Source organism: Micromonospora sp. HK10, assembly GCF_000982955.1.
In the GTDB taxonomy this organism is placed as follows: Bacteria; Actinomycetota; Actinomycetes; order Mycobacteriales; family Micromonosporaceae; genus Micromonospora.
Map to the genome: position 1 here is coordinate 1 of NZ_KQ058902.1, position 83386 is coordinate 83386.

The 83386-nt window shown below is 73.2% G+C and carries 81 protein-coding genes, 2 tRNA genes and 3 pseudogenes; 29 read left to right on the forward strand and 57 right to left on the reverse strand.

From position 1 onward, the window contains the following. Positions 1 to 532: 532 nt before the first annotated feature. The gene (gene serS, locus LQ51_RS30505; protein ID WP_046571757.1) at positions 533 to 1819 is read left to right on the forward strand and encodes a serine--tRNA ligase; all 1287 of its coding nucleotides are present in this window, start codon (positions 533 to 535) and stop codon (positions 1817 to 1819) included. A 55-nt stretch (positions 1820 to 1874) separates the two neighbouring features. Here serS and LQ51_RS30510 read toward each other — a convergent pair whose 3' ends face one another. The 3 genes from LQ51_RS30510 to LQ51_RS30520 are packed head-to-tail and all read right to left on the reverse strand — an operon-like array spanning position 1875 to position 5689. After that, positions 1875 to 2477, reverse strand: coding sequence for a TlpA family protein disulfide reductase (locus LQ51_RS30510; protein WP_046571759.1), 603 nt, complete (start codon positions 2475 to 2477; stop codon positions 1875 to 1877). A 21-nt stretch (positions 2478 to 2498) separates the two neighbouring features. After that, entirely contained in the window at positions 2499 to 3965 is a 1467-nt protein-coding gene (locus LQ51_RS30515; protein ID WP_046571761.1) for an NADH-quinone oxidoreductase subunit NuoF family protein, read from the reverse strand. Continuing rightward, positions 3962 to 5689 (reverse strand): hypothetical protein, encoded by a 1728-nt coding sequence (locus LQ51_RS30520; RefSeq protein ID WP_046571763.1) that lies wholly within the window; start codon positions 5687 to 5689, stop codon positions 3962 to 3964. The genes LQ51_RS30515 and LQ51_RS30520 overlap by 4 nt, the downstream gene beginning before the upstream one ends. Before the next feature lie 329 nt (positions 5690 to 6018). On the opposite strand from LQ51_RS30520, the gene LQ51_RS30525 reads away from it, so the two are divergent. Both LQ51_RS30525 and LQ51_RS30530 read left to right on the forward strand, forming a co-directional pair. Beyond that, the gene (locus LQ51_RS30525; RefSeq protein WP_082159736.1) at positions 6019 to 7512 is read left to right on the forward strand and encodes an alpha-amylase; all 1494 of its coding nucleotides are present in this window, start codon (positions 6019 to 6021) and stop codon (positions 7510 to 7512) included. A gap of 306 nt (positions 7513 to 7818) precedes the next feature. Beyond that, on the forward strand, positions 7819 to 8724 hold the full coding sequence (locus LQ51_RS30530) for a L,D-transpeptidase (RefSeq protein ID WP_046571767.1): 906 nt from the start codon (positions 7819 to 7821) through the stop codon (positions 8722 to 8724). Between the two features lie 172 nt (positions 8725 to 8896). Here LQ51_RS30530 and LQ51_RS30535 read toward each other — a convergent pair whose 3' ends face one another. From LQ51_RS30535 to LQ51_RS30555, 5 genes are all read right to left on the reverse strand, one after another. Further along, positions 8897 to 9520 (reverse strand): response regulator transcription factor, encoded by a 624-nt coding sequence (locus LQ51_RS30535; RefSeq protein ID WP_046571768.1) that lies wholly within the window; start codon positions 9518 to 9520, stop codon positions 8897 to 8899. Between the two features lie 4 nt (positions 9521 to 9524). Further along, positions 9525 to 10676, reverse strand: coding sequence for a sensor histidine kinase (locus LQ51_RS30540; protein ID WP_046571855.1), 1152 nt, complete (start codon positions 10674 to 10676; stop codon positions 9525 to 9527). Positions 10677 to 10706: 30 nt separating this feature from the next. After that, the gene (locus LQ51_RS30545; RefSeq protein ID WP_046571770.1) at positions 10707 to 11510 is read right to left on the reverse strand and encodes an ABC transporter permease; all 804 of its coding nucleotides are present in this window, start codon (positions 11508 to 11510) and stop codon (positions 10707 to 10709) included. A 15-nt stretch (positions 11511 to 11525) separates the two neighbouring features. After that, on the reverse strand, positions 11526 to 12434 hold the full coding sequence (locus LQ51_RS30550; protein ID WP_046571772.1) for an ABC transporter ATP-binding protein: 909 nt from the start codon (positions 12432 to 12434) through the stop codon (positions 11526 to 11528). A 116-nt stretch (positions 12435 to 12550) separates the two neighbouring features. Continuing rightward, entirely contained in the window at positions 12551 to 14005 is a 1455-nt protein-coding gene (locus tag LQ51_RS30555; RefSeq protein ID WP_046571773.1) for a DHA2 family efflux MFS transporter permease subunit, read from the reverse strand. A 111-nt stretch (positions 14006 to 14116) separates the two neighbouring features. Here LQ51_RS30555 and LQ51_RS30560 point away from each other — a divergent pair, with 111 nt between their 5' ends. Then, positions 14117 to 14887, forward strand: coding sequence for a TetR/AcrR family transcriptional regulator (locus LQ51_RS30560; RefSeq protein WP_052745105.1), 771 nt, complete (start codon positions 14117 to 14119; stop codon positions 14885 to 14887). Positions 14888 to 14934: 47 nt separating this feature from the next. Next, complete coding sequence (locus tag LQ51_RS30565) at positions 14935 to 15789, forward strand: alpha/beta hydrolase (RefSeq protein WP_046571777.1); 855 nt, start codon at positions 14935 to 14937, stop codon at positions 15787 to 15789. A gap of 39 nt (positions 15790 to 15828) precedes the next feature. Here the strand turns inward: LQ51_RS30565 and LQ51_RS30570 are convergent, their stop codons facing one another. Further along, positions 15829 to 16083, reverse strand: a complete 255-nt coding sequence (locus tag LQ51_RS30570) for a hypothetical protein (RefSeq protein WP_046571779.1) — start codon at positions 16081 to 16083, stop codon at positions 15829 to 15831. Further along, positions 16080 to 16394, reverse strand: a pseudogene (locus LQ51_RS30575) (DivIVA domain-containing protein). Before LQ51_RS30575 ends, LQ51_RS30570 begins: the two are co-directional and overlap by 4 nt. 276 nt (positions 16395 to 16670) lie before the next feature. Here LQ51_RS30575 and LQ51_RS30580 point away from each other — a divergent pair. The 3 genes from LQ51_RS30580 (at position 16671) to LQ51_RS30590 (ending at position 19292) form a co-directional block, all read left to right on the forward strand. Next, positions 16671 to 17507, forward strand: coding sequence for a helix-turn-helix domain-containing protein (locus LQ51_RS30580; protein ID WP_046571781.1), 837 nt, complete (start codon positions 16671 to 16673; stop codon positions 17505 to 17507). A gap of 13 nt (positions 17508 to 17520) precedes the next feature. Next, a complete protein-coding gene (locus tag LQ51_RS30585) occupies positions 17521 to 17727 on the forward strand; it encodes a DUF397 domain-containing protein (protein WP_046571783.1) in 207 nt (68 codons plus the stop codon). A 422-nt stretch (positions 17728 to 18149) separates the two neighbouring features. Then, positions 18150 to 19292, forward strand: coding sequence for a site-2 protease family protein (locus tag LQ51_RS30590; protein WP_046571784.1), 1143 nt, complete (start codon positions 18150 to 18152; stop codon positions 19290 to 19292). A gap of 117 nt (positions 19293 to 19409) precedes the next feature. On the opposite strand, the gene map is transcribed toward LQ51_RS30590, so the two are convergent. Further along, positions 19410 to 20186, reverse strand: coding sequence for a type I methionyl aminopeptidase (map, locus tag LQ51_RS30595; RefSeq protein ID WP_046571785.1), 777 nt, complete (start codon positions 20184 to 20186; stop codon positions 19410 to 19412). Positions 20187 to 20251: 65 nt separating this feature from the next. Between map and LQ51_RS30600 the strand changes: the two genes are divergently transcribed. Together LQ51_RS30600 and LQ51_RS30605 are read left to right on the forward strand one after the other, a co-directional pair. Continuing rightward, the gene (locus LQ51_RS30600) at positions 20252 to 20554 is read left to right on the forward strand and encodes a helix-turn-helix transcriptional regulator (RefSeq protein WP_046571787.1); all 303 of its coding nucleotides are present in this window, start codon (positions 20252 to 20254) and stop codon (positions 20552 to 20554) included. Between the two features lie 64 nt (positions 20555 to 20618). Next, positions 20619 to 20942: an Imm51 family immunity protein gene (locus LQ51_RS30605; RefSeq protein WP_231605946.1), complete on the forward strand. Its 324-nt coding sequence runs from the start codon at positions 20619 to 20621 to the stop codon at positions 20940 to 20942. A gap of 8 nt (positions 20943 to 20950) precedes the next feature. On the opposite strand, the gene LQ51_RS30610 is transcribed toward LQ51_RS30605, so the two are convergent. The 3 genes from LQ51_RS30610 to LQ51_RS30620 form a co-directional block, all read right to left on the reverse strand. Further along, positions 20951 to 22174, reverse strand: coding sequence for an FAD-binding protein (locus LQ51_RS30610; RefSeq protein WP_046571857.1), 1224 nt, complete (start codon positions 22172 to 22174; stop codon positions 20951 to 20953). A 53-nt stretch (positions 22175 to 22227) separates the two neighbouring features. Continuing rightward, positions 22228 to 22962, reverse strand: coding sequence for a hypothetical protein (locus tag LQ51_RS30615; protein ID WP_052745106.1), 735 nt, complete (start codon positions 22960 to 22962; stop codon positions 22228 to 22230). Between the two features lie 494 nt (positions 22963 to 23456). Then, complete coding sequence (locus LQ51_RS30620) at positions 23457 to 24386, reverse strand: LLM class F420-dependent oxidoreductase (protein WP_046571790.1); 930 nt, start codon at positions 24384 to 24386, stop codon at positions 23457 to 23459. A 161-nt stretch (positions 24387 to 24547) separates the two neighbouring features. Here LQ51_RS30620 and LQ51_RS30625 point away from each other — a divergent pair, with 161 nt between their 5' ends. After that, positions 24548 to 24856: an ArsR/SmtB family transcription factor gene (locus LQ51_RS30625; protein ID WP_046571860.1), complete on the forward strand. Its 309-nt coding sequence runs from the start codon at positions 24548 to 24550 to the stop codon at positions 24854 to 24856. Between the two features lie 2 nt (positions 24857 to 24858). Next, positions 24859 to 25395: an SRPBCC family protein gene (locus tag LQ51_RS30630; RefSeq protein WP_046571791.1), complete on the forward strand. Its 537-nt coding sequence runs from the start codon at positions 24859 to 24861 to the stop codon at positions 25393 to 25395. A gap of 821 nt (positions 25396 to 26216) precedes the next feature. Here the strand turns inward: LQ51_RS30630 and LQ51_RS30635 are convergent. After that, complete coding sequence (locus tag LQ51_RS30635; RefSeq protein WP_046571793.1) at positions 26217 to 27416, reverse strand: FAD-dependent monooxygenase; 1200 nt, start codon at positions 27414 to 27416, stop codon at positions 26217 to 26219. Between the two features lie 72 nt (positions 27417 to 27488). Between LQ51_RS30635 and LQ51_RS30640 the strand changes: the two genes are divergently transcribed. Then, entirely contained in the window at positions 27489 to 28079 is a 591-nt protein-coding gene (locus LQ51_RS30640) for a TetR/AcrR family transcriptional regulator (protein WP_046571861.1), read from the forward strand. A gap of 313 nt (positions 28080 to 28392) precedes the next feature. On the opposite strand, the gene LQ51_RS30645 is transcribed toward LQ51_RS30640, so the two are convergent. The 4 genes from LQ51_RS30645 to LQ51_RS30660 form a co-directional block, all read right to left on the reverse strand. After that, positions 28393 to 29430 (reverse strand): hypothetical protein, encoded by a 1038-nt coding sequence (locus tag LQ51_RS30645; RefSeq protein WP_046571794.1) that lies wholly within the window; start codon positions 29428 to 29430, stop codon positions 28393 to 28395. Beyond that, positions 29430 to 29699, reverse strand: a complete 270-nt coding sequence (locus LQ51_RS30650; protein WP_046571796.1) for a hypothetical protein — start codon at positions 29697 to 29699, stop codon at positions 29430 to 29432. The genes LQ51_RS30645 and LQ51_RS30650 overlap by 1 nt, the downstream gene beginning before the upstream one ends. Before the next feature lie 446 nt (positions 29700 to 30145). Continuing rightward, on the reverse strand, positions 30146 to 30547 hold the full coding sequence (locus tag LQ51_RS30655; protein WP_046571863.1) for a hypothetical protein: 402 nt from the start codon (positions 30545 to 30547) through the stop codon (positions 30146 to 30148). 164 nt (positions 30548 to 30711) lie between these two features. Beyond that, a complete protein-coding gene (locus LQ51_RS30660; RefSeq protein WP_046571797.1) occupies positions 30712 to 31599 on the reverse strand; it encodes a phosphotransferase enzyme family protein in 888 nt (295 codons plus the stop codon). Between the two features lie 199 nt (positions 31600 to 31798). On the opposite strand from LQ51_RS30660, the gene LQ51_RS30665 reads away from it, so the two are divergent. The 7 genes from LQ51_RS30665 (at position 31799) to LQ51_RS30695 (ending at position 37556) form a co-directional block, all read left to right on the forward strand. Beyond that, entirely contained in the window at positions 31799 to 32200 is a 402-nt protein-coding gene (locus tag LQ51_RS30665) for a nuclear transport factor 2 family protein (RefSeq protein WP_046571798.1), read from the forward strand. 414 nt (positions 32201 to 32614) lie between these two features. Then, entirely contained in the window at positions 32615 to 33145 is a 531-nt protein-coding gene (locus tag LQ51_RS30670; RefSeq protein ID WP_046571864.1) for a GNAT family N-acetyltransferase, read from the forward strand. A 32-nt stretch (positions 33146 to 33177) separates the two neighbouring features. Continuing rightward, positions 33178 to 33639 (forward strand): tetratricopeptide repeat protein, encoded by a 462-nt coding sequence (locus tag LQ51_RS30675; RefSeq protein ID WP_046571866.1) that lies wholly within the window; start codon positions 33178 to 33180, stop codon positions 33637 to 33639. A 267-nt stretch (positions 33640 to 33906) separates the two neighbouring features. After that, the gene (locus LQ51_RS30680) at positions 33907 to 35031 is read left to right on the forward strand and encodes an ABC transporter permease (protein WP_046571799.1); all 1125 of its coding nucleotides are present in this window, start codon (positions 33907 to 33909) and stop codon (positions 35029 to 35031) included. Beyond that, complete coding sequence (locus LQ51_RS30685; protein WP_046571801.1) at positions 35028 to 35705, forward strand: ABC transporter ATP-binding protein; 678 nt, start codon at positions 35028 to 35030, stop codon at positions 35703 to 35705. The genes LQ51_RS30680 and LQ51_RS30685 overlap by 4 nt, the downstream gene beginning before the upstream one ends. 22 nt (positions 35706 to 35727) lie before the next feature. Beyond that, the gene (locus LQ51_RS30690) at positions 35728 to 36309 is read left to right on the forward strand and encodes a TetR/AcrR family transcriptional regulator (protein WP_046571802.1); all 582 of its coding nucleotides are present in this window, start codon (positions 35728 to 35730) and stop codon (positions 36307 to 36309) included. 179 nt (positions 36310 to 36488) lie between these two features. Continuing rightward, complete coding sequence (locus LQ51_RS30695) at positions 36489 to 37556, forward strand: DUF2855 family protein (RefSeq protein ID WP_046571803.1); 1068 nt, start codon at positions 36489 to 36491, stop codon at positions 37554 to 37556. A 242-nt stretch (positions 37557 to 37798) separates the two neighbouring features. Here the strand turns inward: LQ51_RS30695 and LQ51_RS30700 are convergent, their stop codons facing one another. The 9 genes from LQ51_RS30700 to LQ51_RS30745 all read right to left on the reverse strand — a co-directional run bounded on the left by LQ51_RS30700 (position 37799) and on the right by LQ51_RS30745 (position 44623). Continuing rightward, positions 37799 to 38329: a DUF6036 family nucleotidyltransferase gene (locus tag LQ51_RS30700; protein ID WP_052745107.1), complete on the reverse strand. Its 531-nt coding sequence runs from the start codon at positions 38327 to 38329 to the stop codon at positions 37799 to 37801. After that, positions 38326 to 38688, reverse strand: a complete 363-nt coding sequence (locus tag LQ51_RS31580; protein WP_156313287.1) for a hypothetical protein — start codon at positions 38686 to 38688, stop codon at positions 38326 to 38328. Before LQ51_RS31580 ends, LQ51_RS30700 begins: the two co-directional genes overlap by 4 nt. Positions 38689 to 38973: 285 nt before the next feature. Beyond that, positions 38974 to 39630, reverse strand: coding sequence for an SEC-C metal-binding domain-containing protein (locus LQ51_RS30710; protein WP_082159739.1), 657 nt, complete (start codon positions 39628 to 39630; stop codon positions 38974 to 38976). Positions 39631 to 39953: 323 nt separating this feature from the next. After that, positions 39954 to 40226 carry a type II toxin-antitoxin system RelE family toxin gene (locus tag LQ51_RS34235; protein ID WP_046571872.1) on the reverse strand — a complete coding sequence of 91 codons (273 nt, stop codon included), beginning with the start codon at positions 40224 to 40226 and terminating at the stop codon, positions 39954 to 39956. Positions 40227 to 40237: 11 nt separating this feature from the next. Next, the gene (locus LQ51_RS30725; RefSeq protein ID WP_046571873.1) at positions 40238 to 40522 is read right to left on the reverse strand and encodes a type II toxin-antitoxin system Phd/YefM family antitoxin; all 285 of its coding nucleotides are present in this window, start codon (positions 40520 to 40522) and stop codon (positions 40238 to 40240) included. Positions 40523 to 40635: 113 nt separating this feature from the next. After that, positions 40636 to 40709: transfer RNA gene (locus tag LQ51_RS30730), tRNA-Ile, on the reverse strand. A 153-nt stretch (positions 40710 to 40862) separates the two neighbouring features. Beyond that, entirely contained in the window at positions 40863 to 42104 is a 1242-nt protein-coding gene (locus LQ51_RS30735; RefSeq protein WP_046571808.1) for an NAD(P)/FAD-dependent oxidoreductase, read from the reverse strand. Then, a complete protein-coding gene (locus LQ51_RS30740) occupies positions 42094 to 44214 on the reverse strand; it encodes an MMPL family transporter (RefSeq protein WP_046571875.1) in 2121 nt (706 codons plus the stop codon). The genes LQ51_RS30735 and LQ51_RS30740 overlap by 11 nt, the downstream gene beginning before the upstream one ends. Positions 44215 to 44550: 336 nt before the next feature. Continuing rightward, a tRNA-Asn gene (locus tag LQ51_RS30745) sits at positions 44551 to 44623 on the reverse strand. Positions 44624 to 44904: 281 nt separating this feature from the next. Here LQ51_RS30745 and LQ51_RS30750 point away from each other — a divergent pair. After that, entirely contained in the window at positions 44905 to 45306 is a 402-nt protein-coding gene (locus LQ51_RS30750) for a hypothetical protein (protein ID WP_046571809.1), read from the forward strand. A 77-nt stretch (positions 45307 to 45383) separates the two neighbouring features. On the opposite strand, the gene LQ51_RS30755 is transcribed toward LQ51_RS30750, so the two are convergent. From LQ51_RS30755 to LQ51_RS30825, 15 genes and pseudogenes are all read right to left on the reverse strand, one after another. Then, a complete protein-coding gene (locus tag LQ51_RS30755) occupies positions 45384 to 46391 on the reverse strand; it encodes a sugar phosphate isomerase/epimerase family protein (protein ID WP_046571810.1) in 1008 nt (335 codons plus the stop codon). A 269-nt stretch (positions 46392 to 46660) separates the two neighbouring features. Next, entirely contained in the window at positions 46661 to 47728 is a 1068-nt protein-coding gene (locus LQ51_RS30760) for a polyprenyl synthetase family protein (RefSeq protein ID WP_046571812.1), read from the reverse strand. Between the two features lie 378 nt (positions 47729 to 48106). Continuing rightward, complete coding sequence (locus tag LQ51_RS30765; protein WP_046571813.1) at positions 48107 to 49312, reverse strand: Gfo/Idh/MocA family protein; 1206 nt, start codon at positions 49310 to 49312, stop codon at positions 48107 to 48109. A 22-nt stretch (positions 49313 to 49334) separates the two neighbouring features. Continuing rightward, complete coding sequence (locus LQ51_RS30770) at positions 49335 to 50378, reverse strand: substrate-binding domain-containing protein (protein WP_046571815.1); 1044 nt, start codon at positions 50376 to 50378, stop codon at positions 49335 to 49337. Positions 50379 to 50472: 94 nt separating this feature from the next. Further along, on the reverse strand, positions 50473 to 51582 hold the full coding sequence (locus tag LQ51_RS30775; RefSeq protein WP_046571818.1) for an ABC transporter permease: 1110 nt from the start codon (positions 51580 to 51582) through the stop codon (positions 50473 to 50475). Next, positions 51579 to 53090 (reverse strand): sugar ABC transporter ATP-binding protein, encoded by a 1512-nt coding sequence (locus LQ51_RS30780; RefSeq protein ID WP_197087962.1) that lies wholly within the window; start codon positions 53088 to 53090, stop codon positions 51579 to 51581. The genes LQ51_RS30775 and LQ51_RS30780 overlap by 4 nt, the downstream gene beginning before the upstream one ends. A gap of 77 nt (positions 53091 to 53167) precedes the next feature. Then, on the reverse strand, positions 53168 to 54346 hold the full coding sequence (locus LQ51_RS30785) for an ROK family transcriptional regulator (RefSeq protein ID WP_046571819.1): 1179 nt from the start codon (positions 54344 to 54346) through the stop codon (positions 53168 to 53170). A 234-nt stretch (positions 54347 to 54580) separates the two neighbouring features. Then, positions 54581 to 55669 (reverse strand): YihY/virulence factor BrkB family protein, encoded by a 1089-nt coding sequence (locus LQ51_RS30790; RefSeq protein WP_082159741.1) that lies wholly within the window; start codon positions 55667 to 55669, stop codon positions 54581 to 54583. A gap of 59 nt (positions 55670 to 55728) precedes the next feature. Then, a complete protein-coding gene (locus LQ51_RS30795) occupies positions 55729 to 56535 on the reverse strand; it encodes an ABC transporter permease (RefSeq protein WP_046571880.1) in 807 nt (268 codons plus the stop codon). 12 nt (positions 56536 to 56547) lie between these two features. Next, a complete protein-coding gene (locus tag LQ51_RS30800) occupies positions 56548 to 57342 on the reverse strand; it encodes an ABC transporter permease (protein ID WP_369799916.1) in 795 nt (264 codons plus the stop codon). 143 nt (positions 57343 to 57485) lie between these two features. Next, positions 57486 to 57668: pseudogene (locus LQ51_RS30805) on the reverse strand (NmrA family transcriptional regulator); the annotation flags it as partial. An 80-nt stretch (positions 57669 to 57748) separates the two neighbouring features. Then, positions 57749 to 58552: a DUF4097 family beta strand repeat-containing protein gene (locus tag LQ51_RS30810; RefSeq protein ID WP_156313288.1), complete on the reverse strand. Its 804-nt coding sequence runs from the start codon at positions 58550 to 58552 to the stop codon at positions 57749 to 57751. After that, entirely contained in the window at positions 58450 to 59829 is a 1380-nt protein-coding gene (locus LQ51_RS30815) for an alpha/beta hydrolase family protein (protein ID WP_082159743.1), read from the reverse strand. Before LQ51_RS30815 ends, LQ51_RS30810 begins: the two co-directional genes overlap by 103 nt. An 81-nt stretch (positions 59830 to 59910) precedes the next feature. Next, positions 59911 to 60582, reverse strand: coding sequence for a response regulator (locus tag LQ51_RS30820; RefSeq protein WP_046571827.1), 672 nt, complete (start codon positions 60580 to 60582; stop codon positions 59911 to 59913). Then, positions 60579 to 61808, reverse strand: coding sequence for a sensor histidine kinase (locus LQ51_RS30825; protein WP_197087960.1), 1230 nt, complete (start codon positions 61806 to 61808; stop codon positions 60579 to 60581). The genes LQ51_RS30820 and LQ51_RS30825 overlap by 4 nt, the downstream gene beginning before the upstream one ends. Between LQ51_RS30825 and LQ51_RS34685 the strand changes: the two are divergent. Then, positions 61777 to 61893 (forward strand): annotated as a pseudogene (locus LQ51_RS34685) (MerR family DNA-binding protein); the annotation flags it as partial. The gene LQ51_RS30825 and the pseudogene LQ51_RS34685 overlap by 32 nt on opposite strands. Positions 61894 to 62009: 116 nt before the next feature. Here the strand turns inward: LQ51_RS34685 and LQ51_RS30830 are convergent. From LQ51_RS30830 to LQ51_RS30845, 4 genes are all read right to left on the reverse strand, one after another. Beyond that, complete coding sequence (locus LQ51_RS30830) at positions 62010 to 62201, reverse strand: DUF397 domain-containing protein (RefSeq protein WP_046571830.1); 192 nt, start codon at positions 62199 to 62201, stop codon at positions 62010 to 62012. A 123-nt stretch (positions 62202 to 62324) separates the two neighbouring features. Continuing rightward, positions 62325 to 62516, reverse strand: coding sequence for a DUF397 domain-containing protein (locus tag LQ51_RS30835; RefSeq protein WP_046571832.1), 192 nt, complete (start codon positions 62514 to 62516; stop codon positions 62325 to 62327). Between the two features lie 20 nt (positions 62517 to 62536). Further along, the gene (locus LQ51_RS30840) at positions 62537 to 62728 is read right to left on the reverse strand and encodes a DUF397 domain-containing protein (RefSeq protein ID WP_046571834.1); all 192 of its coding nucleotides are present in this window, start codon (positions 62726 to 62728) and stop codon (positions 62537 to 62539) included. Next, a complete protein-coding gene (locus LQ51_RS30845; RefSeq protein WP_231605947.1) occupies positions 62719 to 63522 on the reverse strand; it encodes a helix-turn-helix domain-containing protein in 804 nt (267 codons plus the stop codon). The genes LQ51_RS30840 and LQ51_RS30845 overlap by 10 nt, the downstream gene beginning before the upstream one ends. A gap of 213 nt (positions 63523 to 63735) precedes the next feature. On the opposite strand from LQ51_RS30845, the gene LQ51_RS32550 reads away from it, so the two are divergent. Further along, positions 63736 to 63993 carry a hypothetical protein gene (locus LQ51_RS32550; protein ID WP_082159744.1) on the forward strand — a complete coding sequence of 86 codons (258 nt, stop codon included), beginning with the start codon at positions 63736 to 63738 and terminating at the stop codon, positions 63991 to 63993. Beyond that, a complete protein-coding gene (locus LQ51_RS30850; RefSeq protein ID WP_046571836.1) occupies positions 63993 to 64238 on the forward strand; it encodes a hypothetical protein in 246 nt (81 codons plus the stop codon). The genes LQ51_RS32550 and LQ51_RS30850 overlap by 1 nt, the downstream gene beginning before the upstream one ends. Here the strand turns inward: LQ51_RS30850 and LQ51_RS30855 are convergent, their stop codons facing one another. After that, positions 64239 to 65171: an ABC transporter ATP-binding protein gene (locus LQ51_RS30855; protein ID WP_046571837.1), complete on the reverse strand. Its 933-nt coding sequence runs from the start codon at positions 65169 to 65171 to the stop codon at positions 64239 to 64241. Between the two features lie 411 nt (positions 65172 to 65582). On the opposite strand from LQ51_RS30855, the gene LQ51_RS30860 reads away from it, so the two are divergent. From LQ51_RS30860 to LQ51_RS30880, 5 genes are all read left to right on the forward strand, one after another. Next, on the forward strand, positions 65583 to 67748 hold the full coding sequence (locus tag LQ51_RS30860) for a TRAP transporter permease (RefSeq protein ID WP_046571886.1): 2166 nt from the start codon (positions 65583 to 65585) through the stop codon (positions 67746 to 67748). After that, complete coding sequence (locus LQ51_RS30865; protein WP_046571840.1) at positions 67745 to 68764, forward strand: TAXI family TRAP transporter solute-binding subunit; 1020 nt, start codon at positions 67745 to 67747, stop codon at positions 68762 to 68764. Before LQ51_RS30860 ends, LQ51_RS30865 begins: the two co-directional genes overlap by 4 nt. Before the next feature lie 64 nt (positions 68765 to 68828). Then, entirely contained in the window at positions 68829 to 71273 is a 2445-nt protein-coding gene (locus LQ51_RS30870; protein ID WP_046571841.1) for a sensor histidine kinase, read from the forward strand. Then, entirely contained in the window at positions 71270 to 71662 is a 393-nt protein-coding gene (locus LQ51_RS30875; RefSeq protein WP_046571842.1) for a roadblock/LC7 domain-containing protein, read from the forward strand. The genes LQ51_RS30870 and LQ51_RS30875 overlap by 4 nt, the downstream gene beginning before the upstream one ends. Next, positions 71659 to 72627 (forward strand): TAXI family TRAP transporter solute-binding subunit, encoded by a 969-nt coding sequence (locus LQ51_RS30880; protein ID WP_046571844.1) that lies wholly within the window; start codon positions 71659 to 71661, stop codon positions 72625 to 72627. The genes LQ51_RS30875 and LQ51_RS30880 overlap by 4 nt, the downstream gene beginning before the upstream one ends. 4 nt (positions 72628 to 72631) lie before the next feature. Here the strand turns inward: LQ51_RS30880 and LQ51_RS30885 are convergent, their stop codons facing one another. The 9 genes from LQ51_RS30885 to ppdK all read right to left on the reverse strand — a co-directional run bounded on the left by LQ51_RS30885 (position 72632) and on the right by ppdK (position 82900). Further along, on the reverse strand, positions 72632 to 73168 hold the full coding sequence (locus LQ51_RS30885; protein ID WP_046571845.1) for a hypothetical protein: 537 nt from the start codon (positions 73166 to 73168) through the stop codon (positions 72632 to 72634). Next, a complete protein-coding gene (gene dnaG / locus LQ51_RS30890; protein ID WP_046571846.1) occupies positions 73168 to 75063 on the reverse strand; it encodes a DNA primase in 1896 nt (631 codons plus the stop codon). Before dnaG ends, LQ51_RS30885 begins: the two co-directional genes overlap by 1 nt. A 199-nt stretch (positions 75064 to 75262) precedes the next feature. Next, a complete protein-coding gene (locus LQ51_RS30895) occupies positions 75263 to 75514 on the reverse strand; it encodes a helix-turn-helix transcriptional regulator (protein ID WP_046571888.1) in 252 nt (83 codons plus the stop codon). A 9-nt stretch (positions 75515 to 75523) separates the two neighbouring features. After that, positions 75524 to 76375, reverse strand: coding sequence for an ABC transporter permease (locus LQ51_RS30900; RefSeq protein ID WP_046571847.1), 852 nt, complete (start codon positions 76373 to 76375; stop codon positions 75524 to 75526). Further along, on the reverse strand, positions 76372 to 77346 hold the full coding sequence (locus LQ51_RS30905; RefSeq protein ID WP_046571848.1) for an ABC transporter ATP-binding protein: 975 nt from the start codon (positions 77344 to 77346) through the stop codon (positions 76372 to 76374). The genes LQ51_RS30900 and LQ51_RS30905 overlap by 4 nt, the downstream gene beginning before the upstream one ends. Before the next feature lie 94 nt (positions 77347 to 77440). Continuing rightward, positions 77441 to 78277 (reverse strand): siderophore-interacting protein, encoded by an 837-nt coding sequence (locus LQ51_RS30910; protein ID WP_046571850.1) that lies wholly within the window; start codon positions 78275 to 78277, stop codon positions 77441 to 77443. 101 nt (positions 78278 to 78378) lie between these two features. Continuing rightward, positions 78379 to 79605, reverse strand: a complete 1227-nt coding sequence (locus LQ51_RS30915) for a deoxyguanosinetriphosphate triphosphohydrolase (RefSeq protein WP_046571851.1) — start codon at positions 79603 to 79605, stop codon at positions 78379 to 78381. Between the two features lie 98 nt (positions 79606 to 79703). Then, on the reverse strand, positions 79704 to 80057 hold the full coding sequence (locus tag LQ51_RS30920; RefSeq protein ID WP_046571852.1) for a VOC family protein: 354 nt from the start codon (positions 80055 to 80057) through the stop codon (positions 79704 to 79706). Positions 80058 to 80191: 134 nt separating this feature from the next. Next, complete coding sequence (gene ppdK / locus LQ51_RS30925; protein WP_046571854.1) at positions 80192 to 82900, reverse strand: pyruvate, phosphate dikinase; 2709 nt, start codon at positions 82898 to 82900, stop codon at positions 80192 to 80194. Positions 82901 to 83386: the final 486 nt, after the last annotated feature.

The window sequence follows — 83386 nt, forward strand, 5'->3', positions numbered from 1 at the left end:
CCCGCCCGACGCCACCCGCCCGGCGCCACCCGCCCGGCGCCATCCGCCCGGCGCCGCCATCCGCCCGGCGGCCGAGCCCGCGCGGCCGCCCGGCGCTCCCGGCCCCACCGCCAGCACGACGCCATCGGTGACGTTGAGTAACATCGCCCGGCACCCGGACCTGCCCACCGCGCTGCCTTTGCTCTGCAGCCATCCGCGCAGCAGGTATACGGTGCGCAACCGCTGCGTCCGTGGCTGCAGAGCAAAGGCAGCGAAGGGGCATCAAGGAGGTCGGGCGTATCCGATCGGATGACCAGGTCAGAGGAGTGAGGTACGGGGGTTCCCCGGGGTGGACACGGCTTGCGACCGCCGTCCGTTACTCAGCGTGGTCACACCGGCGGGCAGCGGCGTCAATCACGTACCGTCACCCGGGTCGTGCGACGACGGCGGCCGCTCGGGGCTGTCCCGCCCGGGGCGGGCCGGGCCGGCCGGGCCGCGACGGTAGCATCTGGGGGTCCTACCTGACTGCCTGGACGGAGGCGTACGGAGCAGCATGCTCGACATGGAGTTGATCCGGAAGGATCGCGAGGCGGTGGCAACCGCGCTCGCGAAGCGGCTGGATCCCGCCGAGGTCAATCGGGCGTTGGACGAGATCCAGCGGCTCGACCAGGAACGCCGCGCCCTCATCACGGAGATCGACGCCGAGCGGCAGCGCCGCAAGGCCGAGGCGCGGGCGTACGCGCAGGCGAAGCGCGCCGGCAGTACGCCGGAGCCGGCCGCGCCCGAGGCGGAGCGCAAGCAGCTCGCCGAGCTGGAGTCCCAGCTGGACGAGGTGCAGTCCCGGCTGCGCGGCACCATGAGCGAGCTGCCCAACCTGCCCGCCGACGACGTGGTCGCCGGGGGCAAGGAGGCCAACCGGGTGGTACGGACCTTCGGCGAGCCGCCGGCCATCGAGCGGGTCCGTGACCACGTGGAGCTGAGCCGGGCGCTCGGGCTGGTCGACCACGAGCGCGGCGTCAAGCTCGGCGGCTCCGGCTTCTGGATGTACACCGGGATGGGCGCCCGCCTGGAGTGGGCGCTGGTCAACTGGCTGATCGAGCAGAACATCGAGGCCGGGTACGAGTTCCTGCTGCCGCCGCACCTGCTGCTGGATTCGGCCGGCTTCGCCGCCGGGCAGTTCCCCAAGTTCTACGACGACGTCTATCACCTGGACAAGCAGTCCGCGCCGCGCGGGCAGTTCCTGCTGCCCACCGCGGAGACGGCGATCCTCGGTGCGTTCCAGGACGAGATCCTGGAGACCGCGAAGCTGCCGCTGAAGGCATTCGCCTACACCCCGTGCTACCGGCGGGAGGCGGCCGGCTCGCACTCCGACGAGCGCGGCACGGTGCGGGGCCACCAGTTCAACAAGGTGGAGATCTTCCAGTTCACCCTGCCGGAGCAGGCCGACGCCGCGCTGGCGGCGATGGTCGCCCACGTGGAGGGCCTGGTCGGCAAGCTCGGGCTGCACCACCAGACCAGCCTGCTCGCGGCCGGCGACGCCAGCGCGGCGATGAAGAAGACCCTCGACGTCGAGGTCTGGATGCCGAGCACCGGCAAGTACAAGGAGGTGTCGTCGGTCTCCTGGGGCGGCGACTACCAGGCCCGCCGGGCGGCCATCCGCTACCGGGAGCCGGGCGGCAAGCAGACCCGCTTCGTGCACACGTTGAACGGGTCGGCGCTGGCCACCAGCCGGCTCTTCCCGGCCATCCTGGAGCAGTTCCAGCAGCCCGACGGTTCGGTGCTGGTGCCGGAGGTGCTCCACGACAAGCTCGGCACCGACCGGCTCACCCCGGTCCGCTGACCGGCGCGGTCCCGCCGTGACGGCGGGGTTGGGCGTCGCCCGGCCCCGCTGTCCGTCATCCCCGGGCCAGCGCCGCGACCTGACGGGTCAGCGCCTCGCCGTCGAGGAAGCCCCGGTGCACGATCCGGCCGTCCCGGTCGAGGATCAGGAAGGTGCTCTGCTCGACCACCTCGAAGCGCCGCCACAGCGCGCCGGCCCGGTCGTCGAGCTGCGTCGTGCCGGCCAGGTCGAACTCGGCGACGAACCCCTTCATCGCCCGCTGATCACCCAGCCCGGCGACCCCGACGATGGGCACCGTGTCCCGGTACGCCGGGGCGAGCTCGGCGACCGTCCACGCCTGGCTGGCGCAGGTGGCGCACCAGGGCGCCCAGAACCACAACACCACCGGCCGGCCGGCCAGGTCGGCGGCGGAGAACGCCGTACCGTCGAGGGTCTTCGCGGTGAACGACAGCGTCTCGGGCACCCGGGCCGGGACCGACGGGGCGGCCGGCCGCGTGGAGCCGGTCGGGGCCGGCGAGGCGGGGGCCACGGCGCCGACCGGCGCGGCCCGCTCCGGGGTGACCGCGCAGGAGACCGGCGCGGCCAGCGCCACGGCGAGCGCGACGGCCCGGACGAGGCGGCGGGCCGGCCGATCAGCCGCTGGTGAACTGCGGGACATCCGCGCCTCCTCTGGCGTCGGCTACTCGGACCGGACCAGCCGGAGCGCGAGTTCGGGGCAGACCTTCACGGCCTTGAGCGCGCCCTCCCGCAGCCAGGTGGGCACCGGGGTGGTGGGGAAGGCGGGGTAACCGTTGCCGTCGAGCCGGATGAAGTCCGGCACCACGTGGGCGCAGAGCCCGTGCCCGTCGCAGCGGGACCAGTCCAGGGTGAGCTTCTGCGGGTTGCCGTCGGGCGCCCCGGGTAGGCCCATCACGCCCTTCACCCGCTTGCCGCACCCCTCGCCGGTGGCGTGCAGCCGCAGGTCCTCGGCGAACACCTCCATCGCGGAGAGCGCGAAGCGCGCGGTGCCGTCGGGGTGGCTGCACGCGCCCCGGCCCTTCACGTCGCCGGCCGCGGCGCGGACCACCTCGACCGGCGCGCTGCCGGAGACCGCGAGGTCGACCGCGCGGGCCAGGTCGGGCAGGCCCATCTTGCAGGGACCGCACTGCCCGGCGGACTCGCCGGCCAGGTAGCGGACCACCTGGGCGGCCTCACCGAGCGGGCAGGTGTCCCGGCCGAGCGGGACGATGATGCCCGCGCCGAGGGTGCCGCCGACGGCGGCGAGACCCTTGCGGGAGACCTCCGCCCGGTCCGCCGCCTCCGGCGTGATCCACTTGCCGTGGTAGCCGCCCATCAGGATGCCGGGCCCGTCGGGCACCTCGCAGAGTTCGAGGATGTCCCGCAGCGGGGTGCCGGCGGCGCACTCCACCACGGCCGGCCGCTTCGCCACTCCGGTGACGGTGAGCAGCACGGTCCCCGGCTCGTCGTCGGTGCCCAACGCCGCGTACTCGTACGGGCCGATCCGGGCCGCCACGGCGACCTGGGCGTACGTTTCGGCGTTGGAGAGCAGGGTGGGCAGCCCGCCCACCCCCGAGTCGCTGGAACGCTTCTTGGTGCCCGGCGGGATGTGCGGTAGCCCGTTGATGCCGTTGACCAGCGCGCCGCCCTCCCCCGAGATGAACCGGTGCGGCACGGTGACGACGGTGGTCGGCACCGGCATCCGCCGCTCCCGCAACGCCTCGGTCAGCGACGGGCGGCCGATGTCGTCGTCGGCCACGCCGATGACGATCTCCTCGGCGTCCAGCGCGTACGCGGCCAGCGCCGCGCCGTCCAGGATCAGGTGCGGGGCCCGGGTGAGCAGGACCTTGTCCTTCCAGCTCGCCGGCTCGCCCTCGGTGGCGTTGACCACCACCACGGCGGACAGATCCTGCCGCTCGCAGGACTCCAGCACGGCACGCAGCTTGCGGGCGAACGGGAAGCCGGCGCCGCCCTTGCCCTTGAGGTCGATGGCCTCGGCGAGCCGCAGCAGGGCGGCCGGTTCCATCGGCCCGATCGGGCCGTGCACGTCCTCGTGGGCGAGCAGGTCGAGCCGGCCGAACTCGGCGAAGCCGGCGGTGAGGCGGGGCTCGCCGACGCAGGCGACCGGCGGCACGGTCGTCCGCATCACTTCGCCTCACCCCGCAGCCCGGCCCAGTACGCCCCGTCGACGGCGTCGGCGTCGGCCCGGCGGCGGCGCCGCCCGGAGCGCCCCTCCCCGGCGGCCCGCAACGCCCGACGGGAGGCGAGGTCGACCAGGGTGGGAGTGTCGTCGACGAAGACCTCCTCCGGGGCGTACCGGGCCGGCGGGCGCCAGTAGTCCGGCTCCTCCGGCACCTCCGTCTCGCCGCTGTGCCGGCCGGCGTCGCTGCGCGGCTCCGCCGAGATCGGGCTGCCGGAGATGGGGCCCGCCGAGACCGGGCCGGCCGAGATGGGCTCGCCGGAGACCGGCCGGGCCGACCAGCGGCGCGGGCTGTCCCACGGCTCCTCCGGCTCGTCCGTGCGGCGGGGCGGGGCCGAGTAGCGGGCGGCGGCGTCCGAGTAGCGGCCGGCGTCCGGCGGGGTGGAGTAGCGGGTGCCGGGGTCGGGCGGGGCGGAGTGGCGGCCACCGGCGTCCGGCGGGGCCGAGTGCCGGGCGGCGGTCTGCTCCGCGGACCGGGACCGGCGCCCGACCCGCTCCTCCTCGTCCCGGTAGCGGCGGGTCGACCGGTCCTCGTCGCGCCGCCCGACCCGCTCATCGGTGCGCCGGGCCGACCGGTCCTCGTCGCGCCGGGCCGGGCGTTCGTCGCCGCGGCGGGCGGGCCGGTCGGCGTCGCCGCGGCGGGCGGCCGGGGCCAGCTCCGCCGCGCCGCGCCGCGCGCCGGAGACCGGCTCTTCCGTGCCCCGGCGGCGGGCCGCCGCCCGGACCGGCTCGCGCAGCGAGCCCGGCTCCGGCACCACCGGTACGGCGAACCGCTCCGGGTCGCGGCGGCGGGCGGTGCCGGCCGGCGCGGTCCAGGTGGCGGTCACCTCCGCCCAGCTCGATTCCCGCCGGCCGGACCGGCTCTCCTTCTCCTCCCGGCCGGCCGAGCGCTTGCGGGTGAGCCCGGCGAGCAGCCCCTTCCCGTCCTCGGCCCGGCCGGTCATCGCCTTGTTGAGCGCGGCGGCCTGGTGCTGCTCACGGCTGCGCCGGCCGAGGTACACGGAGAGGCGGACCAGCAGCGCCAGCACCACCAGCAGCACGCAGGCCAGGTAGCTCAGCAGCACCCAGGCCTTCGCCGCCCGGCCCGCGTTGAGCCCGTGCACCAGCGCGAACGGCCAGGAGAGGTACGCCATCGAGTGCAGCGCGCGCCAGAACCACCGCGGCCCCACCCCGGCGAACCGGACCCGGACCAGGCCGGTCCAGAGCACGCTCACCATGAGGAAGGAGGCCACGGTGCCCAGCCCGACGTAGAGGCCACGGCCGCCGATGAACGGCACGAGCGCGTCGGTGGGCGCGGCCCGACCGGTGGCCACCTTGGTGATGACGTGGCAGGCCAGCCCGGCCACGCCGAGGATGCCGGTGGCCCGGTGGGCGGACTGCAGCAGCACCCGGTGCGGGATCCGCAGCACCAGCCGGTCGGTGGCGAGCAGCCCCATCATCACGGTGAGGCTGAGCGAGACCAGGGCGACGACCCCGGCGAAGAACTCGGTGAAGAAGAATCCGTACGCGTACAGGGCCCCGCCCGCGCCGGCCAGCTCGACGCCGGCCCACGCAGCGGCGAGCGCGGACCCGCCGAGCGCCACCATCGCGGGCTTCGACATGGTCCGGACGCCACGGCTGGTGCTGGCGGTGCGGACGGTCGTCGGCTTCTCGTTCTGCTGTGCCCGGGCCATCTGCTCCTCGATCGTCTCGCGGCGGCGCCCCCACCGACCGGTGCCTGCTCCCTCCTCCTGTACGGACGGACGGCGTGGACGGATCAGCCCGGTGGCGAATTTCTCGGCCGGATCGTCGAACCGGCCCGAGCCGGCGTGCGTGTAGCCGCATCCGGCGCGATACGCAACGACGGGTATCCATGCGTTGACAGGTTTTGCAACACGCTTGTAACCTTGCCGAAAATTTCAGGATCCGCTGCAAGAAACGTGCAGCGAGCCTCGTGCCACCGCACCCCAGCCCTGTCCCCCGCACCCCCACCCCGTTCCCCCGCATCCCCTCGGGAGTCCCGATGCATCGACCCGGATGCCGGCCGTCACGACGCCAGCCCGGCGTGCCCGCGCCCGCCCCGCGCCGCCGCGCCGCGGTGGCGGCCCTCGCCCTCGTCGCCGGCCTGCTCGCCCCGACCGCGCTGGCCGCGCCCCCGGCCGCCGCCGCCACCCCCGGCGGCAAGAAGGTCATCGTCCAGCTCTTCGAATGGAACTGGCCCTCGGTGGCCAACGAGTGCACCACCGTGCTCGGCCCCAAGGGCTACGGCTACGTCCAGGTCTCGCCACCCCAGGAGCACGTCACCGGCAGCCCCTGGTGGGTCGCCTACCAGCCGGTCAGCTACCGGGTGGAGTCCCGCAAGGGCACCCGGGCGCAGTTCCAGTCCATGGTGAACACCTGCCACGCCGCCGGCGTGAAGGTCATCGTGGACGCCGTCATCAACCACATGTCGGGCCAGGACAACGGGGGCACCGGCTGGGCCGGCTCGTCATACGGCCACTACAACTACCCGGGCGTCTACAGCTCGGCCGACTTCCACTACTGCGGCCGCAACGGCGGCAACGACATCGCCAACTACGGCGACCGGTACGAGGTGCAGAACTGCGAGCTGGTCAACCTCGCCGACCTCAAAACCGAGTCCGACTATGTCCGGTCCCGGATCGCCGGATACCTCAACGACCTGCTGTCGCTCGGTGTGGACGGGTTCCGGCTGGACGCCAGCAAGCACATGCCGGCCGCCGACATCGCCGCCATCAAGGGCAAGCTCTCCCGCTCGGCGTACCTGGTGCAGGAGGTCATCTACGGCGCCGGCGAGCCGATCCAGCCGACCGAGTACACCGGCAACGGCGACGTGCACGAGTTCCGCTACGGCAAGGACCTGGCCCGGATGTTCACCAGCGAGCGGCTGGCGTACCTGAGGAACTTCGGCGAGTCCTGGGGGTACCTGCCGGGCGGCCAGGCGGTGGTGTTCACCGACAACCACGACACCCAACGCGACGGCGGGGTGCTGACCTACCGGGACCGCGGCGAGTACGCGCTGGCGAACGCCTTCATGCTGGCCTGGCCGTACGGCACGCCCGCGGTGATGTCGAGCTTCACGTTCAGCGACAAGGACCAGGGACCGCCCTCGGACGCCGGCAACAAGACCCGCGCCACCACCTGCTACTCCGGCTGGGAGTGCGAGCACCGCTGGCGGGTCATCGCCAACATGGTCGGCTTCGCCAACGCCACCCAGGGCGCGGCGGTCGCCAACTGGTACGACAACGGCTGGCAGCACATCGCGTTCAGCCGGGCCGGCAAGGGTTACCTGACGCTCAACGACGAGGACTTCGCGATCACCGGCCGCTCGTACTACACCGGGCTGCCGGCCGGCCGGTACTGCGACGTCATCCACGGCGACTTCAGCAACGGCTCGTGCAGCGGGCCGGTGGTCACCGTCGACGCCGGCGGCTGGTTCGCCGCGACCGTCAACGCGCACGACGCGGTCGCCATCCACATCGGAGCGAAGCTGTCCTGACCGCGGTCAGCGTGGCGCGGCGTCCGCCAACTGCCGGCCTCCGCGCCACGTGATCGACCCCAGCTGCCGCATCCCGGCCCCACCGCCGCCCGGGACGGCACAGGATGCCGCAATCCGGCCCCACCGCCGCCCGGGACGGCACGGATGCCGCATCCCGGCCCCGCCGCCCGGGACGGCACGGGATGCCGCAATCCGGCCCCACCGCCTCCCGGGACGGCACGGGATGCCGCAATCCGGCCCTTCCAGCCCGCCTGGGCGGCGCGCGATCTGACCGAATGGGGCGTTTCGGTCGACTACAGTTTGTATGTGCTATTTGATCGGTTGTTCTCGCGGTGGACCCTCGGCTGGCTGCTCGCCGCCGTCGGCGTACCGCTGCTGATGGTGGCCGCGTTGCTGGTCGGTCGGGCGCTCACCGCCGACCCGGTGCCTGCGCGTACCCCGCTGGTCTCCGCCCCCCAGCCGCCACCGGCGGAGGAGCCGAGCCCGACACCGAGCGTGCCGCCGGCCGCGCCGGCCCCGGACGACCTGCCGGTGGTCAGCTACGACCCGGCGCCCGGCGGTTTCCCCGCCGATCCCGGCGCGGGCGACACCCGCCCGCTCACCGAAGGGCTGTCGCCGACCCGCACCATCGCCGCGTACGACGCGCCGGGCGGTCGGCCCCGGGCGTTCCTCGCCCCGACCATCAGCGGGGTCGACGTGACCATGCCGATCGTCGACCGGCAGGTCGGCTGGACGGCGGTGCTGCTGCCCTCGGCCACCCGGCGGATCGCCTGGCTGCCGGCCGGCGGTTGGCAGACCATCGCGCTGCCCGACCAGCTCGTGGTGGAACGCCGGACGCACCGGCTCACCTGGTTCCGCGACGGTCGCCCCGTCGGGTCCTGGCGGGTCAGTCTCGGCATGCCCGGTCAGGCCACCCCGCTCGGCCGCACCTTCGTGCTGGGCCGTACGCCCCCGCCGCAGGACGTCTACGGCGGCGTGGACATCTTCGCGCTGGGCGCGATCCCGGACGAGCCGGACGCGGTGCCGACCGGGCTGCGCGGCGCCCACATCGGACTGCACAGCTGGCACAACGACGACACGCTCGGCCAGAACGTCACCAACGGCTGCATCCGGCTGACCCGCAGCGGGCAGCGGCAGCTCCTCGCCGCGCTGCGGCCGGGCACCGAAGTGGTGGTGGTCGACCGTCTCGCCACCCCGCCCCCGACCGCCTGAGCCGCCCCCCAGCACCGCCTGCCCGCACCGCCCACCGGCACTGCCCGCCGGCACCACCCACCGACACCGCCCCGCCCGCCGGCACAGCCCACCGACACCGCCCCGGCCGCCGGCACCGCCCCGCCCGCCGGCACAGCCCATCGGCACAGCCCTGGCCGCCGGCCCGGGTCGCTCAGTCGCCGAGCAGCCAGCCGTTCTCCTCGGCGACCCGAACCGCGTCGGCCCGGTTGCGGGCGCCGGTCTTGCCGATCGCGGCGGAGAGGTGGTTGCGCACCGTGCCCTCGGACAGGTGCAGCGTGGCGGCCAGGTCGGCGACCGTCCCGCCGCCCCGGGCGGTACGCAGCACCTCGGTCTCCCGGTCGGTGAGCGGGCTCGGCCCGGTGGCCAGGGTCTCCGCCGCCAGGGTGGGGTCCACCACGCGCAGCCCGGCGTGCACCCGGCGGACCGCGTCGGCGAGCTGCCGGGCCGGGGTGTCCTTGACCACGAAGCCGTTGGCGCCGGCCTCCATCGCCCGGCGCAGGTAGCCGGGGCGCCCGAAGGTGGTCACCACCAGCACGCGGCACGCGGGCAGCGCGGCCCGCAGCCGCGCGGTCGCGGCGATGCCGTCCAGGCCGGGCATCTCCACGTCGAGCAGTGCCACGTCGGGCCGGGTCCGGCGGGCCTCGGGGACCACCTCGTCACCGCGGCCCACCTCGGCCACCACGGTCAGGTCCGGCTCCAGCGACAGCAGCGCGGCCAGGGCGCCCCGGACCAGCGCCTGGTCGTCGGCGAGCAACAGCTTGATCGGCTCGGTCACCCGGTCATCCTCCGGGCCGCTCGTCGGCGCCCGCTGGCAGGGCCACCCGGAGCCGGAAGCCCGGCCCGTCGGGGCGGCGGCCGACGGTGACGGTGGCGTCCAGCCGCCGGGCCCGCTCCCGCAGCCCGGTGAGGCCGTGCCCGCTCGCGCCCGGCTCGCCGACCGGCCCCCGGCCGTCGTCGCGGATCTCCACCGCCGACGGGTCCACCCGGATCTCGCAGCGGCGCGCGCCGCTGTGCCGGACCACGTTCGTCACCGCCTCGCGGACCGTCCACCCGAACAGCTCGTCCTGCTCGGTCGGCAGCGACGGCACCGTCTCCGGCAGCTCGGCGGCGATGCCCGCGGCGGCCAGCGCCGAGCGGGCGCCGGCCAGCTCCGTCGCGAGGCTCACGCCGCGGTACGCCCCGACGGTGCCGCGCACGTCCGCGAGGGCCTGCCGGGCCAACCGTTCCAGGTCGGCGATCTCGCTGGCCGCCCGGGCCGGGTCCAGGGTGAGCAGCCGCCCGGCCAGCTCGGCCTTGACCGCCACCACGGTGAGCGAGTGCCCGAGTATGTCGTGCAGGTCGCGGGCGGCACGGGCGCGCTCCTCGGCCACCGCGAGCCGGCGGATCTCCTCCTGCGCGCGCTGGAGTTCGGCGTTGCGCTGGGTCAGCCGGGTGACGCCGAACATCGCGAAGGAGGCGAGCAGCACCGCGAAGACGACGGTGCCCTCCGACTCCCAGCCGGGCACCAGCGCGGCCGCCGCCGGAGGCGCGAGCGCGGCCAGCGTCACCACCACGAACGCCGGCTTGCCCGGCAGCAGGAACACCGCCGCCGCGGCGACGAAGACCAGGGTGGTCAGCCAGTCGCCGTCGGTGCCCGGGATCCCGGCGAGTCCGAGCCCCACCAGGACCGCCAGGGCCGCCCAGGCCAGGGCGGGCGGGACGTCCCCGCCGTGCAACCGCCGGGCCCGGGACCACTGGAAGATCCACACGTAGCAGAAGCCGAAGGCGACCAGGGTGCTGGCCCCCACCACCCGGCGCCAGACCTCGGGCTGGTGCAGGGCGGTGAGCAACGGGATGTTGAGGAAGAAGAGCCAGACCGCGGCCAGCAGCCAGCCGGTGAACCGCCAGTGGCTGCGGTTCACCGGCTGGCCCGGGTCCGGCGGCAGATGCACCCTGAACACGGTAGTCCCGCCGCCCTCCGTTCAGACCCGGGTCGTGTCGCGGCGGAACAGGCGCGCCGCCGCGAGTCCGAAGAACGCCGTCCAGCCGACCAGGTTGGCCAGCGCCGCCCAGTCCATCCCGGTGCCGGCCAACGGGGCCCGGGCGAGCTGGCCGACGCCGTACACCGGGGTGAACTTGGCGATCTGCTGCATGGCGTGCGGCAGCACGTCCAGCGGGACGAAGAGGCCGCCCAGCATGGCCAGGATGGCCAGCAGCGGACCCATGAACTGCATGACGTTCTCGGCCGGGGCGAGGTAGCCGACGAAGAGGCCGAGGGCGGCGAAGACCAGCGAACCGAGCCAGGCGGTCAACCCCGACTCCAGCCAGACCTGGGCCGGCAGGCGGACCCCCGAGACGGCGCCGACGGCGAACTCGACCAGCACGCCGAGCAGGCCGAGGACCATGGCGGTGGCCACCTTGGTGGCCACGTACGCGGCCGGGCGCAGCGGGGTGAGCCGCAGCTGCCGGCTCCAGCCCAGCGCCCGTTCGGTGGCGACCGCCGCGCCGGCGCTGGTGGTGGCCACCATGGCGGCGTAGACGGCCAGGCTGATCATGATGTAGCCGGTGACCGGGTTGCCGTTGTCCAGATACTGATTGCGCTGCGGCAGTCCGAAGAGGAGGAAGAACACCGCCGGCATGATCAGGATGAAGACCAGCGTCCGGCGGTTGCGCAGCACGCGCCGGATCTCGATGCCGAGTACGGCGGCCGAGAAGCCGCCCAGGGCGGGGGGACGGCGGTCGGCAGCGCTCCGGGGCGCGGCGGCGGTGGAGGAGGTGAGGGTCATCGCGGGCTCCCGTGGTCAGCGCGTGGTGGCGGTGAGGGCGTCGGTGGTCAGGGCGAGGAAGGCGTCCTCGAGGTTGCGCGAGGTGATCTCCAGGTCCCGGGCGGTGGTCCGGGTGAGCAGGTGCCGGGCCACGGTGTCCGAGTCGTCGGTGTGCACCAGCACCAGGTCGCCGCGTACCTCGACCTCGCGGACGCCGGGAAGGGCGGCGAGCGCGGCCTGGTCGGCGCCGGGCAGGGTGGCCCGGACGACCCGGCCGGCGGCCAGGTTCTTGATCTCGGCGGTGGTGCCGTCGGCGACCACCCGGCCCTGCCGGAGCAGCACGATCCGGTCCGCGTACGCGTCCGCCTCGTCGAGGTAGTGGGTGGCGAAGAGGACGGTCCGGCCGCTGCGGGCGTCGGCCCGGATGGCCTGCCAGAAGTCGCGCCGCCCCTCGACGTCCATCCCGGTGGTCGGCTCGTCGAGCACCATCAGGTCGGGGTCGGGCAGCAGCGCCAGGGCGAACCGCAGCCGCTGCTGCTGGCCGCCGGAGCACTTGCCCACCAGGCGGTCGGCGATGTCGGCGATGCCGGCCCGCTCCAGCACCTCGGCCGGCGGGCGGGCGTCGGCGTAGAAGTGGGCGGTCAGCCGTACCGTCTCGGCCACGGTGAGGTCCTTGAGCAGCCCGCCGGTCTGCATGACCGCGGCGACCCGGCCGAGCTGGACCGCGTCGGCCGGCGTACCGCCGAAGAGCCGCACGGTGCCGGCGTCCGGGCGGGCCAGGCCGAGCAGCATGTCCACGGTGGTGGTCTTGCCGGCGCCGTTGGGGCCGAGGAAGGCCACCACCTCGCCCGGTTCGATCCGCAGGCTGAGCCCGTCGACGGCGGTCACCGGGCCGAAGGTCTTGGTGATTCCGGCCAGGTCGACGGCCGGTGCGGTGTCGGTCATGGCAACGATGTTCCGGCGTCGGGCGTCCGGTTTCCCGGAGAGCGCGTCACCTTCCGACCGTGACATTTGTCAGGCCGGCCCGGGCGGCCGCGACGGGCCGCCCGGGCCGGCGGGGTTCAGTGTCCGGTCGCGACGCCCTCCCGGGCCCGCCGGGGCAGCAGGAACGCACCGAGGACGGTGACCGCCACCAGCCCCAGCTCCGCGACCAGGGTGACCTTCACGGCGTGCCCGACGCCCTGGGCCGTCGCGTCGAAGAAGATCGTGCCGAGCAGGGCGACGCCCAGCGCCCCGCCGAGCTGCTGGACCGCGGTGAGGGTGCCGGAGGCCGAGCCGGTCTCCTCCTCCGCCACGCCGGAGAGCACGATGTCGAAGAAGGGCGCCATCACCAGGCCCATCCCGAAGCCGACCGCGAGCAGCGCGGGCGCCATCCGCCACGGGGTGACGCCGTCGCCGGCCAGGTCGAGGGTGACCAGCATCCCGGCGACTCCGGCGAGTACCACCACGAGTCCGAGGTGGATCAGCCGGCGGCCGAACCGCTGGGCCAGCCCGGCCCCGGCGAGCACGAAGGCGACCACCATGCCGAGCGCCTGCGGCACGCCGGCCAGGCCGGTACGCAGCGGCGACCAGCCCAGCCCGAGCTGGAGATAGAGGCTGAACACCAGCGAGAAGCCGGTGAGCGCGGTGAAGAAGGCGAGGCCCGCGACGAGCCCGCCGGTGAAGGCCCGGCGGCGGAACAGCGCCGGCACCACCAGCGGGTCCCGGCCGGCGCGCTGCCGGCCCACCTCGTAGCGGGCGAAGATGGCGAACACCACGGCCGCGCCGGCCAGCATCGCGAAGGCCCAGCCGGGCCAGTCGTGCTCGCGGCCCTGCACCAGCGGGTAGACCAGCAGCACCGCGCCGAGCGAGACGAGCGCCACGCCGGGCAGGTCGAGACGGCTGGCGTGGTTGGGGCGGGACTCGGGCAGGAAGCGTGCCGCGCCGAGGGCGGCGAGCAGGCCGAGCGGCACGTTGATCAGGAAGATGGCCCGCCAGCCGGTGCCGGCCAGGTCGGCGTCGACCAGCCAGCCGGCCAGGATCGGGCCGCCGACGGCGGAGATCCCCATCACCGGGCCGAACGCGCCGAAGGCGGCGGCGAGCTGCTCGGGCGGGAACATCTCCTTGATCAGGCCGAGCCCCTGGGGCAGGAGCAGCGCCCCGAACAGGCCCTGCGCCACCCGAGCGGAGATCAGCGTCGCCGGGCTGCCGGCGAGCGCGCAGAGCGCCGAGGCGGCGGTGAAGCCGAGCACCCCGACCAGGAACATCCGGCGCCGGCCGTAGAGGTCGCCGAGGCGGCCACCGGTGACCAGGCCGACGGCCATGGCCAGGGTGTAGCCGGCGCCGATCCACTGGATCAGGGCGGTGGAGCCGCCCAGGTCGGCCCGGATCGCCGGGCCGGCGAGGTTGGTGACCAGCACGTCCAGCAGGTCCATCACCTCGGCGGCGAGGATCACCGCGAGGGCGACCCACCGCCAGCGGTGGCCGTGCTGTCCGCCGGGTGCCGCCCGGTGCGCTGCGCTGAGGTCGGTCGTCATCAGTTCTCCCCGATACCTTCGAACAGTGTTCGTCAACGAACACTGTTCTATCAGCGAACGCCGTTCGTAGCAAGTACGATGTTCGGGTCCCCCCGATCCCGGAGGTCGCCCGTGAGCGAACAGCCCGCCCCGCCGTGGCGTACCCGGCCCCGTGGCCGGCCGGCCCGCCAACCGCTGAGCCAACCGGCGGTGGTCGACGCGGCCCTCGCCGTGCTCAGCCGGGAAGGGCTGGGCGGGCTGAGCATGCGGCGGGTGGCCCAGGAGCTGGGCACCGGTCCGGCCTCCCTCTACGCCCACGTCTCCGGCCGGGAGGAGCTGCTGGAGCTGCTCGTGGACCGGGCCAGCGCGGAGATCACCGTCCCGGCGCCCGACCCGGAACGCTGGGCCGAACAGGTCCGGGACGTGGCCCGGCAGGCCTACCGGGTGTACGCCGCGCACACCGAGCTGGCGCTCGCCTCGCTGGCCACCATCCCCACCGGGCCCAACGCGCTGCGGGTCACCGACGGGCTGCTCGCCATCCTGCGGGCCGGCGGCGTGCCGCCGCAGCCGGCGGCCTGGTTCCTGGACCGGCTCTTCCTCTACATCGCCGGCGACGCCTACGAGGGCGCCCTGTACGCGGCGAAGGTGCGGGCCACCGGCCAGGACCAGCGGACCTGGTGGACCCGGCTGCGCGCACAGCTCACCGAGTACTACCGGAGCCTGCCGCCGGGCCGCTACCCGCAGGTGCAGGAGTACATGAACGAGCTGATGAACGGCGACGGTGACGTCCGCTTCGACTTCGGACTCGACCTGCTGATCCAGGGCGTCGCCGCACACATCCCCGGCGGGAACGGGCACAGCGCGCGTGGCGACGAAGGGAGTGGCCGCGGCGGGGCCGGGTAACCAGCGCACTCGTCCGAACGCCGACGTCACGGAACGGGGGCCACGTCATGGGGGTGCCGACGGGACGGGTCGACACGATCGTGCTGATCCACGGGCTCTGGATGACTCCGCGCAGCTGGGAGAAGTGGGTCGACCGGTACGCGGGGCGCGGTTTCCGGGTGCTCACCCCGGCCTGGCCCGGGATGGACCGGGAGGTCGAGGAGCTGCGCGCCGATCCCACCCCGATCGCCGGCCAGCGGATCCGGACCATCGTCGACCACTACGCGGCGATCATCCGGGAGCTGCCCCGACCGCCGATCATCATGGGGCACTCGTTCGGCGGCCTGATCACCCAGCTCCTGGTCGACCGGGGGCTGGGCGCCGTCGGCGTCGCCATCCACCCCGCCCAGATCAAGGGCGTGGTGAAGCTGCCGGTCGCGACCCTGCGCTCCTCGTACTCGATCCTGCACAACCCGGCCAACCGGCACCGCGCGGTGCCGTTCACCCGCGAGGACTTCCGGTACTCCTTCGGCAACACGATCAGCCAGCAGGAGTCGGACGCCGCCTGGGAGCGGTACGCCGTGCCGGGCGCCGGCCACGTGCTGTTCGAGGCGGCGTTCGCCAACCTGAACCCGGACGCGGCCACCAAGGTCGACACCAGGCGCGCGGACCGGGCCCCGCTGCTGCTCACCGCCGGCGGCGAGGACCACGTGGTGCCGCCGTCGGTGGTCTCGGCCAACGCCAACCTCTACCGCGGCTCGAACGCCATCACCAGCTACCGGGAGTACCCCGGCCGGTCGCACTTCGTCGGCGGCGAGCCGGGCTGGGAGGAGGAGGCCGACTTCGCCCTGGAGTGGGCGGTGGAGGCCGCCAACGAGTACTCCCCGACCGTGGTCAGCACCGCGCCCGGCCGCCGTCCCTGAGCCCCGTTGTGCTCAGCGCACAACGAATCGCGCCGGCGCTCACCGCCGCCTCGGCCGGCGGGCGCAGTCGCCGTCGTGGTCAGGCCAGAGCAGGCAGCGCTGGCCGCCAGGCAGGAGGCGGTCGCAGAAGACCCAGTGGCGTACGTTCTGGTCGTCCTCGGCCGAGACGGTGGTGCCGCCGGGGTCGAGTTGCGGCAGGACGTGCGCCCAGTGCGCCACCACCCGGGCGAGGCGCTGGGCGGAGCGCAGGTCGTCGGCGGCTGCCGGCAGGTGAATAACCCAACGCTCGCTCACCGGCCCTGCCCCCGCTCGGCGCGGGCGCGGACCTGCTCGGACTGCCAGCGGCGCAGCGCGTCCTTGACCCGGTCGGTCTCCCGGCGGCTCTGCGCCAGCGCGTCGTAGACAGCGGCCAGGTCACCCGCGACCTGGTCGAGGAACTCCCGCACCTCCTGCGGGTCGAGCCCACGCCGCCCGAGCGGGGTCCGCCGGAACCGCCGCTCCCGCACCTGTCAGGGGCGCAGCGGATGGTAGGCGGCCGATCGGTAACAGGTCGGCGGGTGAACCCGCCGCAACCGACGCCGGGCACGCCGGAAGAAGACACCCATACCAGGACCTGCCTCTCACCGTCGAGGTCGAACCGTGGAAGGGCGAGCCCGTCGGCCCGCCACGCACCGGCGGACCCACCCCGGCACCTGCCACCGCAGCCTGAAGGTCAGCGGTACGACGGCAGGGCACTTTTATCGGCTCCGCGCCGGCAATCATCTGATCACTTAGGCGAATCGCAGCCTCACTCATCGTGCAACGGTTCCGTCCCTTTGCGCAACTCCCGATTAGGGCACGGGTCGTTGCGTGTCGCGCCCCTACCGTCCACACTGGGCGGCATGACTGGAAGCCCGACCGTGCGCCGACGGCGACTGGCTGCCGCGCTGCGTCGCCTGCGGGAGCAGACAGGGATGACCGCCGACCAGGCGGCGAAGGAGATCGGCATCTCGAAATCGGCACTGAGCCGGATTGAGAACGCCCAGGTCTCGGTGATGCCACCGGTTGCTCGCGGCCTCCTTGAGCTGTACGGAGTGGAGGGCGAGGAGGTCGACGCGCTCGTCCAGGTCGCGCGGGACGCGCGGAAGCGCGGCTGGTGGCAGGCGTACGACGACGTGCTGCCGGAGTGGTTCGAGGTCTACGTCGGACTGGAAGCCGAAGCCTCGGAGATTCGCGCCTTCCAGCCGCAACTGATCCCCGGCCTGTTTCAGACCGCCGATTACGCCCGCGCGGTCATCCGCGCCGAGCACCCGGATGCTCCCAGCGAGGAGGTGGATCGTCGGGTCGAGCTGCGGATGCGCCGTCAGACGAGCGACAGCCCGCCGAAGCTGTGGGTGGTGCTGGACGAGGCAGTCCTACGGCGGCCGGTCGGCGGAGCGGAGGCGTTCGAGGCGCAGTTGCGACGGCTGGTCGAGGAGGCGGAAAGGCCCGGCAACACCATCCAGATCCTGACCTTCGGCGCAGGCGAGTACGGTTCGATGGGCAGCGCCTTCAGCGTGCTTGCCTTCCCGGAGCCCGCCGACCCGGGGGTTGTCTACGTCGAAACCCGCGCGGGTAGCCTCTATCTCGAAGGCCAACAGGTGAGGGAGTACAGCCGGGTCTTCGAGCACCTGGTGGCCACGGCGGCCAGCGCTCGGGAGTCGCGCGTCCTGATCCAGGGGGCGATCAGCGAGCTATGAGAGGACGGCGCGGGTGGACGAGGTCGACAAGGCCCGCGTGACCTGGCGGAAGAGCACCCGCAGCAACGGCTCTGGCGACTGCGTTGAGGTCGCGGACGACCTGGCGGGCAAAATCGGTGTGCGGGACAGCAAGGACCCCGAAGGTACGGTCCTCGCCTTCGAACCAGAAGCGTGGTCACGCTTTGTCCGGGGCGTCAAGCGACGGATGCTCGATCGCTAGGTTCGGCCAGGGGTGCGTTGCCCGGCCCGTCGGCCAGCGCGTTGTCTTCGCAGAACCGGACAACACGCAGCCGGCTGTGGCGGCCACCCGGTGCCCGGTCGAGCACGTCATCGAGCCAGGGCTCGAAGCGCGCCCGCCCTCGCAGCGCCTTCGCGCCGACCATCGGAGGACGAAACGGCGGCCCGCTCGTCCGCGTCGTGCGGCGTCACCTGGCGCGGTGGGACGGCGTGTGGCGGCTCGATCAGCTGCCGCCAGAGGAACTCCAGCGTCAGCGCCGAGAGGAACGCGCGCTGCTCGTTGTTGGCCGCGCCGCCGTTAGGGTGCCCCTGACTGATCAAACTACGCCGGAATGCCAATCACCCAGGCACAAGGGTGACGTTCTGCTCTGGCATGGGAGGCGGATACCGGGGTATGACCGACTCATGAGGGCGAGCTTCCGGCTTGGCCGGGTCGCGGGCGTACCCGTCGGGGTCAACTGGAGCGTCCTGGTCATCTTCCTGCTCATCGCGTGGGGCCTGGCCGCGAACCAGTTCCCCCGCGCCTACCCGGACCGGCCGACCATCGCGTACGTCGCGGCGGGCCTGGCCGCCGCGGTGGTCTTCTTCCTCGGCCTGCTGGCCCACGAGGTGGCGCACGCCGTGGTGGCCAAGCGCAACGGCATCGAGGTCGAGGGGATCACGCTCTGGCTCTTCGGCGGGGTCTCCGAGCTGAAGGGCGAGGCCCGGGATCCGGGCGCGGAGCTGCGCATCGCCGGCGTCGGGCCGCTGGTCAGCCTGATCATCGGCCTGTTCTTCGGGGCGATCGCCGTGCTGCTGGCCGTGGCCGGCGTGCACGGCCTGTTGCTCGGCTCGGTGTCCTGGCTGGCCGGCATCAACGTGCTGCTGGCGGTCTTCAACGTGCTGCCCGCCGCCCCGCTGGACGGGGGGCGGGTGCTGCGCGCCGCGGTGTGGAAGGCCACCGGCGACAGGACCAGGGCGGCCGTCGTGGCGGCCCGCGCCGGTTGGATCCTCGGCGTGCTGCTGATCGGGCTGGGGCTGTGGCAGTTCCTGGTCGGCGCCGGGGTGGGCGGGCTCTGGCTGGCCCTGATCGGCTGGTTCCTGATCGGCGCGGCCGGGGTGGAGGAGCGCCAGGCCCGGATGGGCAGCGCGCTGCGCGGGGTACGGGTGGCCGACGTGATGACCCCGCAGCCGCAGACCGCGTCCGGGGAGATGACCGTGGCCGACTTCGTCGACCACTACCTTTTCGCGTACCGGCACTCGGCGCTGCCGCTGACCGAGGACGGTCGGCCGGTCGGCCTGGTCACCCTCGACCGGGTACGCGGCATCCCGGCCGACCGCCGGGCCGGCACCACGCTGGCCGAGGTCTCCTGCCGGGCCGACGAGCTGGTGCTCGCCTCCCCGGACGAGCAGCTCTCCGACCTGCTCCCCCGGCTCACTGAGTGTGCCGACGGCCGGGCGCTGGTGGTCACCGACCAGCGGCTGGTGGGCATCGTCTCGCCGAGCGACATCAGCCGGGCGGTGCAGCGCGGCAGCCTGCGCGAGCAGATGGCCGGTACCCGCCGCTAGTCGCGGCGGGCGGCGGAGCCGGACCGGGAACCGGCGACGACCGGTCGGCGACGTGCGGCGGGTCGGCGGGTCGGCGGGTCGGCGGGTCGGCGGCAGAGTGCGGCCTCCGGCAGGCGGTCAGGCGCGGGTCGGCAGGGTGAGGATCTCGGCTCCGTCCTCGGTGATCGCGATCGTGTGCTCGCTGTGCGCCGTGCGGCAGCCGGTCGCGCTGCGCAACGTCCAGCCGTCGGCGTCGGTGACCAGCTCGGCGGTGTCCGCCATGACCCAGGGTTCCAGGGCCAGCAGGAGGCCGGGGCGCAGCCGGTAGCCGCGACCGGGCCGCCCGGTGTTCGGCACGTGCGGGTCCTGGTGCATCGTCGAGCCGACGCCGTGCCCGCCGAACTCGGTGTTGATCGAGTAGCCGGCCTCGTTGAGCACCGAGCCGATGGCGTACGAGACGTCGCCGACGTGGACGCCCGGTCCGGCCGCGGCGATTCCGGCGCGCAGCGCGCGCTCGGTCGCGTCGATCAGCGCGACGCTCCCCGCCGGCGTCGACCCGCCGACCAGGAAGCTGATCGCGGAGTCGGCGACGACTCCGCCGCGGGCGACCGCGAGGTCGAGGGTCAGCAGATCACCGTCGGCGAGCCGGTAGTCGTGGGGCCGCCCGTGGAGCACGGCGTCGTTGACCGAGGTGCAGATGTAGTGGCCGAACGGGCCGCGCCCGAAGGGCGGCTCGTAGTCGACGTAGCACGACTGGCCGCCGGCCTCCATGATCATGGACTGGGTCCAGCGGTCGATGTCCAGCAGGTTGGTGCCCACCGCGCAGCGGTTCCGCAGCTCCCGCAGGATGTCGGCGACCAGGGCGCCGGCCTGCCGGGCCCGGGGCAGCTCGGCGGGGTTCAGGATCTCGATCATGCGACGCCTACTCGTTCGGCAGATAATTATCCCGGCCATATTATCCCGGTACTAGAATCGCAGCCATGGTCAGGTTGCCGCTCACTCCCGCGGAGGTCGAACGCGGACAGCGCCTCGGCGCTCTCCTGCGCCGCGCCCGGGGCGAGCGTTCGATGCTCGGCACCGCGCTGGACGCGGGCGTGTCACCGGAGACCCTCCGCAAGATCGAGTCCGGCCGGGTGGCCACCCCCGCCTTCCCGACCATCGCCGCGATCGCCGACGTCCTCGGCCTCTCCCTCGACGCGGTCTGGGCAGAGATCAACCAGCCGGTCGCCGGGGTCGACCTCGCCCGACCGGCCCGCCACCCGGGCCAGCGGCTCGCCTCCTGAGCGGCCTGGGTGCCTTGCGCCCGTCGAGGCGGACTGCCAAGATCCGCCAATGGATGGCGTAGAGGTGGCAGAGATCGCGCCCGGTGAGTACTCCTTGTCCCTGGCGGCGGGAACCACCGACGTGGATGACGTGATCTCCGAGCTGGGCCACGAGCCCAACGGTTACTTCTGGGAAGGCATCGTTGAGCTGCTCGTCAGGTCCGAGGCCCCCACCCTCGAAGGTCGCTTCTCGTCCGATCCAGAGGCCGGAGCCTTCTACGCCACCAGCACGGATCGAAACGCGCTCGATGACCTGGCTGTCCTGCTCCACGCCGTCGCGGCTGACGGGCACCGCCTGCGGCGGCTCGTGAAGTTCGCCGAGGCCAACGGTTTCGAATTTGACGACTGAGCGCGGCGCTAGTCGCGCGGGAAGTAACGGTCCAGCTCGTCGGTGCGGAACGTGCCGGCCGGGTCGACCTCGCGGAGCAGGGCGCGGAAGTCGTCGTACCGGGGATAGCTGGCGGCCGGGTCGCGGGCGAAGAGCTTGCCCCAGTGCGGGCGCGGCGCGAACGGAGCCAGCCGCTCCTCCACCTCGGCCAGCACCGGCGCCACCGCCACCGGGTCACCGATCCAGGTGAAGTGGAAGGCGACGCTGTCCCGCTCGTAGTTGGGGCTCAGCCAGAGCCGGTCGGCGGCGATCGTCCGTAGCTCGCAGATCTGCAGCACGGCGGCGATCCGCGCGGCGGCCGGCTCCAGGGCGGCCAGCGCCGCGCCGGCGTCCGCGCGGCCGACGTGCCACTCGGACTGCAGCTCGTCGCCGCTGCTCGGGGTGAACCCGAGCCGGAAGTGCGGCAGCCGCTCATGCCACGGCCCGGCCTCGCCGAGCTGGACGGTGCAGTTCTGCGCCGGCATGCCGGGCACCGGGTGCACCGGCGCGTCGGCGGCGACCGTGTCCAGCCAGTCCGCCGGGGGTGGCGGCTGGTCGGCGCGCTGCTTGAGCCACACCTGGTCGAGCCGGTCCGAACGCCAGTCGGTGAAGACGCTCGCGCTGTACGCCCCGTCCAGCGCGGCGTCCAGCGCCGCCCGGGGCAGGCCGAGCCGGACGTACTGCCGGAGGTCGAAGGTGGGCAGCACGTCCAGGGTGACCCGGCTGACCACGCCCAGCGCGCCCAGGTTGACCACCATGCCGGCGAACCGGGGGTCGGCGCGGTCCACGGTGAGCAGGTCACCGTCGGCGGTGACCAGCTCCAGGGCGGCCACGGCGGTGGCCAGGTTGCCGTTGGCCCGGCCGGAGCCGTGGGTGGCGGTGGCGACCGCGCCGGCCACCGAGATGTGCGGCAGCGAGGCGAGGTTCGCCAGCGCGTACCCGTCGGCGTGCAGCCGGGTCGCGACGTCGCCGTAGCGCAGGCCGGCGGTGACCGTGACGGTGCTCCGGTCGCGGTCGAGCGCCACGGCGGGCGGCAGGCCGGCCACGGAGATCAGGTCGCCGGTGGTGTCGCCGATCCGGTTGAAGGCATGGCCGGTGCCGACCGCGCGGACCCGCTCGGCACCGGCCACCAGCCGGCGCAGCTCGTCCACGCTGGCCGGTCGGTGCCGGCGGGCGGCCCGGTAGTGGACGTTGCCGGCCCAGTTGCGGCCCACGGCGGGCTCCGGCGTCTCGGCGGTGGTCGGCGGGCGGGATGCGGCGGCGTCGGTCACGCGGAGGTCGTCCGATCGGTCGGCGTGTCAGTGTCGGTCAGGGCGGCGCAGAGCGCGTCGAGCGCCTGCTCCACCTGGTCAATCTGGTAGCCCCGGAGCGCCACCAGCAGGCCGGCGGCGCGCGCCTGCTCGATCTCGGCCCGGGCGGCCAGCCGCCGGGCCGGATCCGCCGAGGCGAGCGCCGCCCGGCCGAGGGCGACCAACCGGTCCACCGCGCGGGCATCGTACCCGCGCAGCCCGACGGTGAAGTCGATCCCGGCACCGCTGCGCAGCGCCGCCACGGGACCCCGGGCGTCGGTGAAGCGCCCGCCGGACCAGCGGGTCAGCGCCGCCGCCACCTCGTCCGGGCTCTCCCGTACCTGGGTCAGGTCGAGCAGTTCGACGGCGGCGCGCCCGTCGCCCGGGTAGCGGGCGGTGGCAGGGGCCGCCGGCGGGCCGGCTGCCGCGGGCAGCCCGAGCAGGCGGCCCGCGTCGTCGAGGGCGAGCGCCTCGAACTGCTCCCACCGGTACGTCCCGCGCAGCCCTGGTCGCCGCACCACCAGCCCGTCCGGCCCGATCCCGAAGCGGAACGGCCGCAGCGCGTTCACCAGCACCGCGCCGCCGACCAGGATCGCGCCCACGGCCACCAGCAGGCGCAGCAGTCCGCTGTCGGCCAGGACGAGGACCATCAATCCGCCCACCACGCAGGCGTTCGCCAGCGGCAGGGCCCCTCGGCTCCGGTGCAGCTCCACGTCTCATCCCGTCGTCGGCGCCGGTCGTCCGGGTGCATCATCCGTCAAGCTGTCAAACCGCGTGTGCCCCGGCCCCGCCCGGGGCAGGCTGGGCGGATGAGCAGCTACCGTCACCCGGCCCCGCACCGCGAGGCGCGCCCGTCCGGCGAGGACCCGAAGCCGACCGCACCGGGCCCGGGAAGGACCCGGGCCACGGCTCCGGCCCCGGCACGGACGCCGGAGCCGACCGGGACAGGCTCCGTCCGGGCCACGACTCCGGCCCCGCCGCCGACGCCGGAGCCCACCGGGACGGGCCCCGCCCGGGCCACGACTCCGGCCCCGGCACGGACGCCCGAGTCCACCGGGACAGGCCCCGCCCGCGCCGCGACTCCAGCCCCGGCACGGACGCCCGAGTCCACCGGGACAGGCCCAGCCCGGGCCACGACTCCGGCCCCGCCGCCGACGCCGGAGCCCGCGCCGGCGCCGAAGCCCGGCCCCGGCCCCACGCCCCGGACCTAGAGCTGGCGCAGCACCTCGGCGGCGATCAGCTCCAGGTGGTCCAGGTCGGCCAGGTCGAGCACCTGGAGATAGACCCGCTGGCTGCCGACCTCGGCGTACCGGCCGAGCTTGTCGACGATCTCGGCGGGCGTACCGGCGAGACCGTTCTCCCGCAGCTCGGCCGGCTCGCGGCCGATCGCGGCGGCCCGGCGGGCCACCTCGGCCTCGTCGCGCCCGCAGCAGACCACCGCTGCGTGCGACCAGATCATCGTGCCCGGGTCGCGGCCGATCTCGACGCAGGCGGCCCGGACCCGGTCGAAGACGGCGGTCGAGTCCGCCGGCGGCACGAACGGCAGGTTGAACTCGTCGGCGTACCGGGCGGCGAGGCGGGGGGTCCGCTTCGGACCGGTGCCGCCGAGCAGGATCGGCGGGCGCGGCTGCTGCACCGGCTTGGGTAGCGCCGGCGAGTCGCTGACCGGGTAGTGCTTGCCGGGGAAGTCGAAGGTGCTGCCGGCCGGCGTCTCCCAGAGCCCGGTGATGACCGCGAGCTGCTCCTCCAGCCGGTCGAAGCGCTCACCCACCGAGGGGAACGGGATGCCGTACGCGGTGTGCTCCTCGGCGAACCAGCCGGCCCCGAGGCCCAGCTCGACGCGGCCGCCGCTCATCTGGTCGACCTGGGCCACGGTGATCGCGAGCGGGCCGGGCAGCCGGAAGGTGGCGGCGGTCATCAGGGTGCCCAGCCGGATCCGGCTGGTGTCGCGGGCCAGGCCGGCGAGGGTGGTCCAGGCGTCGGTCGGGCCCGGCTCGCCGCCCACCGCGCCCATCTTCAGGTAGTGGTCGGAGCGGAAGAAGGCCCCGAAGCCGGTCTCCTCGGCCTGCCGGGCCACGGCGAGCAACTGGTCGTAGCTGGCGCCCTGCTGAGGTTCGGTGAAGATCCGCAGTTCCATGCCCCGAGCATAGGCAGCGCCCCGTTCCGGCTACCGGCAAGGAACGGGACCCGCTCGACACCTCCGGCGGGTGAGGGTGGCCAGCACGATTCGCACCTCATTGCGCAGCTCGCTCGCTACATTCCTTGACAGGCATATGACTAACAAGGCATATTGTGCGGGTGCCTGTTGACGCCTTCGCCGTGCTGGCCGAGCCCACCCGGCGCCGCATCCTCGACCGGCTGCGCCGCGCCGAGAGCAGCGTCGGCGACCTCGTCGACGCGCTGGGGATGAGCCAACCGGCCGTCTCCAAACACCTGCGGGTGCTCCGCGAGGCCGGCCTGGTCACCTGCCGCACCGCCGCCCAGCAGCGGATCTACCGGGTCGACGTCCGGCCGCTGCGGGCCGTGGACGACTGGCTCGGGCCGTACCGGCGGATGTGGGCGGCGCACCTCGACGCCCTGGAGCACCATCTCGACAGTCAGGAGTGACGATGGACCGCGACAGCTTCCGACCGGGTCCGCTCGCCCACGTCGGCTGGGAACCCGCCGGCGACCGGTGGGACCTGGTCCTCGTCCGGGACCTGCGGCACCCGCCGCAGCGGGTGTGGGCCGCGCTGACCGAGCCGGACCGCCTCGCCCAGTGGGCGCCCTTCCTGGCCGACCGCGACCTGAGCACGCCGGGAGGCGTCACGTTGCGCACCGTCGACGGGGACCAGAGCTGGCCCGACGCGGCGACCGTCCGCCGCGCCGAGCGCCCCACCCTGCTCGAATACACCTGGGGCGACGGGCTGCTGCGCTGGGAGTTGGACGAGACCCCGACCGGCACCCGGCTGACCCTGCGGCACCGCATCGCCGACCCCACCCTGGGCGCGAGCATGGCCGCCGGCTGGCACCTCTGCCTGGACGTCGCCGGCCACCTGCTCGACGGCGACCCGGTCGGCCCGATCCGCGGCGCCGAGGCGAAGGAGTTCGGCTGGGCCGAGCTGCACACCGCGTACGCCGAGCGCCTGGACCAGCCGGAGCCCTGACCCGGACGGCCCGCGACGCCCGACCACCCCTCCCCCCGCAGGGCGGGTCGGCGACTCCGGCGAACACCATGCCGCAATCGGGGGCACCCGGCGTCAGGGAAGGGCCGACATGCCGCAACCCGGGATGGATCATCCCCCGGCCCGGCCCGGCCCAGCGCGCGCCGCCCGAGGCAGGCGGCGACGACCCGCCGGCCAACGCCGCCGACCCGGCCCGACATGCCGCAAACGGGGGCATCCAACGCCGAGGAAGGGCCGACTTGCCGCAACCCGGGGTGGATCATCCCCCGGCCGGGCCCGGCCCGGCCCGCGCCGCCCGAGGCAGGCGGCGACGACCCGCCGGCCAACGCCGCTGGCCCGGCCCGACATGCCGCAAACGGGGGCATCCAACGCCGAGGAAGGGCCGACATGCCGCAACCCGGGGTGGATCATCCCCCGGCCGGGCCCGGCCCGGCCCAGCCCAGCCCGGCCCGGCGCGCGCCGCCCGAGACAGGCGGCGACGACCCACCGGCCAACGCCGCTGGCCCGGCCCGACATGCCGCAAACGGGGGCATCCAACGCCGAGGAAGGGCCGACATGCCGCAACCGGGGTAGATCATCGCCCCGGTCCGACGTGGTGCCTGGCCGCCGACAGCCGGCAGGCAAGCGTGGAGCTCCGCCGCCGCCCGCAACCCGCAGCCCGGGCGATGGCCACCGGCGCGGCCAGGCCGGCCGGGTGGCAGGACGGCCGGATGGCGGGACGGCCGGATGGCGGGACGGCCGGATGGCGGGACGGCCGGATGGCGGGACGGCCGGGTGACGGACGGCCGGTTCCCGGTGACGGGTCAGGCCGCTGGCAGCTCGGGCAGGGTGATGGCGCCGGCCGCTGCCCGGATCGGCTCGGTGATACGGCGGATCATCCGCTCCCGGCCCGGCAGGTGCGGCATCATCCGCAGCATCAGCGTCTGGAACCGGATGGCGGCGGCCGAGCCGAGCACCATGCCCTTGAGGTTCCGCTCCGCGAGCTGCTGGTTCGCCGCCACGAACGGCCGCATCCGGCGCTCGTACCCGGCGAACCCGGCCGCCGGGTCGCCACCGGCCTCGACCAGCGACGACGCCAGCGCGTACGCCCCGACCAGGCCGAGGCTGGTGCCCTGGCCGGAGGCGGGTGAGGCGGCGTACGCGGCGTCCCCGACCAGCCCGATCCGCCCGGTCGACCAGCCCTCCATCCGCACCTGGCTCATCGAGTCGAAGTAGAGGTCCGGGGCGTCCGCCGCCGCGGCCAGCAGCTCCGGCACCTGCCAGCCGGCCCCGGCGAACGCCCGGGTCAGCGCGGCCCGCTGCGCGTGGACGTCCCGGCGGTCGGGCTCCTCGGCGGGTGACGGGAAGAGGAAGATCGCCCGCGCGTCCGGGGCCCCGGCGGTGCGGTAGACGCCGACCGTGCGTCCGGGGGCAGGGTGCATCAGCTCGACGCGCTCCTCGGCGTACCGGGCCGGGACGGTGCAGATGGCGATGTGGTGCCCGAGCGGGCGCAGGTAGGCCGATTCCGGCCCGAATGCCAGCCGGCGGACCGCCGAGTGCAGCCCGTCGGCACCGATCACCAGGTCGAAGCGGCGGCTGCGGCCACGGGCGAAGGCGACCTCCACCCCGTCGGCGGCGGGGGTCAGCACGGTGATCGAGTCGTCGAGAAGGTATTCGACGTCGGGGGTGGCGTCGACGAGGATCCGGGCCAGGTCGCCGCGGAGGATCTCCAGGTCGTCGCCCTCCCGTCCGCCGAAGAGCGCGGCGTCCATGGTGGCCAGTTGCCGGCCGCCGGCGTCGACGAAGCGGGCCAGTCGCATTCCGGTGTCGTGCCGGGCGACCCGCTCGCGCAGCCCCATCCGGTCCAGCACGGTGAGCGCCGCGCCCCGGACATCGACCTTGTAGCCGCCGTGCCGCAGCGCCGGGGCGCGCTCGACGACGGTGGGACGGAAGCCGTGGCGGCGCAGCCACCAGGCGAGCGCGGGGCCGGCGACACCGGCGCCGGAGATCAGGACATCGGTCATGCCAGCGACGGTACAGACGTGTTAGACGCTTGTGCAAGACGCTTGTTCAAGGATTCCGGTACCCTGATCCGCATGGGAAACCGGGAGGACCTGCTGGCCGGCGCGAAGCGCTGCCTGATGGAGAAGGGGTACGCGGCCACCACGGCGCGCGACGTCGCCACCGCCGCCGGCACCAGCCTGGCCGCCATCGGCTACCACTTCCGCACCACGAAGGCGCTGCTCAACGAGGCCCTCTTCGAGGCCGTGGCGGAATGGGGCGAGGAGTTGAGCCGGGCGCTCACCGACGACGCCGCCGGGGCCGACGCGACGCCGGAGCAGCGGTTCGAGGCGGCCTGGGAGCGGATCATCGAGTCCTTCGCCCGGCTCCGCCCGCTCTGGACCATCCAGTTCGAGCTGATCGGGCAGCGGGAGCAGGCACCGGAACTGCGGGCGGCATTCGCCGCGGTGAACCGGCAGGCCCGGCTCGGCCTCGCCGAGATCTTCCACCGGCTCGACCCGGCCGCCGACGAACCCACCGCGCTGACGCTGGGCGCCTTCCACCAGGCGTTGATCGGCGGGGTGGCCGCCCAGTGGCTGCTCGATCCGGAGGCCGCCCCGACAGCGGCCGAGCTGACCCGGGCGCTCCGCGCGGTGGCGGCCGGCTTTTCCACCCCGCCGGCCTGACCCGGTCCGCGCGGCCGGGCTTCCACCCACCTGACTGACCAGTCCGCGCGCCGGGCTTCCACCCACCAGACTGACCAGTCCGCGCGCCGGGCTTCCACCCACCAGACTGACCAGTCCGCGCGGCCGGGCTTCCACCCACCAGACTGACCAGTCCGCGCGCCGGGCTTCCACCCACCAGACTGACCCGGTCCGCGCGGCCGGGTTCCCACCCCACCGGCCGACCGGTCCGCGACCGCGTTCGACCCTCCGCGAACCGGCACTTCCGCCGTCCGCCGGGACCGGCCGCCGGGGGCCTGCCGGCCGGCCCCGCGCGTCAGACGTACGGCTTGGTGGCGTACGCGGCCCGCAGCGCGGCCAGCCCGCGGGCCTTCGGGTTGAGGGTGCCCCAGCTCGAGTTGAAGTAGTTGGTCCGGACGATCCGGGGGCCCCGCTCGCCGTTGAGCCGGGCGATCGCCGCCGGCACGGTGGCGATCCAGGCGGCCTGGTCGGGGAACTCGGCTACCCGCACCCCCCACTCGGCGATGAGCACCGGGCGGGAGAGCGCCACCGGCCCGAGGTCGGCCACCGCCCAGTCCCTGGTGCGGCGGAACCGGGCCAGCGCCGTGTGGCTCGGGTCGGTGGCGTAGACGTTCCACTGGAGGAAGTCGAGCCTGGCCATCAGCGCCTCGGGGTGGGTGCGCTGCCAGGCGGCCCGGTCGAAGCCGCCCGAGCCGATCGAGAAGGTGGTGCCGGCGGGCAGCGGGCGCGCCTTGAACCAGTTCACGATGTAGGTCATCGCCTGCACCGCCCGCGCGTCCGACTGCGCCCAGTCGTACGCCACGCCGGCCTCGGTGGTGCCGAACTCGTGGTCGGTGTCCAGTTCGGAGGCGAGCTGGATGTTGACCGGGAAGCCGAGGCCGCGGTACTGGGCCAGGGTCCGGGCGAAGAGCCCGTCGCAGAGCCCGGCGAGGACCTGCCCGTACCCGTACGCCCGGGGCCAGGTCGTCCCGGGCCGCTGCTGGATGGTCATTGCCGGGGCCGGGACGGTGTAGCCCGTGCCGTCCACCGTGAAGCTCTGCGGCCCGATGCCGGCCGCCCCGTAGTGCTTCAGCTCCAGCACCAGGTTGACCGCCACGCCGTCGCGGCCCAGGACGGTCAGCCAGGTGTTGTTGTAGCCGGGGAGGACGTAGCCGTCGGCGAAGCTGCGGTACTGGGTGAGGGAGCGGAAGTTGCCGCCGGCGAGGTCGGCCGTCGGGTCGGCGTTGCCGGCGAGGTAGTAGCCGCCCAGCACCGGCGGGGCGATGCGGTAGTCGGCGGTCGCGGTGGCGGCGTGCCCGGCCCGGTCCCGCACGGTGACGGTGACCTGGGGCATCAGGCCACCGCCCGGTAGACCGCCACCGAGCCGGTGTCGGAGAGCTTGGTCCAGGTGCGGCCGGCGTCGTCGCTGACGGTGATCGCCAGGGGGTCGATCACGGCGGTCGCCCGGACCGGGGCACTGCTGTTGCCCTGCGCGTCGGTCACCACGACGGTGACGGTGAGGGCCCTGGTGTCCGGGTCGGCGTAGCTGACCGTCAGGGTCATCTGGTCGCCCGGGGCGTAGGTCGCGGCGTTGAGGCTGGCGGTCACGGTGGGAGCGGCCATCTCCGCCCCCTCCTTCCTTGCGCTTGCGCCCGGCGCGCACGCCGGAGCGCCGGCCGGCCCGTCCGGGCTGGCGCCCGGCCGCGGCTCGGTCCGGAGGTGGTGACGTCCTTGTCCTGGCGTTGGCTGGCACCGCCGGCCCGGGCGGTGTCGCCGGGCGCGAACGCCGGTCGCGCGGCGGGCCGGGCGAGGACCAGGCCCGCCGGCGGCGGCGCGGCCGCGCTCGGCTGGGGCGGCGTCCGGTGCCGGCAGGCAGTGCCGCCGGGCCGGAGGGATGGGATGTGGCCCGCCATCCGCAGCCTCTTCACCTGCATAAACAATGCGCCGGGAGCGGGCCGGGCGTCCTGTCGGCCATCCGTCCGGCGGGTTGTCCTCGATCCGGTTGCGCAGCGCCGGCGAGTCGCCCCTCGCGCGACGGTGCGGGCGCACCGGGAGGCGGTGACCCCGCCTCAGCGGGTGCGGCCGCCGTCCGCGCGCCAGCGCAAGAGCCGGGCGGCGAGGCTGACCACGAGGCTGCCGGCCGCCGTCCCGATCAGCACCAGCGCGGCGCCCACCACCCACAGCCCGCTGTCGTCGGTTGCCGCGGCGTGCACGCCCCAGGCGGCGGTGAAGGCCACCGTCATCACCGGCACCACCAGCCACGGGCCGAGCCACCACCCGCCGAGCGCGGCGACCAGCACGAGGGTGAGCACGCAGCCCGCCACCTGCCAGACCGCGTACGGGCCGCTGGTCGCGCCGGTCTCCGGGTCGACCCGGTAGCCGGTCTCCCAACTCAGCCAGGCGAGCCAGCTGCCCACGGTCGCCGCCGCCAGGAGCAGGCCGCCGAGCACCGAACGGGTACCCCTCGTCATGGTCACGGCCCGATCCTTCCCTCCCCGCCGGGCGGGCGGATGAGCCGGGGTACTCAGGAGGCGGTCAGCGCCCGCCGTGGATCGACCAGGCGCGGGCGGTCGGCCGGATCGTCCCGGGGCACCGCGGCCGACGTTCCGCCAGCGGCCGGCTGCGCCGCGGCGGATCAGCCGAGCCGGTCCAGCCAGCGGCGGGCGTCCGCCAGTCCCTTCTCGTTCTGCGCGTGGCTGGCGATGCCGGTCAGGTCACCGGTGGCCAGCCGCCGCGCGAAGTAGTCCGCCTGCACCGCCCAGCGGAACCGGAGCAGGGTCGCCAGGGCGTGCTCCACTTCGGCTCGTCCCACCGTCCGGCTCGACAGGTACGCCTCGACCAGCCAGTCGGCGCGGCGCGGGCCGCCGACGTACATCACCGCGGAGGCGAGGTCGTAGAGCAGCGGGCCCCGCGTCGCGGTACTCCAGTCGATCAGGCCGCAGCTGCCGGTGCCCCGGTCCAGCCGGAAGGCCTCCGGAGCCGGGTCGGTGTGCAACAGGCCCCAGGAGAGGGCCGCGGGATCAAGCGCGTCGTAGTCCTGTACGGCCGCGGCCACGGCCGCCCGGATCCAGGGGCGGATGGCCAGGTGCGGGGCCTGGACGTCGATCCAGTGGAAACCCTCGACGTCCTCGACCGAGCTGTCCCGGAGCACCTGGTGCACCCGGCCGAGAGTCCGGCCGATCACCCGCTGGTCCTCGGGAGTGCTGCTGGACAGTTCCTCCCCCTCGACCCAGCGCAGCAGGGCGAGCGGAAACCCGTCCAGTTCCGTGACGACGTCGCCGTGCCGGGTGGCCACCGGCGCGCCCGCTGGCACACCCGCCCGCTCCACCTGAGCCGCCACCGTGAGCCCGCCCACCAGGGATCGCCGGGAGTCGTGCCTGACCGCCTTGGCGACCCATCGCCCTCCGCGAGCGGTGACCAGCCAGGTCGCCGAGTTCATGCCGCCGTTGTGCGTCGTCACGGTCGCGCCGGTGAGGTACCACTCGGCCGCCAGACAGGAACGGACCCGCTCCTCATCGATCACGCGGCGAAGTACAGCAGCGGCAGGGGTGGCCGACTACCGGTTTTCGGGTTGCGCCGCCGGTTCTGCGCAACCGGAGGTGGACGGCACCGCCGCCTGCCCTGGGCCCGGACCCGGTTCGAGGAGTGACCCACCCGACAGAACGTCGGACGGACCAACGATCCGAGTTATCGTTGGCCCCACCAACGAATGGAGGACCGAGATGTCACCCGTGACCGACCGCGCCGAGATCGCCGAGCTGGTCGCCCGGCTCGCCTGGGCCCTGGATGAGCGACGCTTCGACGACCTGCGGACCGTCTACGCCCCCGACGCCCGGACCAGCAGCCCGCGCGGCACCCTGGCCGGACTCGACGAGATCGTCGAGGTGCTGCGGCGGACCAGCCCGGAGGAGGAGCTGACCCAGCACCTCAACAGCGACGTCGTGATCGACCTCGACGGCGACCGCGCCGAGATCGGCGCCCACCAGCTCGTGTACTTCTACCGTGCGGGCGCGGCGCCGCACCGCAGGGCCGGCGTCCGGACCCGGTACACGGCCGTCCGCACGCCGGCCGGCTGGCGCCTCGCGCAGGCGGACATTTCCCCGCTCTGGCAGCACACCGCCTGACAGCCCCGACCTCCGCGGGGTGCCCTCCACCGGACGAGGCCGGGCCGGACCGCCCCGCCGGAGGAGGTCCGGGGCGCCCCGCCGGGGCCGGGAACCGGGGCGCCCCGACAGACGAGGGCCGGGCAAGGAGGCGGCGCGGCTGGCCGCGGAGGTGGCCGAGCTGGGGCCGGATCGGGGCGCCCCGCCGGACGAGGGCCGGGCCGGGGTCCGCGACGGCCGCCACGCGGGCGGCGTACCCGGACACCGGCCCGGGCCACGACGGACACCCCGCGGCCGGTCACGACCCTGGCGCGGGGCCCGGCGGGCGGTGTCCCGGCGGGCCGCTCCCGCCGCAGGCCCGGAAAAGCCGGTTGCGCCGGTGATCGCGGCCCTGATGGGGTGTTGGCTCGCCGCCACCACCGGATGGAGCACCACATGCTCGCTGGAGACCTCGTTCGGTTACGACCCATGGAGCCGCACGACGCGGAAGCCCTGTGGCGCTGGAACAACGACCCCGAGGTGATGCGCTGGCTCGACGACGGATACCCGGAATCCCTGGCGCAGGTGACCGCACGATACGAGCAGCGCGAGCGCAACTCGTACGAGCAGGTGCTGCTCGGGGTCGAGACGCTGGCGGAGCAGCGGCTGATCGGCCTGGTGAAGCTCGGCGACGCTCGGCCGGAGACCGGCGAGGCCGAACTGGACATCTATCTCGGCGAGAAGGACTGCTGGGGACGCGGTTACGGCACCGAGGCGACCCGGCTGATCTGCCGGTACGGTTTCGACAAGATGCGCCTGCACCGGATCACGCTGTGGGTCGCGGATCAGAACGCCCGGGCCATCCAGGTCTATGAGAAGGTCGGCTTCGTCGTGGAGGGTCGGGCCCGCGAGTCGTTCCGGCGCGACGGCAGGTGGCACGACATGATCATGATGGGACTGCTGGAAGGCGAACTTCGCGCCGAGTGACGGCGGACGGCCGAGCGGCATGGGAGCAGCTGATGACCATCGATGAGACGCTGGCACGGATCAACGAGGGGGTGCAGCTTCATCATCAGCAGGGCCAGCGCGAAGCCGCGCGCGTACTGTTCGCGCGGATCTGGGCCGAGATCGGCGGCGAGCAGGGTGATCCGCTGCATGTCTGCGTCCTCGCGCACTCGATGGCGGATGTGCAGGACGACGTCCGCCAGGAGTTGATCTGGGATCAGCGCGCGCTGGCGGCGGCCGACCTGCTCACCGACGAGCGGGTCGCGCGGGCCGGGGTGCCGATGACGGTGGCCGCCCTGTATCCGTCGCTGCATCTCAACCTGGGCGAGTGCTACCGCCGGTTGGGCGATCTCGACCGCGCCCGCGAGTGCCTGCGACGGGCACAGGCGGGCATGGGCGCACTCGGTGAGGACGACTACGGGCGGCTGATCAAGCGCGGCCTGGATCTGCTGGCGCAGCAGTTGACCCCCAGGTAGGAGCCCGCCTCGTAGAGGGCCAGCCGGCAGGTGACGGTTGGCCCTCTACGCGCGTGTCCGGCTCGCTCCACCATCCGACGCGGGCGGCCGAGGTCCGGCTCCGGTTTCGCACCCGTCGACCGAGCGCCGTGGCACCGCCACTGACGCCGGTGCAGAGGTCACGGGCGTCCCCGCCCCGGTCGCGGCCAGCCGTACCCCCGGAATTTTTCCGACGGCCCGCCGGTATAGTTGCCGACGCACCGTCGAATAAATCCGGCTGGAGGATGCATGTTCTTGGCTCTGCGCGAGCTCCGCTTCGCGCGCTGGCGGTTCACCCTCATGGGTAGCGTCGTCGCCCTCATCGCGGTACTGGTGGTGTTGCTGTCCGGGCTCTCCTCGGGCCTGGTCAACGACGGTGTCTCCGGCCTCCAGCGGCTGCCGGTGACCGCCTTCGCCTTCGCCCACGACACCAAGCTGGACTCGGCGTTCTCCCGCAGCGTGGTGGACCGGAAGCAGCTCGATCAGTGGCGTCAACAGCCGGGCGTACGGGACGCCACCCTCTTCGGCAACCTGCTGGTCAACGCCCGCAGCAACCGGGACGTACCCATCGACCTGGCCATGTTCGGGGTGGAACCGGACTCGTTCCTGGCGCCGCCGGTCGCCGAGGGCGCCGGACTGGGCGACCCGAACGGCATCGTGGTGTCCCGGACCGCGCTCGACGCCGGCCTGCGGGTCGGCGACACCGTGGTCATCGACCGGATCGGCACCCGGTTCACCGTGGTCGGCGCCACGTCGGACCAGCGCACCTACGGCCACGTCGACGTCGCCTACGTGCCGCTGGCCGCCTGGCAGCGCCTGCACCAGGGCGTCGGCCCCGGCGAGGAACTGCGCGCCTCGGCGGCCAACGAGGCCACCGCGATCGCCATCCGGTCCGACGGGGACCTCGACCTCGCCGCCGGCGACGCCGCGGCCGGCACGACCAGCTTCGACAAGGTCGACGCGTACGGGGGCTCGCCCGGCTACACCGCCGAAACCTCGACCCTGCAACTCATCCAGGTGTTCCTCTACGCCATCTCGGCCCTGGTCGTCGGCGCGTTCTTCACCGTCTGGACCATCAACCGCCGGCACGAGCTGGCGGTGCTGCGGGCGATCGGCGCGGCCCGGCGGTACCTGCTGCGCGACGGGCTGGTGCAGGCGCTGGTGGTGCTCGGCGTCTCGATCGGCGCGGGGATCGCCGTCGGCGTCGGGCTCGGCGGGCTGATCAGTGGCAGCGCGGTGCCGTTCGCCATCGAGGCGCCCGCGGTGCTGGTCGCCGGCGTCCTGCTGGTCCTGCTCGGCCTGGTCGGTGCGGCCGCCGCCATCGTCCGGATCGCGGCCGTCGACCCCCTCACCGCACTGGGAGCACAGCGATGAACAACCGTACCGGTCTGGACCTGTCCGGCGTGGTCGTCCGCCTCGGCGACGGTGACGCCATGGTCACCGCGCTGGACGAGGTGAGCCTGACCGTCGCCCCGGGCGAACTGGTGGCCGTCGTCGGGCCCTCCGGCGCGGGCAAGTCGAGCCTGCTCGCGGTGGCCGGCGCGTTGACCGTCCCGGAACGGGGAACGGTCACCGTCGACGGCCACGACATCGTCGGCATGACCGCCCGGCAACGGGCCGCGTACCGGCGCGACCACATCGGTTTCGTGTTCCAGAGCGGCAACCTGATCCCGGCGCTCACCTCGCTGGAGCAGCTGCAGCTGATCGCCAAGCTCAGCCCGCGCCGGGCCGACGGCCGTGGCGCCGCCGCGCTGCTCGCGGACGTGGGGATGGCGCACAAGGCCGACCGCCGGCCGCATCAGCTCTCCGGCGGCGAACGCCAACGGGTCGGCATCGCCCGCGCGCTGATGGGACGGCCCTCGTTGCTGCTGGTCGACGAACCGACCGCGGCGCTGGACCGGGCCCGCAGCCACGAGGTCGTGCAGCTGATCGCCCAGGAGACGAAGGAGGCCGGCGTCGCTACCGTTATGGTGACCCACGACCACGACGTGCTGGAACACTGCGACCGGGTGGCCGAGATGATCGACGGGCGGCTCTCGGCCGGCTGAGCGACGCGAGAGAGGAGGACCCGTGCCGCGCATCGACGCGCCGACGATCGCGGAGCACCGCGCGCATCGCCGCCGGGTCCTCCTCGACGCCGCCCGCGCCCTGCTGGTGGAGAACCCGCACGAGGCGCCGAGCCTCACGGCCGTGGCGGCCCGGGCGGGGTTGCCCCGTTCCTCGGTCTACGAGTACTTTCCGTCCGCCAAGGACATGCTGCTCGAACTGGTGCAGGAGGTCCTGCCGAACTGGTCACGCCGGGTCAACGCCGCGATGGACGCAGCCGGCACCCCGGGCGAGAAGGTGCTGGCGTACGCCACCGCGAACCTGCGCCTGGTCGCCGAGGGCGAGCACGCGCTCGCCACCGCGCTGATCCAGTCGGTGCCGGGCGATCAGGTCGACGCCAGCACCCAGCTCATGCACGACCAGATGAGCCAGCCCCTCTGCGCCGCCGTCGAGCAACTGGGCGTGCCCGACCCCGCCACCACGGCGCGCCTGATCAGCTCGGTCGTCTACACGGCCAGCCGCATGATCGAGGACGGCGCGGAGACGAGCGCCGTCGACGCGCGGGTCCGTGAACTCCTGGCCCCGTTCCTCCTCGGTCACGTCTAGCCAGCGGGACACCGCCGGAGGACACCGTCAGGAGGTGGCCGTCGGGATCAATCGCCATGCACCGACCTCCGCTCCGCTCTCGCACAGCAGGTATCGCCGACACGGCGTCGGAGCGTTCAGTGGGATTTTGCACTCTCAGTGCACTTGTCTGGGATGACCACGGAATCTAGCGTCACGCCATGGCTGATTCATGGACGTTCGCCGTCGCCCGCGATGACCTCGGTCGGACCACCGTCGTCGCCGGGGCGACCCCGCAGATCCGACCCGGTGAGGCGCTGCTGCGGGTGGAACGGGTCGGGCTGACCGCCAACAACGTGACCTACGCGGTCCTCGGTGAATCGATGCGGTACTGGCAGTTCTTTCCGGCCGAGCCGCGTGGGCTGAGCCCGGAGTGGGGCCTCGCGCCCCTCTGGGGCTTCGCCGAGGTGGTCGAATCAGCCGCCCCCGGCGTCGAGGTGGGGATGCGGGTCTACGGCTACCTTCCGCCGGCCGGCCATCTGGTGGTGCGGCCGGAGCGGGTTGACCCGACCGGGTTCCGTGACGGCAGCGCTCACCGTGCCGACCTGCCGTCGCCGTACAACGTCTACCGGTCGACCGCGAACGATGCCGCGTACCGCGCCGACCAGGAGGACCTGCTGGTGCTGTACCGGCCGTTGTTCTTCACCTCCTTCATGTTGGCTGACCAGGTCATCGACAACGACTTCTACGGGGCGCGGCAGCTGGTCCTCTCGTCGGCCTCCAGCAAGACCGCGTACGCCGCCGCCTTCGAGTTGCGGGGTCGCGGACCACGGCTGATCGGCCTCACCTCGCCCGGCAACGTGGCCTTCACACGGTCCCTCGGCAGCTACGACGACGTCCTGCCGTACGACGAGGCCGCCGACCTGGAGGCGGTGCCGACGGTCTATCTCGACCTGTCCGGAGCCCCGGCGACGCGGGTGGCCCTGCGCGAACACCTCGGAGAATTGCTCGTGCGTGACATTGCCGTCGGCCTGACCAACCAGATCCCGAACGCGGACGCGGCGGGCGAGGTGTTCTTCGCGCCCGTGCAGATGCGCAAACGGCGCCAGGACTGGGGTCGCGACGGCCTGGACCAGCGCTTCGCCGACGCCTGGCGGCGATTCGCCGACGCGGCGGGAGCTTGGCTCGAGGTACGAGCCGGTGCAGGTCCGGAAGATCTCCGGCGCTTCTGGCTGGACGTCTACCACGGCCGCAGCGAACCGCGCACCGGCCACATCGTCCGGTTCTAGTGGCGCTCTTGTGAGGTCGAGTCGATGCAGTCTTGGCGGTACTGATGGCTGTACGAGGAGGCGAGGGCGTCGGAACGAAGCTTGACGCCGTTCGCCCGGGCCGTCGTCAGCAGGGCTGAGCAGGGCGTTTCCGTGGTGGGCCGGAGGTACCACCATGCGAACCACACCGTCACGATCGCCGGTGAGCCGTTGCCGCTGCGTCTGCACATTTACCAGAGCCTTATGAAGGCTCGATGACGGGCCTACGAGTCGTCGAAGACGTCGTCGAGCACGAGTCTTGCCCGGCCGGGAACCTCCTCCTCCGGGAAGATTTCCGCGCACAGGGCGAGGACCTGCTCCGCGCTGGTCAACCTGAGGTGGTCGACCAGGAAGCGGATGTCCTCGGCGTCCCGCCGTCGTGCGGCAAGCACCTTCATGGCCAGCAGATGCTCCGGAGACGCCGCCGCCACCCGCAGGCCGGGGTGATCGAAGACGCGCGGAGCCGTCGCGTCGCCTCCCGGGGCGACATAAGCACTCGCCTGCTCGTTGAGCCACCAGTGCGGCAGGCCGAGTTCATCCGCTACCGCGCGAGCCTCGTCGAGCACAATGCCATGGGGTTGGAACACCGCGTCGATGTCCCGAGTAGCCCGTCGGGCGTCGTAGGCCAGAGCCATCGCCGCCCCGCCGAAGATGTAGAGGTCCGCGACCACACCTCGCCTCGCCAGCCGGTCCCCGAGCCGGCGGAAGGCATCCTCGATCGCCGTGCGGTCCAGCAGTGGATCGTTGATGCTCACGCGACGTTCAACTCCTGCGCCGACACGTACACGCCCCGACGACGGAATGCTGCTGGCGCGTGTACCACCGCGTCGACCCGGGCGGCACGGGTGTTGAACGGAAACCAGAACCGCCGCAGCGACCGCGTCTCGACCCACGGTGGCGCACCCCGCCCGTCCTTGGCGGCCAGGTGCTCCGTCAACGCCGCGAGGAATACGTCCCAGCGCTCGTCGCCGGTGGACGTTGGTTCCTGGCCCAGTAGACCGGCGCGTATCTCGGCCGGCTCCCAGCGGTACTCCTCAAGGAACTCCGCCACCAACCGCCACCGTCGCGTCTCGTCGGACCCGACGAGCAGATCCCCTAGGCGTGCCACGGTCATCGGTTCATACCTCGCGGCGCGATTCCTCATTCCCTCGACGCTAGTACATTCGGCGGCGCATCCGTAGCCAGCCACAGCCCGATTCGGGCAGCCAACCAGAGCATCACGACGCGCTGCGGCCGACTGGTTCGCACGCAAGATCAACAAGGTGGGCCGGAGGTACCACTATGCGAACCAAACGGCGACCATTGCCGGTGCCCCGTTACCCCTGCCGCGAACGAGAACGCTGGCAGGTAGGGCTGCGTCGTGACGAACTATCGCATGCGGCGCGTCGGAGGACGCCGCTCAGACCGCTCGGCCGCAACACTTCTTGTACTTGGCTGTCGATCCGCACCAGCATGGGGAGTTCCGCGGTGGCGGCCACGCGATGGTGTGCTCCTCGGGAAGGGTCTCGCTGTAGCGGACCTTGAGCGCTGGATCGAGAGGCGACTCGCCGGTCCGGTCCGCGAACTCACAGAGATCGGCGACAGTTGCCGGCGCCACCCGAATGGCTGGCACACCGCCGTTCGCCAACTCACGCCACCGGCGCTCCGCAGCCTGATAGTGCTCGTCGTCCGTCGTGTCATGTTCCTGGGGCCACCGCCGTCGCGCCTCGGCCCGCTCCGGGCGCTGGAAGATCAGCATCCGCATCTGCCGTGGCACCCGTCCAGAGACCACGGCGTCCCGCACACCATCCACGTCGACAAGCCGCTGCCGCTGTGGCGGCACCGCCGGAGCCAGCTCATCGGTAGTGTCCGGCACCAGCCCCAGCTGCCGACGTACCTCACGACGACCGCGAATCATCACCGAAGACATCTGCATCCAGCCATCCGGGCCCTTCAGCGCCCGCGACTCCTCGGCGGACAGGCGGGCCACCGCCCGGTCGTACCAGCGCAACGCACCATGCAGGTCGCCTCGCTCGGCGAGCAGCTCGGCGACCAGCGTGCAGTGACCGTCATCCATCGCTGTGTGTGAGCCAGGCGATCCAGCACGACATACGCCTCATCGACGTCACCCTGCTCGAATCGCACCTCAGCGAGCTGCGCCATCCCGTAGCAGCCGTCCCCACCGCCGTCAGTGATCAGCCTGGTCAGCAGGTCGGCTGCTCGGTCGAACCGCCCAGCCCGACGCCATGCGTCGGCAGCCTCGAGCAGGATCTCACCTCGCTCGTCCGGATACCGCTCCACCTCAGCCTCAAGGGCTGCAGCCTCGTCAGCCACACTCATCGACGCGGCACCTACCGTACTGATTGCCTTGACACCATCGGGCACGCAGAGCCAGGGGCGTCAGGAGCGGTACACATCCCTTCGATGATCAATGTCCACAACGGTCACGATGCGGTTGTCGTCGTCGATGCGGTAGATGATCCGGTAAGTGCCTCGCCGGGCGCTGAACCGATCCGACAACGGCGGCAACAAACGCTTCCCGACCCGGTAGGGCTCTCGCACCAACGGCCCGGTCATGAACTCGTACGCGGCAATCACAACGGCCTCAGGCAACAGTTCGGCGAGCGCTCGACGGACGGTCGGCGTGGTGCGAAGCCCGTACGGATCTTCCAACGGCCGAGGGCTCACGCGGCCGAGGCGCGACGGGCGCGAATGGTCTCCGCAAGCTGGTCGGCGGACACCTCTTCACCTCGGGCCAGTTCCGCGTCGGAATCGGCCAGCCGCCGCAGGGTGTCCGCATCCCCGAGAACCGCGACGGTTTCCTCCAGACGCTCCAGGTCCTCCACCGACACCAGCACGGCGGACGGCCGGCCGTGCACCGTCACCGTCACCCGCTCGTGGTGGTCGTGCACCCGCCCCACCAGCTCAGAAAGCCGAGTCTTCACTTCCCCCAACGGCAGCGTCGTCATGGTCACAAGTATGACCAAAATCCGCTGGGGCGTCCACCGTTCCTCCAGACAACACGCCGATGGTTCGCATGGTGAACGCACGTCGCTAGGAAACGGCAGGTCAGAGAAATGTGTGGGGCGGACGGGACTCGAACCCGTGACCGATGGATTATGAGTCCACTGCTCTAACCCGCTGAGCTACCGCCCCGCTACCGCGCCGGATCGTAACCCGCTCAATGGATCACCGACCACCACCGAACGGGCCGCATCATGATTCGTTCGCCACGATGAGCAACGCGAGGATAACAGCGCGCCGCCCCGCAGCCGTCCCTTCAGGTGCGCAGCACCCGAGCCGTCCGGGTCAGCCCTCGCCGCGCAGCTCCGCGAGGACCGCGCCGACCGCCCGCCAGCCGCTGGCCAGCGCCCCCTGGATGGATGGGGTGTCGCGGTGGTCCCCGGCCACGAAGAGCCCGTCGCCGAGCGAGACCGGTTTGCGCAGCCGGCCCTGCGGCGGCGGCGCGGCGGGCAGGGCGTTCGGGACCGTGACGGTGGTCAGGTGGGTCCAGTCGGCGGTGGAACGGCCGTAGAGGCGGTCCAGTTCGCGGCGGATCACCGGCTCGGGCGGGGCCTGCGTCCCGACCACCGAGGTGGCCACCAGGTGCCGCCCGGCCGGGGCGTACGTGGGTGCGGCATTGCTGGCCACCACCGTGTTGGCGACCAGTTCCCGGCGGTCCCCGTCGAGCAGCAGGATCGGCTCGGTCAACGGCGGGGTGTCGGTGCTGTGGTAGTAGGTCGTGTAGCCGTGCATCCGTACCCGGGCCAGTCGGGGCAGCAGCGTGGCCGCCGCCGGCGGGTCCACGGCGACCACGACGGCGCGGCAGGCGATCTCCCCGGTCCGGGTACGCACCCGGCCGGGCGTGACCTCGACGACCGGGGTGCGCAGCTCGATCAGTTCGGCGGGCAGCGGGCCGGCGATGGCGCGGGGCAGCGCGGCCATCCCCTGGGCGGGCAGGCCGATCCGGCCCCGGGCGAAGGCGCGCAGGATCATCGCCAGGACGTGGCTGGAGGTGGCGAGTTCCCGGTCGAGGAGCACGCCGGAGAGAAACGGCCGGAGCAGTTCCTCGACGATGGCGCCGGAGAGGCCGGCCTGGCGCAGCGCGGCCTCGCTGGTCGTCTCGGGCGCGTTGAGCAGCTGGCCGATCGGCAGCACGGCGCAGCTGGTGGCGAAGCTGGCGAGCCGCAGCCGGTCGGTGAGCGAACCGACCCCGGCGGTGAGGGTCCCGGGTGCGCCGGCGAGGTCGCGCAGCGGGTTGACCAGCCGTTCGAGGCGGTCGGCGCGGCGGACCAGCACGCCGGAGGTGAACCAGCCGAGGTCCAGGGCGGCCAGGTCGAGCAGGCCGGTGAGGCGCGGGTAGGCGGTGTTGAGCACCTGGAAACCGCGGTCCAGCAGGTAGCCGTCGACCGCGTCGGTGGCGACCCGACCGCCGAGCCGGTCGCCGGCCTCGAGCAGCCGCCAGGGCACGCCGGCGCGGTGCAGGCGGCGCGCGGCGGCGAGGCCGGCCAGCCCGCCACCGACGATGACGACGTCGGTCTCACCGGCCACGGGTCACCTCCGCACCGGCCCGGTGGGTCCGCGACAGCCGGCTCGGCCACCAGATCCGCGCCCCGATGTCGTACGACAGGGCCGGGACCAGCAGCGAGCGGACGACGATGGTGTCGAGCAGCACCCCGACGGCGACCGCCACCCCCAGCTCGACGAGCACCACCAGCGGCAGCACGGCGAGCGCGGAGAAGGTGGCGGCGAGGACGATGCCGGCCGAGGTGATCACGCCGCCGGTGACGGCGAGTCCGGCGAGCACGCCGGCCCGGGTGCCGCGGCGGACCGATTCCTCGCGTACCCGGCTCATTAGGAAGATGTTGTAGTCAATGCCGAGGGCGACCAGGAAGACGAACGCGAACAGCGGGAACGACTGGTCGACGCCGGGGAAGTCGAGCACGTACCGGAAGACGAGCGCGCAGAGCCCGAGCGTGGCCAGGAACGACAGCACCACGGTGGCGATCAGCAGGAGCGGGGCGACCAGGGCGCGCAGCAGCACGGCCAGGATGACCGCGATGACCAGCAGCACCACCGGGATGATGACGTTGCGGTCCCGGGTGGAGGCGTCGGCGGTGTCCACGTTGATGGCGGTGAACCCGCCCACCACGGCGTCGGCGCCCGGCACCCGGTGCAACGTCTCGCGCAGCGCGCGGAGGGTCCGCTCGGCGCGGTCGCTGTCCGGCGGGTCGGCCAGGGTGGCCTCGAGCTGCACCCGCCCGTCGACCACGGTGGGTGGGGCGTCCGCCGCGGGCGGGCCGGCCTGCCGGGTGAAGGGGCGGACCGAGGCGACCCCGGGTACGCCCTGCGCGGCCCGGGCGACCTGCTCGGCGGTGGCCTGGTTGGCGAAGATGGTGGCCGGGCTGCCGGTGCCGGCCGGGTAGTGCCGGGCGATCACCTCCTGGCCGGCGACCGAGTCGGTGCGCTTGGTGAACAGGTCGGACTGGCCAAGGGCGGTGGCGTTGAGCTGGGTGACCCCGAGCGCGAGGGCGGCCAGGGCCACCGCGGTGACCAGCCAGATGACCCGGGCGCGCCGGGCGACGAAGCCGGCGACCCGGCCCCAGATGCCGTGCTCGGCCTGCGGGTCGGCGTCGTCGTGGCGGGGCCGTCGCGGCCAGAACGCCCACCGCCCGCCGAGCAGCAGCAGGGCGGGCAGGAAGGTGAGCATCACCAGCAGGGTGGCCGCGATGCCGACGGCGGCGACCGGGCCGAGCGCCCGGTTGGAGTTGAGGCTGGACAGCAGCAGGCAGAGCAGGCTCACGATGACGGTGGCGCCGGAGGCGACGATCGCCGGGGCGGCGCCCTTCCAGGCCGCCCACAGTGCGTCCCAGGGGCGTTCGTGGCGGTGCAGTTCCTCGCGGTAGCGGGCGATGAGCAGCAGCGCGTAGTCGGTGCCGGCGCCGAAGACCAGCACGGTGAGGATGCCCTGCGCCTGTCCGTTGAGCTTGATGACGTCGTCGCGGGCCAGGACGTAGACGAAGACCGCCGCAAGCGAGTACGACATGCCGGCGGCGAGCAGCGGGAAGACCCAGAGCACCGGGCTGCGGTAGACGATCAGCAGAATCACCAGCACGACGACCAGCGTGACCAGCAGCAGCGGCCCGTCGATGGCGGTGAACACCTCGATCAGGTCGGCGAGCAGCCCGGCGGGGCCGGCGACGTCGACGGTGAGCCCGTCCCGGTCCGGACCGGCGATCTCCCGCAGCCGGTCGACGACGGCGCCGATCTGTTCGCCCTCGGCCGCGTCGATCGGGACGACCACCTGGACGGCCTGCCGGTCCTGGCTGGGGATGGGCGGGGGCAACGGGGCGACCACGCCGGGCAGTTGGCCGAAGCGGGCCGCGTCGGCCTGGATCCGCTGCTGGTCGGCGGGGGTGATGCCGGTGGGACGTTCGTAGACGACGAGGGCCGGGGTGGTCTCCTTCTCGACGAAGCCGGCGGCGAGGTCCTGGGCCCGGGTCGCCTCGGCGTCGGTCGGCAGGAAGGCGGCGTTGTCGTTGGTCGCAACGTCGCCGAGCTTGCCCGCGTACGGCCCGGCGATGCCGCCGACGACCAGCCAGGCCAGCACGAGCGCCACCGCGACCAGGGTCGCTGTCCAGCGGCTCCGTCCTCCGGCCATCCCGTCCACCCTCGAATCGACGCAGATATCGACGCAGCGCGAGTCTAAGTCGACATCGACCATCCTGCCGGGCGAACGGGTGCCGGGGGGCGGAAACGTGGGCGACAGCAGCGCACCGGCACCGATCGGGCGGCGCGGGCGCCGGCTGCGGGCGGACGGCTGGGCGCCGGACCGGGCCAGGCCGGACCGGACCGGGCGCCGGACCGGGCGGCAGGGGCCGGGGGCCGGGGCCTGGGGGCCGGGCGGGTGCCGACCAGGGCGGCGGAAGGCGAGCGCCGGCCGGGCCACGAGAAACGCCCGCCGGCGGGGCCGACGGGCGTGCTGTCCGAACTGAAGCTCCCCCGTTTGGACTCGAACCAAAAACCTGCCGGTTAACAGCCGGCTGCTCTGCCAATTGAGCTACGGGGGACCGTAGATCACCCGGCTTGCGGATCTCTCCGCGCCGGGCGACGGGGACAAGAGTACAGGACATCGGGGGGTGGTGCGCCAGGGGGTTACCGCACCGGACCCGACGACTTTCCCGGCATTCCACCTCCAACAATCTGGACAAATCGTCATCCTCGCCCAGGGAGGCATGACGAGAGAGCAGGATGGGTAGTTAGCCGCCGACAGAGGACGCAGGCGCGACAGGGTCGCTCCCGACGGGAATCCCGACGGGAACGGCGCGCGTCAGGTACGGAAGGAGCCGCCATGCGCGGAAAGATCATGTTTCTTGGCGGGCTGGCTGCGGGATTCGTCCTGGGCGCCCGTGCCGGCCGGGAGAAGTACGAGGAGTTGGTGGTCCGGGGTCGCAAGGTGCTCGACCACCCGACCGTCCAGGAGGCGGCGGGGGTCGCGCAGGCTCAGGCGACCCGGCTCTACTCCGAGGGCAAGGACAAGCTGGGCCAGACCAAGCTCGGTGAGAAGCTGAGCACCGGCAACGGCAGCAAGCAGGAGCTGACCGGGGCCGACAAGCCGTTCGCCGGCACGCCGGCCACGGTCGGCGCCAAGGCCGGCTCGACCGGTACGGGTTCGACCAGCACGACCGGCTCGTCGACCACCAGCACGAGCAGCAAGTCGTCCGGCACGAGCAGCAACGGCAGCACCCTCTGATTCATCCGGACGGCGGGCCGGTCACCTCCGGGTGACCGGCCCGCTCCCGGTTGTCGGCTAGCCCATGCTGCTGAACGCTAGCCCTTGCTGCTGAACGCGGCGTCGAAGGCCGCGGCCGGCGCGTCGAAGGCGAGCCGGCGGACGAACTGGAGCGCCTCGGGGGCGCCGACCAGCCGGTCCATCCCGGCGTCCTCCCACTCGATCGAGATCGGACCGTCGTAGCCGATCGCGTTCAACGCGCGGAAGCAGTCCTCCCACGGCACATCGCCGTGGCCGGTGGAGACGAAGTCCCAGCCGCGGCGCAGGTCCGCCCAGGGCAGGTGGGAGGAGAGCCGGCCGCGCCGGCCGTCCCCGGTACGGACCTTCGCGTCCTTGCAGTCCACGTGGTAGATCCGGTCGGCGAAGTCGAAGATGAAGTTGACCGGGTCCAGCTCCTGCCAGACGAAGTGCGACGGGTCCCAGTTCAGCCCGAACGCCGGCCGGTGGCCGATCGCCTCCAACGCCCGCCGGGTGGTCCAGTAGTCGTACGCGATCTCGCTCGGGTGCACCTCGTGCGCGAACCGGACGCCCACCTCGTCGAAGACGTCGAGGATCGGGTTCCACCGGTCGGCGAAGTCCTGGTAGCCACGCTCGATCATCGCGGGCGGCACCGGCGGGAACATCGCCACGGTGTGCCAGATCGACGAGCCGGTGAAGCCGACGACCGTGCGTACCCCGAGCTTCGCCGCCGCCCGCGCGGTGTCCTTCATCTCCTCGGCGGCCCGGCGGCGGACCCCCTCCGGCTCGCCGTCGCCCCAGATCCGGGCGGGCAGGATGTCCTGGTGCCGCTCGTCGATGGGGTGGTCACAGACCGCCTGACCGACCAGGTGGTTGGAGATGGCGAAGACCTGGAGGTTGTGCTTGGCCAGGGTGGCCAGCTTGCGGTCGGTGTACGAGTCGTCGGCGAGGGCCTTGTCGACCTCGAAGTGGTCGCCCCAGCAGGCGATCTCCAGGCCGTCGTACCCCCACTCGGCGGCGAGCCGGCAGACCTCGTCGAACGGAAGGTCGGCCCACTGGCCGGTGAAGAGCGTGATCGGTCGCGCCATTGTCCTTCTCCCCTGTCGTGGATGGGGATTCCGTTGCGGACCGGGGCGAGGGTGACCGGATGCGGACGACCTCGACGGGAGCACCGGTGGGCGCGGTCGCGCCTGGGTCCGACGGGTTGCGCCTCCCGCCGGAGCACCGGCCACCTCGCGGTCGCCGCCCTCACTCTAGGGCGGGTACGGCCGCCAGGGAAGGCCCGCCGGAGCCGCCCGGCCCCGCCGGGGTAGGTCCGGTCCGCGACGCCGGCCCACCATGTGCAGCGCCAGGCCGGTCAGCGGCGCCGGTCCACCACCCGCAGCACCAGGCCGGTCAGGGCCGCCCGGGCCGGCTCCGCCAGGGGCAGCCGGTCCAGCGCGGCCCGGGCCAGCTCGGCGCGGACCCCGATCATCCGTTCCACCGCCGCCCGCGCCCCGCTCGCCTCGATGATCCGGCGCACCTCGGCGGCGCCGGCCCCGTCCAGCCCTGGATCACCGACCAGCCGGTGCAGCCGCTCCCGCCCGGCCGGCCCGGCCGCCTCCCGGGCCAGCGCCAGCAGCACGGTGGGCTTGCCCTCGCGCAGGTCGTCCAGGTTGGACTTGCCGGTCACGGCCGGATCGCCGAAGACGCCGAGCAGGTCGTCGCGGAGCTGGAAGGCGTCCCCGAGCGGGTCGCCGAAGTGGGCCAGCGCCGCCACGGTCGGATCGTCCGCGCCGGCCAGGACGGCCCCGAGCTGCACCGGGCGGGTCACCGTGTAGCGGGCGGTCTTCAGCCGGACCACCGCGAGAGCGGCGGCCGGCGAGCCGTTCCCGGCGGCGGCGGCCAGGTCCAGGTACTCCCCCGCGATCACCTCGGTCCGCATCCGGGCCAGGACGGCGTGCCCGCTCCGGAGCCGCTCCGGGTCCAGGCCGCAGCCGTGGAACATCTGCCCCGACCAGGCGGCGCAGAGGTCGCCGCAGAGCACCGCCGCCTGCCGGCCGTACCGCTGGGGGTCGCCGCGCCAGCCCGAGCGGGTGTGCAGCTCGGCGAAGACCCGGTGCAGGGTGGGGCGGCCGCGCCGGCGGTCACTGCGGTCGAGGATGTCGTCGTGGATCAGGGCGAAGGCGTGGAACAGCTCCAACGCGGCGGCGGCGACCACGATCGGCGTGCCGTCGGGGCCGCCGAACCCGCGCCAGCCCCAGTAGCAGAAGAGCGGCCGCAGGCGCTTGCCGCCGGCCAGGACGAACCGGCGTAGCTCGGCGTGGACGGCCGCCGTACCGTCGTCCGGCCGGGCCGGGATCCGCCGCCGCAGGAACGCGGCGAGCGCGGCGTCGACACGCTCACGCAACAGAGCCGGATCGGTCGGTGCGACGGTGACAGTCATGGCGCCTCGGTATCCATGGCTGACAATACCTCAGGTGGGGGTCCCACCGGCTCCACCGGACAGCCCGGATCCGGCTGGTACCCGGGCCGGCGACCCCCGATGCGCTGCCGCCGGTCCGGCCGCCGGCGCGGCGGGGCAACGACGCCCCCGCGCCGGCGGATGGTCGGGTCGGCCCGCCGGTGCGGCCGGGGAATCCCGGTCCGGCCGCACCGGACGGCCGAGCTGGTCGTGCCGGGCCGGACGTTCCGGTGGCACGCTCCCCGGCAACCGACCTCGTTCCCCGCCGCGGGGCGCAACCGCGGCGGGCCCTCGCCGGTCGGGGCCGGGAAGCCCGGGGTGGCGGCGCCGGGACGCCGTGGGCGCCCCGGGCCGCGCCGGTCAGGCGGGCAGTTCCGCCAGTACGGGCGCCACCTCCGTCCAGGCGGCCCGCTCCGCCGAGCGGCTCACCGCGTCGAGCACGAGCTGGACCTGCAACGCGTCGGTGAACGACGGCGCCGGGTCGGCGCCGGTGGCGACCGCCTCGACGAAGTCGCGCATCTGGTGCGTGAAGGAGTGCTCGTAGCCGATGATGTGGCCGGGCGGCCACCAGGCCGACAGGTACGGATGCTCCGGCTCGGTCACCAGGATCCGGCTGAAGCCCTGCTCCGGGCCGGGCCGGCTGGCGTCGTAGAACTCCAGCTCGTTGAGGCGCTCCAGGTCGAACGCCACCGAGCCGAGCGACCCGTTGATCTCGACCCGCAGGGCGTTCTTGCGGCCGGTGGCGAACCGGGTCGCCTCGTACGTGGCCAGCGCTCCCCCGTCGAGCCGGGCCAGGAAGACCGCGGCGTCGTCCACGGTGACCGGCCCCGTCGCCCGGCCGTCGCCGTCGGCCTGGGCGGCCAGGCCGCTCGACCCGGCCGGCAGCGGCCGTTGCTTGACGAACGTCTCGGTCACCGCGCTCACCCCGGTGATGAGCTGGCCGGTGACGTACTGGGTGAGGTCGATGATGTGCGCGCCGATGTCGCCGAGCGCCCCGGAGCCCGCCCTGTCCTTCTGCATCCGCCAGACCAGCGGGAACTGCGGGTCGACGATCCAGTCCTGGAGGTAGACCGCCCGGACGTGCCGGATCTCGCCGAGCCGCCCGTCGGCCACCAGCCGGCGCATCAGGGCCACCGCGGGCACCCGGCGGTAGTTGAACCCGCACATCGCGCGTACCCCGGAGGCCCGGGCCGTGGCGGCCGCCGCGGCCATCCGACGAGCCTCCTCGACGGTGTTGGCCAGCGGCTTCTCGCAGAGCACGTGTTTGCCGGCGGCCAGCGCGGCGATGGCTATCTCGCAGTGGCTGTCCCCCGGCGTGCAGATGTCGACCACGTCGATGTCGTCGGACTCGACCAGCCGCCGCCAGTCCGTGGTGTGCCCGTCCCAGCCGAGCCGGTCGGCGGCGTCGGCCACCTTCGGTTCGTCCCGGCCGCAGATGAGCGCCATCCGCACCCGCGCCGGCAGGTCGTAGACCCGGTGCACGGTGCGCCACGCCTGGGAGTGCGCGGCGCCCATGAACGCGTAGCCGACCATGCCGACCCGCAGGAAGCTGTCGTGAGTGGACAAGGTGGGTCTCCCCCCGGTTGTTTCAGAACCCGAGCTTCAGGTAGCTGCCCGCGTTCTCCTTGGTGATCGTCTCGGAGGCGAGCACGATCTCCTTCGGAACCTGGAGTTCCACCAGGTCGGACATGCCCTTGTTCTGGCCGATCAGGCGGGCCAGCGAGATGGCCGAGGAGGCCATCGACGGGCTGTAGGTGACGGTGGCCTTCAGCACCGTGTTGTCGGCCTGGATGTCCTCCATGGCCTTCTTCGAGCCGGCGCCGCCGATCATGAAGAATTCCTTGCGGTTGGCCTGGTTGACCGCGGCGAGGACCCCGATGCCCTGGTCGTCGTCGTGGTTCCAGATCGCGTCGATCTTCGGCAGGGCCTGGAAGAGGCCGGTCGCCTCCTGCTGACCGGAGTCCGCCGTGAACCGCGCCGCCCGCCGGTTGGTGACCTTGAAGCCGGCCTGGGCCAGGGTGTCGGAGAAGCCCTTCGACCGCTCCTGGGTCAGCTCCAGCTCGTCCATGCCGGCGATCTCGCCGATGATCGGCTTGCTGACGCCCTTGGCCTTGAACTGCTCGATCATGTACGTGGCGGCGGCGACGCCCATGCCGTAGTTGTCGCCCTTGATCTGCAGCCGGTACGCCTTGGCGTCCGGGAAGGCCCGGTCCAGGTTGACCACCGGGATGCCGGCCTTCATGGCCTCCAGGCCGAACGCGTTGAGTTCCTTGCCGTCGTGCGGGAGCAGCACGATCACGTCCGGCCGCTGGGAGAGCAGGGTGGACAGCGTCGCCCGCTGCGCCGCCGCGTCGGCGCCGGCCTCCACCGCCTTGAGCTCCACGTCCGAGTACGCCGCGGCCTGCGCTTTGGCGTTGTTGGTGATGGCCGCGATCCAGCCGTGGTCGGCGGCCGGGGCGGAGAAGCCGATGGTCACCTTCTTGCCCGGCTCGCTGTTGGCCCCGGCCGCGGCGGCCTTGGTCTGGGCGGCGGTGGGCGCCTGCTCGTTGCTGGTGCAGCCGGCGAGCACGACGCCGGCGGAGAGCGCGGCGCCGCCGAAGAGCAGCCGGCGGCGCGACAGGTCACTACTCATGACGACCTCCTGGATGAGGTGGTGGGGGTGGTGTTTTCGGGTACGTCGGGCCGGACCGCCGTCGGACTGACGGCGGCCTGGCGGTCGCGGTGGATCAGGCGGTGGTGGCCCGGTTGCGGGCCAGGAACTGGGTGAGACTGCGGAACTGCACCTGCTGGACCAGGACGGCGACCACGATGATGCCGCCCTTGACCATGTTCTGGGCCTCGGTGGAGAGGCCGTTGATGGCGAAGAGGTTGGTGATCGTGGAGAAGATGATCACCCCGAGCAGGGAGCCGACGATGGTGCCCCGCCCGCCGCTGAGCAGCGTGCCACCGATGATCGCGGCGGCGATCGCGTCCAGCTCGTAGAGGTTGGCCATCGCCGCCTGCGCGGAGGTGGCCTGCGCGGTCAGCATGACCGCGGCGATGCCGCAGCACAGACCGGAGAGCGCGTAGAGCAGCAGGGTGTGCCGGCGGACGTTGATGCCGGCGAGCCGGGCCGCCTCGGGGTTGCCGCCCACGGCCACCGTACGGCGGCCGAAGGTGGTCCGGTTGAGCAGCACCCAGCCGGCCAGCACCACCGCGGCCAGGATGTAGACCAGCAGCGGGATGCCGAGCACGTTCGTGCTGGCGATGCCGTTGATGAACTGGTTGTCCGAGACCTGGGTCTGCTTGTCGGAGATCTCGGCGGCCAGGCCGCGGGCGGCCACCATCATGGCCAGCGTGGCGATGAACGGCACCAGCCGCCCGTACGAGATGAGCAGCCCGTTGACCACGCCGACGGCCAGCCCCACGGTGAGCGCGCTGAAGATCATGCCGCCGGCGCCGTAGCTCTGCGTCGCGACGGTGGTGCACCAGACCCCGGCCAGGGCGACGATCGCGCCGACCGACAGGTCGATGCCGCCGCCGATGATCACGAAGGTCATCCCCACGGTGACCACCCCGACCACCGAGGCGAGCTTCAGGATGGTGAGCGTGTTGCCCCACACCCAGCTCGCGTCGCCGTAGAGGTCGGGCCGGGTGAGGATGCCGATGACCACCAGCACCACCAGGGTGGCCAGCAGGCCGAGGTTGCGCCGGGCGCCCTCCCCGCCGTCGCCGCGCCACCAGGAGAGCCGCGCCCGGGCGTCGGCCTTGGCGGTCTCGGCCGGGTCGACCGGCGGCGACTGGGCCGGCAGCCCCGCCGACCGCTGCGGCGGGGCCGTGGGTGTCGTCTCGGTCATGCCGGTGCACCTTCCATGAGGGACCCCGCCATCACGAGGTCGAGCACGGTGTTCTCGTCGAGTTCGCCGGCCGGGGCCTCCCGGACCACCCGGCCCTCCCACATCACCAGCACCCGATCGGCCAGGCCGAGCACCTCGGGCACCTCGCTGGAGACCAGCAGCACGCCGACGCCGCGCGCGGCGAGGGCCCGGATCACCTGGTACAGCTCGGCCCGGGCGCCCACGTCCACGCCCCGGGTCGGCTCGTCGAGCAGCAGCAGCCGGGTGCCGCCGAGCAGCCAGCGGCCGACCACCACCTTCTGCTGGTTGCCGCCGGAGAGGGTGCGTACCGGCCGGCGCACGTCGCGGGGGCGCAGCTCCAGCGAGTCGGCGATCCGGTCCGCCGCGTCCCGTTCCCGGCCGGCGTCGGTGAACCCGAGTCGGGCGTACCGGCCGAAGGTGGACAGGGTGACGTTGCGGTAGATCGGCTCGCCGAGCAGCAGCGCCTGGCTCTTGCGCTCCTCGGGGGCCATTCCCATGCCGGCCCGCACGGCCGCGCCGACGCTGCCCGGGCGGAGCGGGCGCCCGTCCATCCGGACCGTGCCGGCGTGCGCCCGCCGGGCGCCGTAGATGGTCTCCAGCAGCTCCGAGCGGCCGGAGCCGACCAGACCGGCGATGCCCACCACCTCGCCGGCCCGCACGCTCAGCGAGACGTCGGCGAACTCGCCGGTCCGGGTGAGCCCGTCGACCCGCAGCAGCTCCGCGCCGTCGACCTCGCCGGCCGGGCGCGGCGGGAAGACGTACTCGATGGTCCGCCCGGTCATCCGGGCGACCAGGTCGCGGGTCGGCGTGTCGCGGGCCGGCAGGTTCGCCGCGGTGGTCCGGCCGTCCTTGAGTACGGTGACCCGGTCGCCGATCTCGCGGATCTCCTCCAGCCGGTGCGAGATGTAGATGACCGCGATGCCCTGGGCGGCGAGTTCCCGGATGATCCGGAACAGGTTGGCCACCTCGTCGTGGGCCAGCACCGCGCTCGGCTCGTCCATGATGATCAGTCGGGCCTCGTGCGACAGCGCCCGGGCCATGCTGACGATCTGCTTGCCGGCGGCGGGCAGGTGGCGGACCAGCCGGCCGGGCGGGATCTCCGGGTGGCCGAGCCGGGTCAGGATCTGCCGGGTCCGGCGGGCCGTCTGCCCGCGCCGGACGAAGCCGATCCGGCGCGGCTCGTGGCCGAGGAAGGCGTTCTCCGCCACCGACAGGTCGTCGACCAGGTCGAGTTCCTGGTAGATGGTGGCGATCCCGGCGCGCATGGCGGTCTGCGGGTTGGCGAAGGCGGCCGGGCGGCCGCGCCACTCGACCTCCCCCGAGTCGGGCCGGTGCACCCCGGCGAGCACCTTGATCAGGGTGGACTTGCCGGCGCCGTTCTGCCCGAGCAGGCAGTGCACCTCGCCGGCCCGCACCTCGAGCTGCACCCCGTCCAGGGCGCGTACCCCCGGGAAGGTCTTGACCACGTCGGTGAGGCGCAGGACCACCTCGCCGGCGACGGTGCCGGCGGGGGCCTCCACCAGGGGCGCGTTCGTCACGTCGGCCTCCTCACGCTGCTGCGGGGTCACGCCGCCTCCCCGAAGGCGAGGTCGCTGGCGAGCACGGCGGCGCCCGCGACGCCCGCGCGCGGGCCCAGTTCGGAGAGGACGACCGGCAGGTTGCCGGTGGCCAGCGGCAGCGACCGGCGGTAGACCACGCTGCGGATCTCGGCGAGCAGGATGTGGCCGAGCTGGGCCAGCCCGCCGCCGATCACGATCATCGACGGGTTGGTGAAGCTGACCAGGCCGGCCAGGATGCTGCCGACCCGGCGGCCGCCGACGCGGATGAGCTGGATGCAGGTGACGTCCCCCTCGACCGCCCCCTGCGCCACGTCCAGCGCGGTCACCGCGCCGCCGGCCGCGAGCCGCTCGGCGAGCGCCGGGGACGTCCCGGCGCGGACCGCGGCGGCGGCCTCCCGGGCCAGCGCCGCGCCGCTGAACACCGCCTCCAGGCAGCCCAGGTTCCCGCAGGAGCACATCGGACCGTTCGGGTCGACCTGGATGTGGCCGATGTCGCCGGCGCATCCGTCGGTGCCCCGGTAGACCTGGCCGTTGAGGTAGATGCCGCACCCGATGCCGGTGCCGATCTTGATGAAGAGGAAGTCGTCGACCGAGCGCGCGACGCCCCCGTGCCGCTCGCCGATCGCCATGATGTTGACGTCGTTGTCGACCACCGCCGGGCAGCCGTGCTCCCGGGTCAGCAGCTCACGGACCGGGTAGCGGTCCCAGCCGGGCATGATCGGCGGGGAGACCGGCACCCCGTCGCGGAAGCTGACCGGCCCGGGCACGCCGATGCCGATCGCGTCGAGCCGCTCGTACGCGCCCTCCACCCGGGCCTTGTGCAGCAGCTCGTTGACCCGGTGCAGGATCACCTTGGGGCCGGAGCGGATGTCGGCCGGCTCGGCGTAGGCGGCCACCGGTTCGAGCCGGCCGTTGACCACTTCGACGTCGATCGAGCTGGCTCCGAGGTCGACGGCGGCGAACCGCAGGCGCGGGTTCAGCTCGACCAGGGTGGAGCGCCGGCCGCCCCGGGACGCGGCCAGCCCCGCCTCGGCCACGTAGCCGAGGCCGACCAGCCGTTCCAGCTCGGCCAGCAGGCGCGGGCGGGGCATCTGCAACCGGTCCGCGAGCTCGGCCCGGGACACCGCGCCCTCGTCGCGCAGCAGTCGCAGCAGCCGCACGTGCAGGGGATCCACCGTCCGCACCGGGGCGCACCTCCGCATCGGAGTCATCGACAGCGACGCGACGGCGACGTGTCGTGTCCGTCACAGTAGGAGGCTTCCAAGTGGCATGTCCAGAGCTTCAGAACTTCTGGCCCAAACTTTTGTCCGTCTGAACAAAAGCGCGAAATGGATCAAGAAAAGCCGCCCCGCCGCCGGTGGGCACCGGGGGCGGGGCGCGGGTGGTCGTGACAGGTGGCCGTGGCGGGACGGCCGCGGTCAGCGACGGTTGGCCGCGTTGCGCTTCTTGCGCAGCTTGCGGTCGTCACGCAGCTCGACGTAGGGCTCCTTGTCGGCCGGGTGCCCGGCCTCGATGGCGCGGCCGCGCTCCAACTCGGCGTCGAACTCGGCGCCGAGCAGGATGGCGATGTTGCTCAGCCAGAGCCAGACCAGGAAGATGATCACGCCGGCCACCGCCCCGTACGTCTTGTTGTACGAGCCGAAGTTGCTGACGTAGAGCGCGAAGAGGCCGGAGACGACCAGCCAGATGACCACCGCCAGCACGCCGCCGGGGCTGACCCAGCGGAACCCGCCGTGCCGGGCGTTCGGCGAGGCCCAGTAGAGGATCGCGAACATCAGGCTCACCAGGAGCAGCAGCACCGGCCACTTGGCGATGTTCCAGACCGTGAGGGCGGTCGAACCCAGCCCGATCGCGTCGCCCACCTGCTCGGCGAGGCCGCCGGTGAACACCACGATGACGGCCGCGACCAGCAGCATCACCCCGATCACCGCGGTCACGCCGAGCCGGATCGGCAGGGTCTTCCAGATCGGCCGCCCCTCGGGCACGTCGTAGATGCTGTTGGAGGCACGCATGAAGGCGGCGGTGTAGCCGGAGGCCGACCAGAACGCGGCCAGCAGACCGATCACCGCCGCGATGCTGGCCAGCCCGCCCGACCGGCCGGCCTGGTCGATCGCGGTCTCGATGATCTGCTGGATGTTCGGCTCCGGCACCGCCTGGCCGACGGCGTCCTTGACCCCCTCGGTGGCCCGGTCGCCGAGCAGCCCGAGCAGCGAGATGAGCACCAGCACGCCCGGGAAGATGGACAGCACCCCGTAATAGGTCAGCGCCGCCGCCCAGTCGGTGAGGCTGTCCTCCTGGAACTCGCGCACGGTCCGCTTGAGCGTCGCCACCCAGCCGCTGCCCGGCAGGTCGGTGGGGCTGTCCGGCCCCTCGTCGGGACCGACCGGCCCGGTGCGGTCACGCCCGGCCTGGCCGGTGCGGTCAGCCCCGGTGTGGGCGGCGCGCTCAGCCCCGGTGTGGGCGGTGCGGTCGGCCGCGGTGCGGGCGGCGGACTCATCGGTGGCCATCGGCCCTCCTCGTCGTCGGCGTCGTCTCCGACATGCCCGACGACCAGGGTGGTTAACCCCTACCGGTAGAGCATCCGGCTCATCCGCCGGGACGCCAACGCCAGCATGCCGGCGGTCAGCGCCACCAGGTATGCCACGTCCAGCAGCCAGCCGCCGGAGCCGCCCACGCAGATCTCCCGGATCAGGTGCACCGACCGGTAGAGCGGCGTCACCTCGACCAGCCAGCGCAGCGCCACCGGGTATGCCTCGGCCGGCACGAACGTGCCGGAGAACAGGAAGAGGGTGAACTGCGCCGACCCCATCAGGTCGAAATCCTGCCAGCTGCGCATCAGGGTGGAGACGGTCATGCCGAGCGCCCCGAACGCGAAGCCGACCAGCACCGCGGCCGGGAACGCGGCGGCGGCCCGCGCGGCGGTGGTCAGGTCCGCCACCACCATGATCACGAGGAACGCGGCCGAGTAGAGGCTGCCCCGGATCATCGCCCAGGCCAGCTCGCCGAGGGCGATCTCGAACGGCTGCACCGGGGTGGCGATCACCCCGTCGTACAGCTTCATGAACTTCATCTTGCCGAAGAAGTTGAAGGTGGTCTCCGACAGTGCCCCGCTCATCGCCGACGAGGCGAGCATCGCCGGGGCCACGAAGGCGGCGTACGTGACCACCTGCCCGCCCGGCAGGGTGAGGTCGCCGACCAGCGCGCCCACTCCGACGCCGATGGAGAAGAGGTAGAGCACCGGCTCCAGGAAACCGGAGACCAGCACCAGCCAGTACGCGCTGCGCAACGCCGTGAAGTTGCGCTCGGCCACCGAGGCGGAGCGGCGCGGCCCGCCCTCGAAGCTGACCAGCCGGGGCAGGACCAGAGTGACCACGGACATCCTCCCCTAGACGACGAGCGCGCGGCGGAACACCCGCCGCGCCAGCAGCCAGCCGCCGACGGACCAGGCGGCGAGGTAGAGCAGGTGGCCGGGCACCGACCACTGCGGGGCCACGCCCAACGTGGCCGCCCGGCACAGGTCCACGCCGTGCCAGAGGGGCGTCACGTACGCCACCTGGCGCAGCCCGCCGGGCAACTGCTCGACGGGGAAGAACACCCCGGCGAAGAGGGTCATCGGGATCACCGCGAACCGGAACAGCAGGGCAAGGTAGCTGTCGCTCGGCACCGCGGCGCTGAACGCGAAGACCGGCGCGGCCACCGCCAGGCCGAGCAGCAGCCCGACCAACGGCACGACCGCCGCCCACGGCGAGCGCAGCGCCCCGAACAGCGCGGTGACCAGCAGGAACGCCACCGTGCTGGTGAGCACCCGGAACAGCACGAAGGCCAGGTGGCCGCCCATGATGTCACCGATCCGCAGCGGCGCGGCCGCCTGGGCGGAATAGGTGCCGATCCAGCGGAAGTTGCTCAGCACCGGCCAGGTGGACTCGGCGACCGCCACCTGGAACGCGGTCGAGGCGATCAGGCCGGGGACCAGCCAGTCCAGGTAGGGCACCCCGCCCACGCCCCGGTCCACGTACGCCCCGACGCCCACACCGAACCCGAGCACGGTGAGCACCGGCAGCAGGAACGAGGAGAAGACCCCGGCCCGCCAGGTGCGCCGGTAACCGACCAGGTAGTAAGCGAACACCGCCAGCGCCGGCACCCGGGCCACCCCCGGCCCGGCCCGCTCCGCCACGCTCACGTCGACCACCCCTGCGCTCCGCCCACGTCGGCCTTCCTACCCCTGGGGTACGACAGTCGCCGGTCACCCTACGGCCGGGCATCCGGTGCCGTCGCGGGAGTTTCCGCCGTCACGAGCTCGACAAGAGGGAGCGCCTGCCGGGGTCAGGCGAAGTCGACCGCGTGATCGGTGGCCCACTGGTCGAACGAACGCGCGGGCCGCCCGAGCACCGCCGCCACGTCGTCGGTGACCCGCTCGGGCGTCTCGACCATCGCGGCCCAACCGGCCAGTGCCGCATCCGCGAACGCCGGGCTGCCCATCGCCGCGGCCAGCATCGGGCGGATGGCCTGGGTCCGGCCGATGAGCGTACGGCCGCAGGCGATGCCACCGAATTGGACTCGGACGTAGCGGTAGCTGCGGGCGGTGTTCACTCGGATGCGGTGACGAGGATGTCGCCGCCGCCGGAGTGGACACCGATCCTGTGCGCGGAGGCAGCGTCGGTGGGGATCTCGACGGTGGTCGTGCCGCCGGAGCCCTGCGCGTCGATGCTGTAGCGGTCGCGGGGTAGCCGGAGCGTGACGTCACCACCGCTACTGTCCACGCGGACGGACTCGGGCGGCTTGGTGAACGTGAGCTGGATGGCGCCGCCGCCGGTCCGGGCCGTGATGGTGGCCGGGGTGATCCCGCTCGCGTCGACCGCTCCGCCGCCGGACGTCAGGTTCAGCTCGCCGGACAGGCCGGTGACGGAGATGGTGCCGCCGGCACTGTCAAGCGTGGCCTTGAACCTGGCCGGCACCTCGAGGTGGTAGTCGACACCGCAGTTGCCTCGGTGGCCCTGGCAGCCCGACGTAAACGTGAGATCCGACCCAACGACGTTGTGCTGCGGTACCGGTTTCGCGCCGGTGTACCGGATGGTCTCGGTGACGTGCACGGTGTCGCCGGAGCCGGCCGTGACGGTGATCCGGCCGCCGAGGCTGCTGACGGCGAGGGCGTCAACCTTGTCGGTGAGGTCGTACGCGCGGGTCTCGGTCTGCTGCTGCTCGTCGCAGGCGGCCAGCGGTACGAGCGCCATGGCGAGACAGGCGAGTGCGGTGATGCGGGTGCGCACAAAGTGGCCTTTCCAGACGGTCAGGGGAGCAGGAGGCCCCAGTACAGGGCCCAGGGAAGGAAGAGGACGCCGGCCACGAGCAGGAAGCCTTGGCGCAGACGGTCGACGGTGGAAGTACGCCATGCGTGGATCGTCGCGGCGGTGGTGATGACGGTTATGAGCGCGACGGCCTGGAGCGCCAGCCAGAACACGGGCCGCCCACCTAGCATCGGGCCCGGTGAGATGCCCTTCCAGTTGGCGCTCTCGGCCACGGTGACGAAGTACGCGACGAAGCCGATGACCGCGGTGGCACCTGTCGCGGCGAGGAGCCGGGCGGGACGAGCGGCGGTTGCCGCACGGCGGGACACTCGCCGGACAAGAGCGACGATCGGGTAGGACAGGAAGCCGGTCAGGAGCACGGCGAGGGCGATGAGCTGTGCGGGCCAGGACTCCCACCATGCCGAGGGGGCCAGTGCGACGCTGTGCGCCTGCTGCGCCGGGGGTTGATCGACGTGCGGCGGCGGAATGGTGCCGGCGCCGACCGCGCGGACCCAGTCGCCGACGATCTCCGGGTACGACGGGAACAGTTCGTTGGTGAACATGCCGGTGTCGTCGAGGACTCGCAAGGTGTGTCCTGCGCTGGGGATGAACCGGACGGTCAGCGGCGAGCGGATCGTCTGGCGCAGGACAGCGACGCTCTCGGCGGGCGGCACTTGCGTGTCGGCCGTTCCGTACACGGCGAGGACCGGCTGCGTGACGGCGGACAGCGCCGGCCGTGGCTCGTAGTCGGCCTCGGCGAACAGTCCTGCGTCGTGCGCGAGCCGGTAGAACTTGTTGGACAGCGTGTCGGTGAGCGCGCCGGAGACTCCGGCGTCGGCCAGTTTGTTGCGCATGTTCCAGTTCTGGACGCGCAGCGGTGGCAGGGCCGGGGCGGAGGCGAGGATGAGGAAGGCGATGTCCTTCGACCGGCTCGCGGCGATGGGCATGACCCAGCCGCCCTCGCTGATCCCCCAGAGCCCGACGACGTTCGGCTTCACTCCGGGTTGCTTTCGCAGGACGCCGACCGCAGCGACGACGTCGTCGGCGAGCAGCGAGTACACCGGGTTGTCGAGCGGGCGTTTGTCGTACGCGAGAACGGCGATCCCCTGTCGCGCGAAGGCGATCGCCTCCGGGGTGACGCTTGCCCGCTTGCCGTTGCCGGAGCCGTGCACCAGCACCAGTCCGGGCAGCGGGCCGGACGCGGCGCGAGGCGCGAAGACCGTACCGGCAAGGGTCTTTCCGCCGGCCGTAGGAATTCCGACGTCGGTCGTGGTCAGGTCGGCCGGGACCGGCGCCGGCGGAGGGGCGGCGGCTGACGGTAGGCCGGTCAGTGCGATGGCGACGAGCACCAGGCTCAGGATTCGGACAGTGCGTGCGGTCACCGGACGATCATCGAAGAACCGGTGTGCGCAGCCATCGCCGCCGCGAACGGACCTACCTGGGTCGCGGGAGCGGTTCTGGTCTCACTCCACAGAGGGAGGCGGCTCGCCGACGACGACGAGACCGGACTCGTACGCGGCCACGACCGCCTGTGCCCGGTCCCGCAGGCCGAGCTTGGCGAGCACACTGCTGACATGCGTCTTGACGGTGTGCTCGCTGACCACCAGCCCGGCTGCGATCTCGGCATTGGTCAGCCCCCGGCCGAGGAGCTGCAGCGTCTCGCGCTCCCGCGGGGTGAGCCGGTCCAGGCCGGTCCAGGAGTTGGGCGGCGGCGCCTGCCTGCGGACCGCCGTCTCGATCAGCCGGGTGGTGACCGCTGGGGCGAGCAGCGACTCACCAGCGGCGACGACCCGGACCGCGTGGACCAGTTCGGCGCGGCGGAGGTCCTTGAGCAGGAAGCCGCTCGCTCCGGCGCGCAGCGCGTCGTACACGTAGTCGTCCTGCCCGAATGTCGTCAGCATGAGCACCCGTACGGGTTCGCCGCTCAGCCGCTGGGTGGCCTCGATGCCGTCCATCCCCGGCATTTGGATGTCGAGCACCAGGACGTCGGGGGTGTGCTCGTGAACGGCGGCCACCGCCTCGGCGCCGTCAGCGGCCTCGGCGACGACCTCCATGTCGGGCTCGGCGTCGAGGATCGCCGCGAAGGCGCCTCGCACGAGCTCCTGGTCGTCGGCGACCACGATGCGGATGCTCATCGCGCGACCTCCGCCGCCGCGTCGGGCAACCTCGCCTGCACCTGGAAGCCCCTGCCGCCGGGCAGCGGCCCGACCGACGCGGACCCACCGCAGGACGCGGCGCGTTCCCGCATGCCGACCAGCCCCTGTCCTCGGCCGTCGGTCTGGGGCCCTCGGCCGTCGTCGGCCACGGTGATGACGAGTTCGCCGTCACGCCAGTCGAGCGTCACCGTCACCGTCTCCGCCCCCGCGTGTTTGAGCACGTTGGTCAGCGCCTCCTGGACGATCCGATACGCCGCGACCTCGGCTTCGGGCGTTACGGTACCGGGCCGTCCGCAGACGATCAGCGTGACCGACGTGGAGCCGACCCGGGAGACCGTGTCGACGAGGCCCGGGATCCCCGCGAGCGTCGGCTGCGGGGTGCGCGCGCTCTCGCCACCGGCGTCAAGGACGCCGAGGATCCGGCGCACCTGGGCCATGGCGTCCCGGCCCGCCGTGGCGATCGCCTCGAACGCTGCCTCTGTACGAGCAGGGCCGTGCTTCATCGCCACCGGCCCTGCCTCCGCCTGCGCGATCGTGATGCTCACCGCGTGGGCCAGGATGTCGTGCATGTTCCGCGCGATCCGGGACCGTTCCCGCTCGGCCTCCAGCTCCCGCTCGCGTTCGAGGTGCCGGGCGCGCTCCTGAAGCATCCGTACGTACTCCTGTCGGTTGGCCCACGCACGGCCCATCGCATACGCGGTCGTCCACAGCAGCGCTCCCCGGGCAGCGGTCTCGAACGAGCCGGTGAGAATGAACGCACCCCACGCGATGACCACGACGGCGCTGACCCGCTGCCAGCGGGGCGCTTGCGCGGCGACAGTGAACATGGCGATCAGCGCTCCATACCAGAGGGGCTGGCGTGGCCCGTCCGGAACGAACGTGTACGCGGCGGCGGCAAGCTCGCTCACCATGAGGACGGCGAACGGTGCCCTCCGCCGCCAGATCACCGGCACCGACACGGCAACACAGATGACGTACGCGGCGATCGGCCAATCTCGGCCGCCGGACACGAACGGGGCAAGCTGGGCGACCAACGCGACAACCACCAGCCCGGCGTCCACCGCTATCGGCGGCAGCCCGCGCGCCCGCCGTACCACTCGTTGGTACATGATCCGATTCTGACGTACGGGCAGCGTCGAGACACTCGCCGGTGGATCGATGTGCCGCCTGGCGATGATCGAGGCGTGCCAGCGGGTCGGCCTCACCCTGGCCGAGGTGGGCCAGGCACTCGCGGCGCTGCCGCCGGGCCAGGCACCGACACGACAGGGCTGGGATGCGCTCGCCGAGCGGCTGCGCACCGAAGCCGACTCCCGTATCGAGCAGCTCAGCCAGGTGCTACGCGACCTTGCCACCACCCGTGAGCCCGCCCCCACCCCGGTCGGGTGTCTGACGATCGTAGAGGGCCGCTACGCCCGCTCTGGGGCGTGCGCGACGAACGCGCGCCAGGCGTCGGGGGCGAAGGCCAGCACCGGCCCGCACCGGTCCTTGGAATCGCGTACGACGACCACGCCGGGCAGGTTGCCGGCCACCTCCACGCAGGCGCCGCCCTGGCCGCTGCTACGGGTGCTCTTGCGCCACCGGGCGCCGCTCAGGTCCATGTCTCCGCCACTTCCGCTATCAGTTGGAGGGGCTGCCGCTGCGACAGTGCCTCACCCCGATGGGCTCCCACACCTCGACCATCCGCAGGTACTCGGTCCGGTCGATCACCTGCCGCCGCCGCGCTACGGCCGATCAGGGGTGCGCGCCAGGAACGCCCGCCAGGCAGCCGGGGCGAAGGCCAGCACCGGCCCGCACCGGTCCTTGGAATCGCGTACGACGACCACGCCGGGCAGGTTGTCGGCCACCTCCACGCAGGCGCCGCCGCCACCGTTGCTGCGGGTGCTCTTGCGCCACCGGGCGCCGCTCAGGTCCATGTCTCCGCCACTCCAGACGGCTATGAGCAGTTGCCAACCCGGGCGACGAACGCGCGCCAAGCGTCGGGGGTAAAGGCCAGCACCGGGCCGGCCGGATCCTTGGAATCGCGTACGACGACCACGCCGGGCAGGTTGTCGGCCACCTCCACACAGTTGCCGCCCTGGCCGTTGCTGCGGGTGCTCTTGCGCCACCGGGCGCCGCTCAGGTCCATGTCTCCGCCACTTCCGCTACCAGTTGGAGGGACTGCTGCTGCGATAGTGCCTCACCGCGGATCGACTCCCACACCTCGACCATCTGCCGCACGAAGTCGGTTCGGTCGACCACCTGCCCGTGTAGCTGCCCTTCCACATAGACGACTTCCTCTCCGCCGGGCACGGTGGCGATCACGAACGGGCCGCCGAGGCCAGCGTAAGCCCCGGCAGAGAGCGGCACGACCTGGATTCTGACCCGGGGCAGCGTGGAACCGAGATTCACCAGATGCCGCAACTGCTCGCGCATCACCTCCGGCCCACCGATTCGGCGGCGTAGCACGTACTCGTCGATGACCACGGCGAGCAGCGGCGGTCGGTCGCGGGCGAGCGCGGCTTGGCGGTCCAGCCGGGTCGCCACCTGTTGTTCGATCTCGTCCGGCGCGAACAACCCGCCGCCGGCATGGATGGCGCGGGCATATGCCTCGGTCTGCAACAGCCCCGGAACGTAGAGCGGCTCGAACGAACGCAGCGCCGTCGCCTCGTCCTCGATGCCATGCCAGTCGCGGAACCAGGGCACCACGGTCTCCCGGCTGATCCGGCGTTGGATGCGTTCGAACCGGCCATCCGAGCCGAACACCGTGTCGCAGCGGCGGGCGAAGTCGAGGCTCGGCCGGCGCTCGCTGGTCTCCACCTTGGCGACCAGGGCACCGGAATAGCTCAGTGCCTCGGCCAGCGCCGCCTGGGACATCCCGCTGCTCGCCCGGGCGAGCCGTAGCTCCTCCGCGAAGTGGTCCAACATGGACGACAGTTCCACGGACAGCCTCCGTACATCTTCGTACCGCAGGGAGTGGGCCGCCATACGCGCTGGTCGTCGGCGCGCGGGGCCTCCCAGCGTAGTCGGGTCCTCAGCAGACTGTCACGCAGCGGGACCGCTCCCGGGATCGGACGGCGGGCGGAACCAGGCCGGGGCGCCCACGCACAGCGCGGTGCGCGGGCGCCCCTTCCCACCCATGGCGGAGGTCCATCCATGCGACTCACCTTCTGGCGCTGCCGGCGCCCCACCCCACCCGCCCCGCTCCCCCGGCGTACGCCCAATGGGCCGCCGGCCTGGGCGACCGCGCCGACGGAGGCCCTCCCGCTCGACGGCCCCGGACGGCCGGGGCGGCTGACCCGCGCGCAGGAGTGGCGGGCGAACGGCGGTCGCTGGGTGCCCGCGCCGCGCCGCGGCGAGGGCGACGGCCATTGGTCGCCCCCGCCCCGCGACAACCAGGACGGCGGGCGCTGATGCCGCGTTACCGCCCGCACGTCGCGGCGCGCCCGTCCTGGCGCTGCCGGGTCTGCGGCGCCGCGTGGCCGTGCTCCCCGGCCCGGCTCGCGCTGCTCGGCGAGTACCGCGAGGACCGGACCGCCCTGCTGATCTACCTGGGCACGCTCCTGGGCGAGGCGATGACCGACCTCGGCGGGCCGACCGGAGGCGACGCGCCGGCGGGGCTGGCCGACCGCTTCGTCACCTGGGCCCGGGCCCGGTGATCAGTCCACCAGGGTGCGGCCGGTGAGATGGAGGAAGACGTCCTCCAGGCTGCTGCGCCGGACCAGGACACTGGCCGGGACGAGGCCGCGCCCGGTCACCGCCGCCACGGCGGCGTCGCCGTCGGGCACGTAGAGCAGGACCCGGTCGGGCAGCACCTCGACCCGCTCGCCGAGCCCGTCGAGCTTGCCGGCGAACGGCTCCTGCGACTCGGCGGCGAAGCGCAGCTCCACCACCTCGCGGGTCGAGTGCTCCTCGATGAGGGCCCGGGGCGAGCCCTCGGCCACGATCCGGCCGCCGTCCATCACCACCAGGCGGTCGCAGAGCTGCTCGGCCTCGTCCATGTAGTGGGTGGTGAGGACCAGCGTGACGCCCTGCTGCTTGAGCCGGAACAGCCGCTCCCAGACCAGGTGCCGGGCCTGCGGGTCGAGCCCCGTGGTGGGCTCGTCGAGCAGCACGATCTCGGGGTTGTTGACCAGGGCGCGGGCGATGGTCAACCGGCGCTTCATGCCACCGGAGAGCGGCTCCACCTTGCTCTCCGACCGCTCGGTGAGCTGCACGAAGTCGAGCAGCTCGGCGGCGCGCTCACGGGCCACCCGGCGGGGGATGCCGAAGTAGCGGGCGTAGGTGGTCAGGTTCTCCCGGACGGTGAGCTCCGGATCGAGGTTGTCCAGCTGCGGGCAGACGCCGAGCCGGCCCCGGATCGCGGGCCCGTCGCGGACCGGGTCCAGGCCGAGGATGCGCAGCTCCCCACCGGAGGGCGGGGAGATGCAGCCGATCATCCGCATGGTGGAGGACTTGCCCGCGCCGTTGGGCCCCAGGAAGCCGAACGCCTCACCCGGGCGGACCTCGACATCGATGCCGTCGACGGCGGTGAAGTCGCCGAACCGCTTCACCAGCCCGCGCGCCTCGATGAGTGGATGAGCCGTGGTCATCGCCCGACCCTAGTCGCCGGGTCCGACACGTTCGACCGGGTTACCGGTCCACCAGCCGAAGCCGGGCCGATACACAGCGTCACCTCGATCACGCATTGTGACCGCCTCCGCCCCGGCTCGACCCCTCCGACAACTCGGACCTACGGCCACCATGGTGGACAGATCGAATCGGGCCGCCCGCAATTCCGGAAGCCCACTACGCCCTTCGGTCCAGCAATTGCGAAAACCACTCTGAATATGCCTGCACTGAGTAATTGATCTTCGATTTTCGTTACCCAGCGCAATCACAACCGGCAATGTTCCCACGTGTACGCGATTCGCGTATCGTGCCCCCTCGTGTCGTCCGTTCGTTCCTCCGACGAATCCCCTCCGACGCCACGGCGCACCGCCGCGCCGGAGCCCCGGTCCGAACTGGACGCCGCCCCGGTGCCGCTGCCGCCCGGCGAGGCCACGGGCGATCCCGCCTGGGCAGACGACGGCCCGGCCCCCGGTCACCACGACCCCCGGGAGCTGGCCAGCCAGTTCGAGGACGAGAAGCCCGGCCGGGTCCTCTCCGGACCGGTCGGCGCACTGTTCACCGGCGCCACGCTCGCCATCGCGCTGCTCACCCTCTGGCAGGTCTTCCTCCCGCTCCCCCAGGGCAGCAAGTACTACCTCATCATTTTCCTCGCCGGCGTGCTGCCGATGGTCTTTCTCGCGTACCCGTCGGAAATCCGGCTGCCCCGGCGGCGCGCCACCCGCGCACCGGCCGGCGACCCCGCGCCGGCCGGCGCGGCGTCCCGGCGGTCCGGGCCCACCCCGCTCGACTGGGCGCTCGCCGGCGCCGCGCTGCTGAGCTGCCTCTACCCCGTCCTGCCGGTGACCCTCGGCGCGGGCGGCGGCGGTTACGACGCGTTCCTCGACCGGCAGGGCCTGCTGGTGCCGCTGGACGTGGCGCTGGGCACCGTGCTGCTGCTCCTGCTGCTGGAGGCGTGCCGGCGCACCACCGGCTGGATCCTCCCGGCGGTCTGCCTGCTCTTCCTCGGCTACGGCTACTACGGCGGGCTGCTACCGCAGTCCTGGCCGGTGGCCCACGCGGGCCTCGACTTCGGGCAGCTCGTCGACGCCTTCTACAACTCCGACAGCGGCTTCTACGGCACCCCGCTGGACGTGGCCGCCTCGTACATCGTGCTGTTCACCATCTACGGCGCGGTGCTCGACCTCACCGGGGCCGGCCGGTTCTTCGTGGAACTCTCCGCCGCCGCGTTCCGCCGCTCCCGCACCGCCCCCGGGCGTACGGCGGTCGCCTCCGGCTTCCTGCTCGGCACCGTCTCCGGCTCCGGGGCGGCCACCACGGTCAGCATCGGGGCGGTCACCTGGCCCATCCTGCGCCGCGCCGGTTACCCGCCCGAACGGGCCGGCGGCATGCTGGCCGCGGCCGGCGTCGGGGCGATCCTCTCCCCGCCCACCCTCGGCGCCGCCGCGTTCATCATCGCCGAGTACCTGGGCGTGTCCTACCTGCGGGTGCTCGGCTGGGCCACCGTGCCGACCATCCTCTACTACCTCGGCATCCTGCTCTCCGTCGAGATCGACGCCCGGCGCTCGGGCGTGCGCCCGGTGGCCCTCGACACCGGCTCCGTCTGGCGGCTGCTCGGCCGCTCGGGCTACCACTTCCTCTCGCTCATCGCGATCATCGTGCTGCTCGCCACCGGCGCCTCGGCGACCCGGGCCGTGGTCCTGGCCACCGCGCTCGCCGCCGCGCTGTCCTTCCTGGACCGCCGGCACCGGCTCACCCCGGCGCGCCTGGTCGAGGCGCTCAGCGGCGGCGTGCGCGGGGTGCTCGCGGTCAGCGCGGTCTGCGCCGCCGCCGGCATCATCACCGCCACCACCACCAAGACCGGCCTCGGCCCGCAGGCCGCCGCGCTGCTGGTCAGCGGCGCGCAGGCGGTCAGCACCGAACCGGCCGTGGTGCTCGTGCTGACCGCACTGCTCGCCGGGGTCGCGCTCAGCCTCCTCGGCCTGGCGGTGCCGGTCACCGCGTCCTTCGTGATCGGCTGGGTGATCATCGGTCCGGCGCTGCTGCACCTCGGCGTCACCGCGCCCGCCGCCGCGATGTTCGTCTTCTACTTCGCGGTGCTGTCCGAGGTCTCCCCGCCGACCGCCCTCGCCGCCGTGGCCGCCGCCGCGGTGACCGGCGGCCGGCTGGTCCCGACCATGTGGCAGACCCTGCGGTACGCGCTGCCCGCGTACCTGATCCCGATCGCCTTCGTCATCACGCCGACCGGCCTCGGGCTGCTCGGCATCGGCGGGGCCGAGCGGATCACGGCCGCCGCCCTCGGGTCGGCGCTGAGCGTCGCCGTGCTCGCGGTGGCCGCCGGCGGCTGGCTGCCCGGCGTCGGCCCGGCCGGCGTACCGGAGCGGATCCTCGGCGCCCTCGCCGGGCTGGTCCTGCTCCGGCTCGAACCCGTACCCGTCGCCGTCGGCGTGCTGCTGGCCGCCGCGATGGTCGCGGGTGTGCTCCTACGACGGAGGGCCGCCGGCTCGGCCGGACGGTCCCCCGCAGTCCCATCCGCAAACCCTGGGGAGGAAATGCAATGAACCGGATCAACGCGCGGTTAGCCGCCGGCGCGGGGCTGCTGGCCCTGGTCGCGGCCGGCGCCACCGGCTGCGGTGGCCGCCAGGACACGGCGACGACCGACAGTTTCGGCGGCGAGGTCACCTGCAAGGTCACCAAGGACACCCGGGTCGGCATCGCCACCGGCAACGCCACCGGGGTCTACTACGTGGTCGGCAACGCGCTGGCCGGGCAGCTCTCCGGCGCCACCGACGGCAAGCTCACCGGCACGGCCGCCGAGACCGGCGCCTCCGTGCAGAACATCGAACAGCTCGTCGCCGGCCAGTACGACGTGGCCTTCTCGCTCTTCGACACGGCGGTCAACGCGGTACAGGGCAAGGGCAGCTTCACCTCCCCCCAGCCGGTGCAGGCGCTGGCCCGGATCTATGACAACTACACGCAGGTGGTCGTCCGGGCCGACGCCGGGATCACCTCGGTGGCCGACATGAAGGGCCACAAGATCTCCACCGGCTCGCCCAAGTCCGGCACCGAGGTCATCGCGAACCGGCTGCTCACCGCCGCCGGCCTCGACCCGGCCAAGGACATCCAGGCGCAGCGACTCGACCTCACCAAGACCGTCGACGGCATGAAGGACGGCAACATCGACGGCTTCTTCTGGTCCGGCGGGGTGCCCACCGGCGGGGTCACCGACCTCTTCACCACCGCCGGCGACAAGGTCAAGTTCCTCGACATCAGCCCGCTGCTGCCGAAGATGGCCGAGCTGAACTCCGCGTACCAGGCCGGCACCATCGGCCGGGACGTGTACCGCACGCCGGCCGACGTGCCGACCATCGTGGTGCCGAACGTGCTGCTGGTGCGGGAGAACCTCGACGCCGACGTGGCGTGCGCGATCACCCGCACGGTCTTCGAGAAGAAGGACGCCCTGGCCCAGGCCAACCCGGCCGCCAAGGGCATCGAGCTGAGCAACGCCCGCAAGACCGACCCGGTGAAGCTGCACCGCGGCGCGGACAAGGCGCTCAAGGACCTGGGCGCGAGCTGACCTGACGACGCCGGGCCCGGACCATCCGTCCGGGCCCGGACCCGACCCCGCCCCGGAGACCTCCGTGCCGCTGCCCAGCCCCGCCCGCGTACGTCGGCACCACCGGGCCGCCGACCGCACCGAGCACCTCTGGTCGGTCCGTACCCAACTGCTCGCGCCGATCCTGGTCGCCACCGTCGGCCTGGTGGTGCTCGGCGCCACCCAGACCGACGCCGCGCTCGCCGCCTCCGCCGACGCCGACCGGGCCCGCGTGCTCGCCGGCACCGCCACCGACACCGTGCGGCTGGTGCACGAACTGGAGCGGGAACTCGGCGAGACGGCCGCGCTGCGCCAGCGCGGCGGCACGTCCGGCCGTCCACTGGTGGACGCCCAGCGGCGGCGGGTCGACGCGGCCGTCGAACGCTACCGGTCGGCCAGCGGCGCGGCCCGCCGGGCCGCGCCCGACCTGAAGGCGGTGCTGAACGACGCGGACGGTCAGCTCGACCAGCTCAGCCCCACCCGCCAGCTCGCGCTCGGCGGCGACCGGGCCGACCCGTCGTACGGGGTGATGGTCGAGTCGCTGCTCGCCGTCGCCGATGCCCTGCCGGCGCAGCTGCGCGACGCGACGCTGGCCAACGGGGCCCGGCAGGTGGCCGCGGTGGCCGCCCAGGAGCACCTGGCGTCGCTGGAGCGGGACGTGTTGCGGGGCGTCTTCGTCCGGGGTGCGCTCGCCCCCGGCGAGCTGGCCGGGCTGGGCCGGCTGCGCGGCGCCCGGGAACAGCGCCAGGCCGAGTTCCTGCGGATCGCCACCGGCCCGGCGAACACCGCCTGGTACCGGTTGATGTCCGGCGGCGACGTGGAGACAGCGCGCCGGATGCGCGACGGGGTGCTGGCCACCGACGGCGGGCCCGCCGCGCTGGACACCGACGGCGACGCCTGGTACGTGGCGCAGAGCGGAACGATCCGTCGCTACAACCTGCTCGGCCGGGAACTCTCCGAGGACCTGGACCGGGACGCCGCCGCGCTGGCCCGGACCGCCCGGCAGCGGGCCCTGATCACCGCCGGGGCGACCAGCACGGTGGCGCTCGGTTCGCTGATCACCGCCGTGCTGCTGGCGGTACGCACCAGCCGCCGGCTGCGCCGGCTGCGGGTCGCCGCGCTCACCATGGCCAACCGGGAGCTGCCGGAACGGATCACCGCGATCGCGGCCGGCGAGGGCTCCTCCGGGGACGGCACGGCGACCCGGTTGACCGCCGGCATCCGGCGCGGCCGGGACGAGGTGGCCCAGGTGGCCGAGGCGTTCGACACGGTCAACCGGGCCGCGCTGCGGCTCGCCGGCGAGCAGGCCGAGCTGCGGCTCGACGTGACCCGGATGGCGGAGGCGCTGGCCCGGCGGATCCGTACCCTGATCACCCGCCAGCTGCGCCTGCTGGACGAGTTCGAACGCGAGGAGACCGATCCGGACGCCCTGGAACGCTTCTTCGCGCTGGACCACCTGGCCGCCCGGCTGCGCCGCAACGGCGAGAACCTGCTCGTGCTGGCCGGTGGCGAGCCGGGCCGCGGGCACGAGGGCGCCCTGCTGCTGGACGACGTGATCCGGGCCGCCGCGTCCGAGATCGAGGACTACCCGCGGGTGGAGGTGGACGTGCCGACCGCGGCGGTGCACGGCGCGGCGGTCGGCAACCTGGTGCACCTGCTGGCCGAGCTGCTGGAGAACGCCACCGTCTACTCGCCGCCGGATTCGCCGGTGCTGGTGGACGGCCGACGGACCGTGGACGGGCTCACCCTGCGCGTGCACGACCAGGGCATCGGCATCAGCGACAGCCGGCTGGCCACCATCAACGAGCGGCTCGCCGCGCCGGCCACCCTGTCCAGCGCGGCGGCCGGCAGCATGGGCCTGCACGTGGTGGCGCACCTGGCCGCCCGGCACGGCATCCGGGTGCAGTTGCACAACACCGGCACCGGCACGGTCGCCCAGGTGGAGGTGCCCGAGGCGGCGCTCACCCGGGTCGAGACGGTCAGCCGGCGGCCGGCGATGGAGGGGCGACCGGTGGCCGGCCGGAACGCGCCCTGGTTCCGGCCCCGGCCGGGCGGGCCGGCGGCCCGGCCGGTCGGCGGCGCCGCCCGGCGGGACCTGGTCGTCACGCCGACCGCCCTGCAGAACAGCCCGACCGTGGTCGTCCCGGTGGTCGGCGGCCCGCCGCCCACCGGCCGGGCCCGCGGCGTGGCCAGCGTCCGCCCGCCGGGCTTCGCGGTGCTGCCGCCCAGCGCCGCCCGGGTCCGGCCCGCCGACAGCGCACCGGCCGCAACGGCTTCGCCGGCGATGTCGACCACCGCCAGCGGCCTGCCCCGGCGGGCCCGGGGCGGCCAGTTGCCCGCACCGATGCCCGCCCCCGCGACGCCGCCCCGCCCGGAGGCGGACCTGCTCGACCCCGAGGTGGTACGCGCCCGCCTGTCCGCCCTCGCCGAGGGCGTGGCCAGCGCGATGCGCCGTGCCCCGCACCCCACACCCAACGGGAGAACCCCATGAGCTCATCCGTGACCGCCGGACTCGACTGGCTGCTGGCGAACTTCGCCGAGCAGGTGCCCGACGTGTCGCACGCCCTCGCGGTGTCCGAGGACGGCCTGCGCCTGGCCTCCTCCCCGGACCTCTCCCCCGACCAGGTGGACCAGCTCGCCGCGGTGATCAGCGGCCTGGCCAGCCTGACCGTCGGCGCCGCCCGGCTGATGTCGGCCGGCCGGGTACGCCAGCAGATCGTCGACATGGACGGCGGCGTGCTGCTGGTGATGGCGGTCGGCGAGCGGGCCCTGCTCGGTGTGCTCGCCGCCCCCGGCTGCGATCTGGGCCAGATCGGCTACGAGACGGCCACGCTGGTCCAGCGGGTGGCGGAGGCGCTGGAACCGGCGGTCCGCCGGTGACCCGCGGCGCCCGGCGGCTGCTGGCCGCGCTGCTGCCGGCCGTTCTGGTGGCCGGCTGCGGCACGGCGGAGCCCGGGCCGAAGGCCTGGCACGACGGGCGGATCTTCCTGGCCACCGGCAACACCACCGGCGTCTACTACCAGCTGGGCGGCGGCTACGCGGACGTGATCAGCCGGCACCTGCCCGGCTACGAGGCGCGGGCCGAGCCGACGGGCGCCTCGGTGGAGAACATCAACCGGCTGGCCAGCGGTGACATGGAGGTCGCGTTCAGCCTGGCCGACACCGCGGCCGACGCGGTCACCGGGCGGGGCGCCTTCGAGGGCCAGCCGCAGCCGGTCCGGGCGCTGGCCCGGATCTACAGCAACTACACCCACCTCATCGTCCGGGCCGACGGAAAGATCAACACCTTTGCGCAGCTGCGCGGCAAGCGGGTCTCGACCGGGTCGCCGAAGTCCGGCACGGACATCATCGCCGGCCGGTTGCTGACCGCGGCCGGCATCGACCCGGACCGGGACATCCGGCGGCTCACCCTGTCGCTGCCGGAGACGGTGAAGCAGATGCGCTCCGGCGGGGTGGACGCCATGTTCTTCTCCGGCGGCCTGCCCACCCCGGGCGTGAAGGACCTGCTGTCCAGCGCGCCGGGCACCTTCCGGCTGCTGCCGCTGGCGGAGCTGATCGAGCCGCTCGCCGTCCGGTACGGCTCGGTCTACACCACGTCGACGCTGCCCGGGGCCGTCTACGGCACGTCGGCGCCCACCCCGACCATCACCGTGTCGAACGTCATCCTGGTCAGCGCGGACATGCCGGACGATCTCGCGTACGACCTGACCCGGATGCTCTTCACCTATCAGGGCGAGCTGATCAAGGTGCACCCGGAGGCGGCGAACTTCACCCGGGACAGCGCGGCCGCCACCGACCCGATCCCGCTGCACCCGGGTGCCGCCCGGTACTACCGCGGCGGCTGAGCCGTCAGACGTCGGCGGGGGTGGTGGCGGCCCGGGCCGCGCCGACCAGGTGGTCGGTCTCGGCGGTCACCGCCTCGTCGTCGACCGGCGTGCCCGGGTCGTAGCGGACCGTCCAGGTCAGCCCGTCGACGCCGGGGACCCGCCGGGCCGCGATGCGGGCCGCCCCGCCGGGCACCGGCTGATGCGCCGTGTACGCCACCGAGCGGGTCACCCGGGCGCGTACCTGATGCGGCAGCTCGCCCGGGTCGAGCAGCAGGTACGTCTCGGCGGGGCCGTCGGCCACCACGAGGTAGCCGTCCCGCTCGGCGACCCGCTCGGCGGGGGTGACGGTCAGTTCCCGGCCGGACCAGACTGCCTTGAGCACGTCGTGCCAGCCGAGCCGGTGCCCCCGGCCGGGCAGCCAGAGCCCGAGGTTGCTGGCCACCACCACGCCGTCGCCCTCGCCGTTGCCGACCCCGGCCCAGGCGAGCACGCGCTCCTCGGCGGCCAGCGGCGGCCGGTCGGCGGGCGGAAGCTTCGGCTTGCGGTTGAACAGTCCCATCACAGCCCTCCGGCGGCCTGCTCGCGCAGGGCCCGCGCGTGCTGCTCCAGCGAGAGCAGTTCCCCGAAGAGCGCGAAGTACTCGTCCTTGTTGCTCACCGGGTTGATCCGCTGGATCTTCGACTTGAGGTCCTTGATCCGGCCGGTGACCGAGCCCCACTGGAGCCGGGCCATCGTGATCGAGACGTACCGGGGGTCGGGTTCGCCGTCGATGCGCAGCGGCTCGACGGCCAACTCGCCGACGAGGGCCTGCGCGGCCAGGTCGGCGCAGGCGTCCCGGACCTGCTCGATCCAGACCGCGCCGGCCGCGGCGGTCGCCGCCCCGCCGGCCGCCGCGATGGCCGCCCGGACCACCTGGTGCACCGGGTGCCGGTATTCGCGGGCCTCGACCGCGTCGAACATCGGGCCGGCCAGCACCGGCTCCTGGAGGGCGAGCTTCAACGCCTCCCGCTCCACCATCGACTGTGGGCTGTCCACGCTGGGGACGGCCGGGCCGGGGCGGGCCGGAGCGGACCCGCCGGCCCCGGCCGGCTGGCCGGATCCGGCGGCCAGCACGGCCCGCTGCACCGGCTCGATCTCCATGCCGAGGTCACCGGCGAGCTTGCGGACGTACTCGGGGCGCTTCTCCCGGTCCTTGATCTTCGCGACCAGGGGGGCGGCCCGGCGCATCGCCTCCACCCGGCCGTCGACCGTGTCCAGGTCGTACCGGTTGATCACGTGGCGCAGCGCGAAGTCGACCAGCGGCTCGCGGCGCGCGACCAGGTCCCGGACCGCCAGGTCGCCCTTGGCCAGGCGCAGCTCACACGGATCCATGCTGTCCGGACTGACCGCGATGAAGGTACGCCCGACGAAGCGCTGGTCGTCCTCGAAGGCACGCAGCGCCGCCTTCTGCCCGGCGGCGTCCCCGTCGAAGGTGAAGATGATCTCGCCGGCCACCGCGTCGGTGTCCATCAGCAGCCGGCGCAGCACCCCGATGTGGTCGGTGCCGAACGCGGTGCCGCAGGTGGCCACGGCGGTGCTCACGCCGGCCAGGTGGCAGGCCATCACGTCGGTGTAACCCTCGACCACGACCACCTTGCCCTGCTTGGCGATCTCCCGCTTGGCCAGGTCGATGCCGTAGAGGACGTGGGACTTCTTGTAGATCGGCGTCTCGGGGGTGTTCAGGTATTTCGGGCCGTCGTCGTCGGCGAAGAGCTTGCGGGCGCCGAAGCCGATCACGTCGCCGGTGAGGTCCCGGATCGGCCAGAGCAGCCGGCGGCGGAACCGGTCGATCAGGGTGCCCGAGCGGGACGGCCGGGACAGCCCGGCGGTGACCAACTCGTCGTGGCTGAAGCCCTGCTGGCGCAGGTGCTTGGTGAGCAGGTCCCAGGCGTCGGGGGCGAACCCGCAGCCGTAGCGCTCGGCGGCGGCCCGGTCGAAGCCCCGCTGGGCGAGGAACTCCCGGGCCGGCCGGGCGCCGGCGGTGCCGAGCTGGGCGCGGTAGAACTCGACCGCGGCGGCGTGCGCGGCCACCAGCCGCTGCCGCTGCCCCTGCTGCGGCCGGGGGCGGGCGGCCGACCGGTCGTCCTCGACGTATTGCAGTTGGAGGCCGGCCCGGGCGGCGAGCCGCTCGACGGACTCGACGAAGCTCAGGTGCTCGGCGTCCATCAGGAACTTGATCGCGTCCCCGCCGGCCCCGCAGCCGAAGCAGTACCAGACGTTACGGGCGGGCGAGACGTTGAAGGAGGGGCTCTTCTCGTCGTGGAACGGGCACAGCCCCTTGAGGTTGCCGCCGCCGGCCGACTTGAGGGTGACCACCTCGGAGATCACGTCGGCGATGGAGCTGCGCTCGCGGACCAGCGCGATGTCCTCGTCCCGGATCCGCCCCGCCATCTCCGCCACCTCCTCGGCGTACATCCTGCCCTGCCGGACCGACGATCCGGCGGCGGGGGCACGGCCGTGTGGCGGAGCCCGCCCCGGGCTGCTCAGGGTCGAGCCAGGGCAGTGCTCGCCGGCCCGGAGGGCAGGCGGGAGCCCCGGCCTGCGGCACCCGACCGCGGCATGTCGGGCCCTCCCCGGCGGCGGAGGCCCCGACATGCCGCCTCGCGTTCGACGGTCACGACGCCCGGTCGGCGCGGCCCGCTCCCGTCCCGATCCGGGGGAACGGCTCGATGGAGAAGACCACCTCGACCGGCACCTCGAAGTACCCGGCGATCCGCAGCGCCAGGTGCAGGCTGGGCCGGAACTCGCCGCGCTCCAGGTAGCCGACCGTCTGGTAGTGCACGCCCAGCGCGTCGGCGAGCTGCCGGCGCGAGATGCCCCGCTCGGCGCGCAGCACCGCGATCCGGTTGTGCACGGTCTCACTCATCGACGCCACTCACCCGACCCGCTGGATGGCCCGTTCCCGCCGGGCGGCCATCCGGGAACCGGACTCCCGGCGGGCCATCCGGCGCAGCACGACCGGGGCGAGGACGAGCCCGAGCACCGCCCAGGCGCCCAGCACCCCGACCGTTTCCAGGTGCCGCCACGAGCCGCCGAGCTCGACCGCGGCCAGGTCGTCCGGGAGCAGGGCCGAGCGCATGCCCAACCCGAGCCAGTAGATCGGGAAGACCTGGGCGATCGCCTGCAACCAGCCGGGGTAGCCGTTGATCGGGTAGAAGATGCCGGAGAGCGCGATGAGCCCCATCGTCGGCAGCATGACCAGCCCGAGGTTGCGCGGGTTCTCAATCAGGGAGCCGATGACCGCGCCGATGGGCAGGGTGGCGACCAGGCCGAGCAGCGCCACCGCGAGCAGGCCGAGCCAGGCGCCGGGGCGGGCCAGCTCCAGCCCGTCCAGGAAGAAGATCGCCGGCAGGAGCTGGAGGAGCATGCTCAGCATCGCCACCGTGGAGAGCAGGACGATCTTGCCGATCAGGTAGCCGAGCATGCCGTTCGGGGTGGCCTTGACCCGCAGCAGCGTGCCGTCCTCCCGCTCCACGACGAGCTGCGAGGCGAGCATCAGCATGCCGCCGAAGGCCAGCCCCATGCCGAGGGCGCTGGGCAGCGTACGGGCGCCGAGGGAGAAGGTGGTGCCGGGCACCGTGGACCCGCGCATGAAGAACATGGTGACCAGCAGCACCACCGTGGGGAAGAAGTAGTTCCACAGGTCCTGGCCGTTGGTGAAGGTGTTACGCAGCTCGATCAGGCCGCGTCGCAGTCCGGCCCGGACGGCCGCGGTGGTCGGGTTCATGCCTCGCTCCCCTGCTGCCAGACCCGGGCGGCCGCACCGGCCCGCGCCCCGGACTCCTGCTCGTAGACCAGCGCCATGTACGCGTCCTCCAGGCTGGCCCGGCGTACCTCCAGCTCCTGCACCTCGTCGCCGTGCTGGGTCAGCAGCTCGCGGACGAAGCCGGTGGCGTCGGCGGTGGCGTGCACGAACCGCTCCCCGCCCCGGGTCCAGCGGATCTCGGCGTCCCCGGCGACCCGGCGGGCCAGCTCGTCCGGCGAGCCGTCGGCGATGATCCGGCCGCCGGCCAGGATGAGGATCCGGTCGGCCAGCTTCTCCGCCTCGTCCAGGTCGTGCGTGGTGAGCAGGATGGTGGTCTCGTCCAGGTCGGCGAGGCGGTGCACCAGCTCGTGGAACTCCCGCCGGGCGGCCGGGTCGAAGCCGACCGTCGGCTCGTCCAGGAAGAGCAGCTCGGGGCGGCCCACGATGCCGACGGCCACGTCGAGCCGTCGGCGCTGGCCGCCGGAGAGCTGGTGCACCCGCTTGTCGGCGTGCGGGGTGAGCCCCACCGCGTCCAGCAGCTCGTCGACCGGCCAGGGGCGCGGGATCCGCTCGGTGGCGTAGGCCCGGTAGAAGATGCCGAGGTGGTCCAGCAGGTCGCGGACCTTCCACTTGCCGTGGTCGCGCCACGACTGGAGCACCACGCCGAGCCGGGCGCGCCACCGCTCGTCGCCCCGGCCGGGGTCGACGCCGAGGACGCTGACCTCCCCGGCGGAGCGCATCCGGAAGCCCTCCAGGATCTCGATCGTGGTGGTCTTGCCGGCCCCGTTGGGCCCGAGCAGGGCGAGCACCTCGCCGCGCCGGGCGGTGAAGTCGACACCGTGCAGCACATCCGTGCTGCCGTAGCGCATCCGTAGGTCCCGGACGTCGAGGACGAGGTCCTTGCCGGGTGGGTGCGGGGTCTCGGCGACGCCCGCCAGTTCGACCGCAGTCATACCGCAAAATGTAGCACCTCTACTACATCCCTTGGGGGCCGTGGCCGCGGCGTGACGCGCGGGGCGGGAACGAACGGCGGGGACGAGCGGGTGGTCAGGCGACCAGGGCGTCGGACTCCTCGGCCTCGACCTGGGCGTTCCAGTCGCGCTTGGTGGAGCGCCAGCCCTCGTCGTCCATGCCGCGGCGCCAGTAACCGGAGATGGAGAGCGCCTCGCGGGGCACGCCGCGCTCGATCCGCAGCAGCCGGCGCAGCTCCTTGACGACGCTCGCCTCGCCGTGCACGAACGCGTGCACCGCGCCGGGCGGGAAGTCCAGCGCCCGGACCGCCGCCACCAACGCCTGGCCGACCGGGTGGCCGGCCCGGTGCAGCCAGCGCAGCTCGACCGCGCCCGCGCTGGCCAGCGGCAGCTCGTCGGCCGGCCCGTCGACCTCGACGAACACCTTGGCCGGGGCGCCGGTGGGTAGCCGCTCCAGGGCCGCGGCGATCGCCGGTAGCGCGCTCTCGTCGCCGGCCAGCAGGTGCCAGTCGGCCGCCGGGTCGGGGGCGTACGCCCCGCCGGGCCCGGTGAAGAGCACCCGGTCGCCGGGGCGCAGCCCGGCCGCCCACGGGCCGGCCAGCCCTTCGTCGCCGTGGTACACCACGTCCACGGTCAGCTCGCCCGCAGCCGCGTCCCAGGCACGCACCGTGTACGCCCGCAGCCGCGGCCACTGCTCAGCCGGGAACTCCCGCTTGATGGCGGCCAGGTCGGTGGGGTGCGGGTAGCTCACCCCGGCCGGCGGGAAGACGAACTTCAGGTAGTGGTCGGTGTAGGCGCCCACCGGCAGGCCGGTCAGCTCCGCCCCGCCCAGCACGAGCCGGATCAGGTGCGGGGTGGGCCGCTCGGTCCGGACGACCGTGGCGGCGGTGACCTTCTTGGGGCGCTCAGTCATGCGTCTTAGGCTAACCTAAGTTCGCGCCGGTCCCCCAGCCCGCCGGTCCCCCGACCGCCGCTCCCCCGACCGCCGGCCGTCAACCGCCGACCCGACGCCGATCAGCGGACCAGGCGGTCGTGCCAGGCCACGGCGGCCGGGTCGGTGAGCGAGGCCACCTGGTCGATCACCACCCGCTGCCGCGCCGCGTCGTCGGGTGCCTCCCGCCACAGCGGGGCGAAGACCGGGTCGAGCGCGTCCGGGGCCCGGTCGAGCAGCACGGCGACCAGCTCGGCGAGGATCTCCCGCTGCCGGGCGTACCAGGGACCGGAGCCGGGACGGCGCATCACGTAGCGCAACGCGATGCCCTTGAGCAGCGCGCAGCGCGCCCGGGTCCGGCGCGGCACCACCAGGTCGGCGGCGTACCGGCGGTGCGGGCCGGTGCCGTGGCGCTCCTGCGTGGCGGCCACCACGCTCGACACGAACCGGCCGGTGAGCACGCTGGTGGTGTTCTTCAGCGCGGCCAGGGCCCGGTGGCTGCCGTCGTACGCGGCGAGCGGGGCGAGGGCCGGGTCGGCGAGCAGCTCGTCGAGCACCTCACCGAGGTCCTCCGGGGCCTCCCCGGAGTACGCGGCCGCCACGTCGGCGCAGAGCGCGCGCCGCTCGTCGGCGTCGGCCAGCAGCGGGCGCAGGCTGACGTACCCGCCGTGGATGCCGTCCTCGACGTCGTGCACCGAGTACGCCACGTCGTCGGCCCAGTCCATCACCTGCGCCTCGAGGCACCGCCGGTCACCGGGCGGGGCGCCGGCGCGCAGCCACTCGAAGACCGGACCGTCGTCGGCGTACACCCCGAACTTGCGCCGGCCGGGACGGCGCTGCCAGGGATATTTGCCGACCGCGTCGAGCGAGGCCCGGGTCAGGTTCAGCCCGGCGGAGCGACCGTCCGGGCCGAGCACCTTGGCCTCCAGCCGGGTCAGCACCCGCAGCGTCTGCGCGTTGCCCTCGAAGCCGCCGCAGCGGGCGGCGAGCTCGTCCAGCGCGTCCTCGCCGTTGTGCCCGAACGGCGGGTGCCCGAGGTCGTGCGCCAGGCCGGCGGTGTCCACCACGTCCGGGTCGCAACCCAGCCGGGCGCCCATCTCGCGGGCGATCTGCGCCACCTCGAGGGAGTGGGTCAGCCGGGTACGCAGGAAGTCGTCGGTGCCGGCGGTGTGCACCTGGGTCTTCGCGGCGAGCCGCCGGAACGCCGCCGAATGCAGCACCCGGGCCCGGTCCCGCTCGTACGGGGACCGCCCGTACCCGGTGTCCTTGGGCGCCTCGACGACCAGGCGCGCGGCGTCGTCAGCGCCCAACCGTCATCCCCCGCCGCCGACCGGCCGGCAGAACCGGCTCACTCCTCGCGCTCACCGGGCCAGACGCTGTTCGCGACTGCGGGGCTCGCAGAACCGGCTCACTCCTCGCGCTCACGCAAGACGCAGAACTCGTTGCCCTCGGGGTCGGCCAGCACCGTCCACCCGACACTGCCCTGGCCGATGTCGACGTGCCGGGCGCCCATGTCGACCAGCCGCTCCACCTCGGCCTCCTGGTCGGCCGGGCGCAGATCGATGTGCAGCCGGTTCTTGCCCTCCTTGGGCTGGGCGACCGGGACGAAGACGATGCCGGGCAGCGAATCGGGGGTGCGGCGGATCTCCACCTCGTCCGGCTTGTCGCTGATCACCTGGTAGCCGAGCGCCTCGGCCCACCAGTGGGCGAGCCGGGACGGATCCTGGGCGTCGACCGTCAGGTTCTCCCAGACGCTGCTCATGCGGCCACCTTCCTGATCGGCACGTGCGCGGTAGCTCAGGTTACGCCGGGCGGCCCGGAATGGCGCGCCCAGCAAGCCGGTGGACGCGACGCGGGGCCGCCGGCGGGTCGCCGGCGGCCCCGTACGCGGGCGGATCAGCGGGAGTCGGAACCGGTGGTGGTGATCGCCGCGCGACCGGCCTCCAGCCGGGCGACCGGCACCCGGAACGGTGAGCAGGAGACGTAGTCGAGCCCGACGGAGTGGAAGAAGTGCACCGAGTCGGGGTCGCCGCCGTGCTCGCCGCAGACCCCGAGCTTCAGCCCCGGTCGGGCTGCCCGGCCCTCCTCCGCGGCGATCCGGACCAGCCGACCGACGCCCTCGGTGTCGATCGACTCGAACGGCGAGATGCCGAAGATGCCCAGCTCCAGGTAGCGCCAGAAGAAGGCGCCCTCGACGTCGTCGCGGGAGAAGCCCCAACCCATCTGGGTGAGGTCGTTGGTGCCGAAGGAGAAGAACTGCGCCGCCTCGGCGATCTGGCCGGCGGTGAGCGCCGCCCGGGGCACCTCGATCATAGTGCCGATCAGCACCTCGACGCCGCTGTCCCCGACCACCTCAGCGATGATCTTCTCGGCCTCGGCGCGTACCGTCTCCAGCTCCTGGACCGCGCCCACCAGCGGCACCATGATCTCCGGGCAGGCCGTACCGCCGTCCCGGACGACCGTCACGGCGGCCTCGGCGATCGCCCGCACCTGCATGGCGAACAGGCCCGGGATGACCAGGCCGAGCCGGACGCCGCGCAGGCCCAGCATCGGGTTCTCCTCGTGCATCCGGCGCACGGCGGCGAGCAGCGCCTCCTCCTTGGCCACGTCCTCGCCGCGTTCCTGGGCGACCGCCACGTTGACCGCGAGCTGCTCCAGCGGGGGCAGGAACTCGTGCAGCGGCGGATCGATCAGCCGCACGGTGACCGGCAGGCCGTCCATCGCGCGGAAGATCTCGATGAAGTCGGCCCGCTGCAACGGCAGCAGCGCGGCCAGCGCGTCCTCCCGTTCCCGGTCGGTCGAGGCCAGGATCAGCCGCTCGACCAGCTCCCGGCGGTCACCGAGGAACATGTGCTCGGTGCGGCACAGGCCGATGCCCTCGGCCCCGAACCGCCGCGCCCGCGCCGCGTCCTCGCCGGTGTCGGCGTTCGTCCGGACCGCCAGCCGCCGCGTGGCGTCGGCGTGGGTCATGATCCGGTGTACGGACCGGACGAGCGCGTTGTCGACGTGCTCGGGGTCGAGGCTGCCCTCGAAGTACTGCACGACCTCCGACGGCATGACCGGCACCTCGCCGAGGTAGACCTTTCCGGTGGTGCCGTCGATCGAGACGATGTCGCCCTCGTTGACGGTCTGCCCGGCGACCGTGAACCGCTTCGCCGGCACGTTCACGTCGATCTCGTCCGCGCCGGAGACGCAGGTCTTGCCCATGCCGCGGGCCACCACGGCGGCGTGGCTGGTCTTGCCGCCCCGCGAGGTGAGGATGCCCTTCGCGGCGATCATGCCGTTGAGGTCGTCCGGGTTGGTCTCCCGGCGGACCAGGATCACCGGCTCGCCCTGCGCGGCCAGCTCGACGGCCCGGGCCGAGGTGAAGACCACCTTGCCGGAGGCGGCGCCGGGCGAGGCGCCGATGCCCTTGGCCACCGGCTGGAACTCGTGGTCGAGCTGGAAGCGCGGGAACATCAGCTGGGCGAGCTGAGCGCCGTTGACCCGGTGCAGCGCCTCGTCCAGGTCGATCAGGCCCTCGTCGACGAGCTGCCCGGCGATGACGAACGCGGCGGCCGCGGTGCGCTTGCCGACCCGGGTCTGGAGCATCCAGAGCTTGCCGCGCTCGATGGTGAACTCGATGTCGCAGAGATCCTTGTAGTGCTCCTCCAGCCGGGCCATGTAGCTGAGCAGCTCGTCGTAGGACTTCTTGTCGATCCGTTCCAGCTCCTGCAACGGCACGGTGTTGCGGATGCCGGCGACCACGTCCTCGCCCTGCGCGTTGGCCAGGTAGTCGCCGTAGATGCCCTGCGCGCCGCTGCCCGGGTCGCGGGTGAACGCCACCCCGGTGCCGGAGTCCGCGCCGAGGTTGCCGAAGACCATGGCCACCACGTTGACCGCGGTGCCCAGGTCGGCCGGGATGCGCTCCTGCCGGCGGTAGACCACCGCGCGCTCGGCGTTCCACGACTCGAAGACCGCGCGGATGGCCAGGTCGAGCTGCTCGCGTGGCTCCTGCGGAAACTCCCGGCCGGTGTGCTTGGCGAAGATCTTCTTGTACGCGTCGACCAACGCGCGCAGGTCGCCGGCGTCCAGGTCCAGGTCGTTCTGCGTACCCTTGGCGCGTTTGGCCTCGTCGAGGGCGTGCTCGAACTCCTCGCCCGGAACCTCGCAGACGGTCTTGCCGAACATCTGGATCAGGCGCCGGTAGGAGTCCCAGGCGAACCTGTCGTTCCCGCCGGCCCGCGCGCTCAGGCCGACCACGCTGCGGTCGTTGAGGCCGACGTTGAGGACGGTTTCCATCATGCCGGGCATGGAGAACTTGGCCCCGGAGCGGACGGAGACCAGCAGCGGATCGTCCGGGTCGCCGAGCTTGCGGCCCATCTCCCGCTCCAGCGACTCCAGGTGCGCCTCGATCTGCCCGGCCAGCCCGTCCGGCTCGCGACCGGTGGTCAGGTACGCCTTGCAGGCCTCGGTGGTGATCGTGAAGCCGGGCGGCACCGGCAGGCCGAGATTGGTCATCTCGGCCAGGTTGGCTCCCTTGCCGCCGAGCAGGTCCTTGAGATCCTTGTTGCCCTCGGCGAAGTCGTAGACGTACTTGTGCTCGACCGTTCCCTGCGCTGCCACCAGAGCCTCCCACGCGCGCCATTGACACTTAACGAAGGTTCAGTTCGGACATACCCCGAGACCAAGCACCGGTAATCCCGGCGTGGTCAGCGGTCGGTGGGCGAAGGCTAAGCGAAGTTCGAGGGGCCTGGGACCGTTCGGTGACAATCGGCACAAGCATCACGACTATCCGCGTCCGTACCGGTTTTTGGGAACGCTTCCACGCGCACGATTACGCAATTCCGGATCCCCTCGTACTCTTGACGGCACTGGTTCTGCTGAACCTGACCATTGCCATATCCCGCGCAAATACACCCGGGAGCCGTCGCCGTGCCGACCACCCCCACCGCCCCCACCGGGAGCGGTCCCGAGCCGCTCCCCGCCGCCCCCGTCGGCGGTGGTCCCGAGCCGCTCGCCGCCGCCCCCGTCGGCGGCGGTCCCGAGCCGCTCGACCGGCTCCCCGGCCGGCAGCCCAGCGCCGGCGAGCTGGCCCGCACCGCCGCCCGC

What these genes read in the sequence shown, in the direction of transcription:
- serS (WP_046571757.1), top strand. Translation starts at nt 533, where the DNA reads ATGCTCGACATGGAGTTGATCCGGAAGGATCGCGAGGCGGTGGCAACC.
- LQ51_RS30510 (WP_046571759.1), bottom strand. Translation starts at nt 2,477, where the DNA reads ATGTCCCGCAGTTCACCAGCGGCTGATCGGCCGGCCCGCCGCCTCGTC.
- LQ51_RS30520 (WP_046571763.1), bottom strand. Translation starts at nt 5,689, where the DNA reads ATGGCCCGGGCACAGCAGAACGAGAAGCCGACGACCGTCCGCACCGCC.
- LQ51_RS30525 (WP_082159736.1), top strand. Translation starts at nt 6,019, where the DNA reads ATGCATCGACCCGGATGCCGGCCGTCACGACGCCAGCCCGGCGTGCCC.
- LQ51_RS30545 (WP_046571770.1), bottom strand. Translation starts at nt 11,510, where the DNA reads ATGACCCTCACCTCCTCCACCGCCGCCGCGCCCCGGAGCGCTGCCGAC.
- LQ51_RS30550 (WP_046571772.1), bottom strand. Translation starts at nt 12,434, where the DNA reads ATGACCGACACCGCACCGGCCGTCGACCTGGCCGGAATCACCAAGACC.
- LQ51_RS30555 (WP_046571773.1), bottom strand. Translation starts at nt 14,005, where the DNA reads ATGACGACCGACCTCAGCGCAGCGCACCGGGCGGCACCCGGCGGACAG.
- LQ51_RS30565 (WP_046571777.1), top strand. Translation starts at nt 14,935, where the DNA reads ATGGGGGTGCCGACGGGACGGGTCGACACGATCGTGCTGATCCACGGG.
- LQ51_RS30580 (WP_046571781.1), top strand. Translation starts at nt 16,671, where the DNA reads ATGACTGGAAGCCCGACCGTGCGCCGACGGCGACTGGCTGCCGCGCTG.
- LQ51_RS30590 (WP_046571784.1), top strand. Translation starts at nt 18,150, where the DNA reads ATGAGGGCGAGCTTCCGGCTTGGCCGGGTCGCGGGCGTACCCGTCGGG.
- map (WP_046571785.1), bottom strand. Translation starts at nt 20,186, where the DNA reads ATGATCGAGATCCTGAACCCCGCCGAGCTGCCCCGGGCCCGGCAGGCC.
- LQ51_RS30600 (WP_046571787.1), top strand. Translation starts at nt 20,252, where the DNA reads ATGGTCAGGTTGCCGCTCACTCCCGCGGAGGTCGAACGCGGACAGCGC.
- LQ51_RS30620 (WP_046571790.1), bottom strand. Translation starts at nt 24,386, where the DNA reads ATGGAACTGCGGATCTTCACCGAACCTCAGCAGGGCGCCAGCTACGAC.
- LQ51_RS30630 (WP_046571791.1), top strand. Translation starts at nt 24,859, where the DNA reads ATGGACCGCGACAGCTTCCGACCGGGTCCGCTCGCCCACGTCGGCTGG.
- LQ51_RS30635 (WP_046571793.1), bottom strand. Translation starts at nt 27,416, where the DNA reads ATGACCGATGTCCTGATCTCCGGCGCCGGTGTCGCCGGCCCCGCGCTC.
- LQ51_RS30640 (WP_046571861.1), top strand. Translation starts at nt 27,489, where the DNA reads ATGGGAAACCGGGAGGACCTGCTGGCCGGCGCGAAGCGCTGCCTGATG.
- LQ51_RS30645 (WP_046571794.1), bottom strand. Translation starts at nt 29,430, where the DNA reads ATGCCCCAGGTCACCGTCACCGTGCGGGACCGGGCCGGGCACGCCGCC.
- LQ51_RS30650 (WP_046571796.1), bottom strand. Translation starts at nt 29,699, where the DNA reads ATGGCCGCTCCCACCGTGACCGCCAGCCTCAACGCCGCGACCTACGCC.
- LQ51_RS30655 (WP_046571863.1), bottom strand. Translation starts at nt 30,547, where the DNA reads ATGACGAGGGGTACCCGTTCGGTGCTCGGCGGCCTGCTCCTGGCGGCG.
- LQ51_RS30665 (WP_046571798.1), top strand. Translation starts at nt 31,799, where the DNA reads ATGTCACCCGTGACCGACCGCGCCGAGATCGCCGAGCTGGTCGCCCGG.
- LQ51_RS30670 (WP_046571864.1), top strand. Translation starts at nt 32,615, where the DNA reads ATGCTCGCTGGAGACCTCGTTCGGTTACGACCCATGGAGCCGCACGAC.
- LQ51_RS30675 (WP_046571866.1), top strand. Translation starts at nt 33,178, where the DNA reads ATGACCATCGATGAGACGCTGGCACGGATCAACGAGGGGGTGCAGCTT.
- LQ51_RS30680 (WP_046571799.1), top strand. Translation starts at nt 33,907, where the DNA reads ATGTTCTTGGCTCTGCGCGAGCTCCGCTTCGCGCGCTGGCGGTTCACC.
- LQ51_RS30685 (WP_046571801.1), top strand. Translation starts at nt 35,028, where the DNA reads ATGAACAACCGTACCGGTCTGGACCTGTCCGGCGTGGTCGTCCGCCTC.
- LQ51_RS30695 (WP_046571803.1), top strand. Translation starts at nt 36,489, where the DNA reads ATGGCTGATTCATGGACGTTCGCCGTCGCCCGCGATGACCTCGGTCGG.
- LQ51_RS31580 (WP_156313287.1), bottom strand. Translation starts at nt 38,688, where the DNA reads ATGACCGTGGCACGCCTAGGGGATCTGCTCGTCGGGTCCGACGAGACG.
- LQ51_RS30710 (WP_082159739.1), bottom strand. Translation starts at nt 39,630, where the DNA reads ATGGATGACGGTCACTGCACGCTGGTCGCCGAGCTGCTCGCCGAGCGA.
- LQ51_RS30725 (WP_046571873.1), bottom strand. Translation starts at nt 40,522, where the DNA reads ATGACGACGCTGCCGTTGGGGGAAGTGAAGACTCGGCTTTCTGAGCTG.
- LQ51_RS30740 (WP_046571875.1), bottom strand. Translation starts at nt 44,214, where the DNA reads ATGGCCGGAGGACGGAGCCGCTGGACAGCGACCCTGGTCGCGGTGGCG.
- LQ51_RS30750 (WP_046571809.1), top strand. Translation starts at nt 44,905, where the DNA reads ATGCGCGGAAAGATCATGTTTCTTGGCGGGCTGGCTGCGGGATTCGTC.
- LQ51_RS30755 (WP_046571810.1), bottom strand. Translation starts at nt 46,391, where the DNA reads ATGGCGCGACCGATCACGCTCTTCACCGGCCAGTGGGCCGACCTTCCG.
- LQ51_RS30760 (WP_046571812.1), bottom strand. Translation starts at nt 47,728, where the DNA reads ATGACTGTCACCGTCGCACCGACCGATCCGGCTCTGTTGCGTGAGCGT.
- LQ51_RS30770 (WP_046571815.1), bottom strand. Translation starts at nt 50,378, where the DNA reads ATGAGTAGTGACCTGTCGCGCCGCCGGCTGCTCTTCGGCGGCGCCGCG.
- LQ51_RS30775 (WP_046571818.1), bottom strand. Translation starts at nt 51,582, where the DNA reads ATGACCGAGACGACACCCACGGCCCCGCCGCAGCGGTCGGCGGGGCTG.
- LQ51_RS30790 (WP_082159741.1), bottom strand. Translation starts at nt 55,669, where the DNA reads ATGGCCACCGATGAGTCCGCCGCCCGCACCGCGGCCGACCGCACCGCC.
- LQ51_RS30810 (WP_156313288.1), bottom strand. Translation starts at nt 58,552, where the DNA reads ATGGCGTACTTCCACCGTCGACCGTCTGCGCCAAGGCTTCCTGCTCGT.
- LQ51_RS30820 (WP_046571827.1), bottom strand. Translation starts at nt 60,582, where the DNA reads ATGAGCATCCGCATCGTGGTCGCCGACGACCAGGAGCTCGTGCGAGGC.
- LQ51_RS30830 (WP_046571830.1), bottom strand. Translation starts at nt 62,201, where the DNA reads ATGGACCTGAGCGGCGCCCGGTGGCGCAAGAGCACCCGTAGCAGCGGC.
- LQ51_RS30835 (WP_046571832.1), bottom strand. Translation starts at nt 62,516, where the DNA reads ATGGACCTGAGCGGCGCCCGGTGGCGCAAGAGCACCCGCAGCAACGGT.
- LQ51_RS30840 (WP_046571834.1), bottom strand. Translation starts at nt 62,728, where the DNA reads ATGGACCTGAGCGGCGCCCGGTGGCGCAAGAGCACCCGCAGCAACGGC.
- LQ51_RS32550 (WP_082159744.1), top strand. Translation starts at nt 63,736, where the DNA reads ATGCGACTCACCTTCTGGCGCTGCCGGCGCCCCACCCCACCCGCCCCG.
- LQ51_RS30850 (WP_046571836.1), top strand. Translation starts at nt 63,993, where the DNA reads ATGCCGCGTTACCGCCCGCACGTCGCGGCGCGCCCGTCCTGGCGCTGC.
- LQ51_RS30855 (WP_046571837.1), bottom strand. Translation starts at nt 65,171, where the DNA reads ATGACCACGGCTCATCCACTCATCGAGGCGCGCGGGCTGGTGAAGCGG.
- LQ51_RS30865 (WP_046571840.1), top strand. Translation starts at nt 67,745, where the DNA reads ATGAACCGGATCAACGCGCGGTTAGCCGCCGGCGCGGGGCTGCTGGCC.
- LQ51_RS30875 (WP_046571842.1), top strand. Translation starts at nt 71,270, where the DNA reads ATGAGCTCATCCGTGACCGCCGGACTCGACTGGCTGCTGGCGAACTTC.
- LQ51_RS30885 (WP_046571845.1), bottom strand. Translation starts at nt 73,168, where the DNA reads ATGGGACTGTTCAACCGCAAGCCGAAGCTTCCGCCCGCCGACCGGCCG.
- dnaG (WP_046571846.1), bottom strand. Translation starts at nt 75,063, where the DNA reads ATGTACGCCGAGGAGGTGGCGGAGATGGCGGGGCGGATCCGGGACGAG.
- LQ51_RS30895 (WP_046571888.1), bottom strand. Translation starts at nt 75,514, where the DNA reads ATGAGTGAGACCGTGCACAACCGGATCGCGGTGCTGCGCGCCGAGCGG.
- LQ51_RS30900 (WP_046571847.1), bottom strand. Translation starts at nt 76,375, where the DNA reads ATGAACCCGACCACCGCGGCCGTCCGGGCCGGACTGCGACGCGGCCTG.
- LQ51_RS30905 (WP_046571848.1), bottom strand. Translation starts at nt 77,346, where the DNA reads ATGACTGCGGTCGAACTGGCGGGCGTCGCCGAGACCCCGCACCCACCC.
- LQ51_RS30910 (WP_046571850.1), bottom strand. Translation starts at nt 78,277, where the DNA reads ATGACTGAGCGCCCCAAGAAGGTCACCGCCGCCACGGTCGTCCGGACC.
- LQ51_RS30920 (WP_046571852.1), bottom strand. Translation starts at nt 80,057, where the DNA reads ATGAGCAGCGTCTGGGAGAACCTGACGGTCGACGCCCAGGATCCGTCC.